The sequence below is a fragment of the Kribbella amoyensis genome (assembly GCF_007828865.1).
In the GTDB taxonomy this organism is placed as follows: domain Bacteria; phylum Actinomycetota; class Actinomycetes; order Propionibacteriales; family Kribbellaceae; genus Kribbella; species Kribbella amoyensis.
The window spans coordinates 2,147,309-2,260,282 of sequence record NZ_VIVK01000001.1 but is presented as its reverse complement, the minus strand read 5'-3'; the positions used below and the strand labels follow the sequence as shown (position 1 = coordinate 2,260,282).

Sequence of the window (112,974 nt, the reverse complement as noted above, 5' to 3'; positions counted from 1 at the left end):
TGGTCGCGGTCTGGGCCGCGATCGCGGTGCCCACGGTCGAGCCGTTGCCACGGAAACGGCAGACCATCGTGGACCTGGCCCGTCAGCTCGGTACAGGCGGATTCCTGCGGCCGACGGCGACCTTGGCCGGGGCCACCGCGGCGCTGGCCGTCGGGGTCGGCTTCCTCCCGGTCGCGGGCGCGCGGGACGGGCTCGGGCCGGTCGTCACCGGCGCGCTAGTTTCGTTGCTTGCGGCAACCGCTGCGCTGGTACAGCCGATCGCGGGCAGGCTTCGGGACGCGGGCCGGCTGGGCGACCGGCTCGGGATGGCCGGTGGATTGACGGTGACCGCGGCCGGGATGGTCAGCGCGGCCGCGATCCCCACCCTGGTAGGGATCGCGCTCGCCGCGGTCCTGGTCGGGCTGGGGACCGGGGTGGCGACGCCGATCGGGTTCGCGCATCTCGCCGCGCACACCGCGCCGGAGCGCCTCGGCCGGACGATGGGTGCCGCCGAGGTCGGCCGGGAGTTGGGCGACGCGGGTGGGCCGTTGCTGGTGGGCGGCCTGGCTGTGGCGACCACGCTGGCCTTCGGGCTTGCCGGTCTCGCGGTGGTGCTGGTCCTCATCGCGGCCACAGTCGCCGCGACCCGGAGCACGGACTCAGCGTGAGACCGGGCGGTGCGGGTGGAGCTGGGCCAGCTCGGCGGCGGTGAGACCTGCGTGCCAGCCGGCGCCGTTGGTGATCCGGGTCCGGCGGGTCACCGTTTGCGGGAACAGCTTGGTGAACAAGGCGTCCACCTGCTCCTCGCGCTTGCTGAGCACGGGCAACAGCCGATCCCGGTCGGCCTCGGAGAGCGCCGCTTCGGTGGTCGTCTCGGTGACCGCCTCCAGGCGTTCGCCGATGCGCTGGGCGTACGCCATCAGGAAGGACTGCCGGAACGACCTGGTCCGGGACTCGCCGCGATGACCGAAGTGTTTGCCCGCGGCAAGCATTGCGCGATTCGCCTGGACCAGCAGGGAAGTCGCGAGCAGCTCGGTCAGTTGCAGGTCCAGCTCGGCGCCGACGACGGTGACCACGGCGAGCGCGTCCATGCTGACCGTGCGGCAGCGGTTGGCGGACGCGACCGCGCCGACGAGCTGCGCCTTCGCCGACACGTACGGGGTCTCCACCCAGATCCGGCGCGCTCCTGAGTCGTCGGGCAGTTCGGGCCCGGCCTCGACCAGGGTGCGGTCGAGGGAGAACTTCGCCATCAGCTCCTGCGCCTTCCCCGACAGCGCCTCCGCCTCCTCGGGGAACTCGGTCGCCTCCGCCTTCGCGAGCAGCCCGCGGATCCGGGCCAGCATCTTGCCGTCGACGGCGGATCCCGCGCGCTTCGCGGTCCGAGCTGCCGAGCCGGGGAGCGGGAAGATCCGGGCCAGGCCGGGCAGGGTCCACAGGAAGCGGGCGAGCTCGACCGTCAGGTGCAGCGCGAGGTACCGGCCGAGGCGCTGACCCGCCGACCACTGGGTCAGCTCGAACGCCGGGAACGGCCGGGTGATCCCGACGTCGGTGAGCTGGTCCTTCCAGCGCGGGTCGACCAGGGCGGCCTTGTAGGCGCGGTGTTCGGCAGCGATCACGGCGAGCAGCAGCGGCTCCGCGCCGGACTCCAGCTGCCGCCGAGCGTGCTGGACCACGTCCGCCGGGGCCCAGCCGCGCTCCCAGGCCGACCGGACCAGCTGGGTCAGGAACTCGGTGACCCCCTGGTCCACCAGCGCGGGACCGGACTCGTCGAACTGCCCGAGCTTGGCGAGGTACGGATCGACGTCCGCAGCGGTCACCGCCTCCCGCAGCAGCCGCAGGATCTCCGTTTCACTCACACGTCCCAGTCTCCCAGGTTCACGAAATCCGGGTCGGCGGTTGTCCACAGCGGCCGAGTGGGCTTCCTCAAGGCGTAGGGCTCTGCGAGGGTTGTGGATAGGCACCATCGCCCGAGGGGACGAGCACGTAGGGTGATGGCTCGACTCCGGGGAGGACGTCATGACACAGCTGGCAGGGAGTGCGCTCGACGACTTACGCGAGCAGGTGGCCGGACCGGTTCTCGCGCCCGGTGAGAGCGGGTACGACGAGGCGCGGCGGATCTGGAACGCCGCGGTCGACCGGCGGCCGGGGGCGATCGCGCGCTGTACGAGCGCGGCGGATGTGAGCGCCGCGGTGCGGTACGCGGCCCGGCACGGGCTGGAGATCTCGGTCCGCGGCGGCGCCCATTCGCCCGCCGGGACCGCGGTGCTGGACGACGGGTTGATGATCGACCTCAGTCTGCTGAACCACGTCACGGTGGATCCGGAGGCGAAGCGGGCCCGCGTCGGCGGCGGCGCGTTGCTCGGGCAGCTGGACGCGGCGACGCAGGCCCACGGGCTAGCCGTGCCGGCCGGCATGGTCAGCCATACCGGCGTCGGCGGGCTCACGCTCGGTGGCGGGATGGGGTGGCTGACCCGCAAGGCCGGGATGAGCATCGACAACCTCGTGTCCGCCGAGGTGGTCACCGCGGCCGGTGACATCCTGCGGGTCTCGGACGACGACCATGCCGACCTGTTCTGGGCGATCCGCGGTGGCGGCGGGAACTTCGGCGTCGTCACCGAGTTCGAGTTCCGGCTGCACGAGGTGGGTCCGCTGGTGCAGTGGGCGATCCTCTTCTACGGCCTGGACCAGGGGGCCGCGATGTTCCGGCTGGCCGAGGAGCTGGTGCCGGAGCTGCCGCAGGACGTGAACGTGGTGGTCGCCGCGCTGAACGCACCACCCGCGCCGTTCGTGCCGGAGCACCTGCAGATGCAGCCGGGGTACGCGTTGCTGATCACCGGGTTCGGGTCGGCCGAGGTGCACGAGGAGGTGGTCGCGCGGTTCGCGGCGGAGCTCACCCCGTTGTTCGACTTCGCCACCCCGATGCCGTACACAGCCCTGCAGCAGCTGATCGACGAGGCGAACGCGTGGGGCCACTTCGCCTACGACAAGGGCAGCTACCTGGAGAGCCTGTCGACCGACGCGATCGACGTCTTGACCGAGTGGTTCCCGCGGAAGACCTCGCCGGGATCGGTGGTGCTCCTCTACCGGCTGGACCACGCGTACTCCGCGGTCGACGAAGACGCCACGGCCTTCGGGGGTGGACGGTCACCGCGGTGGGCGGTGTTCATGATCGCGGTCTGCCAGACGCCCGAAGAACTCGCCGCGGACCGCGGCTGGGTACGGAACCTGTGGACCTCGCTGCAACCCCACACGGCCGGCGTCGGCAGCTACGTCAACGCGATGAGCGAGTCCGAGGCCAACCGGGTGCAGGCGGCGTACGGGCCGAAGTACGAGCGGCTGGCGCGGATCAAGGCGGAGTACGACCCGGACAACCTGTTCCGCCGGAACGCGAACATCGCCCCTGCCTGAGCGATCAGGGCTGAGCGATCAGGGCTGAGCCATCAGGGCTGGACCGAGGGCGCGAGGCTGGGACGGGCGACGGTCGGGGCCAGGGCGATCGTGACGATCAACCGCCTGACCTCGTCGGCCTCGGCCGGTTCGAGCTGAAGGGTGCGCCAGACCCCGGCGAAGTCGGGCGGCACGTCGAGACCGTGGACGGGCCACCAGGCCAGCATCGGGAGGTCGGCGAGCTTGCAGAGGCACTCGGCGCGGGTCCAGCGTTCCCAGAACCGGTCCGGCCCGAACCGGCGGACGAGCGGAGCGGGGATCACCTGGTCGGCGTACTCGGCGTCGATGGCGACCGACCAGCCGGCCGGCGGGACGCCGTACCAGCCGACGGCGCGGAAGTCGGGCAGGTGCGCCCGGGTGATCGCGTCGGCGACGTCCGCGGCCGAGCCGACCCGGAGGTGGGACTCGGCCGCGTCGAGCAGGTCAGATTCCGGCCGCGCCATCGACGACGATGACCTGGCCGTTGATGTTCGTGTCGTCCACCAGCAGCATCCGGACCACCGGGACGACCTCTTCCGGCTCGGTCAGGTGACCGGTCGGGGTACGCCGGACGATCTGCTCCAGCTGGGTCTGGCCGAGCACCGCGGACATCTCCGAGGCGAAGAAGCCGGGGGCGACCGAGTTCGCCAGGACGCGGCCGCCGAGCTCGCGGGCCAGCGAGCGGGTCGCCGCGTCCATGCCGCCCTTGGTGGCCGAGTACGCGACCAGGCCGGGGTAGCCGCGCTGGGCGCAGATCGAGGTGATGTTGACGATCCGGCCCTTCAGCCCCTTCGCCATCATCCGGCGCAGCACGTACCGGGTCAGCACCAGCGGCGCGGTCAGGTTCGTGTGGATGATCGCGGCGATCTGGTCGGCCGAGGTGTGGACGTGCAGCGAGTCCTGACCGATGGCGGCGTTGTTGACGATGCCGTCGATCGGGCCGAGCTTGCCCTCGACCTCCTTGACGAACGCCTGGCCGGCCTTCTCGTCGGTCAGGTCGACCGAGCCGACGTGGACCTGGTCGGGGTACTTCTCGGCCAGCGCCGTCATCTCCGGCGTCACCGTCCGGGCGAACGCGGCCACCTTCACGCCCTGGTCGACCAGGTCGGTCACGATGGCCAGCCCGAGGCCACGGGAACCGCCGGACACCAGGACGACCTTCGACGGCGGCACCAGGTTGAGGTCAGACATCGCTTTTCAGGGTCTCCTTCTGCGGGATCTCGGCCAGGAAGCGGATCCGGCGCGGGACGCCGTAGTCCGGCAGCCTGTTCGTGCACCACTGCACCAGGTCGGCGTCGGTGATCGGGCCGAGCTCGGGGTTCGCGACCACCTCGGCCGCGACCATCCGGCCGACCAGCGGGGCCTTGCGGGCGAACACCCGGGCCCACGCGACGGCGGGATGCGCCATCAGCACGTTGCGGACCAGGCCGGCCGACACCTTCGAGCCGCCGACGTTGATCTCGTCGGTGTCCAGCCGCCCGGTGATCAGCACCCGGTCGTCGACGAACTCGACCCGGTCGCCGGTCCGGACGGCACCGTCCAGGCCGGCGCCGTGGTGCGGTGAGGCGATCACCAGCTCGTCGCCGTCGACGGACAGCAGCGGGCGCTCGGACTCCGGGTCCGGTACGCGGTCCAGCCAGGCCTTCGGGAAGCCGGCCTTACCGTCGTGCACGACGATCGAGGCGCCGACCTCGGAGGAGGCGTAGATCCAGGAGATCCGGGCCTGCGGGAAGATCTCCTTCAGCCGGTCCAGGATGGCCTGGTCGACCGGCTCACCGCCGAGCGTGATCTGCTCCAGCGGGACCTTCGCGAGGGCCTCGGTGTCGCGGTAGATCGTCTGCCGCCAGAACGTCGGCGTACCCGACGCCGCGGTGACGCCGTGCTCGGCGGCGATCAGCGGCCAGGTCTCCAGCTCGGACGGCTCGATCACCACCAGGCCCTGGTCGGCCTGGGTCAGCGAGAGCGTCACGACCTGCCACCAGGCGTACGTGCCCGGGGAGTACGGGACCAGCCAGGTGCGCGGCTGCTGTTGCCCGCGAACCGTGGTGAGGGTCTCCAGGGTGTGGCCGATCCGCTTGGGCCGGCCGGTCGAACCGGACGTGAGCAGCCAGACCCGGCCGGACTCCTCCACCCGCTTGAGCTTCGCGGGGGTGACGGAGTGTTCGTCGTCCTTCGCGATCACCACGGCGAACCCGGACTCGCCGAGCTCCTCGCGCATGCTCGGGTCCACCCGGGACGAGGTGGCGACCAGCAGCTCGGTGCCGTGCACGGCGTGATGCCGGACAGCGGCCAGCGCGTCCGCACCGTTGTCGACCAGGACAGCGGCGGGCGACGGCAGCTGCGGCAGCTTGTGCAGCGTCCGCCAGGTCAGCGTCTTGCCCCCGACGACGACGCGGTTGTCGTCCCCGATCAGGGCGGTCGTCCGGCGCTGCGTGGTCACGCCGACTGGAGCTGCTCGATGAAGTCCAGGACGTCGCCGACCTTGGCGATCTGACGAAGACCGGGAGCGTCGAAGTTCAGCTCGTCACCGATCTCGTCCTCGACCCGCAGGGCCAGCTCGCTGAAGTCCAGGGACCGGAAGCCGATCTCCCGCAGGTCGGCGCTGTCGTCGCTCGGCAGCTCCTTGCCCTGCGCCTTCATCACCTCGCCCATCAGGTCCCGGATCTGGGCGCGCGTCAACTCACTCATGGCCCCAGAGCCTAGCGGCTGCGCCCATCCAGGCACGATTCGCGCCCACCTCCCCGTGGCCCACCTCACGTCCGGCGTCGTCGATCACTGGTTGGTGTCCAGGACTTGTTCGTCGGGGTGGGAACGGTCGCTGCCTGGGCGGAGGCGGTTTATGCCGGTGCGGAGGCGGCGGAGGCGGTCGCGGATTTCCCAGCCGAGCAGGGCGATGAGCGGAGTCGCGGCTGCGAGGGCGGCGGCGAGGAGTTCTTCGACGGGTAGGCCGCCGATGTGCTGTGCGGGCATGCTGCCTCCCGGTGACCGGACCGGTGGATTCGCCTACTCAGGGTAAACGGAGCGGACCACGGGGTAAACGGTTCAGGTGCGCAGACTCCGGACGCCGATTACCTTAAGGCCTGCAATTGCCATGGGGGTCTGCAACCTTTCGCTGCTCACAGCCCTCTTCCGTGGAAAAGGGACCGGGAGGGACGACGAGTGAGCCGATCAAGAAGCGCGACCACGGTGGCCGCCCTGGCGAGTCTGCCGGTGCTGCCGCTCGGTTGGTACGCCGGCCTGCAGGCGCACCCGGCGTGGATCCCAGCGGCGTACTTCGGCTATCTGCTCGTCGTGATCGCGATTCCCGGGACGATGCTCTGGCGTCGCCTCACCGGCGGCACCGGGTGGTTCGCGGTCGACGCCGTGCTGGGGACGTTGTTCGGGCTGGCCTGCGAGGTGGTCCTCTATCCCCTCGGCCGCTGGCTCGACATCCCGCAGATCGCGCTGGTCCTCCCCGCGTTGGCGCTCGGTCTGTTCCTCGCCCTTCCCCGGGTCCGTCGACGGGACCAGCCGACTCCGTGGTGGGCGGTCGCCGGGGTGATGCTGTCGGTCGGAGTCGTGGCCGCGTGGTTCGTCCGGGTCGGGTCCCGGCTCATCCCGCTCGACGGCCCGGCCGCGCTCCGGCCGAACTCGGACTCGCCCTTCCAGCTCTCCCTCGCCGCGGAGCTGACGCACCACTTTCCGCCGCAGGTCCCGTACGTCGCGGGTGAGCCGCTCACGTACCACTGGATGGCGTACAACCACATCGCCTCGGCGCACTGGATCACCGGGATCGAGCTGGACGTACTCACCCAGCGCGTTGTCCCGTTCGCGTTCCTGCTGCTCACCACGTTGGGCGCCGCCGCGGTCGGCATGGTGCTCACCGGTCGCGCGGTCGCCGCACCGATCGCGGCCGGGCTGACCGTCCTCGCCGGTGACCTCGCGCCGTGGTCGTGGGCCGTGACGCACACGCTGTACCACGACAACCCGCTGTCGATGGGCCAGATGATCAGCCCGACCCAGGCGTTCTCGACGGTGATCATGCTGCCGTTGATCGCGGTGACCGCCCTGCTGCTCCGCCGGGAGCCACCGCAGTCCAAACGCCGGCTCGCCGGGCTGTTCGGAGTCGCGGCGATCCTGATCACGGTGCTCTCGATCAGCAAGGCGACCGCGCTGCCGGTGTACGCGGCCGGGATCGCGGCGGCCTGGGTCTACCTGACCGTCAAGGCCAGAAGGCTGAACCTGCGGGCCCTGGTCCTCGGTCTCCTCGTCGGCGCGACGTACACGGTCAACTTCCTCTTCGTCCTGCGCGGCGCCCGGCACGGGATCGAGCTCGAGCCGGGCGAGACGTTCCGCAGCATGCTGGCCGGGATGCTGGTCGGGATCGACCCGTCGGTCCGGTCAGGTCCGGTGGTGCTCGGGATCGTGGCCGGCGCGGTCCTGATCGGCTGGCTGATGCCGGGACTGGGTGCGCTGCTGATCCGAAGGCGGCTGCCGCGTGATCCGATGGTGGTGATGCTGCTGGCCGGACTGGTCGGCGCGATCGGTGCCGCGAGCGTGCTTTACCACTTCAGCCAGGCCCAGGTCTTCTTCGCCCGGACCGCCTTCGTCTACGGGATTCTGCTCGCCGCCTGGGGTCTGTCCTCGCTGGAGCGACGGCAGTACTTCGCGGTGGTACCCGCTGTCGCGCTCGGCGTCGGGGCGATCTACCTCGGCCGGGCCCGGACCGACGGCCTGATCCGCGACTGCCGCGACACCGCCTGCCTGGAAAGGCTGTTCGCCGAACCACTGGCCGTCGCGTTGATCGTCGTGGCCGGTGGCGTCGTCGTGCTCGGCATCATGATCCGCGGTTCCCGGCGGACCTGGGCCGTGCTCGCCGTGGCCGCGTTGCTCGGCCTCACCGTCGCTCCCACGGTGACCAGCCTGCGGAGGCTCGCGCTCCCGCCGCAGACGACGTACGACTCGATCGCGCCGGGCGGGATCGAGGCGGCCCGGTTCATCCGGCGGCAGTCCGGTCCGAACGACCTGATCGCGACGAACATCCACTGCCACAAGCCGACCGGGCCGCGGTGCCACAGCGGCTCGTTCTGGATCCCCGGGTACGCCGAGCGCCGCGTCCTCGTCCAGGGCTGGGCGTACACCGCCAAGGCGAACGACGTGCACACCTCGACCGAGGCCCTCTACGGACCCTTCTGGGACCAGGAGAAGCTCCGCCTCAACGACGAGGCGTTCACCGCGCCGACCCGGAAAGGCCTGGACACCCTGCGCACGCAGTACGGGGTGCACTGGCTGCTCGCCGACGAACGGGTCGACGCGGTACCGGACCAGCTCGGGCGGCTGGCCGAACTACGGTTCCGGTCCGGGACGGTTCGCGTGTACCAGCTGTACCCGCCCCGGACCCAGCAGCCGTCGGCCGAGACGCCTTAGCTCACCGCGGGGAGGCGGACGCTCTCGTTCCACGTCCGGTCGAGCGCGCTCACGAAGTACACGTAACGGTGGCCCTTCTCGGCCGTGGTGTCGACGTACTTCTGCAGACCGCCCGTGGTTCGCACCGTCGTGAGCAGGTTGCGCGCGTCGTTGTCCGGGCACCAGTCGCCACCGGTGAGGTCACGCCGGTAGATCGCGTACGACGTGGTGTCGGCGGAGGTGGCCCGCCACCGCAGCTCGACCCCGGTACTCGCCTTGGTCGCGCGGAGTGCGTGCACGGGCAACGGCGGACGCGCGTCGAGCGACGGCATCGCCGGGACCAGAGCGGGCCGCGTGTACCAGGTGTTGTTGAGCAACGTGGTCGCGCCGAGACGGTCGGCGCGGACGTCCTTGGCGGAGAAGTAGATGTCGCCCTTCACCTCGGGAATCGTGCTGTTGAAGGCCAGGTGGTCACTCAGCTCGGCCGGGTCGGACCAGTCCGGCGACTGCGTCGAGGTGCCGACCTTGTACGTCGCCTGGCCGATGTAGAGGTGCACGTCGGTCCCGCGGACCTGCTCGGCCCACCACGGCACCAGCTTGTTGTAGTCGGCCGCGGCGAATCCGCCCGCCCAGTACACCTGCGGCACGATGTAGTCGATCCACTCCTCGCGCACCCACTTCCGGGTGTCCGCGGCGAGGTCGTCGTACGTCTGCACGCCCGCGGTGGTGTCCGAGCCGAGCGGGTCGGTGGCCTTGTTCCGCCAGACCGCGAACGGGGAGATGCCGAACTTCACCCACGGCTTCGCGCCCTTGATCCGCTGCTGCAGTTCCTGGATCAGCAGGTCGATGTTGTTCCGCCGCCAGTCCGCCACGGTCGGGAAGCCGGCCCCGTACTCCGCGTACTCGGCCGCGTCGTCGAACACCTGGCCTGCCACCGGGTACGGGTAGAAGTAGTCGTCGAAGTGGACGCCGTCGATGTCGTATCGGGAGACCGCGTCCATGATCGCGTCCTCGACCAGCTTGCGGGCGGCCGGGATCCCCGGGTTGTAGTACAGCTTGCCGCCGTACGTGACGACCCAGTCCGGGTGCTGGCGGGCCGGGTGCTCCGGGACGAGCGCGTTGATGTCGGTGCCCATCGACAGCCGGTACGGGTTGAACCAGGCGTGCAACTCGAGGTTCCGCTTGTGCGCCTCGGCGACCGCGAACGCGAGCGGGTCGTAGCCCGGGTCACCACCCTGCACGCCGGTCAGGTACCGCGACCACGGCTCGACGGTGGACGGCCAGAACGCGTCCGCAGTCGGCCGGACCTGCAGGACCACCGCGTTGTGCCGCTGCCGGACCGCGTCGTCGAGCCAGCCGATCAGCTCGGCCTGCTGCTGCGCCGCGGACAGCCCGGTCCGGGACGGCCAGTCGATGTTCACCACCGACGACACCCAGGACGCCCGGAACTGCCGCAGCGGCGTCTTCGCGTCCGGCTGACAGGCCGCCGGTTGGGCAGCAGGTTGAGCGCCCGGTTCGCGCGGCCCGGCAGCCGCCGTCCCGGGAAGGGTGGCCAGCAACAGGCCGGCCGCGGCTCCGAGCACACCGGCGATCCGCCAGACGTTCATGTCACTCTCCGACTGGTCTAGGGGCGAGGTTCGAAAAATAGTCACATACCCACGGCCGGACAGAAAGTGCTGTGGGCGATTCGGATCCCGGATCGGGCCATGCGGTTCCGGTCTGGCCACCGGATCGCTGCCGGCCGGGCCCAGCCGGTACCGTGGTGGCCGATCCAACCGGTAGATCATCACGAGAGGGCGGGACAGGTGCTGCGCACGGCCACAGACGGCGACGTCGACCTCATCCGGAGCCTGCGCAACCAGCAGCCGAACCGCGACGTCAGCGTCAACTCGCACGAGATCACCCCCGACGAGCACGCCGGCTGGTGGGCGAAGGCGAGCGTGGACCCGTCGAAGCGGATCCTGATCTACGAGCGCGACGGCGTCGTCGCCGGCGTGGTCACCTTCTTCGACCTCGCCCTGGACGGCGAGCCGAAAACCGGTGAGTGGGGCTTCTACCTGGACGCCGAGGGGCTGGCCGAGCGCGGCGAGACGCTGCCGGCCTGGATCGCGGTGATGAAGGAGGCGACCTCGTACGCCTTCGACGAGCTCGGCCTGGACGACCTGTACGGCGAGGTGCTCGAGCACAACACCGTGGTCCGGCAGATGAACCGGCGGTTCCGGTTCACCGAGGGCGAGCCGCAGACCCGGACGGCGGACGGGCGTGAGATCACCGTGCTGCCGATCCACCTGAACAAGAGCAACCGGCGTCAGCCGAAGGGAAACTGAGCTATGAGTGCCACCACCATCAACTTCGGCGACGTCCCGGTCGGGCCGGACCACCAGCCGTTCGTCATCGCCGAGATGTCGGGCAACCACAACGGCGACATCGAGCGGGCCAAGGACATCGTCCGGGCGATGGCCGAGACCGGCGTCCAGGCGCTGAAGCTGCAGACGTACACCGCGGACACGATCACCCTCGACGTCGACCTGCCGGCCTTCCGGCTGCCGTCGGAGCACGAGCTGTGGGGCGGCGCCCGGCTGTACGACCTGTACCAGGAGGCGCACACACCGTGGGAGTGGCACGAGCCGCTGTTCGAGCTGGCGAACTCGCTCGGCATGCTGGCGTTCTCGTCGCCGTTCGACCCGACCGCGATCGAGTTCCTGGAGAAGCTGAACGTCCCGGCGTACAAGGTCGCCTCGAACGAGATCGGTGACCTGCCGCTGGTCCGCGGGATGGCCGAGACCGGGAAGCCGATCATCATCTCGACCGGTTCGGCGACGCTGATGGACATCGACGCGGCGGTCCGCGCGGCCCGGTCCACCGGCAACGAGCAGATCATCGTGCTCTCCTGCACCGCGAGCTACCCGGCCCCGCCGGAGCAGTCCAACCTGCGCTCGATCCCGGTCCTGCGGGACGCGCTCGGTGTCCAGATCGGGCTGTCCGACCACACGATGGGCATCGGGGCGGCGATCGCGGCCGTGGCGCTCGGCGCGACCGTGATCGAGAAGCACGTCACGCTGTCCCGCGCCGACGGCGGCGTCGACTCGGCGTTCTCGCTCGAGCCGCACGAGGTCAAGGCGCTGGTCGAGGGCACCAAGATCGCCCAGCAGGCCCTCGGCGAGCCGGTCGTCGGCCCCAAGCAGGCCGAGCAGAACGTCCTCCGCTTCCGCCGCTCCCTCTACGTCACCCGCGACGTCAAAGCCGGCGAGAAGGTCGCCGCCGACAACGTCCGCTCGGTCCGCCCGGCTGGCGGCCTCCCCCCGGACGCCTTCACCTCGGTCGAGGGCCGCGAGTTCCGCGTCGACGCCCCCGCCGGCACCCCGCTCACCTGGGACGTCCTGTAACCAGCTGAAGCCACGAAAGGGCCCCGGCGCGTACGCAGCGTGACCGGGGCTCTTTCGGATGATCAGCCGAGCTTGCGGAGCACCTGCGCGCGCGTCTGCCTAGCGAAGGCGAGGAACTCCCGCTCGGTGACGTCGGCGCTGTACAGGCGGACATCGAGCCCGAAGTGTGGAGTCTGCAGCTGGAGAACGCGTTCGACCATGGGCCGACCCGACTGCGGGAAGGTCCGGATGACATAACGCGTGTTCGGGCCGAACTCCTTCAGCGGACGCTCGAGAATCGATCCCCGGCCCGCCGAGCCGACGGTGAACTCCCGGCACTCGGGGAACGGGCGAGGCAGCTGCAACTGGTACCGGACCAGCTCGGCGCCGGTCATCTCGTACACCCGCACGTTGAGGATGATCTCGCCGTCCCGGTTCATCAGGTTCGCCGTCACCGCCGGGGTGTCGGAACGGAACCCGTCGATGCCCCGCGTCGTCAACCCGCTCGTCCGGATCGCGTTCCGGCAGGCCTCCGGCTGAACCGGCTGTCCCGGCCATGGATCGTCACGTGGACGACCGGAGCGCAGGTCGACGTAGTACCTGAACCGGTCGGTCCGCTGCCCCTGATAGGTAGTCGGCAGGACCCTCATCAGCTGAGCCGCGGTGTACCGGAAGTTCCTGGGTGAGCCGTCTGTGGTTGTCGGGGCGGGGGTTGGGGTGATCGACGCGCTGGTTGACGTGGCAGCGGTCGGAGTCGCCGGTTGAGCGGCCGGTTGGGTGGTGGAGCACGAGGTCAGCGCCAGGACCAGCAGGACTGACAACCTCAGGGCTGGTTTATGCATCAACGGTTGTATGGGAGGGGTCGCGGAAGGTCCAGAAGCGGTGCAGGAGGTAGCTCGCTACCGGGACCAGGACGATGACAACGGCCTGGGCTACCAGGACCGGGGTGTGGAGGAGCTCGATCAGGAGCGGCATGCCGACCAGGGAGCAGCCCAGGCCGAAGAGGTACACCGTGTAGAACTTCGCGAAGCCGCGGAGCCAGCCGGTGGACGAGCGGAAGACGAAGCCGCGGTAGGCCGGGTACATCAGCAGGGCGGTGGTGAAGTTCGCCAGGGCGGTGACCAGCAGGTACGGCAGGGTGCCCTCGAAGAAGTGCCAGCCGAGCCAGAAGAGGCCGAAGTAGACGACGTTGGTCCCCGCGCCGACGATCAGGTACCGGATCCGGTGGTCTCCGAGCGCGCGGGCGCCGAGCTGGGCGACAGAAATGGCAGTGCCTCCTGTGGGTGGGATAATCGCAGCGGCGGAACCGCCGTGACCGCCACCCCTGCAGTGTCATCACCAGAAGGGCAAGCAGTGCTCGTCTCCGTCGTCGTGCCATGTTATCGGTCGGCCAAGACCCTGCCTCGACTCGTCGAGGACCTCTCGCACGTCCTGCCGGAGGTCACCACCGGCTTCGAGATCGTGCTGGTGGTGGACGGCAGCCCGGACGACACCTGGCAGGTCGCCAGCGAACTCGCGAACAAGTACCCGGAGACCAGGGCCCTGCGGCTGGCCCGGAACTACGGCCAGCACAACGCGCTGATCGCCGGCGTCCGGAGCGCCCGGTACGAGGTGGTCGTCACGATGGACGACGACCTGCAGCACCCGGCCGACCAGGTGCCGCTCCTGCTGAACGCGCTCACCGACGACATCGACCTCGTCTACGGCGTCCCGAAGGAGGAGGAGCACGGGGTTTTCCGGAGCTTCTCGTCCCGGCTGGTCAAGGCGGCGATGGCGTCCACCCTGTCGGTGCAGAACGCCCGCTCGATCAGCGCCTTCCGCGCCTTCCGGACCTTCCTGCGGGACGGGTTCGACGGGCTGGACGGGCCGCACGCGTCGGTGGACGTGGCGCTGTCCTGGTCCACCACCCGGATCGCGCAGGCCACGGTACGGATGGAGGACCGAGCCGAGGGCAAGTCGAACTACTCGACCTGGATGCTGATGAAGCACGCCCTCACCCTGATCACCGGGTACTCGACGGAGCCGCTGCGACTGGTCGGGTACCTCGGCTTCATCTGCGCGGTGTTCGGGATCGGCCTGTTCGGCGTGATCATCTACAAGTACGCGACCGGGGCCACCACGGTCGCCGGGTTCACCACGATCGCCTCGATGGTCGCGCTCTTCTCCGGCGCCCAGATGCTCGCGCTCGGCGTCCTCGGCGAGTACGTCGGCCGGTTGCACTCCGGCTCGATGGGGCGGCCGACGTACGTGATCCGCGAGCGGACCGACGTGGACGCGCACCCGGACATCACCACCGAGAACGACTGACGTGACCGAGTACTTGCTCTTCCCGGGGCGGCACCACGTCCTGACCCGGTTCCAGGCGGAGTACCTGACCCGGACGGCGCGGAGCCTGGACGGCGCCACGGTGATCTGGGCGGTCACTTCGGCGAACCACCACACCACCAAGCGCAACCCGGTCCCGTTCGACCGGCGGGAGGCCGCGATCGAGCGGCTCAGCGTGGAGACCGGGCTGCGGTCCCTGGTGATCGGGGTGACCGACACCCCGCCGACCGACGACTTCGCCGACGTGACCGTGAAGGCGATCGAGGCCGGCACCGACGACCAGGTCCAGCTCGATCCCGCCAACACCGTGGTCGCCTGCTCGACGCCCGAGGTCGCCAAACTGTACGAGCGACTCGGCTACACCGTGCTCGGCGTCGAACCACCGGAGCAGCCGCGGCCGTGGGACGTCCTGCTCATGATTGCCGCAGGCAACGACGAGTGGCGGGAGCTGGCGCATCCGGCGACCGTGGACGTGTTCGACCGGTACCACCTGGACGCGCACGTCCGGCGGTGCGTGAACGATCCGGTGGTCGGCGACGACGGCGGGCTTACCACGACCCGCGACTACAAGACCTACGCGGACGCGTTCGAGACGGCCGCGGACCGGAAATGGCTGCAGATCAAGGACTTCGTCCGCCCCGGCCGGATCCTCGACATCGGCTGCGCGACCGGCGCGACGTTGCAGCTCGTCGACGCGGACCCCCGGTTCCACGAGTCCGACCTGATCGGGGTCGAGGTGGCCCGCCACCTGTACGCCGAATGCGTGCACAAGAAGGAACAGGGCCGCTTCGGCAACCCGAACGTGTACTTCTACCAGCGCAACATGCTCGGCTCCACGGTCTTCCCGGCCCGGTCCATCGACACCACGCTCACGCTGGCCCTGACCCACGAGATCTGGTCGTACGCCGACGGGTCGCGCCCGGCCACGGTCCAGCGGTTCGTGGACGCGTTGTTCGCCCACACCGCACCCGGTGGCGTCTGGGTGAACTCCGACGTCTGCGGTCCCGCCGAGCCCGACCGCGCTGTCGTCCTGGAGCTGGACGACTCCGACGGCGCGAACTCCGGACCGGCCGAGCTGGAGACGCTCGTCGATCCCGCGGCGTACGTCGGTGGGTTGTCGACACGGGCGCGGTTCTTCCAGTTCGCCCAGGACTTCCGGCGGAACGCGAAGGTGCCGTTCGCCTACACCGAGCGCGACGGCCGGCTGGTCCTGCGGCTCGCGGACGCGATGGACTTCCTGACCCGCAAGGACTACGTGGACAACTGGCTGAGCGAGACCCACGAGCAGTTCTGCGGGCTCACCTTCGCCGGCTGGCGGGAGATCGCCGAGACCGCCGGATTCACCGTCGACCCGGCGTCGAAGGCGTGGCGCAACGACTGGGTGATCGAGCACCGGATCGCCCCGGTCGCCGCGATCAGGACCGAGGCCGGCGAGTCCCTGGACTGGCCGGACACCCACCAACTCCTGGTCGCCCGGCGCCCATAACCTCGGCTGGTCAGGTCGGGGTTCGTTCGAGGGACTCGACCATCCGGGTCAGGGTTTCGACGGCGCCTTCGAGCTGAGCCGGCGTCACCGGCCCGAGCAGCTTCGCCGCCGACAGCAGGCCGATGGTCACGCTGGAGAGCGCGAGCGCGAGGTGCTCGGGATCGACGTCCTCGACAAGCTCCCCGCGATCCCGCAGGTCACGCAACCACTCGACGACGCCCACGTGGCGAGCGCGGTACCGGCCGTCGGTGACGGTGTCGACGTGGCCGCCGATGACACCCTGGTCGTCGAGGAACGCGGCCGTCATCAAACGATCGTCCAGCAGGGTCCGCAAGCCGGCCCGGTAGGCCTCGCTGAGCGGCGGACGGTCCCCGACCTCGGCGGCCACCCGAGCCTGCATCCGCTCGGTTCCACGGCGGAGCAGGGCGTCGAGGATGTCGCGCTTGCTGCCGAACTCGAGGTAGACCGCACCCTTGCCGATCCCCGCGTGCGTCGCGACCGACGCGACACTCATCGCGTCGAACCCGCGCTCCAGGACGAGCGCCTCGGCGGCGTCCAGGATGCGTTCGCGCCGATTCGGGACGAGCGGCCGGGGCATCAGCCGAGCCCGCGGAGGAAGTCGACCAGGGCCGGGACGACGACGTCGGGGCGGTCGCGCTGCACCCAGTGGCCCGCACCGGCGACCGGTACCAGCTCCGCCTGCGGAAGCAGCCCGGCCGCGGCCCGCGCCCGAGCCAGCGGTACGCCGGTGTCGTGGTCGCCGTGGACGAGCAGGGTCGGGGTCTGGATCTCGGGCAGGCTGCTCGTGTAGTCCGTGCGCAGCCTGTTCCACAGCACCTGGTCGTGCTGCCATTCGGTGAACACGCTCATCCCGTCACCGGACGCCGCCTCGGCGATCACGGCCCGGACGAGCTCGGGCGTCCGCCCCGCCTGGTTGCGGACGATCGCGCGCAGTCCGCGTTCCATCGCCGCCGGGCTCCGCGCGTAGGACCGGGTCATGGCGGCGAGCAGGCCGGAACGCAGCAGGAGGTACGTGGCGAAGTGCTGCGCACCACCGAGCACGCCGTCACGGAGGCGCGGCATGATGCCGTAGGAGCCGAGGAGTACCGCGCCGCGCGCGCGTGCGGGCCGGTCGAGCAGATGCCCCAGCGTCAGACCGCCGCCGAGCGAGAGACCGCCGATCACGTAGTCGTCGAGGTCCAGCTCGTCCACCAGGCCACCGACGTAGCGCACCAGGTACTCCTGCGTCAGCGGGCGGCTCGCTCGCGGACTCTGGCCGAAGCCGGGATGGTCAGGAGCCACGACGCGGAAGCCCTCGTCGGACAGCGCGGCACCGACTCCGCCCCAGGAGAGCTCTGCGCTGTCGGCACCACCACCGTGCAACAGCAGCACGGTCGGGCCCGCCGGCTCCTCGGGCACCCACTCCAGCAGCGAGATCTTGGCGCCACTCACCTCGACGGTCCTGCGCTGAGCTTGGGTCAAAACTCCTCCTCGGGCGTTGTGACCAATCTAGCAGATTCGGTCACTACCTTCCGCGCCAACGTAACAGCCGGCCTCCCCAGGACGGGAAGACCGGCTGCTGTCGTGGTCCTGCTCAGCCCAGCTTGTCCTTCAGCTGGCGCTTGACCCGGCGCTTCACCTTGCCAGCGAACTTGCGCGGGTTGCGGATCTGCGCCGCCCGGCGGATCAGCTTCACAGCACCGTAGGCCCGCGAGTTCTTCAGCTTGGTGCGCTCGGCGTTCGCCTTCTGCACCTGGGTCCGCATCTCGCGGATCCGGGTCTCCCGGGTCTTCAGTGCCTTGTCCCGGAAGCCCAGGGTGCGCTCGAGACCGAAGACCTGGCCCTTCAGCTCGACGACCTCGAGCGCGGCCCGCTCGGCGTCGGCGAGCGCGGTCCGGACGTCCGGGGTCTGCGAGGCGTCGGCCGGGACCCCGGTGGCGACGGCCAGCGCGGCCGCCAGCTCCTTGCCCCGGGCAACGTGCTCGACCGACGCGGACGCGGTGTCGGGCGCGGTCGCCGCGGCCGGGGTGGCCGCCTCGATGCCGGACATCGCCAGCCACGCGGCGACCAGGTCGTCGCCGACCATCCACGGGGGCCACGGGTGCCGGCGGTGTGCGCCGATCAGCCGGTCGTGGAACCGGGCCCAGGCGGCGGCCAGCCGGTCCTGCTCGGACTCCTCGGCCGTGGTCACCCAGGCCGAGACGCCGAACGCGAAGCTGTCGCCGTCCACCACCACGTCGTCCCAGCGCGGCAGCACCCGCGAGCTGGTCTGCGACCGGGCCCAGTCACCGAGCCGGCCGGCCAGGTCCCGGAAGCCCGGGACGTCCTCGGCCGCGGCCAGCCGGAACAGCAGCGTCTCGGCGGTCACGTCGCCGGGCACGGTCTCCGGCACCGCGGCCGCGTCGAAGGTCAAGTCGCCGGTGGTCTCTGCACCACCACCAGCGACGGTCACGGACCAGCCGGCGCCCGCGGCGTCGGCGGTCAGTACGGCGTCCTGTCCCGGGGTCTGCGCGTACACCGCGTGCTTCGCGGCGGCACCGGTGACGGCGATCCAGCCGCCCGCGGTGGACGCGAGCAGCCCCGCGCGGGCGGCCGCCTCGGCACCGTCGGCCACCGGCGCCAGCAGCGGTACGACGGCCGCGGACGCCTCCAGGGCCTCCACTGCCAGCCGTGCGGGCAGCTGGCCCGGGCGAGCCGCGGCGGCCACGTCGGCGTCCACCAGCGCGACCGCGGTCTCCTGCACCGAGAAGGTCGCGAAGGCAACGTTCTCGGTCAGGCCGACCCGCTGCAGCGACTCGGTGAGCTGCGCGACCGAAACAGGACGGGTGGGGTCGTCGTGCAGCGGACGCCACTCGTCGTCGCCGTGCCGCTGGTCGGCGGGACGGCGGTCCAGCAGGTTCGTCAGGGAGAACTCGTTCTCCAGGCCCAGCACCAGCACGGCCTCCGGCGCGGCGACCGCGGCCAGCGCGTCCAGCCGCTGCTGCCAGTTCAGGTCGTCGCTGTCGTAGCCGAGCACCCGGTCCAGCCCGTCGGCCGCGACCACCACGTCGTACCGCGGCCGGCCGGCGTCCACCAGGCCGTCCAGCGCACCGGCGACGACCTGCAGCTTGGCGCCGAACTGCTCGCCCAGGTCACCGGCGTCGGACACCGAGCGGACCAGCAGCGTGGTCTCGGTGGCCTTGGCGACCACGGCCTCGACCAGGTCCGCGCCGTGCGGACCGAGGATCAGCGTGCGCGCGCCGTCGGGCAGGACGTCGGTCAGCAGGGCCCGCAGCGCCGCACCGCGGACGGCCCCCCGCTTGCCGGAGTAGTCGCTCCACGGCTGCATCTCGCCGCGGACGACCTCGACGGCCAGCTGGTTGTCAGACACGCTCTCTCCAATCGAACACCATGCGCAGTTCCTCCGGCGGCATCATCCACGGCACCCCGAGTTCCAGGTCGGTGGTGGCCTGGGCCGCCTCCCGGTCGAGCTCCTTGCCGAGCATCTCCGGCCACAACCGGGCGATCCGGCTCTGCCCGCCGAACAGCGGGTTCTCGCCCTCCATCGCCATCGGGTCGCCGTACACCGCGCCCTCGCAGCCGGCCGCGATGCCGTAGAAGATCGCGGTGGACAGCCGGTTCGCGGCCACCCGCTTGTGCTTGCGGAGCTCGGCGAGCTGCTTGTAGAGGAACTTCGGGTCGGTGCCCTCGTAGGAGAATCCGCGGCGGCCGAACGAGACCACCCGGAACCCGGCGTCCTCGTACGACTTGCGGATCTCCGGCCGCTCGTACTCGGTGTAGTACAGGCTGAAGGTGACCGGACCCGGCTCGGTCTCGCGGATCTCGTCGATCAGCCGCTTGTGGTCACCCTGGATCTTGCCGCCCTCCCAGCCGTGGAAGAGGAACCACAGGGTGCCCTCGCGCTCCTCCTCCGGCACGGCGCCGAGCTCCGGCTCCATGTCCAGCAGGTAGAGCCAGGGGGCGCCGATGCTGTGGTAGTTCCGGCGGCCGAGCGCGTGGCCACGGCGGCGCGGGGCGTCGCTCCAGGTGAACCGCCAGGCGCCGTCGTAGAACTCGTGCACCGGGTTCCAGCCGTCGGCGATGTTCCAGCCGTGCTGCAGGTAGCCGCGCAGCCGGGGCGGGTACTGGTCGTCGAGACCGGCGTACCGGGCCAGGATGTGCGCCTGGCCGTAGTAGTGGTTGTGGTGATGCATCAGCGGACCTCGAGGTGAAGGGTGCCGGAGTGCGGCCGGAGCGTGACGGTGTGGCCGTTCAGGCCGGCCTCGATCGGCAGCCGGGTGGACAGGAACGGCTCGCACTGCACGGCGTGCGCGGACCCGTCCGGCGCGACCGCGAACAGGATCCAGTCCGCCAGGCTGGCCAGCGGGTCGGTCGAGTTGGTCACCACGTCCGCGGGGATCAGGTCCGCCAGCGTCATCGCGGCGGTCCAGCGCCCGTCACCGGCGGACCGCCGGCACTCCAGGTCGAGGTGGTCGTCGGAGTCGTCCAGGTACCGGCGCCAGTGGAAGACGTACTCGTCGCCGTCCAGCAGCGGGCCGCTGACGTGCAGTTCCTTGCCGTTGTCGCCGGCAACGATCTCGGCGGCTTCGGCGGGCAGCCGGAGCGGCGCCTCGTGCAGGTTCACGTACCCACCGGTGGACCGGGTCAGGCTGACCAGCCGGCCCCGGTCGAAGTGGTGCGCGGCCTGCGAGTCGGCCGTCCAGAGCAGCAGCTTCTCTTCCTGGTTGCTGCCGACCAGCCGGAACGCCCAGGTGGTCCGCTGCGTGAACGGGTCGTCCGGGTTGGTGTCCTCGACGATCGGCCGGATCGGGATCCGGACCGAGAAGTCGCGGCCGTCGCCGGCCAGCGTCACCGGCAGCAGCTGGTCCTGACCGGCCAGCGGCCGGCTGATCCGCAGCTTCGGCTCCTCGATCTCGGCCGGCACCCGGCCGTGCAGCACCAGCGCGTCGGCGGTCTGCTCGACCGAGGACAGCCGGCAGTAGTCGACCATCTTGCGGAGCACGAACGCGCCGTCCTTGCCGGGGCCGGGCTGGACCCAGCTGGTCGCGTCGATCCAGGAGCCCGGCGGCCAGCCCGGGCTGCCCGGGCGCTGGCCGCGGAGCTTGCCGAACCGGCGCAGCCGGCCGGACTTCATCCGGATCATGAAGTGCGCCGGGGCGGCGGTGTTCTTCAGCTGGGCCAGTAGCGGCTTGTCGATCCGCACCTCGAACCCGACCAGGGCCGGGTCGCCGTGGGTGTCGGTCGCGTCGAACCGGCGCACCGCGAGCGGGGTCTCGACACCGCCGATGACGAGCGCGATCCGCAGGCTGGACGAGGTCTTGGTCTCCAGGTGCCGGATCTCCGCGGTGCCCTTGACCGAGAGCGTGCCGTCCTCGAGCCAGCGCACCTGCTGCACGCTGGTGGCCAGCGTCAGGTCCTTCATCGGCAGCCGGTACAGGTCCTTCGGCACCGAGCTGCGCGGGTCCTGCACGCCCGGGTAGTTGTGCTCGAACTGCCACGGGCGGCCGGGCCGGGTCAGCGCCCGGGCGCCGCCGCGCAGGCCGCCGTCGTTGCGGAACTGGGCCAGCCGACGGAGCAGGTCGATATCGCCCGCGGCCAGCGCCGAGTGCTGGATCCGGTCGTAGCTGTGGGCCCGGGCCAGCACCGAGTCGTCCAGCCGGTCCATCAGCCGCCGGGCCAGCTTGAGCAGGTTCTGCTCCTCCTCCGGCGGGGCCGCGCCGAACGCCATCATCAGCGTCAGCATGTCGATCTGGGTGAGGTGCGAGTGCACCCGGCGGCGGACCTCGCGGAGGGTGTCCTGCTGCTCGATCAGGTCCATCACCAGCTCGGCCGAGTGGACCCGGTCCTCGAGGTTGCCGAGCTGGAACTTCTGCTGGGTGATCGACTCGCCCGACTCGCGCTCGCGCCAGTAGTACACCGGCACCGCCAGCGCGTCCACGGTGACCGCGTCCAGGTGCGCCTTCAGCGTGACCGGGTAGTCCTCGTACCGGATCGCGGGGAACTCGTAGCCGTACTCGTCCCAGAACGACCGCCGGTACACCTTGTTCCAGACCATCCGGTCCAGGATCAGGTCGACAGTCTCGATCACGTGGGTGGCGACCCGGTCCCGGGCGAACGGCAGCCGGTGGATCCAGGACGGCCGGACGCCGGCCGAGTTGTTGAACCGGCGAGCGTTGCCGGCCGCGAACGACGAGCCGGTCCGGTCCAGGGTGCGGATCAGCTTCTCGAAGCCGTGCCGGGTGACCAGGTCGTCGCTGTCGACGAAGGTGAGGTACTCGCCCTGCGCGTGCCGGGTGCCGGTGTTCCGGGCCGGGCCGAGGCCCTGGTTCTCCTGCTCGACGATCCGGAACCGGGGATCGCGCTCGCAGAACTCCCGGGCGATCTCGGCGCTGTTGTCCGGGGACCCGTCGTCGACCAGGATCGCCTCGAAGTCGGTCCACGTCTGCCGGGCGATCGAATCGAGGCAGTCCCCGATGTAGTCGCCGACGTTGTAGAAGGGCACAACGACACTCAGCCGCGGCGTCACAACGGCAAATCTCCTCGGCTCAGACGGCGGTCGGTCGACATCCTGGCCGGCTCCACCGCCTGACCCGATGCTGCTTGGGCGCTCGAGCCCGACACGACGGTCAGGGCGGCGACCAGGGTTGGTTCGAGCGACATCCTAGCATCGGCCCTGGTCACGCCGGACGCCCGTCGAGACCGTCCGGTCACCGCGGGTCGCCGCCTCCGAAACGTTCATCCGGCAGTAATCCAGGTGTTACGAGATGGACCGTGAGCAGCGTGTGCACCGGCTCGAACCCGTACCGCGACCAGGCCCGCTGGACCCCGGTGTTGTGCCCCTGGGTCGAGATCACCAGCCGGCGCGAGGTGGCCGCGTCCTCGACGGCGGCGAGCAGATGCGCGTACCGGCCGCGGCCCTGCTCGGCCGGGACCACGCCGGCCAGCTCGATCTCGGTCCAGGACTGCTGCTGGTCGACCGTGGCCAGGGCGAGGACCCGGCGGTCCGGTCCGCGCAGGACGACGGCGCCGTCGGCCGCGATACTGCGTCGCGCCCACTCCTGGTACCCGGCCAGCGCGAGGGCCCGGTCGAACAGCGGGTTCGCGCAGTAGTGGTTGCCGTAGTCCCCGAAGATGTCGCCGACCAGGTCGTCCACCAGGTCGTCGTCGATGCCGCGCTCCAGCCCGGCGGTGAACCCGGCCAACGGAGCAGGGCGCCGGCCCTTGCCGACCGGGAGCGCCCAGTAGACCAGGCTGTCCGCGAGGACCGCGGTCCGCTTGCCACTCGCCAGCGCGGCGAACCAGGCCACCTCGCGGGCCGGGTACCGCAGCACGACGACGTCCGCGGTGGACCTGTCGACCGCGGCGAGCACCTCGGGCAGCGGCGTACCGGACGAGGCGGACACGGTGATCCGGTCGACCGAGACGCCGAACCGGCGGGACTCGTACTCCGAGGGGGCGGCGGCGAGTTCCCCGGCCTCCAGGGCGTCGTACCAGCCCATCTCAGATCGGGTACGAGAGCAGGCCGTCGAGGACGCGGGTCTGCTCGTCCTCGGTCAGCTGGCTGAACAGCGGCAGCCGGACGAGCTGCCCGCTGATCCGCTCGGTCACGTCGCACCCACCCGGACCGACCCGGCCGTACTTCTCCCCGGCCGGCGCCGAGTGCAGCGGCACGTAGTGGAACGGTGCCGTGATGTTGCGTTCGCGCAGGTGCCGGATCAGGCCGAGCTGGTGCTCGTGGGTCGGCATCAGCAGGTAGTACATGTGGGCCGGGTGCACGCAGTCGGCCGGGATCGCCGGGACCCCGATCCCGTGCGCGCCGGCCCAGTCGGCGAGCTCCTGGTCGTACCGCTGCCAGATCGCGTACCGCGGCGCCTGGATGTCGTCGAACCGCTCCAGCTGGGCGGTCAGGAAGGCGGCCAGCGGGTCGGCCGGCAGATAGCTGGAGCCGATGTCGACCCAGCGGTACTTGTCCACCTGACCGCGGAAGAACTGGCTCCGGTTGGTGCCCTTCTCGCGGATGATCTCGGCCCGGTGCAGCAGGTCGGTGTCGTTCACGACCAGGGCCCCGCCCTCGCCGCAGTGCACGTTCTTGGTGCCGTGGAACGACTGGGTCGCCATCAGCCCGAGCGAGCCGAGCGGGCGGCCCTTGTACGAGCCGCCGAGGCCGTGCGCGTTGTCCTCGATCACGACCAGCCCGTGCCGGTCGGCGATCGCGAGGATCTCGTCCATCTCCACCGCGACACCCGCGTAGTGCACGACCACGATCGCCTTGGTCCGCCCGGTGACGGCCGCCTCGACCTGGGTCTCGTCCAGGTTGAGGGTGTCCGGCCGGACGTCGACGAACACCGGGACGGCCCCGCGCAGGGCGTACGCGTTGGCGGTGGAGACGAAGGTGAACGACGGCATGATCACCTCGTCGCCCGGCTTCAGGTCGAGCAGCAGCGCGGTCATCTCGAGCGCGTGCGTGCAGGAGGTGGTCAGCAGCGACCCGACCGCGCCGGTGAGCTTGGTGATCAGCTCGGTGGCCCGGGCGGTGAACGGGCCGTCGCCCACCACGGCGGTGGACGAGAAGGCCTGGTTCACGTAGGCGAGCTCGTCGCCGACCATGTAGGCCTTGGAGAAGGGGATCGGGTCCGGCATGAGGACGGAGCCTACCTCTGGTCCGGATCCCGGGACTCGATCGCCTCGGCGTAGCTGTGGTGCCCGTGATCCTCGAGGCTGTCGTAGCCGACGAGGAACTGCGGCCGGCGCTGACTCGACTGGAACAGGCGGGCCACGTACTCCCCCAGCAGGCCGAGGCAGAGCAGCTGGATCGCGCCGATGACGCAGACCGCGAGCACCGTCGAGGTCCACCCCGGGATGCTCTGCCCGGACACCTTGATCACCAGGGCCCCGATCACGAAGGCGACCGACAGCAGTCCGCCGAGCAGGCCGAGCCACGTCGCCAGCCGCAGCGGCGCCGCCGAGAACGCGGTGACACTGTCGAACGCCAACCGGACCATCTTGCTCACGGTGTACTTCGTCGACCCCGCCGCCCGCTCGGCCCGCACGTACTTCACCTCGGCACTCGGGAACCCGAGCCACGGAATCACCAGCCGGAACACGCGACCGTCCTCGGGCAACGCGTTCACCGCGTCCACCACGCGCCGCGAGACCAACCGGAAGTCCCCCGCGTCGAACGGGATCTCCCGACCGACCAGGCGGCACATCAGCCGGTAATACAGCCGCGCCGTCGTCCGCTTCAGCCACTTGTCGCTCGACCGGTCGGACCGGACGCCGTACACGACGTCGACGTCCTCGTCCCGAGCCGTCGCGAGCAGCTCCGCGATGGTCTCCGGCGGGTCCTGCAGATCGGCGTCGATCGTCACCAGGTACTCCCCGCGGGCGCGGCGGAATCCGGCCGACAACGCGGCCTGGTGGCCCGAGTTCCGGAGCAGGCGGACCAGGCGGAGCTGGGGCCAGTCCTTGGCGGCGACCGAGACCAGGTCCGCGGTCTCGTCCCGGCTGCCGTCGTCGACGACGAGCAGTTCGTAGCCGATCCCGAGACCGTCCAGCAGCGGGCGCATCCGGTCGAAGAAGATCGGCAGCACGTCCTGTTCGTCGTACATCGGTACGACGACCGAGAGGACGGGTCCGGCTGTTTCCACTCACTGACCTCCGAACGGCACCTTCCGCGAGAGTACTGCGCCCTGGTTCCCCGGATAACCTTCCTTCGTGCCCACCATGACGCGCGTCGCGCCCAGTAGCCTAGGCGCTCCGCCGGGTAGGGAGCAGCCGTTGTGGCGGCGCCTGCCCTGGCGGACCACCGGTGCGCTGCTGGTGAAGGCCGCCGCCGGGGTCGCGCTGGCCTGGTTGCTGATCTGGCTGATGGCCGGGCACGCGTCCACGGACAGCATCGTCGCGCTGCTGCGGTTCTGGGCTTTCGGCATCACCCTGCCCGGGATCGTGCTGTGGCGGCTGGCCAGCCCGTTCCGGCACAACCTGATCGAGGACTTCGCGGCCGGCTCGCTGGTCGGCGTCTCGGTGCTGCTGCTCGTCTACATGGCGGTCGCGCCGCTCGGCCTGCAGCGCTGGGCCTGGCTGTGGGTCGTCCCGGTGCTGATCGCCGCGGTCGCCGTCCCGTCCTGGCGACGCCGGTGCCTGAGCCGGGTCGAACGCCCGATCAGCCCGCTCACCGCCTGGCTGGTGGCGGCCGCCTGCGCGCTGCCGATCTACGCGATCGGCCGCTACCGGAACCTCGTCCCCGCGCCGTACACCGACGCCCGGTCGAACGCCCCGGACATGTGGTTCCACCAGGCCCTGGCGGCCAGCGCGAAGTACGACGTTCCCCTGCAGGCGCCGTACCTGCAGGGCGAGAAGATGGACTACCACTACTTCTGGCACCAGTTCACCGCCGCCGTCTCCTGGGCGTCCGGGGTCGACCTCACCGATCTCGTCTACACGATCGGCTGGGTCCCGCTGCTGCTCGCCGGGGTCGCGCTGATCTTCGCGCTCACCGACCGGATCGCGCCGGGCTCACGCTGGGCCGGTCCGCTGGCGATCGCGGTCGCCGGGATCGGCGGCACGGTCAACCCGTACCCGCGGGTGTCGCTGCCGGCCGAGGGCCTCACCGGCTACGTCTGGGGCAGCCCGACGCAGAGCCTGGGCGGCGGGCTGCTGGTCCTGCTCGCGCTGATGGGCGTCGACCTGTTGCGCGGCCGCAGCGCCGCCGGGACCTGGGTGCTGTTCGTGGTGGTCTGCGTGGCCGCGTCCGGGTCGAAGGCGACCGTGCTGCCGCTGATCATCTGCGGTTTCGGGCTGGTCGTGTTCATCCGCTTGTTCTACCGCCGGTTCGCGGCCGGGGCGCTGATCCTGATCGGGGTGCTGGCGGCGATCTTCCTGGCCGCGATCGTGGTGGTCTTCGGCAACCACTCGTCCGGGCTCGCCGTCCGGCCGTGGATCACCTTCGCCAAGATCGGCCTGTACCCACTGGTGGCCGGGCCGGTCGGCTGGGGCGAGTACGACCAGGGCGCGATGTGGATCAGCGGGATCACCACCTGTCTCGGGCTGCTGCTCGGGACGGCCGGCCTGCTGGTGCTGACCGGGACGGCGGGCCGCTGGTTCCGCGATCCCGGGATGATCTTCCTGGTCGGGATCGCGATCGCCGGGTTCGGCGGGATGGTACTGACCGACCAGCCGGGGACCAGCCAGATGTACTTCCACCGCACCGCGGTCCCGGTGATCGCCGCCCTTGCCGCGGCCGGGGCGTGGATGCTGGTGTTCTGGTTCGCCGACAAGCGGTCCGGGATCGCGGTCCTCGCGGCCGTCCTCGGTGGGGTCGGCGCGACCGCCGCGGCCCGGGCGATCGTCCGGGCGAACCCGTCGGACGGGGCGCCGTTCCGCCGGGCGGACGGGACGCTGACCGGCCTGGTCACGCCGTGGCTGTGGACGATCGGGTTGCTCGCCGTGGCCGCCGGATTGGTCACCCTGCTGTGGAAGCTGGCCAGACGCCGGGGCCGGCCGACCCGGATCGCGCTGGCCTCGTTCGTCCTGGCCGGAATGGGGGCCGGGCTGTTCCTGCCGATCCAGACGATCACGAACTACCGCGATGTCACCCTGCCGCCGCTGTCCGACAAGTACCCGCTCGGCCCGTCGGTCAGCCAGACCGAGGCGGCGCACTGGCTGCGCGACCACAGCGCGCCGGGGGACCTGATCGCCACCAACGCGCACTGCGCGATGAAGAACGCGATGGGCTGCGACGTCCGGCACTTCTGGATCGCGGCGCTGACCGAGCGGCACGTCCTGGTCGAGGGCTGGGGGTACACCAACACCATCAACGACCTGGTCGCCGCGACCGGCAAGTCGCCGAACGGGCTGCCGTTCTGGGACGAGCAGAAGCTCGAGGACAACGACCGCGCCTTCACCTCGCCGACCCGGGACAACCTGCGCCTGCTGCGGACCAAGTACGGCGTTCGCTGGCTCTACGCGGACCCGACCCAGACGGCCGTCTCGCAGAACCTGAACAGCCTCGCGACCCTGCGGTTCCGGGCCCCGGACGCGCTGATCTACGAGTTGCCGTGAGCCGCAATGTCACAGTCCGCTTACAGCCGAACACACTCCTCGCATTAGGGTGACCGGCATGTGGGTGAAGGCTAGGCGGCGGGGGCCCCGAGAACGAGGTACCGGCTCGATCGCGGGGGCGGCTGCGGCACTCTCCCTTCTGGTGTTCTGCCTGGTCCTGCTGACCCGGCACGCACCGGTGTTCGACGTCCTCAAGTTCACCGCCTTCGTCGCGTTCGGCGTCACCCTGCCGGGTCTGGTGCTGTGGCGCCTGATCGGCAACTACCGCCGCAACCTGCCCGAGGACCTCGCCGCGTCCTTCGCGGTCGGCACGGCGGCCCAGCTCATCGTCTACCTGGCCAGCGCCTCGGTCGGGCTCCAGCGTTGGTCCTGGGTCTGGGTCCCGGTCGTCCTGGTGATCGGAGTCGCGGACCGGGACGTCCGCGAACGGGTCTGGCGCCGGGTCGAGGCACCGCTCGCTCCGCTCACCGCGTGGTTGCTGGCGGCAGCGTGTGGGCTGGTGCTGTTCGTCATGCAGCGCAAGGGCCCGGACCGATTCCTCCCGGCGTACACGGATCCGAACGTCAGCTACTCCGACATGGCGTTCCACCAGGCGCTCGCGGCCAGCGCGAAGGCCGACGTGCCGATCGTCCCGCTGTGGGTCGCCGGTGAGCCGATGAAGTACCACACGTTCTTCCACCAGGTCTCCGCCGCGACCTCGTGGGGCACCGGGATCGACCTGACCACGCTGCTCTACTCGCTGATCTGGCTGCCGCTCGCGCTGGCCGGGTTCGCTCTCGTCTTCGTCCTGACCCAGCGGTTCCTGGTGAAGCCGGGTGGCCAGCCGCATCCGGCCGCCACCTGGGCCGGTCCGCTGGCGGTCGTGGTCGCCGGGATCGGCGGGACGGTGCAGCCGCTGCACGACCTGGCGCTGGGCGGGATCTCGATGGCGTCCAGCGCGTACCTGAGTCCGACCCAGAGCCTCGGCATGTTGTACGCGCTGCTGATCGCGGTCCTGGCGATCGACCTGCTCCGCAACGATCGGCCGCGCAGCCGGTGGGTGCTGCTGATCCTGATCGGCCTGGCCGCGTCCGGCTCGAAGGCGACCGTGCTGCCGTTGGCGGCCTGCGGGTTCGGCCTCGTCTTCCTGGTCCGGCTGGCCACCCGGCGTTCGACCCGGACCGCGGTGATCGGTGGGCTGATCGCGTTCCTGTTGTTCGTCGGATCCGTGATCGCGATCTTCGGCGGCGAGTCGTCCGGTCTGCAGGTCAAGGTGGCCGAGCTGTTCGTCCAGCTCCCGCCGTACGCCGCGATCCGGCACGGCGTCGGCATCGACCGGTACGCCCAGCTCGTCAGTGCCGCGGCGACCCTGCTCGCCTGGGGACTCGCGGTCGTCGGTGTCGTGTTCGTCCGGCGCTTCTGGCGGGACCCGGGCACGGTGTACCTGGTCGGCGCCGGGGTCGGCGGGCTGGTCGCGGCCGTGCTCACCTCGCAGCCAGGGATCAGCCAGGTGTACTTCTACCGCACCGCGTTCCCCTTCCTCGCCGTCCTCTCCTGCATCGGCCTGGCCCAGCTGGCCGGGAAGCTCGGCGACCGCCGGACCGGCGTCCTCGTTGGTGTCGCCGCGGGACTCGGGTTCCTCGGCTGCGTCCTGGCCCGGGCCGCGGCCGACGGGTTCGACGATGTGAAGGGACCGTTCGCCCTGACCCTCGGGGCCCTGGCGATCGCGGCTGTGGTCGTCGCTGCCGGCTGGCGGATCGCCCGGCGGAGCGGCACGGTGGTCACCGCGTTCCTCGCTGCCCTGGTCGCCGCCTGCATGATCGGCGCGACCACGTTGCCGTTGGCCGGCCTCGTCTCCGAGCAGGCGAGCCAGATCATGTACGGCAAGGTCGGCTTCGGCGGACCCACCGAGGCCGAGGCCGACGCGGCCCGCTGGCTGAAGGAGAACAGCGGCGCCGACGACCTGGTCGCCACCAACGCGCACTGCATCATCAAGCGGCAGGACGTCTGCGACAGCCGGCACTTCTGGATCGCCGCGTTGTCGGAGCGGCAACTGCTGGTCGAGGGCTGGGCGTACACCAACCGGGCGAACCGGATCTCCGTCACCACCGGGAAGAACCCGAGCCTGCTGCCGTACTGGCGGGAGGACATCCTGGCCGCGAACGACGCTGCCTTCCTGGCCCCGTCGGACTTCGCGATCGAGCGGTTGCGCCGGCTCGGGGTCCGCTGGCTGTACGCCGATCACCGGGCCGGCGAGATAGCACCGACCCTGAAGGACTACGTCCGGCTCCGGCACGCCACCCTGGACGCGACGATCTACGAGATCCGCTGAGCCACTAGGACAGCAGCTGGAACAGCGCGTCCGCGACCCGGGACCGGCCCTGGCCGTCCACCAGCTTCCACCCCGCGGCCGCGACCCGGGCCCGCTCGACCGGATCCTGCAGGAGCGGGCGCAGTACGGCCGCCGCGGGAGCCGGGTCCACCTTGAGGTCCGACAGCACCCCGACGCCTACCGCGGCACCCGTCGCGACAGCTCGCTCGTAGCCCATCACCTGGTTGTCCACGACACAGACGAGCCCCGCGGTCGCGCCGAGGCACAGCAGCTCCCACGTGGAGGTCCCGGAAGCACTCAGCACCAGGTCGGACGCGATCACGGCCTTGGCCAGCTCGGAAGTGGGACCGATCACCTCGACGTGCTGACCGGATCCCAGCTCGACCGCACCGATCGCCTCGGCCAGGTCGTCACCCGGAGCGACGACCAGCGCCTCGAACGGTACGCCGGTCGCGGCGAGCGCGCGGACCACGTACGGGCCGGCGCCGAACGCGTCCGTACCGCCGAAGAACGCGAAGACCTTCGGAACGGCGTGCTCGCGGGGCTGCGGTGGCTCCGCGGGACGCAACTGGAGGATCTCGTCGCGCAACAGAACGTAGTCGAGACCCGCGAGCCGAGTGGCTCCCTCGGGGAGGACGGGCCGGTCGAGCTCGGAGCCGAGGTTCTGGTCGACGAACACGTCCGCCTCGGCGCCACGCAGTTCCCCGTCGACGATGGCGAGCGTGGGCAGCCCCGACTTGCGGACCGCGGTGAACACCTCGGCGTCCAGGTCGTACGAGTCGAACACCACAGCGTCCAGGCCCAGCCGGCCGAACAGCTCGAGGTGGTCCTCGGGGGTCCAGACCGCCGGTTCGACCGGGATGCCACGGGCCCGGATCTGCTCGTCGGCCCACGGAACCGTGGGGCTGTCGCAGACGAAAACCAGGTCGGCACCCCGGCCGCGCAGCTCCTCGGCGAGCGCCAGACTGCGCATCACGTGCCCGATCCCCCGTTGGGGGCCCACATCACATCTGACGCCGATCCGCACAGTCACGCCCCGACCGTATCTCCTGGCGGCAGGCCGACGATCGACGCAGTAGGATACGTACTACTTGTAATACGTAGGAGGATCATGCGCCTGAACAGCAAGGGCCAGGTCACCATCCCGGCCGAGCTGCGCCGCAAGCACCGCCTGCACGAAGGCGATGAAGTCGAGGTCGTCGAAGAAGGCGGAGCCCTGCGCATCGTCCGCGTCGAGCGCCACGAGAACCGGACCCAGCGCTGGGCAAGGGAAAAGCGTGGCAGCGCGAGCAGCGGCCTCAGCACGGATGAACTGATGGAGTTGCTGCGTGGAGAGTGATCGTCGGCTCCGGGCAGTCGGCGCGGTCAGCACGATGGTGGACAGTTGCGTCCTGCTGGACGTTCTCACCGACGACTCGACCTGGGCGCCTTGGGCGACCCAGGCGATCTCGGCTGCCGATGAAGCCGGGCCACTGATCATCAATCCCCTGATCTACGCCGAGGTCTCGGCCGGCTACGAGGCCATCGAAGAGGTGGACGCGGCGTTGCCCGCCGGAATCTTCCGCCGCGATCCGCTGCCGTACGATGCCGGATTCCTGGCCGCGAAGGCGTTCTTGGCCTACCGACGACGCGGTGGCACCAGGACCGCGCCACTGCCCGACTTCTACATCGGAGCCCACGCGGCCGTCGCCGGTCACCGGGTGATCACCCGCGACGCGGCAAGATTCCGCACCTACTTTCCGACCCTCGAGGTGGTCGCTCCGGCCTGACCTCGGCGGGCCGAAGCAGTCCCGCGGTGGGGCTGTGACGGCGGCGAACTTCTGGGGCGGGAGGGGCGTCCACCTCTGCGCGTGGCCGTGCACGGCAGACTGGTGATTGAGGCATCCGTGGGCGGGCCCGCTATCGTACGGAACTGCGCTCCGTGCGCCAGACCGGAACTTGTCCTGAAGAAGGGTCCCTGAAGACGTGTCCATCCTGACCGGCTCCGACATCCTCGTCACCGGAGGCACTGGCTCCTTCGGCAAGGCTTTCATCCGCTACGCGTTGGACAACCTGGACCCGCGCCGGATCATCGTCTTCAGCCGTGACGAGCTGAAGCAGTGGGAGGTCCGGCAGCTGTTCGGCGACGACCCGCGGCTGCGGTTCTTCATCGGCGACATCCGTGACAAGGACCGGCTGGACCGGGCCATGCACAAGGTCGACTACGTGGTGCACGCGGCCGCGCTGAAGCAGGTCGACACCGCGGAGTACAACCCGTGGGAGTTCGTGAAGACGAACGTGATCGGCTCGCAGAACGTGATCGAGGCGAGCATCGACGCCGGCGTGAAGAAGGTCGTCGCGCTGTCGACGGACAAGGCGTCCAGCCCGATCAACCTGTACGGCGCGACCAAGCTCACCGCCGACAAGCTGTTCATCACCGGCAACCACTACGCCGCGGCGTACGAGACCCGCTTCTGCGTGGTCCGCTACGGCAACGTGATGGGCTCGCGCGGCTCGATCATCCCGAAGTTCCGCGCGCTGCACGAGGCCGGCCAGTCGCTGCCGATCACCGACCTGCGCTGCACCCGGTTCCTGATCACGCTGCCCGAGGCGGTCCAGTTCGTGGTCGACTCGTTCGAGCTGATGCAGGGCGGCGAGCTGTACGTGCCGCGGATCCCGTCGATGAAGATCACCGACCTGGCCCAGGCGATCGCGCCGGGCGCCAAGATGCACGACATGGGCCTGCGCCCGGGCGAGAAGCTGCACGAGGAGATGATCAGCCCGGAGGAAGGCCGCCGCGCGCTCGCGATCGGCGACCGGTACGTGCTGCAGCCGGACCTGGCCACCTGGGGCTACACCTCGCCGGCGAACGGTACGCCGGTGGCCGAGGGCTTCCACTACACCTCGGACAACAACGACGAGTGGTACTCGATCGAGGAGATCACCAAGATCCTGGAGAGCGACGTCTGATGCTGCCGTACGGGCGTCAGTCCATCTCCGCGGAGGACATCGAGGCGGTCAGCGCGATCCTGCGCGGTGACTGGCTCACCACCGGCCCGACCGTGACCGCGTTCGAGAACGCGATCTCCGAGCTGACCGGCGGGCACCGCGCGGTCAGCTGCACCTCGGGCACGGCCGCCCTGCACATGGCGTACGCCGGGCTCGGGGTCGGGGCCGGCGACGAGGTGGTGACGACGCCGATGACGTTCGTCGCGACCGCGTCCTGCGCCGCGATCCTCGGCGCGAAGGTCGTCTTCGCCGACGTCGAGGAGGACACCGCGCTGCTCGACCCGGCCGCTGTGGACGCCGTCGTCACCGACCGCACCAAGGTGATCGCCGCCGTCGACTACGCCGGCCACGCCGCCGACTACGACGCGCTCCAGCCGATCGCGGACCGGGTCGGCGCGAAGACGCTCGACGACGCCGCGCACTCGGTCGGCGGCACGTACAAGGGCCGCCCGGTCGGCGACCTGGCCGACGTGACCACGCTCTCGTTCTTCCCGACCAAGAACCTCACCACCGGCGAGGGCGGCGCGGTCGTCGCCAAGGACCCGGCGGTCGGTCAGCGGGTGCACGAGTTCCACTTCATCGGGCTGGTCCGCGACCCGGACCGGTTCGAGATCACCGACGAGGGCCCGTGGCACCAGGAGGTGCACGAGTTCGGGCTGAACTACCGGCTCACCGACGTCGCCTGCGCGCTCGGCCTGTCCCAGCTCAAGCGGCTGGCCGACTTCAAGAAGCGGCGGACCGAGATCACCGCCCGGTACAACGAGGCGCTCGCGGGCGTCGACGGCCTCCGGACGCCGGCCCAGCGGGACCACGTCGACCCGGCCTGGCACCTGTACCCGGTGCGCGTCCTGGGTGACCGCCGCCGGGAGATCTTCGAGGGCATGCGGGCCGCCGGGATCGGCGTCCAGGTGAACTACATCCCGGTCTACTGGCACCCCGTCTTCGCGAACGCGGGCTACCAGCGCGGGATGTGCCCGAACGCGGAGCAGTACTACCGCGAGGAGCTCTCGCTGCCGATGTTCCCGGACCTCACCGACTCGGACGTCGATCGGGTGATCGAGACCTTGACGAAGCTGGTCTCCTGATCCGTTCCGCCGCCGGAAAGCCAGAGAAGTGACCACTGTGACATCTGATCAGTCCTCCGCAGGCCCCGCTCCGGAAGGCGCGGGCAGCACCCCAGAGGGCAGTGACGCCGCGCCCGTAGCCACCGTCGAGGAGATCCCGGCGGCGGCGAAGTCGGTGATGATCGCCGGCGAGATGCTGAACTGGTCGGACCTGCACCCGACGGACGCGCGGGCCGCGATCGGCGGCGCCGCACCGGCGGCGCTGCTGGCCGCCGCGCTCGGTGAGCGGACCGGTTCCGTCCTCGTCGCCGGACCGCACTCGCTGGAGCTGCTCGACCTGGTCGTCGAGCGGGCCGAGTCCGTCGACGTGCTGGTCCGGTCGGCGCCCGACGCCGAGGAGATCGCCACGGCCCACGACGTCCGCGTGTTCTGCGGCTCGCTGGACCACTTCGGTCCCGAGCACGGCGAGAGCTCGTACGACGTCGTGATCGCGCTGGACGGCCTGCAGCGGCTGGTCGGGCCGGACACCCTGGTGATGACCTGGGCGGACGCGCTCGCCGCGATCAAGGGCCGGCTGGCTCCGGCTGGACAGCTGCTGCTGGCGGTCGAGAACAGCTTCACCATCGAGCGGATGATCCAGCCCGACCCGACCACCACCGTGCCGCGGGACGAGGCGTGGCCGCGCGACGTCACCGGCGATGTGGCCCCGCCGACCGGTCTCAAGGCCGTCACCGCGGCCCTGGCCGAGGCCGGGCTCGAGCCGAACCGGCCGTACGCGGTGTACCCGTCGCTCGACAACGCGGAGATCGCGCTCACCAAGATCGCCGGCCCGCTGACCGTCGCCGCGATCGCCCGGACGGTGGCGACCCGGCTCAGCGGCCCGACCCTGACCGACCCGTACCGCACCACCCAGGACGCCCTCGGGTCCGGCCTCGGTCCCGAGCTCGCCCCCGGCTGGTACTTCGTCCTCGGCGGCACCACCGGTACTCCCGCGGTCCTGCCGGCGGGCCTGGTCCCCGACGGGACCGGCACGCTGCTCGAGGAGGAGCTGTTCACCGCGCTCCGGCTCGACGACCACGCCGCCCTCCGCCGGACGATCCCCGCGTACGTCGAGTGGCTGCGCACCCTCGACCCGGAGACGGCCGCGATCGCCTCGGCCGACAACGTGATCGCCGACGGGACGGCGTACCGCCTGTTCGGTGCCGGCGTGGTTGTCGAGGGCAACGGGGATGCGCTGGTCGTCGGTCAGCTGGCCCGGTTCGTCCGGCGCTCGCTGGAAATGGGCTCCCGGCAACCGTGGACCGCGGCCGCGGATCCGCGCGCGATGACCGCCCGGCTCGCCTCGACGACCGGTCTCACCGTCACCGACGAGCTCTGGGACTCGGTGGCGGACAGCAAGGAGATGATCCGGCCGCTGGGCAGTGCCGAGCAGCTCGCGACGATCGCCCGGCTGGCCCAGGAACTGGCCGAGGCGAGTGCCCAGGCGACCGCGTTCGAGGGTCAGGCGAGCGGCCTGCGCAAGTCCCGGCCGTACCGGATCGGGATGGCGGTGCTGAACCCGGCCCGGGTCGTGGTCAACCGCGGCCGTCGCGCGGTCCGCAGAGTGGTCCGCTGATGCATCACGCCAACCACTTCTACGGCCACGCGCACATCATGGCCAAGTACGCCGGGCTCCCGGAGGGCGATCCGCCGCGGATCTGGGGGTACCTGCAGCACGGCTGGAACATCCTGGACGGGTTCGCGTACAACACCGCGTTCATCGACGGGATGCCGAAGTTCGTCTGGTCCGACACGGTCCGCCGCCGCGGCTGGTCGATGGGGCTGCGCAACTACTCGGTGATCGGCGCCGCCTGGCTGTACCTGCTCGAGGTGTACCCCGAGCTGGCCCGGCCCGCCGAGGACGCGGCCGGCACGATCTTCTACCCGTTCCACGGCTGGGAAGGCCAGAACGTCCTCGGCGACCACGGCCGCATCGTTGCCTCGATCAACGAGCACGAGACCGGCCCGGTGACCGTCTGCCTGTACTGGAACGAGTACGAGAACGAGTCGATCCGGCAGGTCTACGAGGCGGCCGGGTTCCGGGTGATCACGCACGGGTACCGCGGGCTGCACTGGCGCAAGACCGACGCGGACTTCCTGCTCAAGCAGCTCCGGGAGATCCGCAAGCACACCCGGGTCGCCTCCAACCGGCTCAGCTCCGCCGTCCTGTACGGCGCGTCGCTGGGGCTGCAGCCGGGTGTGTACGGTGATCCGATGTTGCTCGAGAACGAGCACCCGTCGTTCGGCGGTCAGGCCCGGATCCGGCGGTTGTGGCCGGAGCTGAACCAGCCGTACGTCCCGCTCGACCAGGCCCGCGCGTTCACCGACGCCGAGCTGGGCGTCGAGCACCTGGCCCATCCGGCCGAGATCCGGGACCTGTTCCGGTGGACTTCTACCAAGGTGGCTTCATGAAGATCGGCATCATCACCCAGGCCCGGGCGACCAGTACGCGGCTGCCCGCCAAGGTGCTGCTGACCGCCGGTGGCAAGACGTACCTGCAGCACCACCTGGACCGGCTCGCCGAGACCGGCCTGCCGGTGATCGTGGCGACCACCACGAACCCCGACGACGAGCCGATCGTCGAGCTGGCCGGCGAGCTCGGGGTCCCGGTGTTCCGGGGCAGCGAGCTGGACGTGCTGTCCCGGTTCGCCGGCGCGATCCGCGAGCACGAGCTGGACGGCGCCGTCCGGGTCACCTCGGACTGCCCGCTGATCGACGCCGCGGTCGTTGCCGAGGGCGTCGAGGCGTTCCGGGCCGAGGCGGCCGACAACCTGTACGTGTCGAACTGCATCCAGCGGACCTACCCGCGCGGGATGGACTACGAGATCTTCTCCGGGCCCCGGCTGCTGCAGGCCGACGCGGACGCCACCCTGCCGGCCGACCGCGAGCACGTGACGTCGTACCTGCACCAGAACCGGACCGGCGACATGCGGCTGCTGAACATGCCGTGGGACCGCGGCGACCTGTCCAAGTACCGGCTCACGCTGGACACCCCGGACGACCGCCAGTTGCTCACGGCGCTGATCGAGGACTTCGGCGCGGCCGAGCTGAACTGCGCCGATCTGGTCGCGATCATGGAGAAACACCCCGAGCTGCACGCGCTCAACGAGCACATCGAACAGAAGAAGCTCGGCGAGTAACAGCGCGGGAGGCCGCGGCTGCGGCATGATCTACGGTGATGAGCACCGATGAGCCAGGATCCGACCCGGGGCGCGCCCGCTCGTTCGGCGCCGTCGCGGCCGCGTACGACGCGGGCCGGCCGACGTTCCCGGCCGAGGCGCTGAGCTGGCTCGTCGGGCCCGGGCGGCTGCAGATCCTCGATCTGGGCGCCGGCACCGGCAAGCTCACCGCGGTCGCCGCCGCGCTCGGGCACGACGTGGTCGCGGTCGATCCCTCTGAGGAGATGCTCGCCGTCTGCCGCCGGTTGCCGGGCGTGGACACGATGGTCGGCGCGGCCGAGTCGATCCCGCTCGCGCACGCCTCGGTGGACGCGGTGCTCGTCGGCCAGGCGTTCCACTGGTTCGACCATGCCCGCGCGCTGCCCGAGATCGCCCGCGTCCTCCGGCCGAACGGCGTCCTCGGGCTGCTCTGGAACCGGTCCGACACCGTGGTCCCGTGGGTCCGGCGGATCCACCGGGCGATGATGGGCGAGGACTTCCTGGCCGGCAACGACCAGTTCGACCCGATGCCGATCCTGCTCCAGTCCGACCTGTTCTCCTACGTCGAGACCGCCCGGTTCCGGCACTGGCACGACCTGGACCGCACCGGACTGCGGCAGCTGGCCCAGTCGCACTCGCGGGTCGCCGTGCTGACCGAGACCCGGCGCGAGGCGGTCCTGGAGCAGATCGACGCGATCTACGACAGCACGGCCCGGCCGCCGGAGCCGTTGCGGATGCCGTACTTCACCGAGTGTTACCGGACCCGCCCGAGCGACCTGGCCAACTACCGCCGCACGCTCGACGCCCCGGTCGCCCCGCCGGTCTGAGAGCGCTTCACCCCGAACGGCAACTTTTTGGTCGCGCCCGGTCACAAACGCGCGACATGGAGCTAACGTGCACCTGATCGCGTTGCCGGTGAAGGGGTGCGAATGGACAAGGACGTGGTACCCGAGCGGGAAGCCCGGGCGTACGAGGCCGTGCACGACTCGGCCGACTTCCAGGAGCTGAAGCGGCGGTACAAGAACTTCGTCGTGCCGTGGACGATCACGTTCATGGTCTGGTACCTGGCCTACGTCGCCTGCAACAACTGGGCCCGTGACTTCATGAACACCCAGGTCGTCGGGCACGTCAACGTGGCGCTGGTCTTCGGGCTGCTGCAGTTCGTGTCCACCTTCTTCATCGCCGCCCTGTACGGCCGGTTCGCGAACCGGCGGCTGGATCCGCTGGCGAGCGGCCTGAACGCCAAGTACAAGAGGGAGCGTCGCCGGTGACCGCGCTGCTGATCCCGCTGGCCGACGCCGAGCCGGGCAACCAGGCCCTGACCATCTCGCTGTTCACCGCGGTCGTCGCGGTGACCCTGTACATCACCTGGTGGGCGTCCCGGCAGAACCGGACCGCCGCCGACTACTACGCGGGCGGCCGCTCGTTCAGCGGTGCGCAGAACGGGTTCGCCGTTGCCGGTGACTACATGTCGGCCGCGTCCTTCCTGGGCATCTCCGGCCAGATCGCGCTGTACGGGTACGACGGCTTCCTGTACTCGATCGGCTTCCTGGTCGCGTGGCTGGTGGCGTTGCTGCTGGTCGCGGAGCTGCTGCGGAACTCGGGCCGGTTCACGATGGCCGACCAGCTCGCGTTCCGGATGAAGCAGCGGCCGGTCCGGACCGCGGCGGCGACGTCGACGATCGTGGTGTCGATCTTCTACCTGCTGGCCCAGATGGTCGGTGCGGGCGCGCTGGTCGGCCTGCTGCTCGGGGTCACCGACGCGACCCTGAAGGCCGGCGTGATCGTCCTGGTCGGTGCGCTGATGATCATCTACGTCACCATCGGCGGCATGAAGGGCACCACCTGGGTGCAGATCGTCAAGGCCGTGCTGTTGATGGCGGGCACGATCCTGATCACCTTCCTGGTGCTGCTGAAGTTCGACTTCAACATCTCCCAGCTGCTCGGCGCGGCCGCGGCGAACTCGGGCAAGGGCGAGGCCTTCCTGCAGCCGGGCCTGCTCTACGGCAAGGACCTGGTCGGCCAGATCGACTTCCTCTCCCTCGGCCTCGCCCTGGTCCTGGGCACGGCGGGCCTGCCGCACATCCTGATCCGCTTCTACACGGTGCCGGACTCCCGCTCGGCGCGGCGTTCGGTGCAGTGGGCGATCGGGCTGATCGGCGCCTTCTACCTGATGACGCTGGCGCTCGGCTTCGGCGCGGCGGCGCTGCTCGACACCAGCAAGGAATCCGCGGTGGCGACCTCGAAGGGCAACGTGGCCTCACCGTCGCTGGCCGAGGCGGTCGGTGGCGGGGCGGACTCGCTCGGTGGCTCGATCCTGCTGGCCCTGATCGCGGCCGTTGCCTTCGCCACCATTCTCGCCGTGGTCGCCGGACTCACGCTCACCTCGGCCTCGTCGTTCGCGCACGACCTCTACGCGAACGTGCTGGCCAAGGGCAAGGTGACCGAGCGGCAGGAGCTGCGGGTGGCCCGGTTCGCGGCGATCGGGATCGGCGCGGTGGCGATCGCGCTGGCGATCCCGGCGCAGAAGCTGAACATCGCCTTCCTGGTCGCGCTCGCGTTCGCGGTCGCCGCCTCGGCGAACCTGCCGGCCCTGCTGTACAACCTGTTCTGGAAGCGGTTCAACACCTCGGGCGCGGTCTGGAGCATCTACGGCGGCCTGATCTCCGCCGTCGTGCTGGTGTTCTTCTCGCCGGTCGTCTCGGGTACCCCGACGTCGATGATCACCGGTGCGGACTTCTCCTGGTTCCCGCTGTCGAACCCGGGCATCGTCTCGATCCCGCTCGGCTTCCTGTTCGGCGTGATCGGCACGTACGCGGGCCGCGACCGCAGCAGCGAGGAGCGGTACAACGAGCTCTCCGTCCGCTCCCTCACCGGCGCCGGCGCCGAGGGTCCCGCCAAGCACTGACGGATCGGCCGGCGCGCTCACTCCTCGGCGCGCCGGCCGATCCGGAAGGTCTCGGCGAAGCGATCGAGCTCGGCCGCCGACGCGGTGTCGCCGACCATGCCCGCCTTCAACGCAGCCGCCCCGTCGAGCTCCCCGGCCAGCAGCGGACTCAACGGCGCGTACGCCTCGATCCGTACGTCCGCGCCGTCCAGCGGACCCGGCTCGGCCACCAGCTTGCCGCCGGCAACAATCGCGTGGACGACCACCTCACCGAAGCGCAGCTCGTACGTCGTCCGCCGGCCCCGCGTCGGCTGGAACGTCGAGCGCAGCGCCATCACCAGCGTCTCCGCGGTCGCGATCTCGCCCGGCCGCAGCTCCCCCAGCGACCGCGCTCCCCAGCGGCCCAGGGCGAGCACCGCCTGGTCGAGGTCGGCGCCGTACTCCGTCAGCCGGTAGACGATCGCGCGGGACGGCGGCGCCTCCACCTGGCGTTCGACCACGCCGGACTGCTCCAGTTCCTTGAGCCGGGTGGAGAGCACGTTGGTCGGGATCTTCGGCAGCCCCGTGCGCAGATCGGTGTACCGCTTCGGTCCGACCAGCAGGTCCCGGATGATCAGCATCGCCCAGCGCTCACCGACGAGCTCGAGTGCGCGGGCGACCCCGCAGTACTGGCCGTAGGTCTTCGACGTCATGGGCCCACTCTACTTGACAAAGCTTACTTGTTTTTATGAAGCTTGCTCCATGGGACGAATGAGCAAGCAGGCACGCGAGGACTTCCTGGCCGACGCCCACGTGGGCGTCCTGAGCGTCGGTGGTGACCCGGGCGAGGCGCCGACCAGCGTTCCGACCTTCTACGCGTACGAGCCCGGGGGTGAGCTGACGATGTTCACCGGGACGCAGCGGCGGGCGCCACGGCGGATCGACCGGATCCGCAAGGCCGGGGTGGTCACGTTCGTCGCGCAGCGCGAGGAGATGCCGCCGGCGTACGTCACCGTCGAGGCCGAGCTGGTCTCGGTCGCGCCGCCGACGGTCGACCAGATGCTCACGATCGTGCGGCGGTACATGCCGGAGGAGCACGCGCAGGGCTTCGTGCACGGCGAGCTGGACGACCCGGAGAACACGGTGCTGCTGCTCACCTTCCGGCCGACGCGCTGGCTCACCTCGGACACCTCGACCGACTGAGCGCGTCACGAGGCATTGACCTCAGAGGCCCGCGGACAACCGGTACAGGACGCCACCGGAGCGGAGGACCTGCGCGCGGTCCTCGTCGTCGAGCTCGGTCAGCATGCCCTCCAGCGTCTTGGTCGCGTCGGCGCGGATCTGGGCGACCATCTCGGCGCCGAGATCGGTCAGCACGACCACGGTCGCCCGGCCGTCCCGGTCGTCGCCCTGCCGGCAGACCAGGCCGTCCGCCTCCAGCGTCGCGACCGTGGTGGTCGCGGTCGGCTGTGAGCACGGCACGCGGGCCGCGATCGTCCCGATCCGGACCGGCTGCTCGTCCGCGATCACCAGCAACGTGATGAACTGCGTCGGATGCAGCGTCTCGCTCATCGCACTGCGGCGCAGATGGCGGACGATCCGATGCATCGCCACCATCAGCTGGACCGCCTCCTCGTCCACCCCGATCACCCCCGATCCGCTCAGCCCCCGCCCGGATCTCGGTGCGACGGCTATGCCGCCATGCTGCCACCGAGCGCAACCGATTACTCCCCCTTGTTACTCACCCGCATTACTCTTCTGCCGCGAATCCCAGGAGTGCTCGCCGATGCCGCGGACGTTCGAGCTCGTCGACGAGGGCGACCGCGAGATCGGCGTACGAGATCCGGGCGGCCGCGTTCCCCGGGCTCAGCGTGTACGAGCCCGTGCGGGCCGGGTGCCGGTGGTCGAAGTCGCCGGCGGGTGCGACCGAGATCCAGTCGAGTGCGGACGCTTCGAAGATCTCGATGGCACCCGCGTGCGCGAGGTAGAAGGACCGGTACTCCTGTGGGTACCCCGGTTCGTCCATCAGCCGACCACCCGACGCCGCGGGCAGGATCGACGCCAGGCCGACCCACAGCAGGCGAGACCGAGCTCCGTCCACCAAGGCCTGCGCGCTCTTGCGGAACAGGTCCGCGGAGTCCGTCCCGTGGTCGTACACCGCGGCGACCACGGCATCGCTCCCCTGGCTCAGCCGCTCCACGTCGGCGACGTCGGTCACGTCTCCCGACACGGCACCCGGCAGGTCGGCGTACTTGCTGGGGTCCCTCACGACCGGGACCACGTCGTGTCCTCTGCGGCGTGCTTCCTCGACCACCGCGCGGCCGGCTCGACCACCGGCGCCGAAGACCACGATCCTCTTGGCGTTCTCTGCTGTGCTCATGCGGCGACGGTAAGAGGGCGGGCGGTATCCGTTCGGATACCAACTACGCTGGCGCGATGGAGCCGTTGCGCGCGGACATGTTCGAGGAGATCTGCCCGTCCTCGCTGAATCCGGTCCGGTTCGGCCGCGACAAGTGGGCCGGTCTGGTGATCCGTTGCCTCGAGGACGGTCCGCGGCGATTCTCCGAGCTCCGGGTCCCCCTGCACCGGCTCACCCCGAAGGCACTGACGCGTTCGCTGCGGCTGCTGGAGCAGGACGGCCTGATCACGCGCACCGAGTACGCCGAGCCGGTGCGCCGGGTGGTCTACGAGCTCACCCCGCTCGGCCGCAGCCTGCTGGAGCCGATGCGCGTCGCCTGTGAGTGGACCGCGGCTCATTGGGATGCCCTGCTGGACGCTCGCGAGGCCTGAGTCTCTTGCCTGCACTTGTTGGCTGCCCCACCATCAGCTTATTGTTGGTCACGCCAACATTGGTAGGGCCAACATTGGAGTGGGGATGACGACTGGAATCGAGCAACGGGCGGATCCGCGGCGCTGGTGGGCGCTCGCGGCCGTGTCGATCGCGCAGCTGATGTTCGCGGTCGACGGCACCATCATGAACATCGCACTGCCGTCCGTCGGCGCAACGTTGCGGATGTCCGAGACGGCGAGCTGGTGGGTGGTGACGTCGTACGCGCTGGCCTTCGGCGTCCTGCTGTTGCCCGGCGGCCGGGTCGGTCAGTGGATCGGGTACCGTCGCGCGCTGCTGGTCGGCCTCGTCGGCTTCGCGCTCGCCTCGCTGCTCGGCGGACTGGCGACCGCCGGGTGGATGCTGATCACCGCGCGCTCGGCGCAGGGCGTGTTCGGCTCGCTGCTCACCCCGGCCGCGCTCGCGTTGCTCTCGACCACGTTCTCGACCGCCGAACGCGGCCGGGCCTTCGGGATCTTCGCCACGATCATGGGCAGCGGGTCGGCGATCGGGATGCTCGCCGGCGGGCTACTCACGCAGTACCTGAACTGGCGCTGGGCGTTGCTGGTCAACGTCCCGATCACCGCGATCGCGATCGTGCTCGCCTTGTACGCGGTCCGGCCTGGGTCCGTCGATCAGCGATCCGGGCCGCTCTTCCCACTCGCGCTCCTACGGCACCGCCCGCGCACCGCGGCGTACGTGGCGATGTTCGCGTGGGGGATCGCGGTGATCAGTGCCTTCCTGCAGCTCAGCTTCTTCCTGCAGGACACCCTCGGGTACGACGCGGCGCGGGCTGGACTGGCGTTCTTGGCCTATCCGCTGGCGATCCAGGTCGGGGTCCGGGTGGTTCGCGGGCGAATGACGGTGGTGCCGGCCCGGACGTTGCTGGTGCCGGGGCTGGTGCTGATCGGGTCTTCGTATTTCCTGCTGACCCGGCTCACCCCGGAGTCGGCGTACCTGCCGAACGTCGTGCTGGTGTTCCTGTTGCTCGGGCTGGGGACGTCGCTGGTGCTCCCGGTGGCCAACAGCACGGCGACGCTGGGTGCAGGCTCTTCTGCTGGGGTCGCGGGTGCTGCTGGGTCGACGAGTGTCCAGCTCGGTGCTGCGCTGGGGACGGCGGTGATTCCGCAGGGCAGTGTGGTGACAGCGGTATTGCTGGTCGCGGGAGCCGGGCTCGTCTGGGCGATCGGCCGGCAACCGTAGGGCGGGCCAACGAATGGCTACACTCGCGGGCGTGGACGAACAGGCGCCGAGCGTACTCAAGGAAACGCCGAGCTGGCTGCTGACGCAGAGTGCGATGCACGCGCACCGGATCATCAGCGAGGCGTTCGCGGCCGGCGGCGCCCGGGGGTACCACTTCCGGCTGCTCGCGACGCTGGCCGAGTTCGGGCCGGCCAGTCAGGCGTCGCTCGGCCGGCGGACCGGGATCGACCGCAGCGACGTGGTGGCGGCGATCAACGAGCTCGCCGCGGCCGGGTTCGTGGACCGGTCACCCGATCCGGAGGACGGGCGACGCAACATCATCACGCTGACCACGGCGGGTAAGCGGCAGCAGAAGCGGCTCGCCGAGCTGGTCCGGAAGGCGCAGGACGAGCTGTTCGCGCCGCTGTCGGCTGCGGAGCGCGACCAGCTGAGCAGGCTGCTCGGCAAGGTGCTCAGTCACCACGACGGCGGCTGACCGGGGTCAGAAGCCGGCGGGCGCCCAGGCGGTACCGCGGCGGTTCCGGCGGACGCGGCGCTCACGGGCGTGCACGCGGCGCTTGGCGGCACGGGAGATGCGACGGTCGAGGCCGGCGAGCGGGTGGTCTGCCGGGAGCGCCTGCTGCGCCTGCTGCGGCTGCGACTGCTGCTGGGCGTACTGGGGGTGCTGCTGGGGGTGCTGCTGCTGGGGGAACTGCTGCGGGGCGTACTGCTGGTGAGGGGCGTACTGCTGGTGCATCGGACGGTTCTCCCGGCGTAGGCGACATCCGGTGTGATGGGCGGGGGCGTGCCGTGGTTCCCTTGGTGAGGCTTGTGTGACGCCGTTCACTTCCGCCCCCGTTCGGCGCAGATCGGGGGCGACTCGGCGACACACCAGTTCCGCCGCTGGTCCGGCGTTGGTAGAAAGGGTCCCGGGCACCCGGTCTTCGCGCAGTTCCGGCCAGGGGCGCCGACCAGCTATCGACGAGGAGTCCGCGACGTGACCAGTTCCGAGTCACCCCAGTCCGAAGCGCTGTCGAACCTGATGCACGAGGAGCGCCGGTTCGAGCCGCCGGCCGATCTCGCCGCGCACGCCAACGTCAAGGCCGACGCCTATGACCAGGCCGACGCGGACCTGGAAGGGTTCTGGGCCGAGCAGGCGAAGCGGCTGAGCTGGGCCGTCGAGCCCACCCAGACCCTGGACTGGAGCAACCCGCCGTTCGCCAAGTGGTACGCCGACGGCAAGCTCAACGCGGCGTACAACTGTGTCGACCGGCACGTCGAGAACGGCCTCGGCGACCGCGTCGCGTACTACTTCGAAGGTGAGCCCGGGGACACCCGCGAGATCACCTACACCCAGCTCAAGGACGAGGTCAGCCAGGCCGCGAACGCGCTGCTCGAGCTCGGCGTCCAGGCCGGCGACCGGGTCGCGATCTACATGCCGATGATCCCCGAGACGGTCGTCGCGATGCTCGCCTGCGCCCGGGTCGGCGCCCCGCACACGGTCGTGTTCGGCGGCTTCTCCGCGGACGCGCTGAAGGGCCGGATCCAGGACTGCGACGCGCGCGTGGTGATCACCTCCGACGGCGGCTACCGGCGCGGCGCCCCGTCCGCGCTGAAGCCGGCCGTCGACGCCGCGCTGGAGGACTGCCCCGACGTCCGGAACGTGCTCGTCGTCCGCCGGACCGGCCAGGACACCGCGATGACCGAGGGCCGGGACCTGTGGTGGGACGAGTTCGTCGCCAAGCAGTCCACCGAGCACACCCCCGAGGCGTTCGACGCCGAGCACCCGCTGTACGTCATGTACACCTCCGGGACGACCGGCAAGCCCAAGGGCATCCTGCACACCACCGCCGGCTATCTGGTGGGCACGGCGTACACCCAGTGGGCCGTGTTCGACCTCAAGGCCGAGACCGACGTGTACTGGACGGCCGCCGACATCGGTTGGGTCACCGGGCACAGCTACATCGTGTACGGCGCTCTGGCGAACGCGACCACGTCCGTGCTCTACGAGGGCACCCCGGACACGCCGCACCAGGGCCGCTGGTGGGAGATCGTGCAGAAGTACAAGGTGTCGATCCTGTACTGCGCGCCGACCGCGATCCGTACCTTCATGAAGTGGGGCGCGGACATCCCGGCCAAGTTCGACCTGTCCACCCTGCGGGTGATCGGGTCCGTCGGCGAGCCGATCAACCCGGAGGCGTACGTCTGGTACCGGGAGAACATCGGCGGCAACAAGGCACCGGTCGTCGACACCTGGTGGCAGACCGAGACCGGGATGCACATGATCTCCCCGCTGCCCGGTGTCACCGCCGGCAAGCCGGGTGCCGCGATGAAGGCGCTGCCGGGCGTGAACGTGGACGTCGTCGACGACGCCGGCCAGTCGGTCCCGAACGGCTCCGGCGGCTACCTGGTCCTCACCAAGCCGTGGCCGTCGATGCTGCGCACCCTGTGGGGCGACGACCAGCGCTTCGTGGACACGTACTGGTCCCGCTTCGAGGGCATGTACTTCGCGGGCGACGGGGCCAAGAAGGACGAGGACGGCGACCTGTGGCTGCTCGGCCGGGTGGACGACGTGATGAACGTGTCCGGCCACCGGCTGTCCACCACCGAGATCGAGTCAGCGCTGGTCTCGCACCCGAAGGTCGCCGAGGCCGCCGTGGTGGGCGCCTCCGACCCGACCACGGGCCAGGCCATCGCCGCGTTCGTCATCCTCCGCTCCGAAGCCGGTGACGGCGGACCCGACGTGGTCAAGGAACTCCGCGACCACGTCGCCAAGGAGATCGGCCCGATCGCCAAGCCGCGGCAGATCATGGTCGTGTCCGAACTCCCCAAGACCCGGTCCGGCAAGATCATGCGCCGCCTCCTCCGCGACGTGGCCGAGAACCGCGAGGTCGGCGACGTCACCACCCTCGCCGATTCGACCGTCATGGACCTGATCAAGTCCAACCTCGACGCCGGCAAGGGCAACGACGAGGACTGATCTCTCTCTGTTCCTTCGGGTGCCCCTGGTCTGCGGACCGGGGGCACCCGTCGTTTGCCAGGCCTTTGATGGACTGGCGCCGGAAGCTGGCAATCCAGGGCGAACCGCCCCCCACGACCTCCGGGGCCTGGAACCCTAGAGGTTCTAGCCTTGGGCGGGTGACGCCGATCATCGCGATCCTCCATGCCGGGCTGGCTGCTGCGTGGGTTGGTGGGATGGCCTACTCGCTGTTCGTTGTCCAGCCGAAGTTAAAGAAGTTCTTCGGGCCGGACGAGGATTCGCGGGAGATGCTGACCGCGACCATTGCTTCTGGCAACCGTTGGCGGGTGGTCGGGCTGATCGCTGTGATCGCGGTCAGTGGACTACTTCTGCTGCTGTTGGACTCTCAGGACTGGTGGATCCACGCTGTCAAGGCAGTCCTTTTGCTCGCTGCCACGGGGATCTTCTGGTACGTCTCGTGGCGGCACTGGCCGCGTCGGGTCTTTGCCCTCCCCGAGGAGCGCCCGGCGCTGCAGAACAAGCTGCGGCTGCTGGCCACCACCATGCTCGTCCTGACCAGCGCATCCTTTGCCCTCGGCGTGCTGGCAGCCCAGCTCTGAGCCATCGCTTGGCTGTGTGGTCGCGCGACCTCGGCGGCCTAAGGATCTACCACCGCTCGGCCGCTCGCGTCACTCGCGTTGTGGTTTGGTGCGGTGGGTGCCGGTGTGGTCGACGTGGAAGGTGAAGCCGTGGGGGCTGGTCCAGGTCAGGGTGCCGTCGGTGGTGCGGTTGACGTTCCAGTGGCCGTGGGTTTTGACCCGGTGGCTGTAGCGCCGTAGCGGGATGAGTTTGGTGGTGCCGGTCTGCCCGGGTGGTCCGTGGGGGTCGTAGGGCTGGATGTGGTCGAGGTCGGTGGCGAGTGTGGTCTCTGCGGTGCCGTAGGGGAACTGTTCGATGGGGTGGATGAGTTTGAGTTGTTCGCGTAGTCGGCGGGGGATTTCGTAGGCGTCGACGCTGATGGTGTCGTTGAGGTCGATTACCGGCCGGATCGAGTAGGGGCGGTGGCCGATCAGTTCGGTCAGCTGGGCGGCGAGAAGCGGTCCCGCACCTTCGACGCGGGCGACGCCGTGGCCGGTGGCGAGGGTGTGGTCGGTGAGGTGGACGTAGATGGTGGTGCGGCTGGTGCGGGAGCCGGTGATGCCGTCGAGTTGGGCCAGGTCGGCGTTGACCATCTGACGGGTCGGCGCCTCGACACCCGTGACTATCTGACCGGCGCCGGAGGTGGCATCGGGGGCGTGGTCGGCGTCGGTGCTGGGCGTGACGTCCCACGGTTCGACGCGCTCACCTTGACTGCACGCGACCTCACTAGTCGTGGCGTCGGCCGGCGGCGCCACCGCAGTCGCTGAAGGCTGGGCTGCTTCGGTCGGTGTCGGGGTGGGCAAGGTGCCCGTGCGGCCGGCGGTGAGGATGGCTTGGGCGTGGGCCGGGTCGGCCAGGATGCCCAGTGCCCGCGCCCGCCGCAGCCGCACAGGATCCGGATCACCCAGCGTCTTCAACGCCTCCGCCAACGCATCAATCGTGGCGTCGAACCGCAGCACGTCACCGGTCGCGGCCAGGATCCACACCGACTTGGTGCCGTGATCATCGGCCCGCCCCACATACACACCACGCTCACGCGCCTTCCGCTCGGCAGCAGACCGGGCAGCATCCTGATCAGCGCGATAACGAGCAGCGGTGACAATCTTGCCCAGCCGGACCGGGGTAACGGTGTCGACGAGTCCGGCGACCTGCTCGTCGACGATCGCCGCCGCCTCCTCGGACAGGTCCAAGCACGCGGTCGCGACCTTGCACGCCTTCCACGGCGTCGCCTCACCGTTCAACACCGTCGCCCAGATCCGCGGCAACCGATGCCGCAACGCCAACGCCTGCCCGATGTAGGCCGCAGCACCGACGTCCCGACCATCGCCCCGAACTCCGCCGGCGCGAACTCCGCAATCGCCGGACACCCCACACCCCCATAAACCACACCCCGCTCCCGCCCCGGCCGCCGTCCCTCCCCACCCCGAGCAGGCAACCCATCAGCACAGTGCAAATCAGCAAACACCTGCGCATGCACCAACAACCGAGCCTCAAGCCGATCAATCTCAGCACGATGCGCCGCAGCCGAGGCCAACACCCCAGCCGCATCCAGCTCCACAACATCGTCATCGAACATATGATCGACTATAGATCAACCAACCGACTTCAACGCAAATCGACTGTCCACAGGATCTCCTTGTGGATAAGGGATCTGAGCATCAGGGGCATTGCGGTAGGTTCCAGGACATGAGTATCGAAGAGAGCTGGAGAGCCCTAGCCAAGGACTACGAGAACGCACGAGCCAAACCCGACTCCCTGGACCGGCTGGTCGAATGGGATGCCCAGCAAAAGCTGATCGGGCCGATCGAAGGAAGGGACATTCTCGACGTCGGATGCGGCAACGGTGGCAAGGCGATCGAGTTGGCGCTCGGCGGTGCGCGGTCCGTGATCGGGATCGACGTCGCCGGCGAGTTCCTGACACCACCCGAGGGCACCGACGTGACGTTGGCGCAAGGCGACCTGTCCGAGCTCGGCGACCTACGAGTTGCTAAAGGCAAGCAGTTCGACATCGCCATGTTCCTGCAGTCGCTCAGCTACGCGACCGACCAGGTAGCGACCCTCAGAGCAACGCGGTCGTTGCTGAGGCCGGACGGCGTACTAGTCGTCGCTCGCGCCCACCCACTGCGATTCGCCGTCGAGCGGGCCGAGCGAGACGGCGTCGAGATCGGAGCGGCGTACCACGCGGGTGGATCGTTCTCCTACCGGTCGAAGTGGAACGACGAGATCGAGCTGACGCACTCGACCGAGACGTTCGGCGCGATGGTGAACAACCTCGCCGCGGCCGGATTCTGGGTCGAGGAGATCGCCGAACCACAGCTGACCGATGAGCAGCAGCGCAGGTACCCCACGAAACAAGAGTGGATGGCGCGGTATGCCGGGATCGTCGTCTTCCGAGCCCGCCCACGCTCTGATCATTGATCACGCATGGCCGGGACAAAGACGTCAGGGGGTCCGATACGCGATGGTCATCTCGTAGCGGTCGGAGCGGTAGATGCTGCGACCGAACTCGATCACGTCGTTGGAGGCCGTCCGAGGAGCCGACGTGATGATGAGGCAGGGCGTGGTCGGGTCGATGGCCAGCAGAGCCGCGTCTTCGGGGGTGTCCGGGGGCGCCGCGATGATGGACGCGGAGACCAGGCCGAGGGTGACGCCCCAACGGACCGCGAGCTCGTCGTAGAGGGACTGCTCGGCGAAGTCCAGCTCCTCCAGGCCGGGGTAGCGGCGCAGGGACAGAGCGGTGCGCTCGATCGCGGTCGGCTCGCCGTCGGCGGTGCGCAGTCGGCTCAGGTGCAGGACGGGTGTACCGACCGGCTCCTCCAACTCGGCGGCAAGGGCCTCGTCGGCGGTCGCGACGCGGTGTTCGAGGACCTTGGCGCCCGGAGTGATGCCGCGGGCGCGCATGTCCTGGCTGAACGAGGAGGTCAGCATCTGGTTCGGGCGGGGCTCCGCGACGAAGGTGCCGCCACCGGGCCGGCGGGCGGCGAGGCCCTCGGCGACGACGCGGTCGACCTCCTGGCGGACTGTCATCCGGGCGACGCCGAAGCGCTCGGCGAGGACGCGCTCGGACGGCAGGACGGTGCCGGCCGCGAGGCTGCGGGTGAGCCGCTCGAGGATCTCGCGGATCTGGTCACCCTTCGGCCGGTCGGGCCGCAGCTCGGTCGGGAGCTCCGCGAGATCACCGGGGTTGTTCCTTGGGCGCGCCATGCTGGTCAGTATCCCTGGGGATGGGCCCGGCAAACCGGTTGCCGGGAGTGCGGACAATCACTCTTCGTGGCAAAGCACCGTGCAGCCGGAAGTGCTGTCGGCTCCCCAGGACGGCAGGTCAATCATTTCAAGACTGGGTAGTTTTGACGACATGACCCGCGCACAGTTCGCGAAGGAAAGCGCTTCCACGGGCGAGTGGAAGCGACAGGGCAACCGATTCACCGGCCGGATCAGTCCAGAGTCCGCCTCCGTATCCGGAGCGGGACCGGACGAGGACGGACTGTGGCCGGTCGAGCCAGGCCGGTACCGGTTGGTGGTGAGCCTCGCTTGCCCGTGGGCGCACCGGTCCGTGATCGTCCGGAAGCTGCTCGGTCTCGAGGACGCGATCAGCCTCGCGATCGTCGACCCGATCCGGGACGAGCAGGGCTGGCGGTTCACCCTCGACCCCGGTGGCCAGGATCCCGTCCTCGGCATCAGCTACCTCTCCGAGGCGTACCTCGGCACCGATCCCGAGTACGCCGGGCGCGTGACCGTCCCCGCGATCGTCGACACGGTGACCGGCCTGGTGGTGACCAACGACTACCCGCAGATCACCCTCGACCTCTCCACCGAGTGGAAGGCGTTCCACAAGCCCGATGCACCGCAGCTGATCCCGGCCGAGCGGGCCGAGATGGACGCGCTCATCGCCGACATCTACACGGACGTGAACAACGGCGTGTACCGCTGCGGCTTCGCGACCAGCCAGGAGGCGTACGAGCAGGCGTACGACGCGTTGTTCGCCCGCCTCGACGAGCTCGAACAGCGGCTGGCCGACCGCGAGTACCTGCTCGGCGACACCCTCTCCGAGGTCGACATCCGGCTGTTCACGACCCTGGTCCGCTTCGACGCCGTCTACCACGGCCACTTCAAGTGCAACCGCGTGAAGCTGACCGAGCTACCGAATCTCTGGGCGTACGCGCGCCGCCTGTACCAGCTCCCCGGCTTCGGCGAGACGGTCGACTTCGACCAGATCAAGCGGCACTACTACCTCACCCACGACCAGATCAATCCAACCGGGATCGTCCCGAAGGGCCCGGATCCCCGGGTCTGGGAGAGCTGAGCGCCACCCGGACCAACGGCAGCCGCGTACCGATCTCAGCCGGCAGCGGGTCGTTCGTGGTCAGCTCGGGAATGTCCAACGCCCGCCCGAGTGCCCGAGCGGCCCGCGCATGCCGATCCCGGTACCGCGCCAACCGCGGCCCCACGTCCTCGGCCCGCAGCGGCACCGCGGTCGCCGGTACGCCCCGCAGTCGGCCCGACCACACTCGCACGGCCGGCTCCGCGACCACGTTGCGGTACCACTGGGAGGCGGCGCCGTAGCCGGAGACCAGGAGCAATGCGTCCGGCTCCCGATCGACCACCTCGAGCACGACGTACCGAGGCTGTCCGCTGACCCGGCCACGATGCTCCAACATCATCACCCGGCGGCCGAGCAGGAAGCCGAAACCGTAACGGAACAAGGGAATCGGAGCACGAGCCAGTACGCGCGGTATACGTCGAGTCATCCTGGCCAGGCTAGCGACCAAGTGAGTCAACAGCAGCCGTGGCCCCTGCCCGCAGGGTTTCGCGGGGAGTTCCTGCGCGGGAGCGGAGGTTGATCGCGTAGGCCAGCAGGGTCAGCATCTCCGCGCTCCCGGCCAGGCCCGTCCCCGGCCGCAACTGATTCTTGCCTTCAGCAACTTCCAGGGCCGCCAAGAAGGCCGCGTGCAAAGAGTCGTGGTGCTGGTCGATCACCGCCTGCGCCGCTTCGGACGGTCCGTCCGCGTGCGCGTTCGTGACGAAACAACCCCAGCGCGCGAAGTCGCCGCCGCAGCGCAAGCGGATCAGGCGGTCGAAGAACGCGGTCACCGCCGGCAGTCCTCGTTGATCGGCGCCGAGCCGGGCGAACATCGGCCGCGACCGCTCGTCCAGGTACCGCTGGAGCGCCGTCAGGTACAGCCCATCCTTACCGCCAAAGGCGTTGTACAGGCTCGAGCGGCTCAGCCCGGTCGCGGTCACGATGTCCTGGATCCCGGTCGAGGCCGCACCCTTTCGCCAGAACAGCAGCTCGACCGCGGTCAACGCCTCCGCACTGTCGAAGTGTTTGACATCCGGCACGCGCACTCCCTTATCTTGGAACGACTAGTCCAAGATAGAGGAGTCCACGCCATGGCCGCAATCAAGGTACTGGTCCTCGACGTCAACGAGACCCTGTCCGACCTGGAGCCACTCCGTGCCCGGTTCACCGCGGCCGGTCTGGCCGAGGAGAGCCTGGACACCTGGTTCGCGGCCACACTGCGGGACGGGTTCGCCCTCACCGCGGCCGATTCGTACGCCGGGTTCCGGACGATCGGCGGGGACGTCCTCAAGGCCCAGCTCGCCGCGGCCGGCCTGGAGCCGAGCGAGGACGTCGTCACCGGCATCCTGAGTGGCTTCACCGAGCTGAGCACGTACCCGGACGTGGCTCCCGGTCTTCGCAGGCTGCGCGAACTCGGGATTCGCCTGGTCACGCTCACGAACGGGGCCGCGCGGATGTCGGAGCGGATGTTCACCGAGGCGGGGGTCCTCGACCTTCTCGAGTATCGCCTCGACGTGGAGACCACTGGCAAGTGGAAGCCGCACCACGCCGCCTACGAGTACGCCGCGAACGTCTGCGGCGTATCCCCCGAGCAAATGGCCCTCGTCGCCGTGCATCCGTGGGACGTCGACGGCGCGCGACGAGCAGGCCTGCGGGGGTGGTACCTCGATCGTCGCGGAACCCCTTATCCAGAAGCGTTCCTGGCCCCGGATCTCATCGCGTCCGACCTGGTCGAGCTGGCCACCGTGATCGAGGAGGACGCCACCCGTTAGAATGCTGCGAGAGCTTCGGCTTGGTGTGCCGGGAAGTCTGGTCGGCGATGTATCCGACGACCCCGAGCGGGAGGGCACCGCATGACCCCCGTCAACCGACTGCTGCAGAAACGCCGCGCCTTTCCCCGCATCCTCGGCCGTGAACGCGCGTTCCTCGCCGACACGCTGCGGGCCGAGACGACCGGCGGGCTGTTGCTGCTCGGCGCCGCCGCGATCGCGTTGATCTGGGCGAACTCCCCGTGGCAGGACGCGTACCACCATCTCCGCGACGCGCAGCTCGGCCCCTTGTCGGTCGAGGGGTGGGCCTCCGACGGCGCGCTCACGCTGTTCTTCTTCCTGGCCGGCGTCGAGCTCAAGCGGGAACTCGTGGTCGGGACGTTGTCGAAGGTCAGCGAGGCGATCGTCCCGGTGGTCGCGGCGATCTCCGGCATGGTGGTGCCCGCGCTGATCTACCTCGTGATCAACCTGACCGCGGCCGATGGCCGGACCCACGGCTGGGCGGTGCCGACGGCAACGGACATCGCGTTCGCCCTGGCGGTACTCGCGATCGTCGGGTCCTCGCTGCCGAGCGCGTTGCGGGCGTTCCTGCTGACGCTCGCCGTGGTCGACGACTTCGGCGCGATCCTGGTCATCGCCGTCTTCTTCTCGCACGGCTTTCACCTGCTGCCGCTGCTCGCGTCGTTGCTGCTCGTCGGGGTGTACTTCGTGCTCCAGCGGTTCCGCTTCCGGACACCCTTCTTGTACGTCCCGGTCGCGGTCGCCGCGTGGTGGTTCATGCACGAGTCGGGGATCCACGCGACCATCGCAGGCGTCGCCCTCGGCCTGGCGACCCGCGTCCTGACCGACGACGGCGAGAAGCGCTCACCGGCCGAGCGGATCGAGCACCGGCTGCGGCCGTGGTCCGCGGGGGTCGCGGTGCCGTTGTTCGCGCTGTTCGCGGCCGGGGTCACGCTGAGCGGCGGCGCGGTCCGGGAGATGCTGACCGACCCGGTGGCGATCGGGGTCGCGGCCGGCCTGGTGGTCGGCAAGTTCGTCGGCGTCTTCGGCGGATCCTGGCTGACCGCGCGGTACACCCGGGCCGAGCTGAACTCCGACCTGGCCTGGCGTGACGTCGCCGCCGTGTCGGTCCTGGCGGGCATCGGCTTCACGGTCGCGTTGCTGATCGCGCAACTGGCCTTCGAGGGGGACACCGCGCAGGTCGAGCGGGCGAAGGCGGCCGTACTCATCGCGTCGTTGCTGTCCGCGTTGCTGGCGTCCGCGCTGCTGTTCCGGCGCAACCGCGCGTACGCGGACTAGATCGGGGAACTCGACGGTAGGGTCGGGGACACGGGACGGAAGGAGCGCCATGTCGATGGGGCAGAACCAGGACGAGCCCACCATCGGGCAACTGGTCGCCGATGCGAGCCGGGACCTGTCCACGCTGGTCCGTAGCGAGGTCGAGCTGGCCAAGACCGAGCTGAAGAAGACCGCGGTCGCGGCCGGGACGGGTGCCGGGATGTTCGGCGGCGCCGCCTTCCTCGGCCTGCTCGCGATCATCCTGCTGTCCATCGCGGCGGCATACGGGCTGACCGCGCTCGGTCTGCACCCCGGCTGGGCGTTCCTCATCGTCGCCGGCTTCTACCTTCTCGTCGCCGCGGTCCTGGTCCTGATCGGCCGGTCCCAGCTGGGCAAGGCGAAGGGACCGCAGCGCGCGATCGAGACCTCGAAGGAGTCGGTCGAGGCGCTCAAGGCGATCGGCAAGGGCGACTGAGCCCCGCCGGCGTCTCCGACCTGCTCGTCGACGGGCCCTGGTCGCATGCGCTGGTCGCGGCGAACGGGGCCCGGTTCCATGTGGCCGAGTGCGGGTCGGTGGACGATCCGCTGGTGCTCTTCCTGCACGGCTTCCCCGAGTTCTGGTGGGCCTGGCGGCATCAGCTGCCGGTGATCGCCGAGGCCGGGTACCGCGCGGTCGCGATGGACCTGCGCGGGTACGGGGCCAGCGACAAGACGCCGCGAGGGTACGACCCGTTCACGGTGGCGGCCGATGTGTCCGGGGTGATCAGGTCGCTCGGTGCGACCAATGCGGTTGTCGTCGGGCACGGGTGGGGCGGGTTCGTCGGCTGGTCGGCGGCCGTGCTCGCGCCCCGGCAGGTCCGCGCGCTGGCCGCGGTGTCGGCTCCACATCCGCTGTTGCTGATGCGCTCCGGGCGACCGCGATCGGTGGCGCAGGTGGGCTGGTTCCAGCTGCCGATCCTGCCGGAGCGCCGTCTCCTCGCGCACGACGGCATCCACATCGAGCGGTTGCTCCGATCCTGGTCCGCGCCCGGCGGTCAGTTCCCGGATGCCGAGGCCTCCCGTCGGTACCGCGCGGCTCTGCAGGTCTGGCCGGCACCGCACTGCGCGCTGGAGTACCACCGGTGGTTCGTCCGGTCCCGGCTGCGCTCGGACGGCCGCCGGTTCTCGGCCCGCATGCGCGAGCCGGTCACGGTTCCCGTCCTCCAACTGAACGGCGGCAAGGACAGCGCGCTCGCCCCGGAGAGCGCCGTGCTCCCACCAAAGCTGGTCACCGGCCCCCTCCGTCACGAGGTGCTGACCAGCGCCGGGCACTTCCCGCACGAGGAGTCACCGGCAGAGTTCAGCCGGGTACTGCTGGACTGGTTGCGCTCGCTGCCGTCCTGACCGGCAGCTGACGGCCGTACTCAGGTGCAGGTGCGGGTGGAGACTTCCTGGGTCGAGCGGGCGCCGGCGGCGGCGTTCTCCGCGACCTGCTCGGCGGTGAGGACGTAGCCGGTGCGGTTGTCCTCCACGGAGGCGGCGAAGACGACGCCGTACACCGTGCCGCGCGGGGAGATCAGCGGGCCGCCGGAGTTGCCCGGGCGGACCGAGGCCCAGATCGAGAAGGCGTGCCGGGTGACCGTGCGATCGCCGTAGATGTCCGGGCCGCGGAGGCGTTCCTCGGACCGGATCCGGGCCGGCTCGGAGTCGAATGGGCCGTTCTCCGGGTACCCGAGGACGACGGCGGCCGCGTCGGCCTTGCCGGCCGGGTCGAACTTCAGCGGTTGCACGTTGAGCTTCGGGACGTACAGCACGGCCACGTCCACGCCCGGGTCGAACAGCACCACCTTCGCGTCGTACGCGCGGCCGTTGACCTCGACCTTGGGCGAGCTGACCCCGGCGACGACGTGCGCATTGGTCATCACCCGCTGCGGGGCGTAGACGAACCCGGATCCCTCCAGGCCGCGGGAGCAGTTCGCCACGCCGGTGACCTTCGCGATCCGGCTGTACACCGCGCGGACGTCCGGGGTCCGGGCGATCCCGGCGTCCGGTGGCTGGGTCTCGCGGATCCGCTCCGGCACGAACGGGTCGAGGAAGCGCGGGAAGAGGTCGGTGTTGACCACGTCGTTGAACGCCTGCAACGCGCGATCGGCCTCGCCGGGGAGGACCTCGTCCACCTTCGCGAGGACCTGCGAACCGCGGACCGCCGACGTGACGCTCGGGATCCGCGCGCCGCTGACCGCGACGCCGAGCACCCAGGAGACGATCAGCACCGAGACGGCAGCGAGCACGGCACCACCGAGGGCGTCGACTGCCTTGACCGGTTTCCAGGAGATCTTGTTCCTCAGCCGGGAGCCGAGCACCGCGCCGATGGTCCGGCCGATCGAGGCCAGCAGCACCACCAGGACCAGGGCCGCGAACGACACCTCGACGCTGGGTGAGAAGTTGTCCAGGATCCGCGGCACTCCCCAGACGCCGAGCGCGGCCCCGCCGAGCAGCCCGAGCGTCGCGCAGGCGCCCAGCACGAAGCCCTCGACGTACCCGGAGATCGCCACCAGCCCGGTCACGACCAGCAGCGCGATATCGAGTCCGCTCACTCCACACCCTCTCCACGGCCGAGATCGTGCTCGATGGCGGTCATCCGCCGCACGTCCTCGGCCCGCCTACCCTCACTCCGCCAGGCCGCTTCGACCAGGCGGTCGGGCAACGGTACGACGTGGGCCGGGTCCCAGTCGCGCGCCCAGCCGCCGAGGATCAGCATTTTGTCCAGCAGCCCGGCGGTGAAACCCCAGATGAAGAGGTCCCCGATCCGGAACGCGGGACCGGTGAACCCGGACGGGTGCAGGCAGCTCACCCGGTTCGCCGGATCGGCCAGCGCACCGATCGCGACCCGGTGCACCGAGGCCACCTCGGCCGGGTCGACGACCGCGACCGGCGACGGCGTCCGCCACCAGCCGACCACCGGATTCACCCCGAAGTTGCTGACCGGCACCCACAACGCCGGCCAGACCGTGAACACGTCCACGCCGGCCGGGTCCAGCCCGGTCTCCTCCTCGCCCTCGCGCAACGCGGTCCGGATCAGGCCGAGGACACCGGGCCCGTCCTCGGGGTCGGACCGGCCACCGGGGAACGCCATCTGGCCCGCGTGCGAACGCAACGTCCACGCCCGCTCGGTCAGGAGGACGTCCGGGCCGTCCTCCTCGTTGCCATCGGCAAGCAAGATGAGAACGGCGGACTGCCGGACGGCCGGGTCGTCGGGTGGGAGAAAGCGGGACAACTCCTGTGGATCAACGGCTTTCGAGGCCTTCGCCAGGGTGTGCAGCCAGGCCGGGAGCTCGATGTCGAAGCTGACGCTGGTCCTCACCAGGACACCCCCAGTTTCTCCCTGACCAGGTCGTCCAGCTGCTGCTGCGAGGTGAACACGCTGCGGTGGACGTAGACCACGGCGCCCTTCGCGTCGACGAACGCGGTCAGCGGTGGCCCGCCGATCCGCAGCGGCCGCTGGAGTTGCTTCTCCGAGTCGACGAGGTGCGGGTACTCCAGGCCCTCCTCGGCCGCGAACTTCACCGCGAGCTCCCGGCGCGGATCCAAGTAGTCCACGCCGAACAACTGGACCTTGCCGGCGGCCTTCTTCCGCAACTCGGCCAGGTACGGCGCTTCCTCGCGACATGGGCCGCACCACTGGGCCCAGACGTTGATCAGCAGTGGACCGCGCAGATCGGCGAGCCGGACGTCCGGGCCGTCGCCGAGACACGGCAGGCTGATGTCCGGCAACCCGTTGCTCACCGGGGGTTTCGACTCCGTCACCGGACACGGCACCAGCTTGGCCGCGGTCCCCGTGGCCTCCGGTGTACTGCCTGCCTTGTCCTCTCCGCAGCCCACCGCGAGCAGCAGCAGCGCAGCGGCGACGACCGCGAGCGGAGTACGGGACCGGAACCTCACGCCGGGACCTTGACCAGCTTCCGCGCCAGCTCCGGGTCGGTCGGGCCGGTGCCGTAGGACGGGCACCACTGGGCGATCGGGCAGGCCCCGCAGGCCGGCTTCTTGGCGTGGCAGCGGCGCCGGCCGTGGAAGATCAGCCGGTGCGACAACATGGTCCAGTCCTTCTTCGGGAACAGCGCCCCGATCAGGTGCTCGACCTTGACCGGGTCCTCCTCCTCGGTCCAGCCGAACCGGCGGACCAGCCGGCCGAAGTGGGTGTCGACGGTGATGCCGGGGACCCCGAAGGCGTTGCCGAGCACCACGTTCGCGGTCTTGCGGCCGGTGCCGGGGAGCTTGACCAGCTCCTCCAGCTTGCCGGGGACCACGCCGTCGTAGTCGTCCACCAGGGCCTGGCCGAGCTTCATCAGGCTGTTCGTCTTGGCCCGGAAGAACCCGGTCGGCTTGAGGATCGCCTCCAGCTCGTCCCGGTCGGCCTCGGCGTACGCCTGGGCGGTCGGGTACTTCGCGAACAGGGTCGGGGTGACTTTGTTGACCGTGACGTCGGTGGTCTGCGCGGACAGGATGGTCGCGACCAGCAGCTCCAGCGGGGTGCCGAAGTCCAGCTCGCAGTGAGCGTCCGGGTACGTCTCGGTGAGCACCTTGTGCATCTTCCGGGCCCGGCGGACCAGCTGGGTCGGGGTCTCGTCGGCGTACACCGGCGCCTTCCGCGGCAGTTTCACGACCGGGTCGAGAACGGGGCTCGGGACCGGGTGCGGGTTCGGGTCCGCGACACGCTGGGTGGGCATGGAGGCCAGCCTACGTGGCGGTGCCGACACCCGAGGGGCTACGGTTTTGGGGCGACCGAGTGTGACCCACCCGGTGCCGGACGGGTTCGTAAGCCCGGCCGAACGACGTGCTCGAGGTCCGAGGAGGCCCAAACGTGGACGCCGCAGTGCTCCGACAGGCACCGCTCTTCACTCAGCTCGACGACGAGGCGGCCGACGCGCTGGCCGCGTCGATGACCGAGAACCGGCTGCGTCGCGGCCAGGTGCTGTTCCACGAGGGCGACTCCGGGGACCGGCTGTTCGTGGTGATCGAGGGCAAGGTCAAGCTCGGCCGGACCTCGGCCGACGGCCGGGAGAACCTGATCGCCGTGCTCGGCCCGGGCCAGATGTTCGGTGAGCTGTCCCTGTTCGACCCGGGCCCGCGCTCGGCCACCGTCACCGCGGTCACCGACGCGTCGATGATGTCGCTGACCCACGACGAGCTGCTCCGCTGGCTGGCCGGCCGGCCGGAAGTTGCCCGCGGCCTCCTCCTCCAGCTGGCCTCCCGGCTGCGCAAGGTCTCCGACGTCGTGGCCGACCTGGTCTTCTCCGACGTACCCGGCCGCGTCGCCAAGGCCCTGCTCGACCTGGCCAGCCGCTTCGGCCGGACCGCCGACGACGGTGTCCACGTCCACCACGACCTCACCCAGGAGGAGCTGGCCCAGCTGGTCGGCGCCTCCCGCGAAACCGTGAACAAGGCGCTCGCCGACTTCGCCTCCCGCGGCTGGGTCCGGCTCGAACCGCGGTCCGTCGTCCTGCTGGACGTCGAACGCCTACAGCGGCGGGCCCGCTAGCCCCACACACCCCTCAACGGACATCCCGCCTCCCCGCCCAGGACCCGTCCGCTGACGGCCTGCGCGCGTGCTGGGTTAACCCATCGGATTGCGGGTTGGCCCACGAGAATCTGGTGGGCCAACCCGATACTGGCCGGGTAAACCCACCAAGTTCCAGTAGTTCGAGTCGGGCAGGTGGGACGGCGGGGACGGCGGGCGTGGTCGGGGATTGGTCAGGCGGATCGGCGGGCGCGGGTGAAGGCTTGCCGGATGCGGATGGCGACTTGTTCCGGTCGGCCGAGCTCGGGCCAGGTGACACGGACGACCTCCAGTCCCAGCCCGCGCAACCGGTCCTCTCGGTTCTTCTCACGGACCAGGACGTCGGCCGACCCGTCGGCGTACTTCAGCAGGCCGTCGAATTCGACCACCGTGTGATCGCCGGGGAAGAAGAAGTCGACACGCCCGATCAACCCGGCCGCGTCCCTGATCGGCATCTGGAGCAGCGGTGCGGGCAGGCCTTCGTTGTGCATCAGGACCCGGAGCCGTGACTCGCCGACGGATTCTGCCTGCGGATCGCGGAAGGCCAGGGCCGCGCGGGCCGTCGTACTGCCGGGCCAGAACTCGAACATCCGGGCCAGACGATCGAACTCGTCCTCGTCTGGCGACCGAAGTCTGCACAAGGCGTCGGCCAGGACAACGGCGACCTCGAAGGACGTAGTACAGGCGGTCTCCACCAACGCCCGAGCGACGGTGACTGAGCGGAGCCCGCGAATCTCGGTGAGATCTGCCGGCGTCAGGGTGCCGCGGTGATGCCGTACTTGAGCAAGCCGTCCGCTGCGCAGATCCTCCAGCCGGGTCAGGTGGGCCTCCTCGAGCTCCAGACCCCAGGTCGGAGCACCGTGGATCACGGCTGCCGACTGGTGGCTGACGGCAACGCTGCCCGGTCGCATCGAGTTCACCGCCGCGTGGACCAGCCGCTCGTGGCGAACACGCTCCCGCTCCCACCTCGGAAGGTGGCTCAGGTCGAGCGACTCGGCGTACTGGCCGTACCGGATCCGCTCCCAGCGTCCGTCGGCAAGGCGGGCCTGCATGGCCTGGACCGTGTACCCGCACGCGAGCGCCTGCCGACGGCTGAACACGCCGCCCTGCCCCGCTGCCACGCGGCTCAACTTCCGATTCACCAGCCAAGCATCCGCATTCCGACGCCACCCTGCCTCCCCGGCCGGCTCCCCTGTGGATAACCACCCCAACCCCACTGGGCGGCGTTTGCTGGGTTAACCCGCGACGTCCATGGTTGGCCAACGGAAATCCGGTGGGCCAACCCTTCACCTAGTGCGTTAACCCATCAGATGCCGAGCGCGAGGGGGCGGGGCGGCGCGGCCGGGTGGGGGGCCGGGGGGGGTGGGGGGGGCGGGTGGGGGCGGGGGGTGGGGTGGGTCAGTCGTTCAGGTACTGGAGCTGGGCACGTACCGAGCGTTCGGCGGCGGGCCAGAGGGTACGGTCCACATCGGCGTAGACGTGTTCGACGACCGCCTCGGGGGTGGTGTGGCCGGCGGCAACGGCCGCGCGGACCTGGTCGAGGCGTTCGCGGCGGTGGTCGAGGTAGTACGTCAGCACGCCGGCCGGGTCGTCGATGACGGGACCGTGGCCGGGGAGCAACCGCTCCACGCCGGCCGGTGAATTGGCGAACGCGCGGAGCTTCTCGAGCGACTCCAGATAGGGGCCGAGGGCACCGTCCGGATACGCGACCACCGACGTACCGCGGCCGAGCACCGTGTCCCCGGTGAGCAGCGAACCGTCCTGCGGCAGCCAGAAGCAGACCGAGTCGAGGGTGTGACCGGGCGTCGGCAGCACCTCGATCCGCAGCTCGCCGGCCGCGATCACGTCGCCCTCGCTGAGGCCGTGCGCGTGATCCGTCGGGACCCGGAACGCCGGGTCGACCGAGCGGATCCCGCAGTTCGCCTCGCTCGCGAACCAGGCCGCGCCCTCTGAGTGGTCCGGGTGGTTGTGCGTCAGCAGCACCGTGTCGACGGTCGCCCCGGCCGCCGCGACCGCGTCGAGGACGGCTCGCAGGTGCTCGGTGAGCAACGGACCGGGGTCGACCACGACCGCGCGGTCCGCGTCGGGGGCGCGGAGGATCCAAGTGTTGGTGCCGTCCAGCGTCATCGGGCCGGGGTTCGCGGCCAGCACGCGGGCGGCGTACGGGGTCACCTGTTCGAGGGTCATGGCGTCTCCAGGTAGGCCTGCTCGTCCTCCACCCGCAGACCCGGCAGGATCGGGTGGATCTCCCGGTCGGCCGCGGCCGCGAGAACGTCGGCGACCGTGGCGTACGGGACCAGGTCGGCGCAGCAGAGGTACGTCGGGGGCAGCATCAGCAACTCGGCCACGTCGACGGCGGCGACCGCATCGGCCGGACGGAGCCAGGCGACCTGGTCCGACTCGCTGGTGACGTCCCGGGTGACCTGGCCGGCCGGCAACGCGGCCACGAAGAACTGCGTGTCGTACCGCCGGGGCTCGAACTCCGGCGTGATCCAGTGCGCCCAGGGACCGAGCAGATCGGCGCGCAGGACCAGCCCACGCCGGTGCAGGAAGTCGGCGAACCCGAGCTCGCGCGTCTCCAGCGCGACCCGGTCGGCCTCCCAGTCGTCCCCGGTGGTGTCGCCGACGACCGACTCGGTGGACGGCCCGGCCAGGAGGACCCCGGACTCCTCGAACGTCTCCCGTACCGCGGCCGCGACGTACGCCGTGGCGGTCTGCTCGTCGCAGCCGAACCGGGCCGCGAAGAAGGCCGGCGGCGGCCCGGCCCACGAATCGGCGATGGTCGAGTCCGTGGCATCCACCCGGCCGCCGGGGAACACGGTCATCCCGGCCGCGAACGCCATCGAGCGCTGCCGCCGGAGCAGGTACACCTCGGGCCCGGCCGCGGTGTCCCGGAGCAGGATCACCGTGGACGCCGGGCGCGGCTCGACGGCCGGTCGGCCCTCCCGGGCGAACGCCAGCGCGACGTCGGCCATCCGCCCGGTCAGGGCCTGCGAGCCCACCGTCAGGCGACCTCGACGATCAGTTCGACCTCGACCGGCGCGTCCAGCGGCAGCACCGGCACGCCGACCGCGCTCCGGGCGTGCTGGCCGGCCTCGCCGAAGACCTGGCCGAACAGCTCGGAGGCGCCGTTCGCGACCAGCGGCTGACCGGTGAAGTCGGTCGTCGAGGCGATGAACGCGACCGCCTTGACGACGCGCTTCACGTTCGCCAGGTCGCCGATCTCGGCCTTGACCGCGGCCAGCGCGTTGAGCGCGCACTGCTGGGCGCACTCGCCGGCCGTCTCCGCGGTCACCTCGCCGCCGACCTTGCCGGTGGCGATCAGGGTGCCGTCCCGCAGCGGCAGCTGGCCGGACGTGTAGACGAGGTTGCCGGTGCGGACCGCCGGGACGTAGGCGGCGACCGGCTTGGCCACGTCGGGCAGCTTCAGCCCGAGCTCGGTGAGTTTCTCCTCCGGGTGGCTCATTTGTCCTCGATCTCCCGCTTGAGGTAGGCGACCAGCGACTCCGGGTTCGGCCCCTGGACGACCTGGACCAGCTCCCAGCCGTCCTGGCCGAAGTTGTCGAGGATCTCCTTGGTCGAATGGACCAGCAGCGGCGCGGTGAAGTACTCGAACTTCTTCATGCCACGGAGCCTAACGGGCGCCCCGCGGGTTGACCCCCGCCCCACCGCCCCGCAGGTGTGCTGTGGACCACGTCCTACCCTGGAGATCATGGCGAGGCTTCACGTGGTCACCGGCAAGGGCGGGACCGGCAAGACCACCGTGGCTGCCGCCATGGCGCTCGCGCTGGCCGATCAGGGCCAGCGGGTCCTGCTGGTCGAGGTGGAGGGCCGGCAGGGACTGGCCCAGCTCTTCGACGTCCCCCCACTGCCGTACGTCGAGCGACGGATCGCGGTCGGACCGGCCGGCGGCGAGGTGTACGCGCTGGCCGTGGACGCGGAGGCGGCGCTGCTGGAGTACCTCGACATGTACTACCACCTCGGCCGGGCCGGGAAGGCGCTGGACAAGGTGGGCGCGATCGACTTCGTCACCACCATCGCACCGGGCCTGCGGGACGTGCTGCTCACCGGCAAGGTGTACGAGGCGACCCGGCGGAAGGCGCACGGCCGGCTCGCGTACGACGCGGTCGTGCTGGACGCGCCGCCGACGGGCCGGATCGGCCGGTTCCTGAACGTGAACCACGAGGTCGCGGACCTGGCCAAGGTGGGCCCGATCCGGAACCAGGCGGACGCGATCATGGGCATGCTCCGCTCCGACGTCACCCGGATCCATCTGGTCACGCTGCTCGAGGAGATGCCGGTGCAGGAGACGCTCGACGCGGTGGACCAGTTGGAGGCGCTGGACCTGCGGATCGGCTCGATCGTGGTGAACATGGTCCGGCCGAGTCCGCTCGACGACGACGCGCTCGCGTCCGCGGTGAAGGAGAAGCTGCCGGCCGCCGAGCTGACCCGCGGGCTCAAAGCGGCCGGCATCCCGGCCACCCAGGCGATGGTGGCCACGCTGGCCCGGGAGGCGCACGACCACGCCGTCCGGGTCGGGCTGGAACGCGAGAACCGCGACCGGATCGATGCCCTCGGCAAGCAGGTGACCGAGTTGGCGCTGGTCCCGGACGGGATCGACACCGGCGCGCTGTACGACCTGGCCGAGGAGCTGCGCGGATGACCGCACTCGACCTGGACGCCGTGATCGACGACCCGGCGACCCGCATCGTCGTGACCTGCGGCGCGGGCGGGGTCGGCAAGACGACGACCGCCGCCGCCCTCGGGCTGCGCGCCGCCGAGCGGGGCCGCAAGGTGGTCGTGCTGACGATCGACCCGGCCCGCCGGCTCGCGCAGTCGCTGGGCCTCACCGAGCTGGACAACACACCGCGCGCGGTGACCGACGTGGACACCGCGAACGGCGGCCGGCTCGACGCGATGATGCTGGACATGAAGCGCACCTTCGACGAGGTGGTGCTCGCGCACGCGACCCCGGAGAAGGCGCGGCAGATCCTGGCGAACCCGTTCTACGTCGCGCTGTCGTCGTCGTTCGCGGGCACCCAGGAGTACATGGCGATGGAGAAGCTCGGCCAGCTGCACAAGCAGGCCGAGCAGTCCGGCGACTGGGACCTGATCGTCGTGGACACCCCGCCGTCGAGGTCCGCGCTGGACTTCCTGGACGCACCCGAGCGGCTGGCGTCGTTGCTGGAGGGACGGTTCCTCCGGTTGCTGCTGGCGCCGGCCCGGGGTCCGCTGCGGCTGATGTCGGCGGGCGTGAACATGGCGATGTCGGTGATGAACAAGGTCCTCGGCGCCCAGGTCCTGACCGATGTGCAGACCTTCGCGGCCGCGTTCGACACGCTGTTCGGCGGCTTCCGGGATCGCGCGGAGCAGACCGTGGCGCTGTTGCGCGAGCCCCACACCGCGTTCATCGTGGTCGCCGCCCCGCAGAACGACGCGCTCCGCGAGGCGTCGTACTTCACCGAGCGCCTCCGCGAGGAGAACATGCCGCTGGCCGGCGTCGTCCTCAACCGGGTCACCACCACCCACGTACCCGATCTCTCGGCCGAACGCTCCCTCGCGGCCGCCGAGAAGCTGGAGGAATCGGGCAAGTCCGACCTGACCGCCGCGGTGCTGCGCCTGCACGCCGACAAGATGCAGCAGGTCGTCAGCGACCGCAAACGAGCCGACCGCTTCCGCCGGGGCCACCGGAAGATCCCCACCGTCGACGTCCCGGCCCTCCCCGACGACGTCCACGACCTCACCGGCCTCAGAACCATCGGCGACCTCCTCACCGCCTGACGCGAACCTCCACCACTCACCAACCTGATCAGTAAGCGCGTTCCTGTCGGTAGAACGACAGGAACGGAGGGTTGGTGAGTGGCGGGCGTCCGGCTTCTCGTTTCACCCTCAGCGAACGTCGATTGCCCGGGGAATGGGCTGGTCAGGGTCTTGGTTGAGCCAGTCAGACTCAATCTTCGGACAGAGGGTGTGACAGCGTGACAGAGACGTTGAATCTTCCTGTGCTGCCGTTGGACGACGTCGTGGTCCTGCCTGGAATGGTCGTGCCGGTTCGGCTGGCCGACAGCGAGGCACGCGCGGCGATCGACGCGGCGCAGGCGTCCGGCCAGGACAAGGTGCTGCTGGTGCCTCGCCTGGACGGAAACTATGCGAAGGCCGGCACGCTCGGCGAGATCGAGCAGATCGGCCGGTTGCCGGGCGGTGCCCAGGCAGCCGTCATCCGGGGGACCGCCCGGGTGCGGATCGGGGCCGGCACGACCGGTCCGGGTGCGGCGCTGTGGGTGAGCGCGACCGTACTGAACGAGATCACCGACGCGCAGTCGGCGGAGCTCGCCCGCGAGTACAAGTCCGTGGTGACCTCGGTGCTGGAGCGCCGGGGCGCGTGGCAGGTGATCGACTCGGTCAAGCAGGTGACGGAACCGGCGGAGCTCGCCGACCTGGCCGGCTACGCGTCGTACCTGTCGGACGAGCAGAAGTCCTGGCTGCTGGAGACCGCGAACGTCTCCGAGCGGCTGACCAAGCTGATCGGCTGGGTGAAGGACCACCTGGCCGAGCTCGAGGTCTCCGAGACGATCCAGAAGGACGTCCAGGAAGGCATGGAGAAGCAGCAGCGGGAGTTCCTGCTGCGCCAGCAGCTGGCCGCGATCCGCAAGGAGCTGGCCGAGCTGGACGGCAAGGCCGAGTCCGAGGAGGAGGACTACCGGGCCCGCGTCGAGGCCGCCGACCTGCCCGAGCACGTGCACAAGGCCGCGCTCGCCGAGGTCGACAAGCTCGAGCGGACCGCGGAGCAGTCCCCCGAGGTCGGCTGGATCCGGACCTGGCTGGACACCGTCCTCGAGCTGCCCTGGAACGAGCGGACCGAGGACAGCTACGACATCCGTGAGGCCCGGGCCGTGCTGGACGCGGACCACGCCGGCCTCGACGACGTCAAGGAACGCATCACCGAGTACCTGGCTGTCCGGCGTCGCCGTGCGGACCGTGGCCTCGGCGTGGTCGGTGGCCGCCGCAGCGGTGCCGTCCTGGCCCTGGTGGGTCCCCCTGGCGTCGGCAAGACCTCGCTCGGCGAGTCCGTCGCGCGGGCGATGGGCCGCAAGTTCGTCCGGGTCGCCCTGGGTGGCGTCCGGGACGAGGCCGAGATCCGCGGCCACCGGCGGACGTACGTCGGGGCGATGGCGGGCCGGGTCGTCCGGGCGATCAAGGAAGCCGGTTCGATGAACCCGGTGGTGCTGCTGGACGAGATCGACAAGGTGGGCGCGGACTACCGGGGCGACCCGACGGCCGCTCTGCTGGAGGTCCTCGACCCGGCGCAGAACCACACCTTCCGGGACCACTACCTGGAGGTCGAGCTGGACCTGTCCGACGTGGTGTTCCTGGCCACGGCGAACGTGCTCGACTCGATCCCCGCGCCGCTGCTGGACCGGATGGAACTGGTGCAGCTCGACGGGTACACCGAGGACGAGAAGGTCACCATCGCCCGCGACCACCTGCTGCCCCGGCAGCTGGAGCGCGCGGGGTTGTCGGCCGACGAGGTCACGGTGTCCGACGACGCGCTGCGGCTGCTGGCCGGCGAGTACACCCGGGAGGCCGGGGTCCGTCAGCTCGAGCGGTCCATCGCCCGGGTCCTGCGCAAGGTGACGGCCCAGCTCGCGCTGGACGGTGAGGACACGGCTTCCCTGCACGTCGACGGCGGCAACCTGAAGAAGTACTTGGGGTCGCCGAAGTTCACGCCGGAGTCGGCCGAGCGGACCGCGTTGCCAGGAGTGGCGACGGGTCTGGCCGTGACGGGTGCCGGTGGTGACGTGCTCTTCGTCGAGGCGTCGCTGGCGGACAAGGAGACGGGTCCGACCGGAGTCACGTTGACGGGGCAGCTCGGTGACGTGATGAAGGAGTCGGCGCAGATCGCCCTGTCGTACCTGCGCTCGCACGGCGCGGAGCTGGGGCTGCCGGTCGGCGACCTGGCTGAGCGGAACGCCCACATCCACGTCCCGGCGGGCGCGGTACCGAAGGACGGTCCGTCCGCGGGTGTCACGATGACGACCGCACTCGCGTCGCTGCTGTCCGGACGGCCGGTCCGTTCGGAGGTCGCGATGACGGGTGAGGTCTCGCTGACCGGGCGGGTGCTCCCGATCGGTGGCGTCAAGCAGAAGCTGCTGGCCGCCCACCGGGCCGGGCTCACCACGATCCTGATCCCGCAGCGGAACGAGCCGGACCTGGAGGACGTGCCGGAGTCGGTGCTGGCGGAGCTGACGGTGCACCCGGTCAGCGACGTCCGGCAGGTACTCGACCTGGCCCTCGAACCGGCCGAGGTCGGCGCCCGGCAGTTCGCCGCCTGACGCTCCTCGTCCCCCGACCCCTGACGGCCGGCGGAACCACCTATCCCGGTGGGTCCGCCGGCCGTCGTCCTTTCGGATGATTTTTCGTCGCGCCGGTCGCGCCCGAGGCCGACGGAACCCCCTGCCGGGGCCGTCCTGACGCCTGAAACCACGCTCCGGTTGACGTGAGGTAGATCACGTCAGTAACTACGGCGTAGCTCTCCGATCACGTAGTCTCCTCCCCATGCGCGTGCGGGATAGAGACGATCGAGGTGTCGTCCAGTCGGTGGTTCTGTTCCTCGGGGTGAGCGTGCTGTCCGGCGCGCTGGCCGCGGGTCTGGCGATTCCGTTCGCCGGCCTGGCCGGGTACACCACCGAGAAGACCAGCGAGACGCTGGAGGACCTGCCGCAGGAGCTGAAGACCGATCCACTCGCGGTGAAGAGCCGCATCCTGGCGGCCGACGGCTCGCTGATCGCCAACCTGTACGAGCAGAACCGGGTGCCGGTGAAGCTCGCGCAGATCAACCCGATCATGCGCAGGGCGATCGTCGCGATCGAGGACGACCGGTTCTACGAGCACGGCGCCCTGGACGCGAAGGGCACCCTGCGCGCCCTGGTCCGCAACCAGAGCGAGGGGTCGGTCCAGCAGGGTGGTTCGAGCATCACCCAGCAGTACGTGAAGCTCAGCCTGATCGAGAAGGCGCGCACCGAGGAAGAGGTCAAGGCGGCCACCGCCGAGACGTACCAGCGCAAGATCGCCGAGCTGCGGTACGCGGTCGCGGTCGAGAAGGAGTTCTCCAAGGACGAGATCCTGGAGAAGTACCTGAACCTGGCCAACTTCGGTGACGGCGCGTACGGCGTCGAGGCGGCCGCCCGGCACTACTTCTCCACCACCGCCGCCAAGCTGACCCTGGCCCAGGCCGCGACGCTGGCCGGCCTGGTGAAGAACCCGTCCGGCTACGACCCGACGAACTCGGCCAAGCGCGCCAAGGACCGCCGCGACGTCGTGCTGCGCCGGATGCAGCAGCTCAACATCATCACCGCGAAGCAGGCGAACGACGCGATCCGGACCCCGGTGATCGACAAGAACAAGATCCAGAAGGTCCCGAACGGCTGCGCCAACTCGCGGTACCCGTTCTACTGCGAGTACGTGGTCTCCAAGCTGCTGGAGAACCCGGCCTTCGGCAAGGACAAGAAGGACGCGGAGCACTACATCAAGACCGCGGGCATCACGGTCAAGACGTCGCTCGACCCGAAGGTCCAGGCCGCCGCGCAGGCCTCGATCAACGCGCACACCAAGCCGACCGACTCGGCGATCGGCGCGATCACCATCGTCGAGCCCGGCACCGGCCTGATCAAGGCGATGGTGCAGAGCAAGCCGTACGGCAAGACCGCGTACAACTACAACGTCGAGAAGTCGTACCCGGGCGGCTACGGCGGTTTCCAGAACGGTTCGACCATGAAGGCCTTCACGATCGCCGCCGCGATCCAGAAGGGCTTCCCGCTGAACCACCGGATCAACTCGCCGAAGTCGATCGACCTCAGCAACCAGAAGTGGCCGACCTGCTCGGGCTTCACCCAGGCCGGCAAGTACACCCCGAGCAACTCGACCGCCGCGAACGGCGACCTGACCATGATCGACGCCGCGCGCGCCTCGACGAACACCTACTTCCTGCAGCTGTCGAAGCAGGTCGGCCTGTGCTCGGTCGCGAACGTCGCCGCGTCCCTCGGGATGTACGACGCGCAGACCCAGCAGCCGCTCGAGCAGGTCATCTCGATGACGCTCGGCGTCGGCCTGGTGACCCCGTTGATGCTGTCGAACGCGTACGCCGCCTTCGCGGCCCGCGGCAAGTACTGCACCCCGCTCGCCGTCACCACGGTCAGCAGCCTGGCCGGCAAGGCGATCAAGACCCCGGGGATCAGCTGCAAGCAGGCGCTGTCGCCGCAGGTGGCCGACGGTGTGAACCGGGTCCTGCACGACGTGATGGAGCCGGGCGGTACGGGCGCCAAGCTGAAGTTCGGCTCGAGCGACCTGGCCGGCAAGACCGGAACCATCCAGGCGAACAAGGCCGTCTGGTTCGCCGGATACTCGAACCGGCTCGCCTCGGCCGCGGTCGTCGCGGACGCCAGCCCGCCCTACGAGAACCTGATCGGCCAGCGGCTGAACGGCAAGCGGATCTCCGACGCCTCCGGTTCGGGGACCGCGGGTCCGCTCTGGGAGACCGCGATGCGGAACGCGTTGAAGGGGATGCCGGAGACGCACTTCGTGGCGCCGAGCGACAAGACCGTGCGCGGTGACGTGAAGGACATCCCGTTCGTCACCGGGATGGCCCCGGGCGACGCGATCAACAAGATCCAGCAGGCCGGCTTCACGGCCCAGATCGCGCCCGGCATGGTCGACTCCGAGGAAGCGGTCGGTACGGTCGCCTGGACCGGTCCGCGGCGCAAGGACGGCGCCCCCGAAGGCTCGATGATCACCCTGTTCATCTCTAACGGGAGCAAGGGGAAGCCGGCGACCCCGCCGCCGCCCCCGACCACGGTCCAGCCCCCGAAGCCGCCGCAGATCCCCCAGTGCCCGCCCTGGCACCCGAAGTACCCGAAGTGTGGCGGCCGCTGACCGACCGGCAGGCGCGAGCCTGATCCGTGCCGACGACGACTGAACCGCCGTCCGATGCCAGTGCGTTCCTGCCTGGCTTCGGGCGGCGGTTCTGGTTCTTGAAGGTTGCCGCCGAGACGATCTGGCTGCTCGCGGCTCTGCTCGTGGTGTTGGTCTTCGCCCTGGCGGCCGCCTCGCTGTCGGATTACCTGCCCGAGGTGGATCCGCTGGCCGTCCCCGATCGGCTGACCGAGGCGAAGGCGCTCACCAGCGGATGGGCGAAGACCTTGGCCGTGACCTCCGCCGCGCTGTTCGCGCTGGCCGGCTTCCCGCGGCTCACCGGCAAGCGCTGGTGGCGAGCTCCTGGTGGTCCGGCCGGCATCGCCCTCCAGGGCCTGGGCGGTCTCTGGGCCGGATTCAGCACGGTGGGCCTGCACCTGAGCCTCGCGGACTCCTACCGCGCCTACCCGGACGGCTACCAGTGCGCGTACCTACCGTCCTGCTGGCCCGAGAAGGCCCAGGCCTGGTCGCACAGTGCGCCGGGCCTGTTGGCAGGGATCGCGCTGGTGGTGATGGCGGTCCTCTACCGAGCTCCGTGGTGGGTACGAGCGCTGGTGCCGGTGGCGATCTGGGTCGGCGCCGTCAGCCTGCAGTACGGCGTGGTGGCGCCGAGCCTGGTGCCGTACTTCGAGGGCCCGCCCAGGTGATCAGGCGCTGAGCTGGCGCTTGACCTCGGCGGAGACGGCGCCGCCGTCGGCCTTGCCCTTGACCTTGGGCTGCAGGGCGCCCATCACCTTGCCGATGCCGCGCGGGCCGAGCTCGGCGGCTCCGGTGGCGGCGATGGTCTCGGTGACGAGGGCGGCGATCTCGTCGGCGCTGAGCTGCTCGGGCAGGTACTCGGCGAGGACGTCGGCTTCGGCCTGCTCCTTGTCGGCCAGCTCGGCGCGGCCGGCTTCGCGGTAGGCGACGACGGACTCGCGACGCTTCTTCGCCTCGGAGGTGAGGACGTCGAGGACCTCCGCGTCGGTCAGCTCCCTGGCCTCCTTGCCGGCCACCTCCGCCTTGGTGACCGCGGTGAGGGCCATCCGCAGGGTCGACTTGCGGATCTCGTCGCGGGCCTTGAGGGCGGCGGTCATGTCGTCGTGCAGGCGCTGCTTCAGCTCGGAGTTGGACATGCCCACGATTGTGGCAGGCTGGAGCAATGAGTTTCCGGGGGCTTGCCCGTACGAGTCTGAAGACCGCGGCCGTGGTCGGCGCGGTCGGCGCCGCCTGCGTCGGGTACGCGGCCGCGATCGAGGTGCGCTGGTTCACCTTGCGCCGGTTCACCGTGCCGGTGCTGCCGCCGGGTGCCGACCCGCTGAAGGTGCTGCACCTGTCCGACCTGCACCTGATGCCGACCCAGGAACGCAAGATCCGCTGGGTGAACGAGCTCGCCGCGCTCGAGCCCGACCTGATCGTGAACACCGGCGACAACATCGCCAACCCGCACTCGGTGCTCCCGCTGCTGCGCGCGTACGGCGGGCTGCTCGACCTGCCCGGCGTCTTCGTGTTCGGCTCGAACGACTACTGGAAGCCGCGCTTCAAGAACCCGGCGAACTACCTGCTCCCACCACAGAAGCAGCGGCACAAACCGCATGGCCCGGACCTGCCGTTCGAGGAGATGCGGCACTCGTTCACCGAGGCCGGCTGGACCGACCTGAACAACGCGAAGGCGACCCTCAAGGTCAATGGCCTGCGCCTCGACTTCGCCGGGACCGACGACCCGCACATCCGCCGCGACCGGTACGAGGACGTCGCGGGCGAGGTGGACGCCACCGCCGACCTGTCGATCGGCGTCACCCACGCCCCGTACCAGCGGGTGCTGGACGCGTTCACCGCCGACGGGTACCCGCTGATCCTTGCCGGGCACACCCACGGCGGCCAGCTCGCCGTCCCGCTGTACGGCGCCCTGGTGACCAACTGCGACCTGGACACGTCCCGGGTCAAGGGGATGAGCTCGTGGGGCTTCGAGGGACGTCAGGCGACCCTGCACGTCTCGGCCGGGCTCGGCACCTCGCCGTACGCGCCGGTCCGGTTCGCGTGCCGGCCGGAGGCGACTTTGCTCACGCTCGTCCCGCGGTCGCACGGCTGACCGAGGCGGTGATCCGGCCCGGATCCCGGTCCTCGACAACTCGATTTCGTCCCAGCCGCACCCGCATGTAAGCTAACGGCGAATTCGGGCTGTGGCGCAGCTTGGTAGCGCGCTTCGTTCGGGACGAAGAGGTCGCAGGTTCAAATCCTGTCAGCCCGACAGTCGAGGGCGGTGACTCCCAGAGTCACCGCCCTCAGTCATGTCCGGACCACCTGTCTACCCTGGTCGGGTGAACGTGCTGCGGCGGGTGGACTTGGATGAGGTCGAGTACGAGATCGCCGCGAAGGACATGCGGACCTGGGTGGCCGAGCGGATCGACGGGGCGGCCGGGGATCGGCTGTTCCTGCTGAGCCATCCGCCCGTCATCACGTACGGCCCGCGGACCTCGCTGGAGGATCTGCCGGCCGAGACGGCGGCGATTCCGGCTGTTGCCGTGGATCGTGGTGGCTTCGCGACGTACCACGGGCCGGGCCAGCTGGTCGGGTACCTGGTGGTCGACCTGAAGCAGCGCGGACCCGTCGACGTCGTGCGCTGGGTCGAGAACGGGTTGATCACGGCGCTCGGGTCGCTCGGGTTCCCGCTGGTCCGGCGGGAGACACCCAAGGGTGCGAGCAGTCTGGTCGGGGTGTGGACCGAGGATCACCGCAAGCTCTGCTCGATCGGGATGCGGATCCGGCACGGTGTCACCAGTCACGGGTTCTCGATCAACGTCGATCCGGACATGGCGGTCTTTCACACGTTCACGACCTGCGGCCTGCACGACGTCACGATGGTGTCGCTCGCCGAGCTGGCCGCCGAACGCGGTCTCCCGGCACCCACCGACGCCGAGGTCCGGGACGCGGTCGCCGCCGCACTCGGCGCGTCCTGAAAGGCTGTCCGACGGCGAACTTGTCGGTAGCCTGCGGCTCATGAGCGACGCGGAGGACGAGGAAGCCGACGAGGGCCGGTACGACGCTCCGCCGTTGCCGCCGTTGCTGATCCTGGCCGTGGTCGGGTTGCTGACCGGGTTCGTTGTGATCGGCATGGTCTGGCTGAGCGAGCGTGGGTGCGACCGGTTCCGGGGCGCGTCGACGTGCGGGGCGTTCGGGTTCCCGTTGCTCGTCCTGACCGTCGTGGTCGCCGTGGTGCTCGGGGCGCTGGCGCTGACCAAGCTGGCGATGCCGCATCCGAAGCTGGTCGCGTTCCTCGGGACCACGTTCATGCTGCTGGTGGTGCTGGCGTTCCTCGCGGACGACCTGTTCACCACCTGGACCCTGCTGGTGGTTCCGGCCCTGACCGGGATTACCTTCCTGCTGGCCCATCTCATCGCCGGACTGCTGGAGCGCGCCGATGCCTGACCTGCCCCGCTACAAGGCCCACCGCACCACCACCGCGCCGTCGCTCGACGGCACCCTCACCGACCCGGCCTGGGCGGAAGCCGCCTGGACCAGCGACTTCGTCGACATCCGCGGTGACGCGCCCGCGCCGCGGTTCCGGACCAGGGCCAAGCTGATGTACGACGACACCTACCTGTACCTCGGCGGCGAGCTGGAGGAGCCGCACGTCTGGTCCACGATGACCGAGCGCAACACACACCTGTTCGAGGAGAACAACTTCGAGCTGTTCCTCGACCCTGACGGCGACCGGCAGAACTACTACGAGTTCGAGATCAACCCGCTGCACACGATCTGGGAGCTCACCCTGCCGAAGCCGTACGTCGACGGCGGCGTCCCGGTGGACCCGACCAACCTCCCCGGCCTACGGACCGCGCTGCACGTGAACGGGACGGTAAACGACCCCACCGACACCGACACCGGGTGGACGGTCGAGGTCGCGCTGCCGTGGACCGAGCTGGCGCCGTACAACGCGGGCCGGCCGACGCCGCCGCAGCCGGGTGACGAGTGGCGGATGAACCTGATGCGGGTGGAGTGGACCCACGACGTGGTCGACGGGGCGTACCAGCGCGGTACTCAGCAGGACTTCTGGGTCTGGTCGCCGCAGCACCAGGTGGACATGCACCGGCCCGAGCACTGGGGTGTCCTGGAGTTCTGACCCCCCGGCACCCCCTCGGTGAACCCGTGAGGGTGACAATGAGTTACGTGGAGTTCTGGGGAGGGGCGTACGACGAGGATCCGTCGTACCTCCGGGAACTCGAACGGGCCTGCGGCAACGATCCGCGGGCGGCCCTGCGCCTGGTGGCCGAACTGGCGGTCCCCTGGTTGTCGCACGGGCACCGGGCCGAGGCGGAACACGCCGCCGCCCGCGTGCTGGCGGAGCTCGGCCAGGTGGTACCGGACGGGATGGCGGACGAGTACCTGCTCGCCGTCCTGCTCGCGCCGGGCAGCGTGCGACCGGAGCAGGTGGAGCTCGCACAGCAGCTCGCCGTGGAACTGCGGCGGCCGTTCCGGCACCCGGTGACGGTCCTGCTCTGGGCGACCACTTTCGGACCGTTCGAGCCTCCCGAGGTCGTGGCGGAGATCCTGACAACGAACGAGCGCGACGGCGACGCCTGGACACGGGCTGCCGTCCAGCTCTGCATCGGGTACCCCGGGCTGACCGGGGCGTCCGCGGCGGAGTCGGAGCAGGCGGTACGGACGGCGCTCGCGCGGTTCCGGATGCTGGGTGACCGGTGGGGCACGCTGCTGGCACTGACCGTGGTGGCGTCCAGCGGCGACGAGCTGGACGAGGCGGTGGCCATAGCGGCCGAGCTGGGTCTGGACGAAGAGCACGCGGACTTGCTCTGCCGGCGGGCCGCGGTACTAGGTCGCGCCGACGACTACCGGGTCGCACTGGACATCAGTACCCGGGCTGGTTTGGCGGAGCTGGCCGCGGTCGCGCGGATCGGGCTGGCGCGCGCTGCTCGCGGCGGCGGGGACCTGTCAACGGCGCGGCGGCACATAGCCGACGTGCTCGCGGCGTACCCGCACGACACCCCCGCACGCGACGAGGCACTGCGCGAACTGGCGGCGCTGGACGCAGTGCAATAGGCCACACGACGCGCCCCTCGCCGGATATCCGGGCGCTGGTTAGAGTCGGGCTGACCACCTACTGCAACGGAGCAGCCCGATGGACAAGACGTATGACTCGCCGCAGGCCGCGGTCGACGACATCGGCGACGGCGCGAGCCTCGCGGTCGGCGGCTTCGGACTGTGCGGCAACCCGATGCAGCTGATCTCCGCCCTGCACGACAAGGGCGTGAGCGGCCTCAGCGTCGTCTCGAACAACTGCGGCGTCGACGACTGGGGGCTCGGCCTCCTGCTGGCCGACAAGCGGATCGCCAAGATGACCTCGTCGTACGTCGGGGAGAACAAGGAGTTCGCCCGGCAGTTCCTGTCCGGTGAGCTCGAGGTCGAGCTGACGCCGCAGGGCACGCTGGCCGAGAAGCTGCGCGCCGGTGGCTGCGGGATCGCCGCGTTCTTCACCCTGGCCGGGGTCGGCACCCAGGTCGCCGACGGGGGGCTGCCGCAGAAGTACAACGCGGACGGCACGGTCGCGAAGGCGTCGGAGCCGAAGGAGACCCGGGAGATCAACGGCACGACGTACGTGCTGGAGGACTCGATCACCACCGACTTCGGGCTGGTGCACGCGCTCAAGGGCGACACCCACGGCAACCTGGTTTTCGACCGGAGCGCCCGCAACTTCAACCCGCTGGCCGCGATGGCCGGCCGGGTCACTATCGCGCAGGTCGAGGAGCTGGTCCAGCCTGGTGAGCTGGACCCGGACGAGATCCACCTGCCCGGCGTCTTCGTCCAGCGTGTGGTTGCCGTTGGCAAGGATATCGAGAAGCGGATCGAGAAGCGCACGGTCCAACCCCGCGAAGCGTACGATGCCGCGCGCGAGAAGCTGGAGGCCTGAGATGCCGCTGACCCGTGAGCAGATGGCCGCCCGTGCCGCCGCCGAGCTGGAGGACGGCTCGTACGTGAACCTCGGGATCGGCCTGCCGACCTTGGTCCCCAACTACATCCCGGACGGCGTCACCGTCGTCCTGCAGAGCGAGAACGGCATCCTCGGCGTCGGCCCGTACCCGGTCGAGGGTGAGGAGGACCCGGACCTGATCAACGCCGGCAAGGAGACCGTCACGACCCTGCCGGGCGCGTCGTTCTTCGACTCCTCGCTGTCCTTCGGGATGATCCGCGGCGGCGCCATCGACGCGGCCATCCTCGGCGCGATGCAGGTATCGGCCACCGGGGACCTGTCCAACTGGATGATCCCCGGCAAGATGGTCAAGGGCATGGGCGGCGCGATGGACCTGGTGCACGGTGCCAAGAAGGTCATCGTGCTGATGGAACACGTCGCCAAGGACGGCTCGCACAAGATCCTCGAGGAGTGCGATCTCCCGTACACCGGCCGCGGCGTCGTCAACCGGATCATCACCGACCTCGCCGTCCTGGACGTCACCGCCGACGGCTTGCAACTGGTCGAACTGGCCGACGGCGTCAGCTTCGAAGAACTCCAGGAGAAGACCGGCGCCCCGATCAAGCAGTAGCCCGGCGGTTCCGGCGGATCGCCCTCACCACGGCGACGACGGTGAGGGTGATCACCAGGGCGGGAACCGCGACGATGAGCGCGATGATCAGCATGCCCTTCTGGACGTCGGTCATGCCGACGAACAGCCCCGGCTTCTCGAGCACCGGCCCGACGCCGGACACCGCGCCCGGGGCGACCCCGACCGTGAAGGTGAAGTCCGACGAGCTGTCGAACGCGGGCCGGACCGTCTCGGCGCCGCCGGCGTTGCGGAGTCGGCCGATGCCTTTCGTCACCGTGGCCTGCCGACACGGGTGGCCGGCCACGGTGCAGCTGACCGACCGGACCCCACTCGGCGCCGTGATCGTCGCGGAGATCGCGTCGGTGCGAACGTCGGACGGCAGCCCGGGAACGCGGATCCGGATTCCGTCGCCGACCTGATCCAGCGCGCCCCGGATCTCGTACCGCAGCACGTAGCGCTCGGGCCGTCGTTCGGCCGGCGACCCGACCGATACGTTCAGGAGTTCGTACCGGCTGTCGTAGCTGTAGTCGTCGACGTTCTGCAGGGGGTCGTACCGCTCCTGCCAGCTCTTCACCTTGGCGCCGTCGACCGTGGTCACCGCGACTTTCGACACCGCGAAGACCCGATCCTTGGACTCCACCACGTCATCCGGCCCTCGCACCCGGAATCGGCGGACCAGCGACGAGGAGCCGGTGGCGAACTCGATCGTCTCGGTCGCGACCACGACGCCGTCGGGCCTGATCTCGTACCGCGCGTCGAAGCGCTGGACCTGATCCGTCGCGGCCGAATCAGCGGCCGAGGCCGGTGCGCCGGACCCGAGCAGGACAGCGAGAACTCCGCCGAGGAGCGCGACGGCACCGATCCTCCTCATGAGACCTCAGGCTAGGACCAAGAAGGCTCAGAACCCCTGGTCCCGGCCGGGCTGATCGGGTATGCATGCGAGAGTGGAAATTGATGTACTGGTGATCGGTGGGGCCGGGATCGACACCATCGTGCGGGTGCCCGAATTACCTCTCCCGGGCCGGGAGACGCTCTCGGTCGAGCCGATCAGGTCGTACGTCGGTCACACCGGCCACGGCGTCACGCTGGGCTGTCACCTGCTCGGCCTGAACGCCGCCCTCGCCGACGTCCTCGGCAACGACGCGGAGGGTGCCCAGGTGGTCCGCCTGTACGACGAGTTGCGGCTGCCGTTGTTCGTCACGCTGCACCCGAGCGGGACCAGGCGGTCGGTCAACCTGGTGTCCCCGGACGGCCGCCGGCAGTCGCTGTACGACGGCCGGTCGACGCAGGCGATACGGGTCGATCCGGCGTTGTGGCGGACCCAGCTTCGGCGGACGCGGCACGTGCACGTCTCGATCATGGACTTCGCGCGGCAGGCCCTGCCCGACCTGGCGGCCTCGCAGTGCACGGTCTCCACCGACCTGCACGACTGGGACGGGCGGAATCCGTACCACCAGGACTTCGCCCGCGCCGCCGACGTCGTCTTCGTCTCGGCCGGCAACCTGCCCGACGACGCGACCGACTGGATCTTCGTCAACGGGCGGGCCCAGGTCGTCGTCGTGATGGACGGCTCCAAGGGCAGCTACGTGCACGCCCGGGACGCCAAGCCGGTCCACATCCCGCCCGTCGACATCCCGGAACGCCCCGTGGTCGACAGCAACGGCGCCGGTGACGCGTACGTCGCCGCGTTCCTCACCCTTTGGCTCGACGGTCACCCCTGGCAGTCGGCCGCCGAGGCCGCGTCGATCGCGGGCGCCTGGGCCTGCGGCTCCCCCGGCACGCACACCGACCTGATCACGGCCGAGGAGCTAGCCGCCCGCCGCTAGCCCGCGAGTCAAGGGCGGGTGCAGCGTCTTCGCCTCGCCCCGGTGGAAGAGCTGGGCCGGTCGGCCGCCGTCGCGGGTCGTCGTGGTGCCGACGGGGACGACGAAGCCCTCGGCCTTGGTGACCTTGCGGTGGAAGTTGCGCGGGTCGATCGTCTGCCCCCAGACGGCCTCGTAGATTCCACGCAGCTCCGAGATGGTGAACTCGCCCGCGCAGAACGCCGTCGCGAGGGGCGAGTACTCCAGCTTCGCCCGGGCCCGCTCGACCCCGTCGGACAGGACTCGGTGATGGTCGAAAGCGAGCCGCTTCGGATCCGCCAGCACCTCCCCGGCCGGTACCCACGAGGCGGACGCCGCGTCGGTCCCCGCGACCGGTGCCGGGAGATCGGGGACCAGGGCCAGGTACGCCACGCTGATCACCCGGCCCCGTGGATCGCGCTTCGGCTCCCCGTACGTCGCGACCTGCTCGAGGTGGATCCGCTCGGAGGCCAGGCCGGTCTCCTCGGCCAGCTCCCGCCGGGCCGCGCTCTCCAGGTCCTCCTGGTCGCGGACGAACCCGCCTGGCAGCGCCCACCGCCCCTGGTACGGCGGGATGCCGCGGCGGATCAGCAGGACCTGGAGGGACCCGGCGCGCACGGTGAGGATGACCAGGTCCGTCGCGACGCCCATCGGCTCGTAGTCCATGCCGATCAGCTTAATCGTCACCTTGACGAAAAGCGATCACGGGCTTATCGTCATTGTGACGACAAGGAGAGATGGATGGCAGACATCACCCGGTTCGGTTTCATCAGCCACCTGCGGGCGAACCCGACCGCGCACGTCCGGCACCTGCGCAACGGCAAGCCGGCGCACGACGGAGCCGGCCAGGCGTTCTGGTTCCGGGCGCTGAACTCCTCGCTCAGCGAGGTGCCGATCGACGACCGCGAGCAGCCGCTGCTGTTCCACGGCCGCACGGTCGACTTCCAGGACGTCGCGGTGCAGGCGACCGTCACCTACCGGGTGACCGATCCGGTGCTCGCGTCCACCCGGCTGGACTTCGGCATCGACCCGGACACCGGGAGGTGGCGCTCCACCCCGCTCGAGCAGCTCGGCGGACTCCTCACCGAGCTCGCCCAGCAGACCGCGCTCGACCTGCTCGCGCGGATGACGCTGACGCAGGCGCTGTCCGAGGGGATGACGTCGCTGCGGCAGGCGGTGAGTACGGGCCTGCGCGAGGACGTCCGGCTCACCGGGCTCGGCATCGGCGTGGAGGACGTCCGCGTGGTTGCCGTGCGGGCGGAGAGCGACGTGGAGCGTGCACTGCAGACGCCGACGCGGGAAATGGTGCAGCAGGCCGCGGACAAGGCGACATACGAGCGGCGCGCGATGGCGGTCGAGCGGGAGCGGTCGATCGCGGAGAACGAGCTGCAGAACCAGATCGAGCTCGCCCGGCGCGAGGAGCAGCTGGTCACCCAGCGCGGCCAGAACGAGCGCCGGCGTGCGACCGAGGTGGCCGCGGCCGGCCGGATCGAGACCGAGGCGGCCGCCAGCCGTAAGCGCGAGCTGAGCCAGGCCGAGGCGGACGCCAAGCAGGTGATCGGTGCGGCCGAAGCGTCGGCGGAGAAGGCCATGCTGGACGCGTACGCCGAGCTGGACCACGCGACGATCCTGGCGCTGGCGATCAAGCAGGGCGCCCTCCCCGAGATCGGCACCCTGAACCTCACCCCGGATCTGCTCACCCCGCTGCTCACCAAGCTGACGGCGACCACGCCCGGCCAGGTGAACCACGAGGCCCGGCGATGAGCCTGCCCCCACGGGCGGTCCTGGTGCACCGGGCGACCGAGCTGTCCGAGCTGGTCGCCCGGCACGGCACCCGCCAGCAGGCCGGCTTCTTCCTGCGCAGCCGGGGCCGGGACCTGGCCGAGCTGGACGCCCGGCACCAGGCGCAGCAGGACGCGCTGGCGGCGGTGTCGGCCGCGATCCCGCTGGACTGGCGCCGAGCTGTTGCCGAGCGCAACGACCTGGACCGGTTCGTGTTCGGCCCGGAGGACGTGGTGGTGGCGGTGGGCCAGGACGGCCTGGTCGCGAACGTCGCGAAGTACCTGGACGGGCAGCCGGTGATCGGCGTGAATCCCGAGCCGGACCGCAACCCCGGCGTCCTGGTCCCGCACGCCCCCGGCGCGGTCGCCGAACTGCTCCGGGTCCGGGACGTCGAGGAGCGGACGATGGTCGCGGCCCGGGTGGACGACGGGCAGCAGCTGATCGCGCTCAACGAGGTGTTCGTCGGGCACCGGACCCACCAGTCCGCGCGGTACCGGCTCGCCTCGCCGGACGGGCAGGAGGAGCGCCAGTCCTCGTCCGGTCTGCTGGTCGGCACCGGGACGGGTTCCACGGGGTGGTGCCGCTCGGCCTGGCAGGAGCGGCAGAGCGGACTGCGGCTGCCCGGCGCGACCGAGGCGGCGCTGTCCTGGTTCGTGCGGGAGGCGTGGCCGTCTCCCGCGACCGGCACCAACTGCACCGAGGGCCTGCTCACCGCGACCGACCAGCTGGCGATCACCGCCGAGGCCGATCTGGTCGTCTTCGGCGACGGGATCGAGAGCGACACGCTGACCCTCGGGTGGGGCCAGCGCGTCGAGATCGGCGTCGCCGCCGTCAAGCTCCGCCTGGTGCGGGCGCCCCGTGAGCGACGCCAGGGCAAAGACGTCAGGCGGCCTGAGCGGGCTCCGCGAAGGGGCGGCGGGCAGAGATGATCGCGGCGTGCCAGGCGGAGTACAGCCGGCGGGCCGAACCGCCGATCGGACCGACGGCAGCGAAGACCGCGCCCCGGCGGGCCGGGCGAGCGTTCCCGACGGCCCCGACGGCCTGGTCCGGTCCGTCGATCGTCGACGAGCAGACGTCGAGAATGTAGTCCGGCACCGTCAGCGCCGGATCCACGCATCCGACCAACGGCACACCGACCGCCGCCACGATCGGGAACACCGTGCCCGGGATACCGACGGCGCACTCCGCCGTCGCCGATGCCTGGACCGACGGCACCGGGCTGATCTCGTAGCGCTCCCACAGCGTGCGGTCCTCGCGCGGGTGCAGGCCGACCACGATGTGCTTGCCGGCCGCCTCCAACTTGGCGGCGGCGTCGAGCAGCAGTTGGGTACCGGGCGCCGCCCCGCCGGTCGGGTCGGGCCGGGTCACACTGGTCAGCACGAGCACGCGCCCGTCCTGCGGCCGGTGCACAGGCAGGGTGTCGGTCTGCGGTGAGCCGACCATCCGGACGCGTCGGCGGAGTCCGAGGTGCGCCGCGAACACCTCCGCCTCGGCAGGGGATGCGGCGGTGGCCAGTTCGAGCCTGTCCCGGAACTCCTTCGCCCGCGGCGCCTCCACCGGCTGCAGGTAGGCCAGCGAACTCGCCGCCAGCGGCAACCGGCGCAGTGCCGCGGCCACGTCGGCCGGCCAGTCCCCGGCACCGTTGACGACCAGCAGATCGGCGCGCGGGACGTCGGCGAGAGTAGCCACCTGGACCGGATCGGTGGGCGTGACGCGGGACCGGTCCGGGACCACCTGCACCAACTCCCAGCCCCGGCCCGCGGCCTCGGCCAGCAGCGGCTGCGCGTGGTACGTCCCCCACGGTTCGTTCGTCGCCAGCAGCACCCGAGGCCGGCGCCGTGGGCTCGTCACCGCCGCCGAGATTCCCGGGGTCACCGCCGCCAGGCCGAGTCCAAGTCCACCAGTCGCCAACAGTGCGCGTCGCGTCATCGTCATGCCCCGACGCTAGAGGGGAACCCGGCACAGGCAGATGAACGGGGTTTGAAGATTGCCGCCGGACGAAGTATTTCCCGTGATCTCCACGGAAGGTGATCGGCCGGGTGAGATGCGTGCTGACATCGCTGTCGGTTCCGCATAAGGTGCGTTCACCACAACGGCCCTGTCGAGGGAGGGCCGACGTGCTCCACCCACCGCCCACCGGGGAGCAGAAACGCATGCGCAGATCTCGACCGAGAACCGCATTCCGTACCGGCGCCGCCGTTCTGGCCGCCACCGTCCTGGCCTCCGCCGCGTCGCTGACCGCGACCGCGAGCACCACCGCCGGGCCCGCCAAGCCCTTCGTGCAGGGGACGAAGACCGTCGCCGCGTACGACTACGACAACGCGATCCACGAACGCGTCGAGGTCGAGGTCCCCGGCGTCGACGGGGACGCGAACGGCGTCAAGGACCGGGTCACCGTGGACATCGTCCGGCCGGGCGAGGCCGACCAGGCCGGGATCGACGTCCCGGTCATCGTCCAGGCCTCGCCGTACTACGCCGGCGACCCGAAGACGTACTTCGACACCGACGGCACCCGGCAGGTCTTCGGCAGCTGGCTGGACAACTACTTCGTGCCGCGCGGCTACGCGGTCGCGTTCGTCGACATGCCCGGCACGTTCCGCTCGACCGGCTGCAGCGACGTCGGCGCGGACCTCGAGGTGCTCGGCACCAAGGCCGTGATCGACTGGCTGAACAACCGCGTCCCCGGGTACAGCCCGTCGGGTCAGCGCGCGAAGGCCGACTGGTCCACCGGCAAGGCCGGCATGATCGGCGTCTCCTGGAACGGCACGATCGCGAACTCGGTCGCCAGTACCGGTGTCCGCGGCCTCGAGACCATCGTTCCGATCGCGGCGATCTCCAGCTGGTACGACTACACCCGTGGCTTCGGGGTGCCCTTCTACGACGAGTACATGGGCTTCCTGCACGACTACGTGAGCAACGACGCGTCACCCCGGTGCGAGCAGCTCACCGGCGAGATCGAGCAGGACTCCGACACCCGCACCGGCAGCTACAGCCGCTGGTGGGATCCGCGGAACTACCGGCTCGACGCGAGCAAGGTGAAGTCCAGCGTGTACGTCGTGCACGGCCTCGGCGACGAGAACGTGAAGACCCGGCATTTCGGCGAGTGGTGGGACGAGCTGGCCAAGCGGGACGTACCGCGCAAGATCTTCCTGCACCAGGGCGTGCACCTGGACGGGTTCAGCTTCCGCGACGAGTGGGTGGACAAGCTGCACCCGTGGTTCGACTACTGGCTGCAGGGCCTGCAGAACGGCGTGATGCAGACCCCGCAGGCCACCGTGCAGCGCGAGGACGGCTCCTTCGTGGACGAGCCCCGCTGGCCCGCGACCGGCGTCCGCAGCACCAAGCTGAACCTCAGCAAGCCGCTCGGCGCGAAGTCCGGGGACCTGTCGATCGCGGCGGCCTCGTCCGACCCGATCAGCTTCACCGGGACCAGCGAGCCGTCGGAGGACACCGCCGTCCTGGACCCGACCACGCCCAAGGCGGACCGGGCCGTGTTCCTCAGCAACGACCTGCAGCAGGCGGTGCGGATGTCCGGGACCGGCAAGGTGTCGGTCCGGGTCAAGGTCAACAAGGTTGCCGCAGGCATCAAAGCGCGGCTGCTCGACTACGGCACCGCGACCCGGTACCGCGATGTCACCAACGTGCCGAACACCCGGGTCTGCTGGGGTGACGGCAACGCGCTCGACACCGGGTGCTACGCCGAGACGCAGATCAACACCGCGGTCTCGGACGCCTCCGTCGCGGTCCGGACGCTAGCCGACATCGGTCACTACAAGTCGCTCGAGCGCAAGGAGTCGCTGAAGTCCGGCCAGTGGTACGACCTCAGCTTCGAGCTCAACGCCGACGACGTGGTGTTCGCCGCCGGTCACCGGCTCGGCCTGGTCCTCACGGTCGAACCGGACAACCCGTCCGTCCCGTTCACCGGCGCCACGGTGACGCTCGACCCGACCCGGTCGTCGCTCACCCTGCCGCTGACCACGGCGCCCGACCTGGCCACCCCGGACACCTCCGAGGCGCGGGTCCAGGCGACGTCGCTCGCCCAGCCGGAGCCGGAGTCCGACCCGGCCGAGCTGATGCGCCAGTTCGTCGAAGCGAGCCGCTGACCCCAGCGCTTCGCGGCAAGGGCTCCGAGTCGGTCCGGCTCGGAGCCCTTGGCCTGTTCGGAGAAGTCGGGTCCGAGCCGTTGACACCGCGGTCGCGCCGTAATTACGGTTAGGGCCGAAATCGACGCGAAGGAGCCGCCCCCATGCCGCGACGACTGTTGAGCACGTTCACCGCTGCCGGCCTGATCGGGGTCCTGGCCGTGGGTTCCGCTTCCGTTCCGGCACCGGCCGGAGCCGAGGTGGACGCCGTCACGATCACCGAGATCGGCGAGCCGGTGCACAACCTGGCCGTCTACGGCGCCGCCTTCGGGCCACGGCCGGACGGTGGCTCCAATGCCTATATAGTTGCCCGAGGCAACCCCGGTGCGCTGAGCGTGGTGGACGCCGGGACCGCGACCGTGACGGCGACCTACGAACTCCCCGGGGCGAGCGGGTCCTGGGGTGGTGTCGCGGTCGACGACGGGACGGCGTACATCCCGGCGGACGCGAAGCTGTTCCGCTACCGCCCGGGCTCCGATCACGTCGAGGACCTCGGCATCCCGCTCGCCGGCGAGACCACGGCCTGGCGTGCGGCCACGGACGGGCGGCGAGTCTTCGTCGGGACGTACCCGGGCGGCAAGCTCTACTCGTACGACCACAACACCGGCAAGATCCGCGACTACGGCCAGGTGCTGCCGGGTGAGCAGTACGCGCGCAGCGTCGCCGTCGCGGGCGACAAGGTGTACGTGGGACTCGGCACCGTGGCGAAGCTGGCCGAGGTGGACATCCGGACCGGGGCGCGCCGCGAGATCCCGCTGCCGGAGAAGTACCGGACGGAGACGTTCGTGTACGACGTGAACGCGGCCCGCGGTCACCTGATCGCGCGGACCGCGAACGCGAACCGGATGCTCGTGTACGACCTCGGCAGCGACACCTGGGAAGCTGATCTGGGCACCGGCAAGGGCGTCGACGCGTCCCCCGCCGACCCGGACGGCAACGTGTACTACGTCGCCGGTGACGGCAAGCTGACCGCGTACAACCTGCGCACCGGCGAACTCCGGCCGACCACGCGGACCGGGATGGGCACCGCCCGCGGCTTCGGCTGGGCCACGGTGGACGACCCCGCGTACCCGGGCAAGACGCTGGTGACCGCGGACTTCAGCGGCAACCTCACGTACTACAACCCGCGGACCGGGGCGTCCAAGGTCGCGAGCACGAAGCTGCCTGGACGGCCGACCCAACTGCAGACGATCCACGCCGGCCCGGACGGACGGATCTACGCGAGCTCCTATCCGAGTGGCGGGATGAGCATCTACGACCCGGCGACCGCCACGATCTCGGAGAACTCGGTCCTCGGTCAGGTCGAAGGCTTCGGGAACTGGAACAACAAGCTGTACGCGGGGGTTTACCCGGGCGCGCACCTGTTCGAGTTCGACCCGTCGAAACCGGTACAGCGGGGGACGAATCCGCGCGAGTTCGCCGCGCTCACGTCGGACCACCAGGACCGGCCGTTCGCGATCGCGGGTGCGGGTGACCGGCTGGCGGTGGGCACGATCCCGGACTACGGGCAGCTCGGTGGCGCCCTGACCTTGGTGGATCCCGCGACCGGGGCCAAGGAGGTCCACCGCAACGTCGTCCCGGACCAGAGTGTCACCGCGCTCACGACGTACGACGGTCTCGTCTACGGCGGTACCGGGATCTGGGGCGGCCTGGGTTCCACGCCGACGCAGACCGAGGGGAAGCTGTTCGCCTTCGACCCGGCCACGGGGACGAAGGTGTGGGAGGGCGTGCCGATCCCGGGCGAGAAGGCGATCACCGGACTGATCGTGGGACCCGACGGCCACCTCTGGGGAGGCACGGTCGGCAAACTGTTCGAGTTCGACCCGGTCACCCGGACCGTCCTGCGAACCATCGACGTGACGCCGTTCGACTGGAACGTGGACCACGTCTGGCGCAGCGTGCACCTGGCCTTCGCGCCGGACGGCTCGCTGTGCGGCAACTTCCGCTTCACCATCGCCTGCGTGGATCCGGCCACCGGCGCGGTGGACACGCTGGTCACCGACGCGGACGACGTCTGGACGATGGGCACCGACGGCACGATCTACTTCGGCCGCGGCGCCACGATGTACCGGCTCGTCCGCGGCTGACCGGCCCTTTGTCAGAGGGTGATCGCGCGGTACCTGGAGCTGTGCCGTGCGACCGGCCTGTCGGCGGGCTTCTCGGCAGCGGAAGGGATGCGGCCGGCTGGACTGTGGCCGGTGGAACCCGTGCTGTGCTGGGCGGTCAGTACGGACTGAGCAGCGGAACCGGTCGTCCCGCCGCATCCCATGGACAGCCTCACCATCCACGGAACCTCACCCCGCGTCGCGCGGGTCCCACCGGCCTCTCGGGAGCTCGGACCGCCTTGGGCGGACGCGGTCCGGGCACTCGCCGAGTGGGTGGGCACGATGACCAGGGCGGCGGTCATCGCGCGGAGGCCGGAGGTACCCCGCTCGTCACGCGGGGTTCGAGGGGCAGTGCGCGGTCTGGAGCGAAGCATGGGCGGCGCCTCCTCGAACGGCCTCGGATGCACGATTTGTACACCCTCCGGCACAGCCGGTGATGGCACTAAGGTGCGAGGGCACCGATGCGCCGGGATCGAGACCCAACCGAAACGGGCTCGCCTGACGGGTCGGCCAACTTTGGCCAGAATTGGAACAGCAGCCCGGCGGCGCTCAGGTGGTCCGTCGCCGGGCTGCTGGACCTCAATTCTCGCTCACGACCGCGCGGAAGGGGTGGCCAGATGGTGACACGGCACAAGAATGCTGACAAGACAACAATTGTCGCTCGATGCGGTCACCGGGATACGGACGGTGCGGTCCGGGGACCACTGGTCGTTCTACCCTGGTCGGACGGTCGCCTACGGTGACCGCCCCCGGGAGGGAGGGGAAGTACATGAGTTCGACCGACACGGAGCGTGCCGCCCACCTGCGCGTGCTCGGCCTCAACGACGACGAGATCAACGTCTACCAGTACCTGCTCCGCACCGGCCCGTCCTCGAGCACCGAGCTCGACCAGGCGGTCGCCGGCCGGACCACCCCGATCGAGACGGCGCTCACCGGCCTGGTCCAGGCCGGGCTGGCCCGCCGATCCGGATCCGACCACTCCCGGTACCTGCCGGTGCCGCCCGACGCGGGGCTCGAGGCGCTCACGCTGCGTCGCGAGTCCGAGCTGAAACAGGCCCGGATCGAGGTGCTCAACGCCTACGACGAGTTCCGCCGGACCGTGCACAACGAGTCGACCACGCACCTGATCGAGGTGGTCACCGGGACCGCGATCGTCGAGCGGATCAACCAGATCAAGGAGAGCGCCCAGCGCGAGATCCAGGCCATCGACAGCCCGCCGTACTACCTCGGCGCCGGCCCGAACCAGATGGAGATCGAGCAGCTCAAACGCGGGGTCGCCTACCGGGTGGTGTACTCGCCGGAGTCGGTCGAGGTGCCCGGGTACCTGACCGAGAACATCCTGCCCTGCGTCGAAGCCGGCGAGCAGGCCCGCGTCCTGCCCGACGTCCCGGCCAAGCTGACCATCATCGACACCTCCATCGCGTTCGTGTCGATGTCGGTGCGCGACACCGACGTGAACCGGTCCCTGCTGATCATCCGGCCGAGCAGCCTGCTGTCCGCGCTGATCGGCATGTTTGAGCTGTGCTGGCGCAACGCCCTACCGCTGCACGCGTCCGTCGGCGCCGAGGACGACCGGCTGGAACCGATCGAACGACGGCTGCTGGCTCTGCTCGCGACCGGGGCCGCGGACGACACGATCGCGCGGACGTTGGGCATCAGCAGGCGCACGTTCTTCCGTTATCTGGAACGCCTGATGAACCGGACCGGTGCCAGCACCCGCTTCCAACTGGCACTGCACGCGGCCCGGGAGGACTGGCTCTGATCACAGCCTGCCGGAACCTCGGGGGACAAGAAGCCGGGACCTCGGACAGGTTATTTCCTGTTCAAGGTCCCGGCTTGTTGGTCGCGGGGGTTGGGTGATCAGGAGGCGGCCGGGCTGAACTCCTTGGCGACGACCTCGGCGATCTGGGCGGTGTTCAGGGCCGCGCCCTTGCGTAGGTTGTCGCCGCAGACGAAGAGCTCGAGCGCCTGCGGGTCGTCCAGCGAGCGACGGATCCGGCCGACCCAGGTCGGATCCGTGCCGACCACGTCCGCCGGGGTCGGGAACTCGCCCTCGGCCGGGTTGTCGAAGAGGATCACACCCGGCGCGTCCCGCAGGACCTCGCGGGCCTCGTCGACGTCGACCTCGCGGTTGAACCGGGCGTGCACGGCCAGCGAGTGGGTGGTGATCACGGGTACCCGGACGCAGGTCGCGGAGACCTTGAGGTCCGGGAGACCGAGGATCTTGCGGGACTCGTTGCGGACCTTGAGCTCCTCGGACGACCAGCCGTCGTCCTTGAGCGACCCGGCCCACGGCACCACGTTCATCACCAGCGGCGCCGGGAACGGGCCGAGCGCGTTGCCGATCACCCGGCGGACGTCACCCGGCGTCGTGCCGAGCTCGCGGTTGCCGGCGACCTTCATCAGCTGGTCGTACAGCGCGTCGATCCCGTCCTGCCCGGCACCCGAGGCGGCCTGGTACGACGAGACGACGAGCTGCTCGAGCTCGTACCGGTGGTGCAGGGCGCCCATCGCCACGATCATCGACAGCGTCGTGCAGTTGGGGTTGGAGATGATGCCCTTCGGCCGGTTGCGGGCCGTTTCGGCGTTCACCTCGGGCACCACCAGCGGGACGTCCGGGTCCATCCGGAACGCGCCCGAGTTGTCCACCACGACGGCACCCTTGGCCGCGGCGAGCGGTGCCCAGTGCGCGGACACCGCGTCCGGCACGTCGAACATCGCCACGTCGACCCCGTCGAAGGCGTCCTCGCTGATCGCGACGACCTCGACCTCCTCGCCGCGGACCTTGAGCTTCTTGCCCGCGGAGCGCTCGGACGCGATCAGCCGGATCTCTCCCCACACGTTCTGCCGGGTGGAGAGCAGGGTGAGCATCACCGTGCCGACGGCGCCGGTCGCACCGACCACCGCCAACGTGGGGAGGCCCGTCCGGTCCTCGGTCGTCTGATCCAAAGCGCTCACAGGGGTCACCGTCCAGTTCCTCCGTACACGACAGCTTGGGTGTGCTCGTCGTCCAGGTCGAATGCGGTGTGCGCCGCGGTCACGGCGGCGTCCACCAGGTTCTCGTCGACGACCACCGAGATCCGGATCTCCGAGGTGGAGATCATCTCGATGTTGACGCCGGCGTCGGCCAGAGCCGAGAAGAACTTCGCGGAAACGCCCGGGTGCGAGCGCATTCCGACACCGACGACCGAGACCTTGCCGATCTGGTCGTCGTACAACAGCTGCTCGTAGCCGACCTCGTCCTTCATCCGGGCCAGCGCGGACATCGCGCGGGCGCCGTCGGCGCGGGGCAGCGTGAACGAGATGTCGGTCCGGTTGGTCGCGACCGCCGAGACGTTCTGCACGATCATGTCGATGTTGGTGTCGGCACCCGCGACGGTCTCGAAGATCCGGGCGGCCTCGCCCGGCTTGTCCGGCACACCGACCACGGTGATCTTGGCCTCGCCGCGGTCCTGGACCACGCCGGAGATGATCGCCTGTTCCATTTGATCCAGTTCCTTCGCATCGACAACCCAGGTGCCTTCCTTCTGGGAGAAGGAGGAACGCACGTGGACGGGGACGTTGTAGCGCCGCGCGTACTCGACGCAGCGCAGGTGCAGCACCTTGGCGCCGCAGGCGGCCATCTCGAGCATCTCCTCGTAGGAGATCTTCGGGATCTGCTTCGCGGCCGGCACGATCCGCGGATCCGCGGTGAAGATGCCGTCCACGTCGGTGTAGATCTCGCAGTAGTCCGCCTCCAGCGAGGCGGCCAGCGCGACCGCGGTGGTGTCGGAGGCACCACGGCCCATCGTGGTGATGTCCTTGGTGTCCTGCGCGACGCCCTGGAAGCCGGCCACGATCGCGACGTGGCCCTCGGCCAGCGCGGACTCGATCCGGCTCGGCGTGATGTCGATGATGCGCGCGTTCCCGTGCGCCGAGGTGGTGATCACCCCGGCCTGCGAACCGGTGAACGAGCGGGCCTCGTAGCCCAGGTTCGCGATCGCCATCGCCAGCAGCGCGGCCGAGATCCGCTCGCCCGAGGTGAGCAGCATGTCCAGCTCACGCGGTGGTGGCAGCGGGGTGACCTGCTGGGCCAGGTCCATCAGTTCGTCGGTGGTGTCACCCATGGCGGAGATGACCACCACCACGTCGTTCCCGGCCTTCTTCGTCGCGACGATCCGTTGGGCCACACGCTTGATGCAATCGGCGTCAGCGACCGAAGAACCGCCGTACTTGTGCACGACGCGTCCCACAGCTGTGTCTCCTCAATGCTTGAACCCCAGCAGCTCACACTGGTTGCGGTACGCCGTGCGGCGCTGCACCAGGCGTGTTCGTTCGGGTCATTCTAGCCGTGACCGTCCCGTTGTCTGCGGCCTGACCAGCACCCGAACGGCTCTTCCGGCAAGTCGCCACGCCGTCTGGACGTTCGTTCGCCGGGCCCCGATCGGGCCGGACACCTTCCGGTTTCGTCGACCACTTGCTTATATAAGCCACCGTTGAAACAATGCGACGGTGCACGCCTTCGACATCCTCGGCGATCCGGTCCGGCGCCGGATCCTCGAACTGCTCGCCGACGGCGAACTGCCGGCCGGCCGGATCGCCGGCACGATCGGCGCCGAGTTCGGGATCAGCCAGCCGGCCGTCTCGCAGCACCTGCGGGTCCTGCGGGACAACGGCTTCGCGACTGTGACCGTCGACGGCACCCGCCGGCTGTACGCGGTCGACACCACGCCACTGCGCGAGATCGACGCCTGGCTGGAGAAGTACCGCAAGTTCTGGACGCAGCGGCTGGACGCCCTCGACACGGAGCTCCGCCGCGGCCGCCGCGCCCGCCGCCTCGACGCCGAGCAACCCGACCGGACAGCCGACCAGGCATAGTCCCCCCGGCCTGCTTCCCGGGCTCCAGGTTTTTTCTCAGCAGATGTCGATCCGCTGTCGAGCCGGTCGACGCGTCGGTGAAAGGCAGTCCACCACCACCGAGGAGCACATCATGAGGAAGATCACCGCCGGCCTGTTCATCTCGCTCGACGGCGTCGTCCAGGACCCGGACCAATGGCACTTCCAGTACTTCAACGACGAGATGGGGAACGCGATCAGCGCCCTCGCCGAGACCTCCGACACGATGGTGCTCGGCCGGGTGACCTGGGAGATGTTCGCCGGCTACTGGCCGACCGAGGGCGCCGACGAGGAGGGCGCGGAGATGATGAACGACACCCCGAAGCTGGTCGTGTCGAACACGCTCGACTCCGTCGACGCCTGGCAGAACTCCACCCTGCTGCCCGGCGACCCCACCAAGACGCTGGACGCGCTGAAGGAGCAGCCCGGCAAGAACCTCAACATCGTCGGCAGCGTCACCCTGGTCCGCGCGCTGTTGCGGGCGCGCGTCCTGGACGAGCTGCACCTGCTGGTCCACCCGATCGCGGTCGGCCACGGTCTGCGCCTCTTCGACGAGGGCGAGACCGTGCCGCTGGAGCTGGTGTCGACCACCACCTTCACCACCGGCGTCCTGCACAGCGTCTACGCCCCCGCCAAGGGCTGACGACAGAGCGGACGACAGAGCGGGCGTGTCCGGCGAACTGCCGCCGGACACGGGTGGGCGCGTAAGCCGTGCCGGGATCAGTGGGCTTCGGCGACCGAGACCGGTTCGACGACGACTTCGTCGGCCGGGCGGTGTGGTGGGACGCGGATCAGGCTGGCCGCGGCCAGCAGGGTAAGGAGGGCCGCCATCACCCAGACGTAGCGGACGCCGAAGGACTCGACCACCTGACCGGCGAGCGAGGCGCCCACCGCCGCACCGACCATGGCGCCGCTGTTCATCCAGCCGAAGATCTCGGTCCGGACCGAATCGGGCGTCATCGCTCCGAGGCGCTCGTACATCGCGCCGACGGTCGGCGCGAGTACGCATCCGGCGAGCAACAGGGCGATGCCGAGGGTGATCGGTGAGTGAGTGGCGAAGACGCACACGACCATGCCGACCGACATCAGGGAGGCCCGGCGCCAGGCGTACGAGTCGCGCCGGCCCGGCAGCGCGCCCATCACCAGACCACCGATCAGGCTGCCGAGGGCCCAGACGGTCTCGAGCACGCCGGCGATCAACCGGTTCCCGTGATCGTCCGCGTAGGCGACGATGCCGAGCGATACGGCCGAGAACGCCGTCACGGCCAACGCGAACGACAGGATCAGCGGCAACCGGTGCTGGTGCCAGAGCAACTGACGCGCCGTGAGCCGCCGGCCGTGCGAGGCGTCGTCGTGCGGCAGCGGTGGCGGCTGGCGCAGGCCGAACCACCAGATCGAGACGCCCGCCAGCGCCGCGGCCGCCAGCACGCCGGCCCGTGGACTGGCGAAGCTGACGATCAGCGCGCCCAGCATCGGACCGACCGAGAACAGCACCTCCTGCGCGGTGGCGTCGAGCGCGTACACCGTGCGGAGCCGGGGGCCGTCGACGATCCGCGGCCACGCGGCCCGCATGGTCGCCGTCACCGGGGACACCACCGCGCCGGCGAGCGCGGAGACGACCGGCATCCAGCGGTACGCCTCGTCGGGCAGCAGGGCGAGGACCGCCATCGCGACACCCCAGGCCATCCCGGTACCGATGACGACCCAGCGCGCACCGCGTCGATCGGCCAGCCGGGACCAGACCGGACCACCGACCGCCATGCCGACCGAGTACGCGCCGGCCACGACGCCCGCCCAACCGAAGTTGCCGGCCGCGTCCTTGGCGAGGAAGGACACCGGGACCATCGCCGCCATCACCGGGAGCCGGGCGAGCAGGGCCGAGGCCAGCAGGGCGACCACTCCTCGGGTCCGCCAGAGCGCGCGATATGCCGACAGGTCCATGCATCGCATTCTGTCCTGACATTCCGAACCCCCGCCTCCGGATTTCTCCCTAGTCGCTCACCTTCGTCGCCCTAGGCGATGGCGTGAGGTTATGCGAACATATGTTCGTGTCCCAAATCGGCGCGGCGACGATCCTCCATGCCGACCTGGACGCGTTCTACGCGTCGGTCGAGCAGCGGGACGACCCGAGCCTGCGTGGACGCCCCGTGATCGTCGGCGGCGGTGTCGTCCTCGCCTGCAGCTACGAGGCCAAGGCGCTCGGCGTCCGGACCGCGATGGGTGGCCGGCAGGCGTTGCAGCGGTGCCCACAGGCGATCGTCGTACCGCCGCGGATGTCCGCGTACTCGGAGGCGAGCAAGGCGGTCTTCGCGGTGTTCAAGGACACCACGCCGTTGGTGGAGGGGCTGTCGATCGACGAGGCGTTCCTGGACGTCGCCGGGTTGCGCCGGATCGCCGGTGAGCCGGTGGACATCGCGCGTCGGTTGCGAGCCGAGGTCCTGGCGAGGGTCGGGCTGCCGATCACGGTCGGGGTAGCGCGGACGAAGTTCCTCGCGAAGGTGGCCAGCGGCGTCGCGAAACCCGACGGGCTGCTGGTGGTCCCGCCGGACCAGGAGCTCGAGTTCCTGCATCCCCTGGCCGTCGAGCGGTTGTGGGGAGTCGGCGAGGTGACCGCGGAGAAGCTGCGCAGCCGCGGACTGTCCAGGGTGGGCGACGTCGCCAAGCTGCCCGAGGCGGCGTTGATCTCGATGCTCGGCCGCGCCTCGGGCCGGCATCTGCACGCGCTCGCGCACAACCGCGATCCCCGGCCGATCGAGGTGGGCCGTCGGCGCCGTTCGATCGGATCCCAGCGCGCCCTCGGCCGATCACCCAAGTCCGCCGAGACCCTGGACGCGATCCTGGCCGGCCTGGTGGACCGCGTGACCCGGCGGATGCGGACGGCGGGCCGCGCCGGGCGTACCGTCACGCTGCGGCTCCGCTTCGACGACTTCACCCGCGCGACCCGGTCCCATACGTTGCCCCAGGCAACAGGTCAGACCCGCGCCATCCTGGTCACCGCCCGGGCCCTGATGACCGAGGCCCGGCCGCTGATCGAGAAACAGGGCATCACCCTGGTCGGCATCTCGGTCGGCAACCTGGAGAACGAGTCCACCGTCCAGCTGGCCCTCCCGTTCGACAAGGCGAGCAACGACGAACTGGACAGCGCCCTCGACGACGTCCGCGACAAGTTCGGCACCAACGCGGTGACCCGGGGCATCCTCCTCGGCCGCGACCAGGGCCTCGCCGTACCGATGCTCCCGGACTGATCCGGGTGTTCCGCCTCGGGGTGTCGTTCAGTAGCGAAGGGCTCGATCGACGGCTTCCAGGACGCGGTCGACGTCGGGGAGATAGTGCGCCTCGATGTCCGCCGGTGGGAACGGCGTGTCGAAGGCCGAGACCCGCAGAACCGGGGCTTGGAGCGAGTAGAAGCAGTGCTCCATGACCGTCGCGGCGATCTCGCTGCCGACGCTGGTGAATCCGGGTGCTTCCTGCGCGTAGACCATCCGGCCGGTCCGGCGTACGGATTCCAGGAGTGGGCCGTAGTCCACCGGCGACAGCGAACGAATGTCGATCACCTCGCAGGTCGTGCCCTCGGCCTCGGCCACCGCTGCCGCGTCGAGCAGCGTGGTCACCATCGCGCCGTGGCCGGCGAGGGTGACGTCGCTCCCGGGACGGGCGATCCGGCTCGCATGCAACGGGCCGGCGGGAACGGAGGTGTCGACGTCGCCCTTGGGCCAGTACCTGCTCTTGGGTTCGAGGAAGACGACCGGGTCGGGAGAGGCGATCGCGTCCTGGATCATCCAGTAGGCGTCGTTCGGGGTGGCGGGGCTGACCACCCGCAGGCCGGGCGTGTGCGCGAAGTACGTCTCGGGGCTCTCCTGGTGGTGCTCGATCGACCTGATGTGGCCGCCGTAGGGGATGCGGATCACCACGGGCAAGGGGGTGTTGCCGCCCAGCCGGTAGGTGAGCTTCGCCAGTTGCGAGGTGATCTGGTCGAAGGCCGGGTAGACGAAGCCGTCGAACTGGATCTCCACCACCGGCCGGAATCCGCCGAGCGCGAGGCCGATCGCGGTGCCGACGATGCCGGACTCCGCGAGCGGGGTGTCCAGGACGCGATCCTCACCGAACTCGGCCTGCAGTCCCTCGGTGACCCGGAACACTCCGCCCAGCTTGCCGATGTCCTCGCCCATCAGCAGCACGCGGCTGTCTTCCGTCATCGCCCGGCGCAGCCCCTCGTTCAACGCCCGGCCCATCGGCATGTTCCGGGTCACGACAGGTTCTCCTCGAACGAGCTCTCGTACTCTGCCAGCCATCGCCGCTGCTCTTCCAGGGCCTCTTCGACCTGGCTGTAGACGTTGCGGAACAGGTCGTCGGGGCCGAGCGAGCCGAGAGCCGCGGTGCGTACCCGGACGTCGTCGGCGGCCTCCGCGGCCTCTTCGTCGACTGCGGCGAAGTACTCGTCGCCGGCACCTCGATCCCTGAGATACGCGCGCATCCGGACGATCGGATCGCGGTGCGCCCAGCCCGCCTCCTCGTCCCGGCTGCGGTACTTGGTGGGGTCGTCGCTGGTGGTGTGGGGCGCGAGCCGGTAGGTGACCGCCTCGATCGCCTGCGGGCCTTCGCCGGCCCGGGCCCGATCGAGAGCGACTCGCGAGACCGCGTAGCTGGCCAGCACGTCGTTGCCGTCGACCTGGACACTGGGGATGCCGTACCCCGCGGAACGCTGGTAGAGCGGGACCGGTGACTGGGTCGACACCGGCACCGAGATCGCCCACTGGTTGTTCTGCAGGAAGAACACCACCGGTGCGCGGTAACTCGCGGCGAACACCATCGCCTCGTGTACGTCGCCCTGGCTCGACGCCCCGTCGCCGTAGTACACGATCACGGCCTCGTCGCGGTCGGGATCGCCGCTGCCGCACTTCGCATCGAAGCGCAGACCCATCGCCCGCCCGGTCGCGTGCAGGGTCTGCGCGCCCAGCACCAGCGTGTAGATGTGCGTGTTGCCGTTCTTGGGATCGGTCGGGTCCCAGCCGGCGTGGCTCAGGCCTCGCATCTGCTTCAGGATGTCGACCGGGTCGACTCCACGGACGCGGGCCACCGCGTGCTCGCGGTACGACGGGAAGAGGTGATCCTGCGCCCGAGCGGCGCGCGCCGAACCCACCTGAGCCGCCTCCTGCCCCTGCGCCGACGGCCACAGAGCGAGCTGGCCCTGTCGCTGCAGGTTCGTGGCCTGCTCGTCGATCGCCCGGATCACGGCCATGTCCCGATGCAGAGTTTGCAGGTCGTCGTCGTCGAGGGACTTGATCGCGTCCAGGTACGGCTCTGCCGCGGGGGTCGGCGCCCACGTGCCGTCCGCATCGAGGAAACGGACGATCGCCGTGTCGTCGTAGATGTCCCGTGTGCCCGCCGTCATGCCGCTGCGAGGGTTCCTGCGCTCATGGCGCGACCGTATCGCGCCGCATCCGGCAGCCCGCGCCACCACCCGAAGGGTGATACGCCACCACGGATGTCGCATCGGACGGCGTCGGCTCCACCGCCTTCGCCCCGGGCTGCGCTTCAGGCTTCCGGGTCCTGGCGGCTGCGGTAGGTGAGGAGGCCTTCGATACCGCGGAGGAAGGTCTCGCTGATCGGCTTGGGGTCGGTGAGGCAGCCGGCAGCCATCGCGCCGTCGCGGAGCAGGACGAAGTGGCGGGCGGCCGGCTCGGGGTCGATCTTCCCGGTGGCGGTGAAGAGCTCGGTGAGGGTCTCCAGGAACCACTGGCGGTGCTTGAGGATCGCCTGGTGGACCGGGTGCTCGGGGTCCGGGTACTCGGCGGCGGCGTTGAGGAAGGCGCAGCCCCGGAAGCCGGCCGTCTGGATGTCGTCGGCGATGGAGCGAGCGACCTTGCGGATGACGTCGTCGGGGCTCGCGCCCTCCGCGCGGACGGCTTCCACCTGGGTCCGGATCGCCTCGTCGGCCTGGGTCAGGTAGCCGACGATCAGGTCGTCCTTGCTCGGGAAATGCCGGTAGAGCGTGGACCGCGTGACCTTCGCCTCGTCGATGACGCGATCGACGCCGACGGCGTGCAGGCCCTCGGCGTAGAAGAGGCCGGTGGCCGTATTGAGCAGGCGGTAGCGCGCTTCCGACATCCGCTTCTTCTCCGATCTCTGGCGGTCGATGACGAGCTTAGCAGACAGAACGATCGGTCTTGACAACGGCGGACACCGTCCGGCAAGCTCACAGCCGTACCGATCGTTCTGTCTACCACCGAATCCGTCGGTACTCCGATCGAGAGAAGGAGCTATGTCCAGTTCATCCGAAACCCTCCAGGCCGGCCCGGTGACCAATGCCGCCGGCACCACCCAGGCCCTGCGCACGCTGTACTACGTCCGCTTCGGATTCGCCCTCGTCTGGGCGGTCCTGGTGATGGCGATCGCCAAGATGATCACCCCGGGGGCTGCTGTCCTGCTGGTGATCTACCCGCTCTTCGACGTCGCCGCGGCCGTCGTCGACTTCCGTACCTCGGGCGCGTCCCGACCGAAGGCGCCGCTGTTCGTGAACATGGGGCTGAGTCTGCTCACCACGATCGGCCTGGCCATCGCGGCCACGTCCGGTATCCCCAGCGTGCTGCGGGTGTGGGGCGCCTGGGCGATCACGGCGGGCATCGTCCAGCTGGTCGTCGCGATCCTGCGCCATCGGCTCGGTGGCCAGTGGCCGATGATCCTCAGCGGCGGACTCTCGGTCCTCGCGGGCGGCAGCTTCATCGTGATGGCGGGCGGGGCGGACCCCTCCCTCACCTCGGTCGCCGGCTACGCGATCCTCGGTGGCATCTTCTTCCTGCTCTCCGCGATCCGGCTGCACCAGCTGGCCAAGAAAGCGAAGTGACATGACCGACATCCACCAGGAATCGACCTTCGACGTCGTGATCATCGGCGCCGGCCCGGTCGGTGAGAACGTCGCCGACCGGGCGGTCCAGGGCGGCCTGAGCGCGGCGATCGTGGAACGCGAACTCGTCGGCGGCGAGTGCTCGTACTGGGCCTGCATGCCCACCAAGGCCCTGCTGCGCGACGCCGCCGCGATCCGCGCCGCTCGCGCGTTGCCGGCCGCCGGACAAGCCGTCATCGGTGAGCTGGACCCGGCCGCGGTGCTGGCCCGGCGGGACCGCTTCACCTCCAACTGGGACGATTCCGGCCAGGTCGACTGGCTCGACCAGGCCGGGATCACCTTGGTTCGCGGACACGGCCGCATCACCGGGACCCGTACCGTCACCGTCACTCACCCGGACGGCGCGACCACGTCGGTACGAGCACGCCATGCGGTCGTGATCGCCACCGGCAGCAGCGCGCACCTGCCACCCGTACCGGGCCTGGCGGACGTGGCGCCGTGGACGAGCAGGGAAGCGGCCGCCGTCAAGGAGGTCCCGCAGCGGTTGGCGATCATCGGCGGTGGGGTCGTCGGATCCGAGATGGCGACCGCGTTCAGCGCACTCGGTTCGCGGGTGACACTCGTTTCCCAGACGAGGCTGCTGCCCGGTGTGGAGCCCTTCGCCAGTGAGCATGTCGCCACCGCTCTCCGAACGGCAGGGGTCTCGCTTCACCTGGGCGTCGACGCCACCGGGGCCCGGCGGGACGACTCCGGCACGGTGCACCTCACCCTCTCCGACGGGACCGCGGTCGAAGCCGACGAGGTGCTCGTCGCCACCGGACGTACTCCCAACACCAAGGACCTCGGCCTGGATCACCTCGGCCTCACCCCCGGCGACTGGCTGGCCGTCGACGACGCGCTCGCCGTCCTCGACGACACCGGCAGGCCGATCGACGGCGGCTGGCTGTATGCCGCGGGCGACGTGACCAAGCGGGCCCTGCTGACCCATCACGGCAAGTACCAGGCCCGCGCCCTGGGCGACGCGCTCGCCGCACGGGCTCGCGGCGAGAACCCAGACCTCGGTACCTGGGGGCGTCACGCGGTCACCGCCGACGAGAGCGCCGTGACCCAGGTGATCTTCACCGATCCCGAGGTCGCCGCCGTCGGTCTGTCCGCCGAAGCCGCGATCGCCGCCGGCCGGAAGGTCCGGGTCGTCGACCACGATCTCGGTGCGGTCGCCGGCGCCGCGTTGCACGCCGATGACTACCGCGGGCAGGCGCGGATGGTCATCGACGACAACAGCAACACCCTGATCGGCTTCACCGCGGTCGGGCCCGACGTTTCCGAACTCCTGCACGCGGCCACCGTCGCCATCACCGGCGAGGTTCCGCTGGACCGGCTCTGGCACGCCGTCCCGGCCTACCCGACCATCAGCGAGATCTGGCTCCGTCTCCTCGAAACCGACGGCCGTGACCGCTAGAACCCCACCACAGAAGGAGAAACGACATGACCGAACCTCTGTACACCACCGTCGCCACCTCGACCGGGAACGGCCGCGCCGGCGGACGCGCCGTCAGCGACGACGGCCTGATCGACGTCACGCTCGCGGTCCCGCGGGAGCTCGGCGGGCCAGGTGGAGCGACCAATCCGGAGCAGCTCTTCGCCGCCGGTTGGGCGTCGTGCTTCCACTCGGCGCTGAAGGCGGTCGCCGCGGCCCGGAAGATCACCGTCACCGATTCGGTCGTCGATGCCGAGGTCAGCCTGCATCCCACGGACCAGGGCGGCTTCAGCCTCGCCGCCGCGCTGCACGTGGAGGTGGGCGGCATCGACCAGGCCACGGCCGATTCCCTCGTCGAGGCGGCGCACGCGATCTGCCCTTACTCCAACGCGACCCGCGGCAACATCCCCGTCACCATCGACGCCACGGTCGCCTCAGCTGTCGCGTGATGGTCAGGGGTTCCGGTCGTAGAGGCGGCCGGCGTACCAGGTGAGGGCTGCTTGGAGTTCGGTGAGTTGGCGGGTTCGCCGGGTCTGGGCGCGCTCGTGGCCGATCGGGTAGATGCGGGCGCCGCCGTGGTGGCGGCGGGCTGAGGCCGGGAGGTCGGCGGGGCCTTCGAACCACACGACGAGCCAGGGTCGGGTCTGGTCGCCGGTGATGCGGATTCGGGCGACCGAGGACCACGGCGCCGTACCGGAGCGGGAGCCACGGTGGACCGTGAGGCCGGTGTGGGCGACGCGGAGGCGGACCCTTCGCCGAAGGACCAGGCGGGTGCGGGTGATCGTGTACCACCAGGCGACGAAGCACGGCACCAACCAAGCCAGAGCGAGCAGCGGCTGGTTGGCCTCGGAGGCGTACTGCGAGTTCAGGCCGCAGAGCAGGGCGAATGCGAGGGCGATGACCGCGATGATCGCCGGCCGGGTGCGGGTGGTGCCGAAGGTCGTACCGGGTGCCGCGTCCGTGATGCGTTGAAGGGCCGGCGGTTGGTGGGGATTCGTGGGTCCCGACGGCAGGTGCTGCGGCGGTGGTGGCGCTTGAAGGTGGGCGGGGAGAGGCTGCGGCCGGTGCTCGACCTTCGTCGGCGGTACCGGGTGGGGGGCCAGCAGGGTGTTGGCGGCCGGCATCCCGGTCGGGTCCACCGGGCCGAGCGTGTCGAGGATCTGTTGCGGGGTCGGGCGGGCGTCGGGCCGGATGGTCAGGCAGCGGCGGGTCAGGTCTTCCAGGCCGTCCGGCAACGCGGGGATGGTCGGCTGTTCGTGGACGACGCGATGGACCAGGGCGCCGACCGGACCGGTGCCGAACGGGCCGCGTCCCGTCGCCGCGAAGGCGAGGACCGCGCCCAGGGAGAACAGGTCGGACGCCGGACCGACGGTGCCGCCGGTGATCTGCTCGGGCGAGAGGTACCCCGGGGTCCCGATGATGTTGCCGGTCGCGGTCAGGCTGACATCTTCGAGGGCGCGGGCGATCCCGAAGTCGATCACCCGCGGACCGTTGTCGGTGAGCAGGATGTTCGACGGTTTCAGGTCACGGTGGACCAGGCCGCACCGGTGGATCGCGAGCAGCGCCTCGGCGAGCCCGGCCACGACGTACCGCAGGCCGGCGCGTTCCAGCGGACCGTGCTCGTCGACGGCCTGTTGCAGGGTCGGCCCGGGCAGGTACTCGGTCGCCAGCCACGGGCGATCGGCGGCCGGATCCGCGTCGACCACGGCCGCGGTGAACGCGCCGCTGACCTTCCGCGCGTGCTCGATCTCCCGGGCGAACCGGGCCCGGAACCGGTCGTCACCGGCCAGCTCGTCCCGGACCACCTTGACCGCGACCAGCCGGCCACCCGGCGACTTCGCCAGGTACACGGCCCCCATCGCACCGCGGCCGAGCCGGGAACGCACGACGAACGGGCCGATCGTCGCCGAATCCTCGTGCTGCACCTGCGCTCCTCCTCGGCCGCGACCGAGGCCACACGGTACCGACGGGTGGGGTCCTGCGGAGGGTCCGGGTCAGCGGCGCTGGACGGCTTCCTCGGCCACCTCGACCAGTTCGCGGTCGGTGGCCTCGGTCTCGGCGTCGTGGGCCGGCTCCAGCCGGTCGTGCGCGATCAGCGACTGGATCGCCCGCAGCACGGCGCTGGCGGCCGCGCCCCAGGTGGAGACGTAGGAGAACTGCCACCACCACAACGCCTCGATGACGCGGCCGGACTGGTAGTGGGCCAGGCCGTGGACCAGGTCGGTGGCGATCGCGGTGAGGTCGTCGGAGAGCCGGTTGACGGTGATCTCCGGCGGCGCGGCGTACGGGTCGAAGACCTCGGCGTACTCGTCCAGGCCCTCGAACAGCACGGCCAGCCGGTCCCGCATCGCGTCCAGGTCCGGATCCGGACCCGCGTCGCTCTCGAACCGCTCCTCGGGCACGAAGTCCTCGAAGGCGCCGAGCCGGCCGCCCGCGAGCAGCAGCTGGCTCACCTCGAGCAGCAGGTACGGCAGTGAGGCGAGCCCCTCGTCGACGCCGTCCTCGTCGGGTTGCGCGGCGATGTCGCGGACCGAGATCAGGAAGCTCTGCACCTGGTCGGCGATCTGTTCGGCGAACTCCGTCAGGTCTTCGTTGTCGGTGTCCAGCGCACGGTCCGCAATATCGGTGAAATCAGTCATCGATCGATCGTCGCCCTTCAAACGCCCGTCCGAGTGTGACCTCGTCGGCATACTCGAGGTCTCCGCCTACAGGTAGTCCACTGGCCAAACGAGTGACACGCAACCCCATGGGCCGCAGCAACCGGCTCAGGTAGGTCGCGGTCGCCTCGCCTTCCAGGTTCGGGTCGGTGGCGAGGATGATCTCGGTCACCTCGCCGCTGGCCAGCCGTTGCATCAGCTCGCGGATCCGCAGTTCGTCCGGCCCGATCCCCTCGATCGGCGAGATCGCGCCGCCGAGGACGTGGTACCGGCCGCGGAACTCGCGGGTCCGCTCGATCGCGACCACGTCCTTGGCCTCCTCGACCACGCAGATCAGCGCGAGGTCACGGCGCGGGTCACGGCAGATCCGGCACTGCGTCTCCTCCGCGACGTTGCCGCAGATCTCGCAGAACTTGACCTTCTCCTTGACCTGGATCAGCACGTGGGCGAGTCGCCGGACGTCCGCCTCGTCGGCGGCCAGCAGATGGAACGCGATGCGTTGTGCGGACTTCGGGCCGACGCCGGGGAGCCGGCCGAGTTCGTCGATGAGGTCCTGGACGGCCCCTTCGTACACGTCAGCCCGGGTTCTGACCGGATGGACCGGCCGGGCCGCCGGGCAGGGTGAACCCGATGCCGCCGTTGCCGGGGGCGTCGTCGGCCGGGCCACCGAGCCCGGGCAGACCGCCGCCGAGACCACCGGCCAGCGGGCCCATCGCGCGGGTCGCGACCTCCGTGGCGTTCTCGGAGGCGTCGCGGACCGCGGCCACGATCAGGTCGGCCAGCGTCTCGGTGTCGTCCGGGTCGACCGCCTGCGGGTTGATGGTCAGGCTGAGCAGCTCGCCCGTCCCGGAGACCAGCGCGGTCACCAGCCCACCGCCCGCGGTGCCCTCGACCTCCTGGTTCTCCAGGTTGGCCTGCGCCTCCATCAGCTGGTTCTGCATGGCCTGTGCCTGCGCGAGCAGGTCGGACATGTCGAAGCCGCCAGCACCACCCTGTGCCCCGCCACCGTCGAACACCGCGATCTCCCGTCGGACTGCTTCCGCTTGCCCCGAGCCTAGCCGGTCCGCCCGACAACCCCAGCGGGAGGCTTCGGGCCGGCGGAAACCGATTGGTGTCCACGTGAGTTCTCCACAGGGTGTGCACCTAGTTATCCACAGGCTGTGGAAGACCTGTGTACTTTCAGCGTGGTCCCAGCGGCCGCAAAAGCTCCACAGATACGGCCCGAACGCTGTGGACGACAGCGTTCGAGCCGTCGGGTGGAGCCTGGTTCAGCCCTGCCAGCTCGGCTGATCCGCCTGCTCGCGGACGGTGACGTTGAGCCGGTTGAAGAGGTTGACGGTGCCGATCAGCAGGATGATCGCGGCCCGCTGCGGCTCGTCGTAGTACTCGGACACCTCGGCCCAGAGCGCGTCCGGGACGGCCTCGTCGTTGCGGTCGGCGAGCCGGGTCAGGTCCTCCGTGAGAGCGAGCGCGGCGCGTTCGGCCGGGGTGAAGTAGGGGGCGTGCCGCCAGGTGGCGACCACGGCCAGGCGTTGGTCGGTCTCACCCGCCCGCCGCGCCTGCTCGGCGTGGCTCTGCGCGCAGGCGGTACAGCCGTTGAGCTGGCTGGCCCGCAGACCGATCAGCTCCAGCGTGGTCCCCGGTACGCCGGCGGAGTTGGAGGCCTTGAGCAAGTACTGGATGCCCTGCATCCCGTCCGGCAGGAGGAAGGCGGGGTTCTTCATGCGCAACTGCATCAGGTGGTCCTCTCGGAGAGGTCGGGCGCCGGGTGGTGTCACATCGGCGCGGTTTTCGGGGTCAGTGCTGTGACCCCACCCGACGGAGGAACGTGACCGATGGACGAAAGAGATTTCCTGGCCGCCCGGTTCGAGGACCATCGGCTCCGGCTGCGCGCGGTGGCGTACCGGATGCTCGGTTCGCAGGCCGAGGCGGACGATGCCGTCCAGGAGACGTGGTTGCGGCTGAACCGGTCCGACCCCGGCACCGTCGACAACCTCGGCGGCTGGCTCACGACCGTCGTCGGCCGCGTCTGCCTGAACATGCTGCGAACCCGGACCCGGCGCCGGGAGGAGTCGCTCGAGGTGGTGGGGCCCGCAGAGGTCGGTGGCGTGCAGGATCCGGAGCAGGAGGCGTTGCTGGCCGACTCGGTGGGCGTGGCGCTGCTGGTGGTTCTGGAGACGCTGACACCGGCCGAGCGACTCGCGTTCGTGCTGCACGACCTGTTCTCGGTGCCGTTCGAGGAGATCGCGCCGATCGTCGGGCGGAACCAGCTCGCGACCCGGCAGCTGGCGAGCCGGGCGCGTCGGCGGGTTCGGGGTGCGGTGGATTCTTCGGTGGATGCGGCCGGGTCGCTGTCAGCGGAGGAGCCGTTGCCGACGGGTGGGGTGGATGCGGCGATCGAGTTGATCCGGCAGCGGGAGGTCGTCGAGGCGTTCCTCGCCGCGGCGCGCGGTGGGGATCTCGAAGCGCTGGTCGCGGTGCTGGATCCCGAGGTGGTCGTGCGGACCGACGGTGGCCCCTGGGCGGGACGGGAGCTCCGCGGGGTACGGGTTGTTGCCGACGGGGCGGCGACGTTTGTTCAGGTGGCCGAGCTGACGCGGGTCGCGCTGGTCGACGGCGCACTGGGGGTCGCTGCGGGCCAGGGTGGGACGATCGGATCCGTGGCGGTCTTCACGTTCGCCGCGGACAGGATCGTTGCCCTGGACATCATTTCTGCGGCGGAACGCCTTACTGGGTTGGAGATTGTGCTGCTCGACCGCTGAGGGCGCTGCCTCAGTTGGAGTCTTCGGTGATGAGCTGGGCGCCGAGCGCCTCGCGGAGGAGGTCGGTGTGCGTGAGGTTGTCCTCTTCGAGCACCATGTCGTCGTCGCCGATGACCTCGGCTTCCTCTTCTGGCGTCATCGGAGCCTCGGGGGCCGGACGCTCGGCGGTCAGGCGCGCGCGCTCGGCCTGCTCCGCCGCGACCGCGGCCTCGGCCGCCCGCCACTTGCTCGCCACCTGGTCGCCGGACGACGTCGGCCCGTTGGACGGTTTCGATCCGTCGGTGGATCGATTCGTGGTGCCGCCTGCGGGGGTCGGTGCTCCGGTACTCGCGGGGTTGGCGGTCGTGTTCGCAAGGTCGGGGGTGGCGGCGTTCGACTGCGCGGCTTGGGTGGAGGGCTGAGCTTCGGTGGGCTGGCTGGGCGTCGAGGGCACGGATCCAGCTGATGGGGAGGCAGCCGAGGCGCCGGAGGGCTGTGGGCCAGCAGGCTGTCCGCCGGGCGAGGAGGACGGTGCGCCGGCGGACGCGGACTGGTCGCTTGCTGGGCTGGATGCAGCGGAAGCGTCCTGGCCACCGGAGTCGTTCGTTGCCGCGTGGTTCGCACCCGGGCCGCCTGCATCGGCGGCTGACTCTGCTTCGGCCGACGGGGTCGCGGTGCTTGAGCTGCTTGAGCTGCCCGAGTTGCGTTGCTGATCCCCCGCGTCGCTTGTCGCGGGGGTCGCGGCGGGTGGCTGTGCTGGGCTGCCCGCGTGGGCGGCGGGGCCGGAGGTTGGCTCGTTGCCGGTGGGGCCTGGGGCCGGCTGGTCGGGGGCCGGCTGGTTAGGGCCTGGCTGGGACGACGGGGCGTCGGTGGGCTGGTCCCAGGAGGAGTTCTGGCGGGGTGGTTGGTCCCAGCTGGAGTTGCTGGGGCCGCCGCGTGGTGCCTGGGGTGGGGTGGAGCCGCCGCCTCCGCCGCCGCCCGCGCCCGGGTCGGTGGAGGGGTCGACGACTGCTTCGACCCGGCGGTTGAGGCCGATGGTGTCGATCAGGGCCTGGCGGAGGATCTCGTCGCTGCCGGAGCGGGCGAAGCTCTCGCGGGCGCCGGCGTTGACCAGGCCGAGGGTGAGGGTCTGGTCGTCGATGGCGATGACCTGGGCGTTCTGGCTGAGCATGATCCAGGCGAAGCGGCGCTTCGTCTTGACCGCCTCCAGCACCTCCGGCCAGAGCCGCCGGACGTCGGCCAGCCCGACGGAGCCGGACGATGGCGGAGCAGCCTGCGCCGGAGCCACCGAAGCCGCCGCCGGGCTCGCAACCTGAGCGCCACCCTGGGTACCACCCTGCTGCGGGCTGCCCCAGTCGCTCCCTCCACCCGACGAGCCCGCGCCCGACCGACCCGCGCCGGACTGCTGGCTCGCGCCGGATGCCGCGGCGGCAGGCGAAGGCGCTCCCGCGGTCTGGGCGGAGCCGTCGGGGGGCGAGAACGCTGCCTGCCCGGCGCCCGCGGTGCTCCCGGAAGATGTCGTGGCACCACCGCCCGGCTGTGCCGAGACCGGCGGGGCCGTCGCAGCCTGCGCCGCGCCGTGCTCGGCGCCCGGGTGCGCCGTACCGGCTTGGTCGGCACCCGCTTGCCCAGCTCCTGCTTGTCTCGCCGGGGCTGCGCCGGTACCCGCAGGCGCTGGCTCGGCCGCGCCCCCCGAGGTGGGGAGGGTGCCGGGGGTGATGGTGAGGCGGCGTTCCATCCGGTCGAGGCGGGCTTGGATGCCGTTGGTGGAGTCGTCGGCTCCGGGGAGCAGGACCTTGGCGCAGATGAGCTCGAGCTGAAGGCGAGGAGCGGTCGCGCCGCGCATCTCCAGCAGCCCGGCGGCGACGATGTCGGCGGCTCGGGTGAGCTCGGCGGCGCCGATGCCGGCGGCCTGGGTCTGCAGGCGCTCGCCCTGGTCCTCGGCGGCTTCGATCAGGCCGGAGGTGACCGCGTTCGGGACGGCGGAGAGGATGACCAGGTCGCGGAGCCGGCGGAGCAGGTCCTCGGCGAAGCGCTTCGGGTCCTGGCCGGTCTCGATCACCTTTTCGATCGTCTCGAAGACCGCGCGGCTGTCGTGCGCGGCGAACCCGTCCACGCAGGCGTCGAGCAGCGAGTCCGGGGTGAACCCGAGCAGGTCGACGGCCAGCTCGTACGTCACGCCCTCCGGGCCCGCGCCGCCGATCAACTGGTCGAGCACGCTGAGCGAGTCCCGGACCGACCCGGCGCCGGCGCGGACCACCAGCGGCAGCGCGGCCGGGGCGATCGCGACGCCCTCCGCCTCGCACAGGGTGGCCATGTAGTCGCCGAGCAGCTTCGGCGGGACCAGGCGGAACGGGTAGTGATGGGTGCGGGACCGGATCGTCCCGATCACCTTGTCCGGCTCGGTGGTCGCGAAGATGAACTTGAGGTGCGGCGGTGGCTCCTCGACCAGCTTGAGCAGGGCGTTGAAGCCCTGCGTGGTCACCATGTGCGCCTCGTCGATGATGTAGATCTTGTACCGGCTCTCCACCGGTGCGAAGAAGGCGCGTTCACGCAGGTCGCGGGCGTCGTCGACACCGCCGTGCGAGGCCGCGTCGATCTCGATCACGTCGATGCTGCCGGGACCGCCGCGGGCCAGGTCGGTACACGACTTGCAGACGCCGCAGGGCTCCGGGGTCGGGCCCTTCTCGCAGTTGATCGCGCGGGCCAGGATCCGGGCGCTGGTGGTCTTGCCGCAGCCGCGTGGACCGGAGAACAGATAGGCGTGGTTGACCCTGTTGTTGCTCAGCGCGTTCCGCAGCGGAGCGGTGACGTGGTCCTGCCCGATGACCTCGGCGAAGGTCTCCGGGCGATACCGGCGGTACAGCGCAAGGGGTGCTTCCACGACGGCCACCCTAGCGTTGCGCCCCGACAAAACCTCAGCCCAGTACGGCCGGTCTCAGCCGAGCCGCCCGGCTTCCTCGTCGAGCAGGCCGAGCAGGTAGTTCCCGTACCCGGACTTGGCCAGCGCGTCGGCGCGGCTCTGCAGCCCGGCGTCGTCGATGAACCCGCGGCGCCAGGCGATCTCCTCCGGGCAGCCGATCTTCTGGCCCTGCCGCATCTCCACCGCGCGGACGAACTCGCCCGCCGCCATCAGCGAGTCGAAGGTCCCGGTGTCCAGCCAGGCGGTCCCGCGCGGCAGCACCTCGACCTGCAGCCGCTTGGCGTCCAGGTACACCTCGTTGACCGAGGAGATCTCCAGCTCGCCGCGGGCCGACGGCTTGATCTCCTTGGCGATCTCGACCACGTCGCTGGAGTAGAAGTACAGGCCCGGCACCGCATAGTTGCTCTTCGGCTGCTTCGGCTTCTCCTCGATGCTCAGCGCCCGGCCCTCGGCGTCGAACTCGACCACGCCGTACGCCGTCGGGTCGGCCACCCGGTACGCGAACACGACGCCGCCGTCGACCTCGTTGAACGTCTGCAGGTGGACGCCGAGACCGGGGCCGTAGAAGATGTTGTCGCCGAGGGCGAGGGCGACCGGCTCGTCAGCGATGAACGACTCCCCGATCAGGAACGCCTGGGCGAGTCCGTCCGGGCTCGGCTGGACCGCGTACGAGATGTCCATCCCGAACTGCGACCCGTCGCCCAGCAACCGCTGGAACTGCGGCGCGTCGTCCGGGGTGGTGATGACCAGCACCTCGCGGATGTTCGCCAGCATCAACGTGGACAGCGGGTAGTAGATCATCGGCTTGTCGTACACCGGCAGCAGTTGCTTGCTCGCTGCCATCGTGAGCGGGTGCAAACGCGTGCCGGAGCCGCCGGCCAGGATGATCCCTCGCATGCGACCGCACTGTACCGAGGATCCCGGGCCATGCCACATCGGCGACTGGTTCACTCCAGGCGGTAGTCGGCGAAGCGGGTGCGGAGGTCCTTCTTGGAGAACTTGCCGACCGACGTCTTCGGGACCTCTTCGATGAACTCGACCGCGTCCGGCAGCCAGAACTTGGCCACCAACGGCTCCAGGTACGCGAGGATCTCCTCGCCCGTCACGGTCTCGCCCTCCTGCAGGACCACGCAGGCCAGCGGACGCTCGTCCCACTTGGGATGCGGTACGCCGATCACGGCGGCCTCCTTGACCGACGGGTGGGCCATCAGCAGGTTCTCCAGTTCCACCGAGCTGATCCACTCGCCACCGGACTTCACCAGGTCCTTCGTCCGGTCCACGAGCCGCACGGACCCGTACTGGTCGATGGCGGCCACGTCGCCCGTCTTCATCCAGCCGTCGTCGGTGTTCAGCGTGACGCCCTCGTCGGGACGGTAGTACTCGGCCGCGATCCACGGGCCGCGGACCTGCAGCTCACCGGTGGCCTCGTCGTTCCACGGCAGCGGCGTCGTCGATCCTGGTTCGACGATGCGCACCTCCACACCGGGCAGGGCCTGACCTTGACGGGCGCGCAGCTGGGCCTGCTCCTCCTCGGGCAGTCCCTGGTCCCGCTCGGGAACGTGGGACGCGGTGGCGACCGGGCTCGTCTCGGTCATCCCCCACGCCTGCAGGATCGGCTTGCCGAGCTTCTCCCGGAACGCCTCCGACAGCGCCAGCGGTACGGCGGAACCACCGCACGGGATCCGCCGGAGCTTGGGCAGCTCCACGCCGTCGAGCAGCGGGAGCAGTCCCTGCCAGATGGTCGGTACGCCCGCGGACAGCGTGACCTCTTGCTCCTGCATGAGTTTGAGGATGCCCTGCGGCGACATGTCCGGGCCGGGGAACACCAGGCTCGCGCCGGCCATCGGTGCGGCGTGCGCGAGTCCCCAGGCGTTCGCGTGGAACATCGGGACCACCGGCATCACCGTGTCGGTCTCGTGCAGGCCGATGCCGGCGTTGGTGAGGACGCCGATCGAGTGCAACCAGGTGGACCGGTGGGAGTACACGACGCCCTTCGGGTTCCCGGTGGTGCCGCTGGTGTAGCACATCGCGGCGGCCTGGTTCTCGTCCTCGACGTGGAACTCGACCGGCTCGGCCGCGGCCAGCAGCTCCTCGTAGTCGTGGAACCGCCCGTCGTCCGGTACCTCGGTCGCGGGGGCGCCCGGCGGCAGGTCGTCCATCACCACCACGTGCCGGACCAGCGGCATCCGGTCCAGCAGCGGGAGCAACAACCCGAGCAGCGACTTGTCGACGAAGACGACCTCGTCCTCGGCGTGGTTCGCGATGTAGACGACCTGGTCGGGGAACAGCCTGATGTTCAGCGTGTGCAGGACCCGTCCGGTACACGGCGCCGCGAAGTACAGCTCCAGGTGGCGGCCGGAGTTCCAGGCGAAGGTGCCGACACGGCCGTCCGGGCTGATGCCGAGCGTGTCCAGGACGCCGCCGAGGCGTCTGGTCCGCTCGGCCCACTCGGCGTACGTCAGCGTGGTGGGCGCGGGACCGCCGGTGTGCACGGTCTTGTCGCCGAAGAACTGCTCGGCCCGCCGGAAGATGGTGTCCAGGGACAGCTGGTAGTCCTGCATCAGACCCTTCATGGGCCCACTTTGCCAGCGTTGCTGTCAGCTTGGCCACGCCCGGCGCGCCGGATCAGTGGAAGTGGGCGCCCGGTTTCCGGAAGCCGCGGAGCAGGTCGCGGGCGATGATCAGGCGCTGCATCTCGTCGGTGCCCTCGAAGATCCGCCAGAGCCGGACCTCCCGGAACCACCGCTCGATCGGCAGCTCCTTGGTGTACCCCATCCCGCCGTGGATCTGCAGCACCCGGTCGGCCACCCGGTTGACCGTGTTTGTGCCGTACAGCTTCGCGATCGCGCTGTCGTGCTGCGGATGCCGGCCCTGGTCGACCACCCAGGCGGCGTACAGGACGAGCCAGCGAGCGGCTTCCAGTTCGACCTCGGAGTCCGCGATCATCCACTGGATCGCCTGGTTGTCGCCGATCGGCCGGCCGAAGGTCTCCCGGGTGTTCGCGTGCTCGATCGCGAGCTCCAGCAGCCGTTCACAGGCGCCGATGCCGCGGGCGGGGATCAGGTACCGGCCCTTCATGATCCACTGCATCGCCAGCTCGTACCCCTGGCCGACCTCGCCGAGCACATGGTCCTGCGGCAC

111 protein-coding genes and 1 tRNA gene (2 of these 112 only partly in view) are annotated in these 112,974 nt (G+C 70.2%); 58 read left to right on the top strand and 54 right to left on the bottom strand.

All coding sequences use genetic code 11. The features are described 5' to 3' along the window. On the top strand, window positions 1-647 hold the 3' portion of the coding sequence (locus tag FB561_RS10840; RefSeq protein ID WP_145805632.1) for an MFS transporter. It extends 529 nt beyond the left edge of the window; only the last 647 of its 1,176 coding nucleotides appear in the window; the start codon falls outside the window, past its left edge; its stop codon occupies window positions 645-647. Here the strand turns inward: FB561_RS10840 and FB561_RS10835 are convergent. Next, entirely contained in the window at window positions 639-1,835 is a 1,197-nt protein-coding gene (locus FB561_RS10835) for a DUF2786 domain-containing protein (protein ID WP_238334759.1), read from the bottom strand. The two genes, FB561_RS10840 and FB561_RS10835, sit on opposite strands and share 9 nt — an antisense overlap. A gap of 160 nt (window positions 1,836-1,995) precedes the next feature. On the opposite strand from FB561_RS10835, the gene FB561_RS10830 reads away from it, so the two are divergent. Beyond that, a complete protein-coding gene (locus FB561_RS10830; RefSeq protein ID WP_145805630.1) occupies window positions 1,996-3,387 on the top strand; it encodes an FAD-binding oxidoreductase in 1,392 nt (463 codons plus the stop codon). 32 nt (window positions 3,388-3,419) lie between these two features. On the opposite strand, the gene FB561_RS10825 is transcribed toward FB561_RS10830, so the two are convergent. The 5 genes from FB561_RS10825 to FB561_RS10805 form a co-directional block, all read right to left on the bottom strand. Continuing rightward, window positions 3,420-3,869: a hypothetical protein gene (locus FB561_RS10825; protein WP_145805628.1), complete on the bottom strand. Its 450-nt coding sequence runs from the start codon at window positions 3,867-3,869 to the stop codon at window positions 3,420-3,422. Beyond that, on the bottom strand, window positions 3,850-4,596 hold the full coding sequence (locus FB561_RS10820; RefSeq protein WP_145805626.1) for an SDR family NAD(P)-dependent oxidoreductase: 747 nt from the start codon (window positions 4,594-4,596) through the stop codon (window positions 3,850-3,852). The genes FB561_RS10825 and FB561_RS10820 overlap by 20 nt, the downstream gene beginning before the upstream one ends. After that, a complete protein-coding gene (locus FB561_RS10815) occupies window positions 4,589-5,845 on the bottom strand; it encodes an AMP-binding protein (protein WP_145805624.1) in 1,257 nt (418 codons plus the stop codon). The genes FB561_RS10820 and FB561_RS10815 overlap by 8 nt, the downstream gene beginning before the upstream one ends. After that, window positions 5,842-6,093 (bottom strand): acyl carrier protein, encoded by a 252-nt coding sequence (locus FB561_RS10810; RefSeq protein ID WP_012918196.1) that lies wholly within the window; start codon window positions 6,091-6,093, stop codon window positions 5,842-5,844. Before FB561_RS10810 ends, FB561_RS10815 begins: the two co-directional genes overlap by 4 nt. An 84-nt stretch (window positions 6,094-6,177) precedes the next feature. Beyond that, on the bottom strand, window positions 6,178-6,375 hold the full coding sequence (locus tag FB561_RS10805) for a hypothetical protein (RefSeq protein ID WP_145805621.1): 198 nt from the start codon (window positions 6,373-6,375) through the stop codon (window positions 6,178-6,180). A 189-nt stretch (window positions 6,376-6,564) separates the two neighbouring features. Here FB561_RS10805 and FB561_RS10800 point away from each other — a divergent pair, with 189 nt between their 5' ends. Further along, a complete protein-coding gene (locus FB561_RS10800) occupies window positions 6,565-8,811 on the top strand; it encodes a hypothetical protein (RefSeq protein ID WP_145805619.1) in 2,247 nt (748 codons plus the stop codon). Here FB561_RS10800 and FB561_RS10795 read toward each other — a convergent pair. Then, entirely contained in the window at window positions 8,808-10,397 is a 1,590-nt protein-coding gene (locus FB561_RS10795) for a glycoside hydrolase family 10-like protein (RefSeq protein WP_145805616.1), read from the bottom strand. The two genes, FB561_RS10800 and FB561_RS10795, sit on opposite strands and share 4 nt — an antisense overlap. Before the next feature lie 198 nt (window positions 10,398-10,595). Here FB561_RS10795 and FB561_RS10790 point away from each other — a divergent pair, with 198 nt between their 5' ends. Both FB561_RS10790 and pseI read left to right on the top strand, forming a co-directional pair. Next, window positions 10,596-11,117, top strand: a complete 522-nt coding sequence (locus FB561_RS10790; RefSeq protein ID WP_145805614.1) for a GNAT family N-acetyltransferase — start codon at window positions 10,596-10,598, stop codon at window positions 11,115-11,117. A 3-nt stretch (window positions 11,118-11,120) separates the two neighbouring features. After that, window positions 11,121-12,176 carry a pseudaminic acid synthase gene (pseI, locus tag FB561_RS10785; RefSeq protein ID WP_145805611.1) on the top strand — a complete coding sequence of 352 codons (1,056 nt, stop codon included), beginning with the start codon at window positions 11,121-11,123 and terminating at the stop codon, window positions 12,174-12,176. Window positions 12,177-12,238: 62 nt separating this feature from the next. Here the strand turns inward: pseI and FB561_RS10780 are convergent, their stop codons facing one another. Together FB561_RS10780 and FB561_RS10775 are read right to left on the bottom strand one after the other, a co-directional pair. Next, window positions 12,239-12,805 (bottom strand): hypothetical protein, encoded by a 567-nt coding sequence (locus FB561_RS10780; protein WP_145805609.1) that lies wholly within the window; start codon window positions 12,803-12,805, stop codon window positions 12,239-12,241. A gap of 184 nt (window positions 12,806-12,989) precedes the next feature. Then, window positions 12,990-13,364, bottom strand: a complete 375-nt coding sequence (locus tag FB561_RS10775) for a GtrA family protein (protein WP_238335156.1) — start codon at window positions 13,362-13,364, stop codon at window positions 12,990-12,992. A 144-nt stretch (window positions 13,365-13,508) separates the two neighbouring features. Between FB561_RS10775 and FB561_RS10770 the strand changes: the two genes are divergently transcribed. Beyond that, window positions 13,509-14,462: a glycosyltransferase family 2 protein gene (locus FB561_RS10770; RefSeq protein WP_145805605.1), complete on the top strand. Its 954-nt coding sequence runs from the start codon at window positions 13,509-13,511 to the stop codon at window positions 14,460-14,462. Window position 14,463: 1 nt separating this feature from the next. Further along, entirely contained in the window at window positions 14,464-15,966 is a 1,503-nt protein-coding gene (locus tag FB561_RS10765; protein ID WP_145805603.1) for a class I SAM-dependent methyltransferase, read from the top strand. Window positions 15,967-15,976: 10 nt separating this feature from the next. Here FB561_RS10765 and FB561_RS10760 read toward each other — a convergent pair whose 3' ends face one another. From FB561_RS10760 to FB561_RS10725, 8 genes are all read right to left on the bottom strand, one after another. Beyond that, window positions 15,977-16,564 carry a TetR/AcrR family transcriptional regulator gene (locus FB561_RS10760; RefSeq protein ID WP_145805601.1) on the bottom strand — a complete coding sequence of 196 codons (588 nt, stop codon included), beginning with the start codon at window positions 16,562-16,564 and terminating at the stop codon, window positions 15,977-15,979. After that, a complete protein-coding gene (locus FB561_RS10755) occupies window positions 16,564-17,448 on the bottom strand; it encodes an alpha/beta fold hydrolase (protein ID WP_145805599.1) in 885 nt (294 codons plus the stop codon). The genes FB561_RS10760 and FB561_RS10755 overlap by 1 nt, the downstream gene beginning before the upstream one ends. Window positions 17,449-17,560: 112 nt before the next feature. Next, window positions 17,561-19,336 carry a hypothetical protein gene (locus tag FB561_RS10750; RefSeq protein WP_145805597.1) on the bottom strand — a complete coding sequence of 592 codons (1,776 nt, stop codon included), beginning with the start codon at window positions 19,334-19,336 and terminating at the stop codon, window positions 17,561-17,563. Continuing rightward, the gene (locus FB561_RS10745) at window positions 19,329-20,159 is read right to left on the bottom strand and encodes a hypothetical protein (RefSeq protein ID WP_145805595.1); all 831 of its coding nucleotides are present in this window, start codon (window positions 20,157-20,159) and stop codon (window positions 19,329-19,331) included. Before FB561_RS10745 ends, FB561_RS10750 begins: the two co-directional genes overlap by 8 nt. Then, a complete protein-coding gene (locus FB561_RS10740) occupies window positions 20,159-22,492 on the bottom strand; it encodes a glycosyltransferase family 2 protein (RefSeq protein ID WP_170284627.1) in 2,334 nt (777 codons plus the stop codon). The genes FB561_RS10745 and FB561_RS10740 overlap by 1 nt, the downstream gene beginning before the upstream one ends. A 181-nt stretch (window positions 22,493-22,673) precedes the next feature. Beyond that, a complete protein-coding gene (locus FB561_RS10735) occupies window positions 22,674-23,465 on the bottom strand; it encodes an N-acetyltransferase (RefSeq protein WP_145805591.1) in 792 nt (263 codons plus the stop codon). A gap of 1 nt (window position 23,466) precedes the next feature. Further along, window positions 23,467-24,606, bottom strand: coding sequence for a dTDP-4-amino-4,6-dideoxygalactose transaminase (gene rffA / locus FB561_RS10730; RefSeq protein WP_145805589.1), 1,140 nt, complete (start codon window positions 24,604-24,606; stop codon window positions 23,467-23,469). Between the two features lie 11 nt (window positions 24,607-24,617). Beyond that, window positions 24,618-25,613 carry a glycosyltransferase family 2 protein gene (locus tag FB561_RS10725; RefSeq protein WP_145805587.1) on the bottom strand — a complete coding sequence of 332 codons (996 nt, stop codon included), beginning with the start codon at window positions 25,611-25,613 and terminating at the stop codon, window positions 24,618-24,620. Window positions 25,614-25,743: 130 nt separating this feature from the next. Here FB561_RS10725 and FB561_RS10720 point away from each other — a divergent pair, with 130 nt between their 5' ends. Together FB561_RS10720 and FB561_RS10715 are read left to right on the top strand one after the other, a co-directional pair. Next, a complete protein-coding gene (locus FB561_RS10720; protein ID WP_238334758.1) occupies window positions 25,744-28,026 on the top strand; it encodes a hypothetical protein in 2,283 nt (760 codons plus the stop codon). Window positions 28,027-28,168: 142 nt separating this feature from the next. Then, window positions 28,169-30,337, top strand: coding sequence for a hypothetical protein (locus FB561_RS10715; protein ID WP_238334757.1), 2,169 nt, complete (start codon window positions 28,169-28,171; stop codon window positions 30,335-30,337). Between the two features lie 4 nt (window positions 30,338-30,341). Here the strand turns inward: FB561_RS10715 and FB561_RS10710 are convergent, their stop codons facing one another. After that, window positions 30,342-31,370 carry a PseG/SpsG family protein gene (locus FB561_RS10710; RefSeq protein WP_145805583.1) on the bottom strand — a complete coding sequence of 343 codons (1,029 nt, stop codon included), beginning with the start codon at window positions 31,368-31,370 and terminating at the stop codon, window positions 30,342-30,344. Between the two features lie 78 nt (window positions 31,371-31,448). Between FB561_RS10710 and FB561_RS10705 the strand changes: the two genes are divergently transcribed. The 10 genes from FB561_RS10705 to FB561_RS10660 all read left to right on the top strand — a co-directional run bounded on the left by FB561_RS10705 (window position 31,449) and on the right by FB561_RS10660 (window position 40,494). Then, window positions 31,449-31,676, top strand: a complete 228-nt coding sequence (locus FB561_RS10705) for an AbrB/MazE/SpoVT family DNA-binding domain-containing protein (protein ID WP_145805581.1) — start codon at window positions 31,449-31,451, stop codon at window positions 31,674-31,676. Continuing rightward, on the top strand, window positions 31,666-32,106 hold the full coding sequence (locus FB561_RS10700; protein WP_238334756.1) for a type II toxin-antitoxin system VapC family toxin: 441 nt from the start codon (window positions 31,666-31,668) through the stop codon (window positions 32,104-32,106). Before FB561_RS10705 ends, FB561_RS10700 begins: the two co-directional genes overlap by 11 nt. Window positions 32,107-32,302: 196 nt before the next feature. Continuing rightward, on the top strand, window positions 32,303-33,286 hold the full coding sequence (gene pseB / locus FB561_RS10695) for a UDP-N-acetylglucosamine 4,6-dehydratase (inverting) (protein ID WP_145805579.1): 984 nt from the start codon (window positions 32,303-32,305) through the stop codon (window positions 33,284-33,286). Beyond that, the gene (gene pseC / locus FB561_RS10690) at window positions 33,286-34,410 is read left to right on the top strand and encodes a UDP-4-amino-4,6-dideoxy-N-acetyl-beta-L-altrosamine transaminase (protein WP_145805576.1); all 1,125 of its coding nucleotides are present in this window, start codon (window positions 33,286-33,288) and stop codon (window positions 34,408-34,410) included. The genes pseB and pseC overlap by 1 nt, the downstream gene beginning before the upstream one ends. Before the next feature lie 37 nt (window positions 34,411-34,447). Further along, on the top strand, window positions 34,448-36,004 hold the full coding sequence (locus FB561_RS10685; RefSeq protein ID WP_170284626.1) for a class I SAM-dependent methyltransferase: 1,557 nt from the start codon (window positions 34,448-34,450) through the stop codon (window positions 36,002-36,004). Continuing rightward, window positions 36,004-36,840, top strand: a complete 837-nt coding sequence (locus FB561_RS10680) for a hypothetical protein (RefSeq protein WP_145805574.1) — start codon at window positions 36,004-36,006, stop codon at window positions 36,838-36,840. The genes FB561_RS10685 and FB561_RS10680 overlap by 1 nt, the downstream gene beginning before the upstream one ends. Beyond that, complete coding sequence (locus FB561_RS10675) at window positions 36,837-37,568, top strand: cytidylyltransferase domain-containing protein (RefSeq protein WP_145805572.1); 732 nt, start codon at window positions 36,837-36,839, stop codon at window positions 37,566-37,568. The genes FB561_RS10680 and FB561_RS10675 overlap by 4 nt, the downstream gene beginning before the upstream one ends. Window positions 37,569-37,606: 38 nt before the next feature. Beyond that, window positions 37,607-38,413 carry a class I SAM-dependent methyltransferase gene (locus FB561_RS10670; protein ID WP_145805570.1) on the top strand — a complete coding sequence of 269 codons (807 nt, stop codon included), beginning with the start codon at window positions 37,607-37,609 and terminating at the stop codon, window positions 38,411-38,413. A 102-nt stretch (window positions 38,414-38,515) separates the two neighbouring features. Continuing rightward, entirely contained in the window at window positions 38,516-38,857 is a 342-nt protein-coding gene (locus FB561_RS10665) for a DUF485 domain-containing protein (RefSeq protein WP_145805568.1), read from the top strand. After that, the gene (locus tag FB561_RS10660; protein WP_145805566.1) at window positions 38,854-40,494 is read left to right on the top strand and encodes a solute symporter family protein; all 1,641 of its coding nucleotides are present in this window, start codon (window positions 38,854-38,856) and stop codon (window positions 40,492-40,494) included. The genes FB561_RS10665 and FB561_RS10660 overlap by 4 nt, the downstream gene beginning before the upstream one ends. Window positions 40,495-40,511: 17 nt before the next feature. Here FB561_RS10660 and FB561_RS10655 read toward each other — a convergent pair whose 3' ends face one another. Further along, a complete protein-coding gene (locus tag FB561_RS10655) occupies window positions 40,512-41,165 on the bottom strand; it encodes a winged helix-turn-helix transcriptional regulator (protein WP_145805564.1) in 654 nt (217 codons plus the stop codon). A gap of 58 nt (window positions 41,166-41,223) precedes the next feature. On the opposite strand from FB561_RS10655, the gene FB561_RS10650 reads away from it, so the two are divergent. Continuing rightward, complete coding sequence (locus FB561_RS10650) at window positions 41,224-41,655, top strand: pyridoxamine 5'-phosphate oxidase (protein ID WP_145805561.1); 432 nt, start codon at window positions 41,224-41,226, stop codon at window positions 41,653-41,655. A 21-nt stretch (window positions 41,656-41,676) separates the two neighbouring features. Here the strand turns inward: FB561_RS10650 and FB561_RS10645 are convergent, their stop codons facing one another. Both FB561_RS10645 and FB561_RS10640 read right to left on the bottom strand, forming a co-directional pair. Next, window positions 41,677-42,093: a MarR family winged helix-turn-helix transcriptional regulator gene (locus FB561_RS10645; protein ID WP_238334755.1), complete on the bottom strand. Its 417-nt coding sequence runs from the start codon at window positions 42,091-42,093 to the stop codon at window positions 41,677-41,679. A 109-nt stretch (window positions 42,094-42,202) separates the two neighbouring features. After that, window positions 42,203-42,832 carry an NAD(P)-dependent oxidoreductase gene (locus FB561_RS10640; protein ID WP_145805559.1) on the bottom strand — a complete coding sequence of 210 codons (630 nt, stop codon included), beginning with the start codon at window positions 42,830-42,832 and terminating at the stop codon, window positions 42,203-42,205. Window positions 42,833-42,888: 56 nt separating this feature from the next. Between FB561_RS10640 and FB561_RS10635 the strand changes: the two genes are divergently transcribed. From FB561_RS10635 to FB561_RS10625, 3 genes are all read left to right on the top strand, one after another. Beyond that, window positions 42,889-43,242 carry a winged helix-turn-helix transcriptional regulator gene (locus tag FB561_RS10635; protein WP_145805557.1) on the top strand — a complete coding sequence of 118 codons (354 nt, stop codon included), beginning with the start codon at window positions 42,889-42,891 and terminating at the stop codon, window positions 43,240-43,242. Window positions 43,243-43,327: 85 nt separating this feature from the next. Beyond that, window positions 43,328-44,482, top strand: a complete 1,155-nt coding sequence (locus FB561_RS10630) for an MFS transporter (protein ID WP_170284625.1) — start codon at window positions 43,328-43,330, stop codon at window positions 44,480-44,482. 31 nt (window positions 44,483-44,513) lie between these two features. Further along, the gene (locus tag FB561_RS10625; RefSeq protein ID WP_202880586.1) at window positions 44,514-44,957 is read left to right on the top strand and encodes a MarR family winged helix-turn-helix transcriptional regulator; all 444 of its coding nucleotides are present in this window, start codon (window positions 44,514-44,516) and stop codon (window positions 44,955-44,957) included. Window positions 44,958-44,963: 6 nt separating this feature from the next. Here the strand turns inward: FB561_RS10625 and FB561_RS10620 are convergent, their stop codons facing one another. After that, on the bottom strand, window positions 44,964-45,218 hold the full coding sequence (locus FB561_RS10620) for a hypothetical protein (protein WP_145805551.1): 255 nt from the start codon (window positions 45,216-45,218) through the stop codon (window positions 44,964-44,966). Window positions 45,219-45,503: 285 nt separating this feature from the next. Between FB561_RS10620 and acs the strand changes: the two genes are divergently transcribed. Together acs and FB561_RS10610 are read left to right on the top strand one after the other, a co-directional pair. After that, window positions 45,504-47,441: an acetate--CoA ligase gene (gene acs, locus FB561_RS10615; RefSeq protein ID WP_145812935.1), complete on the top strand. Its 1,938-nt coding sequence runs from the start codon at window positions 45,504-45,506 to the stop codon at window positions 47,439-47,441. 158 nt (window positions 47,442-47,599) lie between these two features. Continuing rightward, window positions 47,600-48,040 (top strand): hypothetical protein, encoded by a 441-nt coding sequence (locus FB561_RS10610; RefSeq protein WP_145805549.1) that lies wholly within the window; start codon window positions 47,600-47,602, stop codon window positions 48,038-48,040. Window positions 48,041-48,109: 69 nt separating this feature from the next. Here FB561_RS10610 and FB561_RS10605 read toward each other — a convergent pair whose 3' ends face one another. Next, a complete protein-coding gene (locus FB561_RS10605) occupies window positions 48,110-49,303 on the bottom strand; it encodes a hypothetical protein (RefSeq protein WP_145805547.1) in 1,194 nt (397 codons plus the stop codon). A 442-nt stretch (window positions 49,304-49,745) separates the two neighbouring features. Here FB561_RS10605 and FB561_RS10600 point away from each other — a divergent pair, with 442 nt between their 5' ends. Further along, the gene (locus FB561_RS10600) at window positions 49,746-50,477 is read left to right on the top strand and encodes a class I SAM-dependent methyltransferase (RefSeq protein WP_145805545.1); all 732 of its coding nucleotides are present in this window, start codon (window positions 49,746-49,748) and stop codon (window positions 50,475-50,477) included. Between the two features lie 24 nt (window positions 50,478-50,501). Here FB561_RS10600 and FB561_RS10595 read toward each other — a convergent pair whose 3' ends face one another. Next, complete coding sequence (locus FB561_RS10595; protein WP_145805542.1) at window positions 50,502-51,263, bottom strand: GntR family transcriptional regulator; 762 nt, start codon at window positions 51,261-51,263, stop codon at window positions 50,502-50,504. A gap of 151 nt (window positions 51,264-51,414) precedes the next feature. Here FB561_RS10595 and FB561_RS10590 point away from each other — a divergent pair, with 151 nt between their 5' ends. Then, entirely contained in the window at window positions 51,415-52,362 is a 948-nt protein-coding gene (locus FB561_RS10590) for a glutathione S-transferase family protein (protein WP_145805540.1), read from the top strand. Here the strand turns inward: FB561_RS10590 and FB561_RS10585 are convergent. Together FB561_RS10585 and FB561_RS10580 are read right to left on the bottom strand one after the other, a co-directional pair. Then, complete coding sequence (locus FB561_RS10585; RefSeq protein ID WP_145805537.1) at window positions 52,307-52,807, bottom strand: nitroreductase family deazaflavin-dependent oxidoreductase; 501 nt, start codon at window positions 52,805-52,807, stop codon at window positions 52,307-52,309. The two genes, FB561_RS10590 and FB561_RS10585, sit on opposite strands and share 56 nt — an antisense overlap. A gap of 10 nt (window positions 52,808-52,817) precedes the next feature. After that, window positions 52,818-53,399 (bottom strand): TetR/AcrR family transcriptional regulator, encoded by a 582-nt coding sequence (locus FB561_RS10580; protein ID WP_145805535.1) that lies wholly within the window; start codon window positions 53,397-53,399, stop codon window positions 52,818-52,820. A gap of 51 nt (window positions 53,400-53,450) precedes the next feature. Here FB561_RS10580 and FB561_RS10575 point away from each other — a divergent pair, with 51 nt between their 5' ends. The 4 genes from FB561_RS10575 (at window position 53,451) to FB561_RS10560 (ending at window position 56,789) form a co-directional block, all read left to right on the top strand. Further along, window positions 53,451-54,131, top strand: a complete 681-nt coding sequence (locus tag FB561_RS10575) for a haloacid dehalogenase type II (protein ID WP_145805533.1) — start codon at window positions 53,451-53,453, stop codon at window positions 54,129-54,131. Window positions 54,132-54,212: 81 nt separating this feature from the next. Continuing rightward, entirely contained in the window at window positions 54,213-55,427 is a 1,215-nt protein-coding gene (gene nhaA, locus FB561_RS10570; RefSeq protein ID WP_145805531.1) for a Na+/H+ antiporter NhaA, read from the top strand. Window positions 55,428-55,482: 55 nt separating this feature from the next. Further along, a complete protein-coding gene (locus FB561_RS10565) occupies window positions 55,483-55,881 on the top strand; it encodes a phage holin family protein (protein WP_337692298.1) in 399 nt (132 codons plus the stop codon). Between the two features lie 98 nt (window positions 55,882-55,979). Next, a complete protein-coding gene (locus tag FB561_RS10560; protein WP_238334754.1) occupies window positions 55,980-56,789 on the top strand; it encodes an alpha/beta fold hydrolase in 810 nt (269 codons plus the stop codon). 20 nt (window positions 56,790-56,809) lie between these two features. Here FB561_RS10560 and FB561_RS10555 read toward each other — a convergent pair whose 3' ends face one another. The 4 genes from FB561_RS10555 to nth are packed head-to-tail and all read right to left on the bottom strand — an operon-like array spanning window position 56,810 to window position 60,112. After that, entirely contained in the window at window positions 56,810-57,982 is a 1,173-nt protein-coding gene (locus tag FB561_RS10555) for a MarP family serine protease (RefSeq protein ID WP_145805524.1), read from the bottom strand. Beyond that, entirely contained in the window at window positions 57,979-58,749 is a 771-nt protein-coding gene (locus tag FB561_RS10550; protein WP_145805522.1) for an NUDIX hydrolase, read from the bottom strand. Before FB561_RS10550 ends, FB561_RS10555 begins: the two co-directional genes overlap by 4 nt. Further along, on the bottom strand, window positions 58,746-59,327 hold the full coding sequence (locus FB561_RS10545; protein ID WP_238334753.1) for a TlpA family protein disulfide reductase: 582 nt from the start codon (window positions 59,325-59,327) through the stop codon (window positions 58,746-58,748). The genes FB561_RS10550 and FB561_RS10545 overlap by 4 nt, the downstream gene beginning before the upstream one ends. Next, window positions 59,324-60,112 carry an endonuclease III gene (gene nth / locus FB561_RS10540; protein ID WP_145805520.1) on the bottom strand — a complete coding sequence of 263 codons (789 nt, stop codon included), beginning with the start codon at window positions 60,110-60,112 and terminating at the stop codon, window positions 59,324-59,326. The genes FB561_RS10545 and nth overlap by 4 nt, the downstream gene beginning before the upstream one ends. Before the next feature lie 134 nt (window positions 60,113-60,246). Here nth and FB561_RS10535 point away from each other — a divergent pair, with 134 nt between their 5' ends. Continuing rightward, a complete protein-coding gene (locus FB561_RS10535) occupies window positions 60,247-60,924 on the top strand; it encodes a Crp/Fnr family transcriptional regulator (RefSeq protein ID WP_145805518.1) in 678 nt (225 codons plus the stop codon). 212 nt (window positions 60,925-61,136) lie between these two features. Here the strand turns inward: FB561_RS10535 and FB561_RS10530 are convergent, their stop codons facing one another. The 5 genes from FB561_RS10530 to FB561_RS37835 all read right to left on the bottom strand — a co-directional run bounded on the left by FB561_RS10530 (window position 61,137) and on the right by FB561_RS37835 (window position 64,566). Continuing rightward, the gene (locus FB561_RS10530) at window positions 61,137-62,084 is read right to left on the bottom strand and encodes a type IV toxin-antitoxin system AbiEi family antitoxin domain-containing protein (RefSeq protein WP_145805516.1); all 948 of its coding nucleotides are present in this window, start codon (window positions 62,082-62,084) and stop codon (window positions 61,137-61,139) included. 256 nt (window positions 62,085-62,340) lie between these two features. After that, window positions 62,341-63,129, bottom strand: a complete 789-nt coding sequence (locus tag FB561_RS10525) for an MBL fold metallo-hydrolase (RefSeq protein WP_145805514.1) — start codon at window positions 63,127-63,129, stop codon at window positions 62,341-62,343. Next, window positions 63,126-63,944 carry an NUDIX hydrolase gene (locus FB561_RS10520; RefSeq protein ID WP_337692297.1) on the bottom strand — a complete coding sequence of 273 codons (819 nt, stop codon included), beginning with the start codon at window positions 63,942-63,944 and terminating at the stop codon, window positions 63,126-63,128. Before FB561_RS10520 ends, FB561_RS10525 begins: the two co-directional genes overlap by 4 nt. Window positions 63,945-63,946: 2 nt before the next feature. Continuing rightward, entirely contained in the window at window positions 63,947-64,408 is a 462-nt protein-coding gene (locus FB561_RS10515; protein ID WP_145805512.1) for a RidA family protein, read from the bottom strand. Further along, the gene (locus tag FB561_RS37835; protein ID WP_170284624.1) at window positions 64,405-64,566 is read right to left on the bottom strand and encodes a Sp36 family protein; all 162 of its coding nucleotides are present in this window, start codon (window positions 64,564-64,566) and stop codon (window positions 64,405-64,407) included. Before FB561_RS37835 ends, FB561_RS10515 begins: the two co-directional genes overlap by 4 nt. 88 nt (window positions 64,567-64,654) lie before the next feature. Between FB561_RS37835 and bagA the strand changes: the two genes are divergently transcribed. The 5 genes from bagA (at window position 64,655) to FB561_RS10490 (ending at window position 72,557) form a co-directional block, all read left to right on the top strand. Beyond that, the gene (gene bagA / locus FB561_RS10510) at window positions 64,655-65,605 is read left to right on the top strand and encodes an ATPase BagA (protein ID WP_145805510.1); all 951 of its coding nucleotides are present in this window, start codon (window positions 64,655-64,657) and stop codon (window positions 65,603-65,605) included. Next, complete coding sequence (bagB, locus tag FB561_RS10505; RefSeq protein WP_145805508.1) at window positions 65,602-66,723, top strand: ArsA family ATPase; 1,122 nt, start codon at window positions 65,602-65,604, stop codon at window positions 66,721-66,723. Before bagA ends, bagB begins: the two co-directional genes overlap by 4 nt. A gap of 197 nt (window positions 66,724-66,920) precedes the next feature. After that, window positions 66,921-69,275 (top strand): endopeptidase La, encoded by a 2,355-nt coding sequence (gene lon / locus FB561_RS10500; RefSeq protein WP_145805506.1) that lies wholly within the window; start codon window positions 66,921-66,923, stop codon window positions 69,273-69,275. A 223-nt stretch (window positions 69,276-69,498) separates the two neighbouring features. After that, window positions 69,499-71,871, top strand: coding sequence for a transglycosylase domain-containing protein (locus FB561_RS10495; RefSeq protein WP_145805504.1), 2,373 nt, complete (start codon window positions 69,499-69,501; stop codon window positions 71,869-71,871). A 26-nt stretch (window positions 71,872-71,897) separates the two neighbouring features. Further along, on the top strand, window positions 71,898-72,557 hold the full coding sequence (locus FB561_RS10490; protein ID WP_145805502.1) for a hypothetical protein: 660 nt from the start codon (window positions 71,898-71,900) through the stop codon (window positions 72,555-72,557). Here FB561_RS10490 and FB561_RS10485 read toward each other — a convergent pair whose 3' ends face one another. Beyond that, complete coding sequence (locus FB561_RS10485; RefSeq protein ID WP_145805500.1) at window positions 72,558-73,025, bottom strand: GatB/YqeY domain-containing protein; 468 nt, start codon at window positions 73,023-73,025, stop codon at window positions 72,558-72,560. It abuts the gene before it with no gap. 26 nt (window positions 73,026-73,051) lie between these two features. Between FB561_RS10485 and FB561_RS10480 the strand changes: the two genes are divergently transcribed. The 8 genes from FB561_RS10480 to FB561_RS10445 all read left to right on the top strand — a co-directional run bounded on the left by FB561_RS10480 (window position 73,052) and on the right by FB561_RS10445 (window position 78,446). Next, entirely contained in the window at window positions 73,052-73,981 is a 930-nt protein-coding gene (locus FB561_RS10480; RefSeq protein WP_145805498.1) for a metallophosphoesterase, read from the top strand. Window positions 73,982-74,066: 85 nt separating this feature from the next. Next, window positions 74,067-74,140, top strand: a tRNA-Pro gene (locus tag FB561_RS10475). A gap of 70 nt (window positions 74,141-74,210) precedes the next feature. Then, on the top strand, window positions 74,211-74,849 hold the full coding sequence (gene lipB / locus FB561_RS10470; protein ID WP_145805496.1) for a lipoyl(octanoyl) transferase LipB: 639 nt from the start codon (window positions 74,211-74,213) through the stop codon (window positions 74,847-74,849). A 40-nt stretch (window positions 74,850-74,889) separates the two neighbouring features. Beyond that, window positions 74,890-75,318 (top strand): hypothetical protein, encoded by a 429-nt coding sequence (locus tag FB561_RS10465; RefSeq protein WP_145805494.1) that lies wholly within the window; start codon window positions 74,890-74,892, stop codon window positions 75,316-75,318. Then, entirely contained in the window at window positions 75,311-76,012 is a 702-nt protein-coding gene (locus FB561_RS10460) for a carbohydrate-binding family 9-like protein (RefSeq protein ID WP_145805491.1), read from the top strand. Before FB561_RS10465 ends, FB561_RS10460 begins: the two co-directional genes overlap by 8 nt. A 47-nt stretch (window positions 76,013-76,059) precedes the next feature. Then, entirely contained in the window at window positions 76,060-76,947 is an 888-nt protein-coding gene (locus tag FB561_RS10455; RefSeq protein ID WP_145805489.1) for a hypothetical protein, read from the top strand. A gap of 79 nt (window positions 76,948-77,026) precedes the next feature. Further along, entirely contained in the window at window positions 77,027-77,815 is a 789-nt protein-coding gene (locus FB561_RS10450; RefSeq protein ID WP_145805487.1) for a CoA transferase subunit A, read from the top strand. A 1-nt stretch (window position 77,816) separates the two neighbouring features. Further along, window positions 77,817-78,446: a CoA transferase subunit B gene (locus FB561_RS10445; protein WP_145805485.1), complete on the top strand. Its 630-nt coding sequence runs from the start codon at window positions 77,817-77,819 to the stop codon at window positions 78,444-78,446. On the opposite strand, the gene FB561_RS10440 is transcribed toward FB561_RS10445, so the two are convergent. Next, window positions 78,436-79,317: a DUF2207 domain-containing protein gene (locus tag FB561_RS10440; RefSeq protein WP_145805483.1), complete on the bottom strand. Its 882-nt coding sequence runs from the start codon at window positions 79,315-79,317 to the stop codon at window positions 78,436-78,438. The genes FB561_RS10445 and FB561_RS10440 overlap by 11 nt on opposite strands. Window positions 79,318-79,390: 73 nt before the next feature. Here FB561_RS10440 and FB561_RS10435 point away from each other — a divergent pair, with 73 nt between their 5' ends. Continuing rightward, the gene (locus FB561_RS10435) at window positions 79,391-80,272 is read left to right on the top strand and encodes a carbohydrate kinase family protein (RefSeq protein WP_202880585.1); all 882 of its coding nucleotides are present in this window, start codon (window positions 79,391-79,393) and stop codon (window positions 80,270-80,272) included. Here FB561_RS10435 and FB561_RS38960 read toward each other — a convergent pair. After that, on the bottom strand, window positions 80,255-80,953 hold the full coding sequence (locus FB561_RS38960; RefSeq protein ID WP_145805479.1) for an NUDIX hydrolase: 699 nt from the start codon (window positions 80,951-80,953) through the stop codon (window positions 80,255-80,257). The genes FB561_RS10435 and FB561_RS38960 overlap by 18 nt on opposite strands. Window positions 80,954-81,028: 75 nt before the next feature. Here FB561_RS38960 and FB561_RS10425 point away from each other — a divergent pair, with 75 nt between their 5' ends. After that, window positions 81,029-82,051: an SPFH domain-containing protein gene (locus tag FB561_RS10425; protein WP_145805477.1), complete on the top strand. Its 1,023-nt coding sequence runs from the start codon at window positions 81,029-81,031 to the stop codon at window positions 82,049-82,051. Beyond that, the gene (locus tag FB561_RS10420) at window positions 82,048-82,998 is read left to right on the top strand and encodes an NAD(+)/NADH kinase (RefSeq protein WP_238334752.1); all 951 of its coding nucleotides are present in this window, start codon (window positions 82,048-82,050) and stop codon (window positions 82,996-82,998) included. Before FB561_RS10425 ends, FB561_RS10420 begins: the two co-directional genes overlap by 4 nt. On the opposite strand, the gene FB561_RS10415 is transcribed toward FB561_RS10420, so the two are convergent. Further along, window positions 82,952-84,004: a hypothetical protein gene (locus tag FB561_RS10415; RefSeq protein WP_202880584.1), complete on the bottom strand. Its 1,053-nt coding sequence runs from the start codon at window positions 84,002-84,004 to the stop codon at window positions 82,952-82,954. The genes FB561_RS10420 and FB561_RS10415 overlap by 47 nt on opposite strands. 218 nt (window positions 84,005-84,222) lie before the next feature. On the opposite strand from FB561_RS10415, the gene FB561_RS10410 reads away from it, so the two are divergent. From FB561_RS10410 to FB561_RS10395, 3 genes are all read left to right on the top strand, one after another. Continuing rightward, complete coding sequence (locus tag FB561_RS10410; protein WP_145805475.1) at window positions 84,223-86,172, top strand: CocE/NonD family hydrolase; 1,950 nt, start codon at window positions 84,223-84,225, stop codon at window positions 86,170-86,172. 143 nt (window positions 86,173-86,315) lie between these two features. Continuing rightward, entirely contained in the window at window positions 86,316-88,298 is a 1,983-nt protein-coding gene (locus FB561_RS10405; protein WP_145805473.1) for an outer membrane protein assembly factor BamB family protein, read from the top strand. 787 nt (window positions 88,299-89,085) lie between these two features. Then, window positions 89,086-90,078 carry a helix-turn-helix domain-containing protein gene (locus FB561_RS10395; RefSeq protein ID WP_145805471.1) on the top strand — a complete coding sequence of 331 codons (993 nt, stop codon included), beginning with the start codon at window positions 89,086-89,088 and terminating at the stop codon, window positions 90,076-90,078. A 98-nt stretch (window positions 90,079-90,176) separates the two neighbouring features. Here the strand turns inward: FB561_RS10395 and FB561_RS10390 are convergent, their stop codons facing one another. Then, window positions 90,177-91,283 (bottom strand): aspartate-semialdehyde dehydrogenase, encoded by a 1,107-nt coding sequence (locus FB561_RS10390; protein WP_145805470.1) that lies wholly within the window; start codon window positions 91,281-91,283, stop codon window positions 90,177-90,179. Next, window positions 91,280-92,548 carry an aspartate kinase gene (locus tag FB561_RS10385; RefSeq protein WP_145805468.1) on the bottom strand — a complete coding sequence of 423 codons (1,269 nt, stop codon included), beginning with the start codon at window positions 92,546-92,548 and terminating at the stop codon, window positions 91,280-91,282. The genes FB561_RS10390 and FB561_RS10385 overlap by 4 nt, the downstream gene beginning before the upstream one ends. Before the next feature lie 259 nt (window positions 92,549-92,807). Here FB561_RS10385 and FB561_RS10380 point away from each other — a divergent pair, with 259 nt between their 5' ends. Both FB561_RS10380 and FB561_RS10375 read left to right on the top strand, forming a co-directional pair. Further along, on the top strand, window positions 92,808-93,173 hold the full coding sequence (locus FB561_RS10380) for an ArsR/SmtB family transcription factor (RefSeq protein WP_145805466.1): 366 nt from the start codon (window positions 92,808-92,810) through the stop codon (window positions 93,171-93,173). A gap of 112 nt (window positions 93,174-93,285) precedes the next feature. Beyond that, window positions 93,286-93,834 (top strand): dihydrofolate reductase family protein, encoded by a 549-nt coding sequence (locus tag FB561_RS10375; RefSeq protein ID WP_145805464.1) that lies wholly within the window; start codon window positions 93,286-93,288, stop codon window positions 93,832-93,834. A gap of 77 nt (window positions 93,835-93,911) precedes the next feature. Here FB561_RS10375 and FB561_RS10370 read toward each other — a convergent pair whose 3' ends face one another. Then, window positions 93,912-95,132, bottom strand: a complete 1,221-nt coding sequence (locus FB561_RS10370; protein WP_238334751.1) for an MFS transporter — start codon at window positions 95,130-95,132, stop codon at window positions 93,912-93,914. A gap of 101 nt (window positions 95,133-95,233) precedes the next feature. Between FB561_RS10370 and dinB the strand changes: the two genes are divergently transcribed. Further along, window positions 95,234-96,436: a DNA polymerase IV gene (gene dinB / locus FB561_RS10365; protein WP_145805458.1), complete on the top strand. Its 1,203-nt coding sequence runs from the start codon at window positions 95,234-95,236 to the stop codon at window positions 96,434-96,436. A 27-nt stretch (window positions 96,437-96,463) separates the two neighbouring features. Here the strand turns inward: dinB and FB561_RS10360 are convergent, their stop codons facing one another. From FB561_RS10360 to FB561_RS10350, 3 genes are all read right to left on the bottom strand, one after another. Next, window positions 96,464-97,483: an alpha-ketoacid dehydrogenase subunit beta gene (locus FB561_RS10360; protein WP_420371341.1), complete on the bottom strand. Its 1,020-nt coding sequence runs from the start codon at window positions 97,481-97,483 to the stop codon at window positions 96,464-96,466. Then, window positions 97,438-98,583, bottom strand: a complete 1,146-nt coding sequence (locus FB561_RS10355) for a thiamine pyrophosphate-dependent enzyme (protein ID WP_145805456.1) — start codon at window positions 98,581-98,583, stop codon at window positions 97,438-97,440. Before FB561_RS10355 ends, FB561_RS10360 begins: the two co-directional genes overlap by 46 nt. 143 nt (window positions 98,584-98,726) lie before the next feature. Then, window positions 98,727-99,299 carry a TetR/AcrR family transcriptional regulator gene (locus FB561_RS10350; protein ID WP_145805454.1) on the bottom strand — a complete coding sequence of 191 codons (573 nt, stop codon included), beginning with the start codon at window positions 99,297-99,299 and terminating at the stop codon, window positions 98,727-98,729. A 154-nt stretch (window positions 99,300-99,453) separates the two neighbouring features. Here FB561_RS10350 and FB561_RS10345 point away from each other — a divergent pair, with 154 nt between their 5' ends. Genes FB561_RS10345 through FB561_RS10335 form a run of 3 tightly spaced genes read left to right on the top strand, consistent with a single transcriptional unit; the run spans window position 99,454 to window position 101,961 of the window. Next, complete coding sequence (locus FB561_RS10345) at window positions 99,454-100,035, top strand: hypothetical protein (protein ID WP_145805452.1); 582 nt, start codon at window positions 99,454-99,456, stop codon at window positions 100,033-100,035. Window position 100,036: 1 nt separating this feature from the next. Further along, complete coding sequence (locus FB561_RS10340) at window positions 100,037-101,494, top strand: dihydrolipoyl dehydrogenase family protein (RefSeq protein WP_145805450.1); 1,458 nt, start codon at window positions 100,037-100,039, stop codon at window positions 101,492-101,494. A gap of 26 nt (window positions 101,495-101,520) precedes the next feature. Continuing rightward, window positions 101,521-101,961: an organic hydroperoxide resistance protein gene (locus FB561_RS10335; RefSeq protein WP_145805447.1), complete on the top strand. Its 441-nt coding sequence runs from the start codon at window positions 101,521-101,523 to the stop codon at window positions 101,959-101,961. Window positions 101,962-101,964: 3 nt separating this feature from the next. Here the strand turns inward: FB561_RS10335 and FB561_RS10330 are convergent, their stop codons facing one another. The 5 genes from FB561_RS10330 to FB561_RS10310 all read right to left on the bottom strand — a co-directional run bounded on the left by FB561_RS10330 (window position 101,965) and on the right by FB561_RS10310 (window position 105,905). Continuing rightward, entirely contained in the window at window positions 101,965-103,437 is a 1,473-nt protein-coding gene (locus FB561_RS10330) for a serine/threonine-protein kinase (protein WP_202880583.1), read from the bottom strand. Between the two features lie 69 nt (window positions 103,438-103,506). Then, window positions 103,507-104,151: a DUF5063 domain-containing protein gene (locus FB561_RS10325; protein ID WP_145805446.1), complete on the bottom strand. Its 645-nt coding sequence runs from the start codon at window positions 104,149-104,151 to the stop codon at window positions 103,507-103,509. Next, complete coding sequence (recR, locus tag FB561_RS10320; RefSeq protein ID WP_145805444.1) at window positions 104,144-104,743, bottom strand: recombination mediator RecR; 600 nt, start codon at window positions 104,741-104,743, stop codon at window positions 104,144-104,146. The genes FB561_RS10325 and recR overlap by 8 nt, the downstream gene beginning before the upstream one ends. A 1-nt stretch (window position 104,744) precedes the next feature. Next, window positions 104,745-105,185: a YbaB/EbfC family nucleoid-associated protein gene (locus FB561_RS10315; protein WP_145805442.1), complete on the bottom strand. Its 441-nt coding sequence runs from the start codon at window positions 105,183-105,185 to the stop codon at window positions 104,745-104,747. A 252-nt stretch (window positions 105,186-105,437) separates the two neighbouring features. After that, window positions 105,438-105,905, bottom strand: coding sequence for a carboxymuconolactone decarboxylase family protein (locus tag FB561_RS10310; protein WP_145805440.1), 468 nt, complete (start codon window positions 105,903-105,905; stop codon window positions 105,438-105,440). Window positions 105,906-106,004: 99 nt separating this feature from the next. Between FB561_RS10310 and FB561_RS10305 the strand changes: the two genes are divergently transcribed. After that, a complete protein-coding gene (locus tag FB561_RS10305; RefSeq protein ID WP_145805438.1) occupies window positions 106,005-106,931 on the top strand; it encodes a sigma-70 family RNA polymerase sigma factor in 927 nt (308 codons plus the stop codon). A gap of 10 nt (window positions 106,932-106,941) precedes the next feature. Here the strand turns inward: FB561_RS10305 and FB561_RS10300 are convergent, their stop codons facing one another. The 4 genes in view from FB561_RS10300 to FB561_RS10285 are tightly spaced (at most 54 nt apart) and all read right to left on the bottom strand, a layout consistent with a single transcriptional unit that may run on beyond the window. Beyond that, window positions 106,942-109,794 carry a DNA polymerase III subunit gamma and tau gene (locus tag FB561_RS10300; RefSeq protein WP_145805436.1) on the bottom strand — a complete coding sequence of 951 codons (2,853 nt, stop codon included), beginning with the start codon at window positions 109,792-109,794 and terminating at the stop codon, window positions 106,942-106,944. Window positions 109,795-109,848: 54 nt separating this feature from the next. Then, window positions 109,849-110,730: a glucose-1-phosphate thymidylyltransferase RfbA gene (gene rfbA / locus FB561_RS10295; protein ID WP_145805434.1), complete on the bottom strand. Its 882-nt coding sequence runs from the start codon at window positions 110,728-110,730 to the stop codon at window positions 109,849-109,851. Between the two features lie 50 nt (window positions 110,731-110,780). Then, window positions 110,781-112,406 (bottom strand): long-chain fatty acid--CoA ligase, encoded by a 1,626-nt coding sequence (locus tag FB561_RS10290; protein WP_170284622.1) that lies wholly within the window; start codon window positions 112,404-112,406, stop codon window positions 110,781-110,783. A gap of 52 nt (window positions 112,407-112,458) precedes the next feature. Beyond that, window positions 112,459-112,974 carry the final stretch of an acyl-CoA dehydrogenase family protein gene (locus FB561_RS10285; RefSeq protein WP_145805432.1) on the bottom strand. It continues 657 nt past the right edge of the window, so 516 of the gene's 1,173 nt are visible here — the last part of the coding sequence; its start codon lies beyond the right edge, outside the window — the gene reads right to left on this strand; its stop codon occupies window positions 112,459-112,461.

What these genes read in the sequence shown, in the direction of transcription:
- FB561_RS10600 (WP_145805545.1), top strand. Translation starts at nt 49,746, where the DNA reads ATGAGTATCGAAGAGAGCTGGAGAGCCCTAGCCAAGGACTACGAGAAC.
- FB561_RS10830 (WP_145805630.1), top strand. Translation starts at nt 1,996, where the DNA reads ATGACACAGCTGGCAGGGAGTGCGCTCGACGACTTACGCGAGCAGGTG.
- FB561_RS10810 (WP_012918196.1), bottom strand. Translation starts at nt 6,093, where the DNA reads ATGAGTGAGTTGACGCGCGCCCAGATCCGGGACCTGATGGGCGAGGTG.
- FB561_RS10305 (WP_145805438.1), top strand. Translation starts at nt 106,005, where the DNA reads ATGGACGAAAGAGATTTCCTGGCCGCCCGGTTCGAGGACCATCGGCTC.
- FB561_RS10620 (WP_145805551.1), bottom strand. Translation starts at nt 45,218, where the DNA reads ATGCACCAGCAGTACGCCCCTCACCAGCAGTACGCCCCGCAGCAGTTC.
- FB561_RS10495 (WP_145805504.1), top strand. Translation starts at nt 69,499, where the DNA reads ATGCGCGTGCGGGATAGAGACGATCGAGGTGTCGTCCAGTCGGTGGTT.
- nth (WP_145805520.1), bottom strand. Translation starts at nt 60,112, where the DNA reads ATGCCCACCCAGCGTGTCGCGGACCCGAACCCGCACCCGGTCCCGAGC.
- nhaA (WP_145805531.1), top strand. Translation starts at nt 54,213, where the DNA reads ATGACCCCCGTCAACCGACTGCTGCAGAAACGCCGCGCCTTTCCCCGC.
- FB561_RS10735 (WP_145805591.1), bottom strand. Translation starts at nt 23,465, where the DNA reads ATGGGCTGGTACGACGCCCTGGAGGCCGGGGAACTCGCCGCCGCCCCC.
- FB561_RS10675 (WP_145805572.1), top strand. Translation starts at nt 36,837, where the DNA reads ATGAAGATCGGCATCATCACCCAGGCCCGGGCGACCAGTACGCGGCTG.
- FB561_RS10680 (WP_145805574.1), top strand. Translation starts at nt 36,004, where the DNA reads ATGCATCACGCCAACCACTTCTACGGCCACGCGCACATCATGGCCAAG.
- dinB (WP_145805458.1), top strand. Translation starts at nt 95,234, where the DNA reads ATGTTCGTGTCCCAAATCGGCGCGGCGACGATCCTCCATGCCGACCTG.
- FB561_RS10360 (WP_420371341.1), bottom strand. Translation starts at nt 97,483, where the DNA reads ATGGCTGGCAGAGTACGAGAGCTCGTTCGAGGAGAACCTGTCGTGACC.
- FB561_RS10780 (WP_145805609.1), bottom strand. Translation starts at nt 12,805, where the DNA reads ATGAGGGTCCTGCCGACTACCTATCAGGGGCAGCGGACCGACCGGTTC.
- FB561_RS10310 (WP_145805440.1), bottom strand. Translation starts at nt 105,905, where the DNA reads ATGCAGTTGCGCATGAAGAACCCCGCCTTCCTCCTGCCGGACGGGATG.
- FB561_RS10410 (WP_145805475.1), top strand. Translation starts at nt 84,223, where the DNA reads ATGCGCAGATCTCGACCGAGAACCGCATTCCGTACCGGCGCCGCCGTT.
- FB561_RS10415 (WP_202880584.1), bottom strand. Translation starts at nt 84,004, where the DNA reads ATGACGATGACGCGACGCGCACTGTTGGCGACTGGTGGACTTGGACTC.
- FB561_RS10635 (WP_145805557.1), top strand. Translation starts at nt 42,889, where the DNA reads ATGGAGCCGTTGCGCGCGGACATGTTCGAGGAGATCTGCCCGTCCTCG.
- FB561_RS10480 (WP_145805498.1), top strand. Translation starts at nt 73,052, where the DNA reads ATGAGTTTCCGGGGGCTTGCCCGTACGAGTCTGAAGACCGCGGCCGTG.
- FB561_RS10630 (WP_170284625.1), top strand. Translation starts at nt 43,328, where the DNA reads ATGACGACTGGAATCGAGCAACGGGCGGATCCGCGGCGCTGGTGGGCG.
- bagA (WP_145805510.1), top strand. Translation starts at nt 64,655, where the DNA reads ATGGCGAGGCTTCACGTGGTCACCGGCAAGGGCGGGACCGGCAAGACC.
- FB561_RS10820 (WP_145805626.1), bottom strand. Translation starts at nt 4,596, where the DNA reads ATGTCTGACCTCAACCTGGTGCCGCCGTCGAAGGTCGTCCTGGTGTCC.
- FB561_RS10760 (WP_145805601.1), bottom strand. Translation starts at nt 16,564, where the DNA reads ATGCCCCGGCCGCTCGTCCCGAATCGGCGCGAACGCATCCTGGACGCC.
- pseI (WP_145805611.1), top strand. Translation starts at nt 11,121, where the DNA reads ATGAGTGCCACCACCATCAACTTCGGCGACGTCCCGGTCGGGCCGGAC.
- FB561_RS38960 (WP_145805479.1), bottom strand. Translation starts at nt 80,953, where the DNA reads ATGGACTACGAGCCGATGGGCGTCGCGACGGACCTGGTCATCCTCACC.
- FB561_RS10460 (WP_145805491.1), top strand. Translation starts at nt 75,311, where the DNA reads ATGCCTGACCTGCCCCGCTACAAGGCCCACCGCACCACCACCGCGCCG.
- FB561_RS10585 (WP_145805537.1), bottom strand. Translation starts at nt 52,807, where the DNA reads ATGACTCGACGTATACCGCGCGTACTGGCTCGTGCTCCGATTCCCTTG.
- FB561_RS10805 (WP_145805621.1), bottom strand. Translation starts at nt 6,375, where the DNA reads ATGCCCGCACAGCACATCGGCGGCCTACCCGTCGAAGAACTCCTCGCC.
- FB561_RS10705 (WP_145805581.1), top strand. Translation starts at nt 31,449, where the DNA reads ATGCGCCTGAACAGCAAGGGCCAGGTCACCATCCCGGCCGAGCTGCGC.
- FB561_RS10515 (WP_145805512.1), bottom strand. Translation starts at nt 64,408, where the DNA reads ATGAGCCACCCGGAGGAGAAACTCACCGAGCTCGGGCTGAAGCTGCCC.
- FB561_RS10525 (WP_145805514.1), bottom strand. Translation starts at nt 63,129, where the DNA reads ATGACCCTCGAACAGGTGACCCCGTACGCCGCCCGCGTGCTGGCCGCG.
- FB561_RS10440 (WP_145805483.1), bottom strand. Translation starts at nt 79,317, where the DNA reads ATGAGGAGGATCGGTGCCGTCGCGCTCCTCGGCGGAGTTCTCGCTGTC.
- FB561_RS10575 (WP_145805533.1), top strand. Translation starts at nt 53,451, where the DNA reads ATGGCCGCAATCAAGGTACTGGTCCTCGACGTCAACGAGACCCTGTCC.
- FB561_RS10565 (WP_337692298.1), top strand. Translation starts at nt 55,483, where the DNA reads ATGGGGCAGAACCAGGACGAGCCCACCATCGGGCAACTGGTCGCCGAT.
- FB561_RS10655 (WP_145805564.1), bottom strand. Translation starts at nt 41,165, where the DNA reads ATGACGTCGAAGACCTACGGCCAGTACTGCGGGGTCGCCCGCGCACTC.
- FB561_RS10485 (WP_145805500.1), bottom strand. Translation starts at nt 73,025, where the DNA reads ATGTCCAACTCCGAGCTGAAGCAGCGCCTGCACGACGACATGACCGCC.
- FB561_RS10355 (WP_145805456.1), bottom strand. Translation starts at nt 98,583, where the DNA reads ATGACGGCGGGCACACGGGACATCTACGACGACACGGCGATCGTCCGT.
- FB561_RS10650 (WP_145805561.1), top strand. Translation starts at nt 41,224, where the DNA reads ATGAGCAAGCAGGCACGCGAGGACTTCCTGGCCGACGCCCACGTGGGC.
- FB561_RS10345 (WP_145805452.1), top strand. Translation starts at nt 99,454, where the DNA reads ATGTCCAGTTCATCCGAAACCCTCCAGGCCGGCCCGGTGACCAATGCC.
- FB561_RS10665 (WP_145805568.1), top strand. Translation starts at nt 38,516, where the DNA reads ATGGACAAGGACGTGGTACCCGAGCGGGAAGCCCGGGCGTACGAGGCC.
- FB561_RS10290 (WP_170284622.1), bottom strand. Translation starts at nt 112,406, where the DNA reads ATGAAGGGTCTGATGCAGGACTACCAGCTGTCCCTGGACACCATCTTC.
- FB561_RS37835 (WP_170284624.1), bottom strand. Translation starts at nt 64,566, where the DNA reads ATGAAGAAGTTCGAGTACTTCACCGCGCCGCTGCTGGTCCATTCGACC.
- bagB (WP_145805508.1), top strand. Translation starts at nt 65,602, where the DNA reads ATGACCGCACTCGACCTGGACGCCGTGATCGACGACCCGGCGACCCGC.
- FB561_RS10340 (WP_145805450.1), top strand. Translation starts at nt 100,037, where the DNA reads ATGACCGACATCCACCAGGAATCGACCTTCGACGTCGTGATCATCGGC.
- FB561_RS10465 (WP_145805494.1), top strand. Translation starts at nt 74,890, where the DNA reads ATGAGCGACGCGGAGGACGAGGAAGCCGACGAGGGCCGGTACGACGCT.
- FB561_RS10395 (WP_145805471.1), top strand. Translation starts at nt 89,086, where the DNA reads ATGAGTTCGACCGACACGGAGCGTGCCGCCCACCTGCGCGTGCTCGGC.
- FB561_RS10335 (WP_145805447.1), top strand. Translation starts at nt 101,521, where the DNA reads ATGACCGAACCTCTGTACACCACCGTCGCCACCTCGACCGGGAACGGC.
- FB561_RS10405 (WP_145805473.1), top strand. Translation starts at nt 86,316, where the DNA reads ATGCCGCGACGACTGTTGAGCACGTTCACCGCTGCCGGCCTGATCGGG.
- FB561_RS10745 (WP_145805595.1), bottom strand. Translation starts at nt 20,159, where the DNA reads ATGCATCACCACAACCACTACTACGGCCAGGCGCACATCCTGGCCCGG.
- FB561_RS10370 (WP_238334751.1), bottom strand. Translation starts at nt 95,132, where the DNA reads ATGGACCTGTCGGCATATCGCGCGCTCTGGCGGACCCGAGGAGTGGTC.
- FB561_RS10425 (WP_145805477.1), top strand. Translation starts at nt 81,029, where the DNA reads ATGGCAGACATCACCCGGTTCGGTTTCATCAGCCACCTGCGGGCGAAC.
- FB561_RS10795 (WP_145805616.1), bottom strand. Translation starts at nt 10,397, where the DNA reads ATGAACGTCTGGCGGATCGCCGGTGTGCTCGGAGCCGCGGCCGGCCTG.
- FB561_RS10420 (WP_238334752.1), top strand. Translation starts at nt 82,048, where the DNA reads ATGAGCCTGCCCCCACGGGCGGTCCTGGTGCACCGGGCGACCGAGCTG.
- rffA (WP_145805589.1), bottom strand. Translation starts at nt 24,606, where the DNA reads ATGCCGGACCCGATCCCCTTCTCCAAGGCCTACATGGTCGGCGACGAG.
- pseC (WP_145805576.1), top strand. Translation starts at nt 33,286, where the DNA reads ATGCTGCCGTACGGGCGTCAGTCCATCTCCGCGGAGGACATCGAGGCG.
- FB561_RS10670 (WP_145805570.1), top strand. Translation starts at nt 37,607, where the DNA reads ATGAGCACCGATGAGCCAGGATCCGACCCGGGGCGCGCCCGCTCGTTC.
- FB561_RS10825 (WP_145805628.1), bottom strand. Translation starts at nt 3,869, where the DNA reads ATGGCGCGGCCGGAATCTGACCTGCTCGACGCGGCCGAGTCCCACCTC.
- FB561_RS10595 (WP_145805542.1), bottom strand. Translation starts at nt 51,263, where the DNA reads ATGGCGCGCCCAAGGAACAACCCCGGTGATCTCGCGGAGCTCCCGACC.
- FB561_RS10450 (WP_145805487.1), top strand. Translation starts at nt 77,027, where the DNA reads ATGGACAAGACGTATGACTCGCCGCAGGCCGCGGTCGACGACATCGGC.
- acs (WP_145812935.1), top strand. Translation starts at nt 45,504, where the DNA reads ATGCACGAGGAGCGCCGGTTCGAGCCGCCGGCCGATCTCGCCGCGCAC.
- FB561_RS10375 (WP_145805464.1), top strand. Translation starts at nt 93,286, where the DNA reads ATGAGGAAGATCACCGCCGGCCTGTTCATCTCGCTCGACGGCGTCGTC.
- FB561_RS10445 (WP_145805485.1), top strand. Translation starts at nt 77,817, where the DNA reads ATGCCGCTGACCCGTGAGCAGATGGCCGCCCGTGCCGCCGCCGAGCTG.
- FB561_RS10350 (WP_145805454.1), bottom strand. Translation starts at nt 99,299, where the DNA reads ATGTCGGAAGCGCGCTACCGCCTGCTCAATACGGCCACCGGCCTCTTC.
- FB561_RS10325 (WP_145805446.1), bottom strand. Translation starts at nt 104,151, where the DNA reads ATGACTGATTTCACCGATATTGCGGACCGTGCGCTGGACACCGACAAC.
- rfbA (WP_145805434.1), bottom strand. Translation starts at nt 110,730, where the DNA reads ATGCGAGGGATCATCCTGGCCGGCGGCTCCGGCACGCGTTTGCACCCG.
- FB561_RS10640 (WP_145805559.1), bottom strand. Translation starts at nt 42,832, where the DNA reads ATGAGCACAGCAGAGAACGCCAAGAGGATCGTGGTCTTCGGCGCCGGT.
- FB561_RS10590 (WP_145805540.1), top strand. Translation starts at nt 51,415, where the DNA reads ATGACCCGCGCACAGTTCGCGAAGGAAAGCGCTTCCACGGGCGAGTGG.